The sequence below is a fragment of the Arsenophonus nasoniae genome (assembly GCF_004768525.1).
Classification (GTDB): Bacteria; Pseudomonadota; Gammaproteobacteria; order Enterobacterales; family Enterobacteriaceae; genus Arsenophonus; species Arsenophonus nasoniae.
Genome location: NZ_CP038619.1, coordinates 1 through 110425, shown reverse-complemented (window position 1 = coordinate 110425; position 110425 = coordinate 1). Strand labels below are relative to the sequence as shown.

Genomic DNA, 110425 nt, shown 5'->3' with positions numbered 1-110425 from the left:
AGATTAATGAATGCCTGGATCAGTCATTGAAATACCAGAGGCACGTGACCGATGTTTACAATGGGCGAAAGCCCACTGTAAAATCGACCGTGCCAAAGGGGGACCCCCTTTGAAACCCCAGACAAAAACAAGTTAATTTTTCTGTCAGAAAAATGGCGACGGTCAGGCCACCTCTGGCCCGTCATAATCGGCGTCCGATTGCGGTGTTTCGGTTTCATTTTCATGGTGTCTATCGATAGGAGTGGCTTGCCAAATGCGGCGTTGACCGGATTTGTTCACCGATTTGCCATCCGCTTGTGTTTCTGTCCACTTAACCGGGACAACGCCTTTATCTTCAAGTCTAATTGGCTCATTCGTTTCAAGGCCCACGACGGCATCTTCCAGCCCAACACCCCACAAGGTCTTGACGTTGCCATCATCAAGTTGCAATTTAACAAAATAACTGTCATTGCGTTTTTCTTCCGGTTTGCTCATGTCGGGTTTAAATTTAAAGGGCGCAGCACCGTGTTCAACCAGATAGCCTTCAAAAACACCCAGCTTGTCTGTTGAGGGTGCTTGCGTTTCCTTTTCTGGCTCACCTGACGCTGCTTTTTGATTATCGAGCGTTGTTTTTTCTGTATCAACAGGATTGTAAGGTTTTTCAATACGTGAACCCGTTTTTTCAATCGCCAGTTCTGCTTTTCTGGCTTCCAGTTGCTGATTCATTCCCTTGTCCGTGAAATGAATATCCAGATTGTTTTTAGCCACCACCTCAATTATTTGGTCTTTAAACGCCTGACTGCCCTTAATCGTTAAGGTGCTGCCAAACTTTTCTTTGGCAAGTGTCAGGGCGACCATGATGGCTGAATCTGTCATCGCCGCTTTTCTGACCGTAATGGCATTACCGGTATCGACAAACAAGGTGCGATCGGTTTTTTTATCCAAATAATGTACGTTCTTACTTAACTTCGCGCGTTTGGTGTAAAGATCGAACGCTGAGATTGCGCGTTTCTCATTATCCGCGCTTTTTCGCTCTAATTGCGCCTGTAAATGCCGAATGAATAATTCAAAGCGCGATTTAGCCGGCATGGCTTTGTCATCAGGTATAGCGCCGCTAATTGAATTATCCGGCGTACGGGATGATGGAATTAATTGACGAATAGTTTTACTCCCCATATCGGGTTTCTCCATTTCAAAAGGTAGATTAGGATGCCTGATACCCTGATGCGCTTTCAGGCGTTCGAACGTTAACACTGACAGGAATTGACTTTTTTCTTTGCGAGTTAAACGCGCATCCCGCATGATGGTCCGACGAACAGTGAAAAATTGATTATCAATGGTATGGATTGCTTGACGATGAGCGGGTTCAATACGGTTTTCTGTTGCGCGACGTAAAAAATAGGCGGCGACATGGGAGGCATTTTTATTTGTTTTTGGCATCACCCTACGAACCAGGGACACGACGGTCGATTTTTTCTGATGATTTTTTTGCTGAAAGAAGCTGTCGCTACGCTGTTGTATTTGTTCGAGGGTGGCCACTGCATGGGGATTTAAGGCATAAGGTGGAAGTGTCAACGTGCCGGCGACTGCTCCTCCCATTCCTTCCCTGATTCGATATCCGGCTCGCTCGAGGGATTCGGTGAGACTGGGGATGCCAGGAATGTGGGTAAACCGGTCTGCATCGGTGTATCTTCTTCCGTTTCCTGCCCCTGATAAATCAGATCGCAATCCATCACTTCGTCCTGATGTTGACTGTCCCAGGTGAAGGTGTGCATCACCCGGCAAAAACACCGTATGCTCGGCTGTGAGACCGTGCCGGTGAGCTGCCACATTGCCGCCGGACATACTTTGCAGGCCATCGGCAAATGCGGTAATGCGTCCTGTTTGAGTTTCAGCAAGACTTCGCTGGTGATAGTTTTGCCGTTTGGCAGGGTGTAACTCATGCTGACCCCTATATTTTTCGTAAAAGTCAATTTGCCGTTTCGCCAGTAATAATCGTTTCTCTGCCGGCGCGGCAGACTGGTAAAGTTTGATGAATTTGGATGAGGCTTTACTGACATATTTGATTTCTTTCGCGCGCTGCGGCCAGCCCTTTAACCGTTCCTGGATAACCTGTTTATCCAGTGGGGGTTTTTTCAGTTCGCGACGGACAATAAAATCCTCCTGGAAAATGGTTTCTTTCAAATTGGTAAATTTGGCATTACCCGGCAACTTGACGGCAATGTATTCGTTCTCTTTGCCTTTATTACGAATGCGGGTCTCGCCATAATCAGCCACTAAGTTATAAAAATCGTGGCGCGTATGTATCGCTTTATCGACAATCTCAGTGACGAGCTTCTGTTTGAAATCGCGATTTTTACTCAGAAAATCATCCCCCTTGTAACGCGATAACACCTCCGCTACATTAGTAGGATTGATGCGGATATGTTCACGTGGGGATTGAAGCTGATATTTCTGGTTAATGTACTCCTGAAACGCCTCGAAATATGAAACATGGGAATCGAACCAGCCACGAGGATTCATTTCTCGCCCGGATAAAAGATTTTTTCGGAGAACCAGAATATGAATATGCGGCTTTCTCTCAATCATTTTGCCGGTCTTTTTGTCGGGCAAAAATTTGATTTTCGGAATATGCGCTTCCGCATAAAAATTGTATTCTTCTGCTTCATAGGCGTACATGAGAAAATCTTTAAATTCTTGCGTAAGGGCGAGTAAGGTTTCATTAGCTACACACTCTTCACGAAAAGAAAGGGTAAAAGAAACGTAACGTTCTTGTCCCTTATCGGGGATCTGTCGATAAATCATTTGGGTTAAATCCAGATCCCCATAAAGAATAACCCGCTCATCCAATTCTTCACGTGATAAATCGCGCCCGTTTTTTTTGCCTTCCTCAAGATATTCTTTACCGCCATCGTTATAGCCTTTGACTCTAATTAACATCGTGGACTCCTGATAACAGCAGTTCCCTGATATCAATCAGCCCGTTATTCACCTGCCGGTAAAGTCGTTCAGAGACTTTTTGGGTGAGATGGGCAATATTGACCTGATGGGCGATTTGATTCAGGTTGTTACTGGCTTTGTTGTAGAGAAACATGAGGTGGCCTAACTCCTTTGACGGTAAAGATTGCACGGTAAGATTTACATTTGCCTGTAAAAATACTTCACGAAAAAAAGCCGATCTCGTCATCTGCGATGTCAGCAGTTTTTCCTCAAAATGCGAAAAATCTTCCTGAGACAGACGAAAAGCGACCACTTTATCTTTTAATTTGGACATAACAGCATCCTTTGAAAATGGGGCAATAAAATAGCGAGGGAAAATAAAGGATGAGGAAGAAATTTTGATAATTAAAAAAACAACTTAAAATCTTTTCCGACAGGGTTCAGTGCGGTTAAACTCAAATCCCACTTTTCCAGTGGTTTTATCTTGTAAAATCAACATGGCATTGAAATTTTTCCCTGCTTTGCTTTTAAAGCCTTTAATCATGCCTGTTTTTCCCTTTTGAATGAGAATTTCAACCTGTTTAGCGGTGAGTTTTTTCTCTGCCACCGTAGACCAGATTTTAAAGTCACAGCCGGTACAGGCAAACAGTTTGGGACGCACCACAATATCCTTACCACAATTGGGGCAGGGTGTGGCTAATCTTTCTACCTGTCCACTGTTGGGTTTTGTTTCGCCTTTAATTTCACCCACGCTGACTGTATTGACGTGCTGGCGCAAATCATCGATAAGCGTATTCACAAATTCATCAACCGTTTTACTGCCTTGCTCGATATCGCTTTGTTGTGCTGACCAGAGCGCAGTCATATCGGGAAGTGTCGCTGACGCTGGCAGAGCGCGGAAAAATGCCACGCCGGTTTCAGTGGGGATCAACTTCCCTTTTTCTTCACGGATAAACTGGCGGTTTTTTAGTTTTTCCAGCATGTCAGAACGTGTGGCGGGTGTACCGATGCCGCCGTGCTCATCCTTTTTGTCTTTATCCTTTTCTTTTAGCAATTGTTTAATTTGTGCATCTTCAACGAAATCCGCTACCCGCACCAGTGCTGCCAGTAGCGTGGCTTCGGTAAATAGCAGCGGTGGCGTGGTTTTCTTTTCATTCACGGTCACCGCATCACAACGGCCGGTTTCCCCGGTGCGTAATGCCTGTAGCACGCCAAACGCGCTGTCCGGCATATCCTCATCGCTGGCGTCTGACGCTTCACCTTTGAGAAAGGCGCTAAACCCGGCATCCATCGTTTTTGTTGCCCGTGCGCTAAAGGTTTCACCTTCAACCTCAACGACAACTGAGGCTTCCAGATAACGCTTGTTGGGCATGAACTGCACCAGATAATGTTGTGCGATTGCTAGATAAACTAACCTTTCATGCTCACTAAGGGCGTTTAATTCCGGTACTTTGGCCGTCGGGATAATCGCGGTATGCGCCGTTACCTTGCCACTGTCAAACGCCTTGCTTTTACGGCTCCGATCAAGAGCAAGTCCGTTAAAATCGCTAATACCTTGCAGTGCCTCAAGTACCTGTGGCGCTTCGTTAAACTGCTCGTCAGATAGATAGGAGCAATCTGAGCGGTTATAGGTGATCGCTTTGTATTTTTCGCGTAGCTGCTGGGTGATTTCCAGCGTTCGGGCCGCCGTCATTTTGTGCTGGCGGTTCATCGTCTGTTGCAATCTCACCAGATTGAACGGAAGCGGCGGGGCGGTTTCTTTCTCCTGCACGCCAGCGGCCTTTATATCGGCGTCCTTGCCGCGTAAACGTGCTGCCAGTGCATCGGCATAACTTTTGCTGGTAAGGCGCTTCTTGTCGTCCTGCGGCGCATTTTCGTTGACCTTCCAGTTGGCGGCGAATGTCTGGCCGTTAACGGCAAAATCCCCGATAAGCGGGTAGTAAAAACTCGACGTATGCGACTGATTGGCGAGATAGCGGCGTACTATCAGCCCAAGGATCGGCGTTTGCACTCTTCCCACGGACAAGACGCCCCGATAGCCGTTTTTGCGTCCTTCAATGGTATAAGCACGGGTCATGCTCATACCGTAAATCAAATCGCCAGCGGCCCGTGCGAGTGCTTTGCGGTAAATTCCTTTGAAATGGTGATTATCTTTCAGTTGGGACAGTGCCTTTTTAACGGCGGCGTTGGTGTTGTCATTAATCAGCAAACGCTTAACTGGCTTGCTGTTGCCGGTATATTCCAGCAATTCCTCAACCAGTAATTGCCCCTCGTCGTCCGGGTCGCCTGCGTGGATAATCACATCAGCCCGGTTAATCAAGTCAATGACGGTTTGGGTATGCGCTTCCTTTCCGGCAATCGGCTCATAGCGCAACGGGTAAAGCAGCAATGGCAAATCCTTGGCTTTCCACTGCGCGTAATCTGGATTATACGCTTCCGGTTCAATCGATTTCAGGAGATGGCCGTAGCACCATGTCACGACGTTATCGGCTGATTCAAGATAGCCGTCTTTTTTCTGGAAATGGTCACCCAGTGCTTTAGCAATATCCTTCGCCACAGAGGGCTTTTCTGCGATATATAGGTTCATACTTTTTTCCTAAAAGGGATATCAATTCAAACGAGTAGAATGGTTAGATTAGATGTCGAATAATTCTAAGGCAGAAGCAGCCTCTACAATGGCTGAAAGTTGGGGCGTAGGTAAGTAATGCTTATAGCTAACCCAAACAGGCTTGATTTTGCCATCGACTTCGACTGCTATGGGTCTTCTTTCAATAAAATCCCTGTCCAGCCAGACTCCATTGAATAAAGGAATACTTTTCATTTCAAAATAAACTTTTTTGGCTTCATAAGTCATTTTGTTAAGTATATGCATTAGATATCGGCAAACCAGAGCAAAATGTTTGACATCACCATCATCTTTTTTATCAAAATCGATAAGTCCCCATTGACGTACTCTGAATTTACCTGAAACCATAATGAAGCTGCGTTCAGTTTTCGTTGGAAATGTCCACGTGGCATAAAAAGAGAAAAAACCACGCTCTTTTTCTATCCAGGCTTCAGCAACAAAATGCGCTTCGCCATCTACTGAGACACGATGGGGAACATGAAATTTAACGTTATATTTTGAAGCAGGTTGTGTGTATTTACCCAGTATAAAGGTATCACCAACCTTCATGTCTCTGATTGAACGCTGAAAATAAAGAGGCATCCGGCAGTACCGCATAAAATCATAGATGGTGTTAATTGAACTCATTTTCATAAATGAGTTCCTTACCAATGAATAGGATAAGCCGGAAATGTTAACCAGCTTTCAAGTAGGTATTCCGTTTCCTTGTCCCAGCAAAAGTAATATCCATGTGGATTGAACCAGACTGAACGACCGTCTATGTTACCAATCTTCTCGGCGCCCCTTAATAATTGCCTCACATAAGAATTAGGCTGAAATGTATCTATTAGATTGATGTTTACCAACTCTGCCCTTGAGTACTTGTCGATGTTGGATCTACAGGCCTCAAACTGGGCATCAACTATTTGACCATTTTTTGTTTGATGGACAAAGCACTCCCAGATCACATCATTAATAGTTAAAACATGTTGTTGACTGATATTCACAAAAGAACTTTTTATTATATCTTTTTCATCAAAATTCATTTTCTCTGGAAAGCTAATGACAAATTCAAAAGCATCTCCTTTGCCGTGACTAAAGAGGGGCTTTAGGCGTTCTTCTAACTCAAATTCATTTCTGAAAGCGCGCACATCACGAATAAAGCAGGACATATACAGGTACTTCTCATTTTTGAACATGCCTTGCAAATCCTCTCCATGCAAAAGCACATAATTACTGATGCGGTCGTACAAATCAGGATCTTTTATTGTAATGTCTATGCCAATATCTGCTATTACTTTATCTGTTTTCAAATAGTCCCATAGGATAACTTCCCTACCAATCCGCGTATTAAAACGTTCTTTATCAGATTTATTGAATTTGCCATTCATCTCTGTAGCAATATCCTTCGCTCTAGAGGTTTTTTCTGCGATATACAGGTTCATTTTTCAACCTCTCAGTTTGCCAAATTGTTTCATAATGTCGCTGACTATTGCCGGATCTACCGTGGGACATCCGTCCAGAAAATCACGCCGTTTAACAAAGGTTTTCCATGGGTCAAAACCGTGTCGTCCAAATTTCCTAAGGGAGAAAAATTTACGAACAGCGCCACTACACTCACTTTGATTGCTGCCTTGTAGCTTCCCGTACATGCACAGTACAACGGTACACGGGTCGCCTGAGTCAACTTTTTCTTGAGCAGAAAGAGGAATACTGGCTGCAAGTAATAGCCATGTTGCAGTGAAGAGGGTTTTATTCATAATGACTTTCCTATCAAGTTGGTTTGAACTACGCTGATTGAGTATTTATTGAAAATGGTTATAAGGTTGACGTGACATGAAATTATGGAGAAACCTGTATTTACTAATATCTTCTTTGCTATCTCTCTCTTGTAGTATGTCTTCGCCAAAGGGTGTAAAGGCTGTAGAAAATTTTGATTTGAATCAATATCTCGGTCTCTGGTACGAAATTGCCCGACTAGACAATCGTTTTGAGTGTGGCCTAGAACGGGTTACCGCCAATTACATGCTTAATCCCGACGGGAGTGTGAAAGTCATTAATCGGGGATTTTTGCCCGAGCTGCATCAATGGCGAAAAAGTATAGGTAAAGCAAAATTTATAGGTTCCCCGAAAAAGGGGTCACTGAAAGTTTCCTTCTTCTGGCCGTTCTATGGTGGCTACCATGTGATAGCGCTCCATCCAGAATATCGTTATGCGCTGGTAGCAGGGCCAAGTCGAAACTATCTTTGGCTGCTTTCACGCACACCTAGGCTCGAGACGGCGGAAACGGAGTCTTTGCTAAATCTTGCCAGAGAACTTAATTTCCCGTTGATAAATTGATATGGGTGAATCAGGATGAGTAGAATTTTAATTAATGCAAATTGCTTCACATTGGAAGCGAACAAAAATTGCGGACCACCTGATAAAATCCAGTTTTTATGCTCATCTGGTTTCACATGACAGGCTACATAATCAAAATGGCTGCCCGGTAAGTGAAAGCCTGCGATCGCACAAAAATCGTGTGAGCCAATATTTTAGCACCTGAATTGGTTTTATGATAGGAAACAGGACCCAGTCCAGTCGTTTTGGTCCACCTGCCGGTTTGACAGGAAAGGAGTGCGCCTTTAACATCCCGACTCACTAATCCATTGAGGGCAGGACGAACCTTCAACGACGACTTTCTCGAGCTGTAAAATCTCCGGTTGATAAGCGGCCATCTGCGCGTACCGTACCGCCTTTAACTGTCCTCCAGTATAAATACTTTGTTGTTGACAGCGCGTATCCACTCATCATCAGACATATAAAATCCGCCCCTATGTTTGCTATTCATCCAGCCTTTATTATCCTGCGTGACCAGCCATCCCCCCTGACTTTTTATATCTCCGTTTGCGGTGACGGTTTTACTGAAAACCCCTTCTTTGGCATTAACAGCATTCGTGTTATTGAGATTGTTACCACCCATATCAATAGCGGTGTTCATCCGATTCAACTCAGGCTTATGTTTCACCTGAAAGCGATACAGCCGGTCGCTTTCCTGCAATACGCTGCCTAATATTTCTGACGACAACGCAATGGCAATATGTCCATATCGACAATCGAGGCCAAAATCCCTTGGCTGGCTTGTCCAGCCGCCGTAAGCCCCGATAGCGATATTTTTTTCGTCAACATAACCGCCCATACCGTTAATTTGAGCGGCAATCCGCCGCATTCCTTTTTCTGAAAGTGCGTTCCCTGTACGCTGCAGGTGAGCGCCTGTAATGCTGGCTGGCTTTGGCGCTGTTTTCACGACGCCGGTGACGTACTGCTGACCCAAGCCGTTTTTCTCGGCGAAGCCCTGTTGCAGATAACCGTTTTAATCAGTAACGAGGGCGTAATACGGTAGGGCAGGGTTTATTGAGTAATTCATCACGATGGTCAGCAATATACTGCTTTGCCGCTTCATTAAACTGACCGGCATGACGGGCCGCGACGACCCACTCCTGTTCATCCAGATAGTCACTGTATTTCTCTGCACCCAACAGGGCGGCAAGGGCTACAACCACCAATGCCCCCATGATTTCCAGCGAGACAAATCCGCGATGGATTTCTGGCTTTTTTTTCTTGATTGTTTTTTTCAATATGTGACCTCCTTAAAAATAACTTCCCATCTGCCCAACCTGTGTAATAGCCGCTACGCCACACAGAAACGGCGCAAACGGGGCTGAACGATAAGTGACGTTTTCTTGCCACTGCATCGGATGGCGTGATCTTCTTGCCAGCAAAAAAATCCCTCCTGAAACGGCGGCACCACTGATTACCCAGAGAACAGCCGGGAAGGAAAACCACATGCCCAATCCTGCCATCAGGTACACATCGCCCAAACCAAACTGCGCGTAGCCATCGCGACGATAAGCAAAGGTTCGCAGTCCCAAAAGCACACCAAAGATAATTAACGCGGCGAGTAGGGCGGTCAATACGCTCTCCGGGGACAGCAGAAGACGAAAGACAGCGCCCGTCAACCCAAACACCAGCGTAAAACAGCGCGGTAAGCAGCGACTGGCCGCATCCAGATAGATAAACAAGGCTAAAACGCGAGGAAAACCAAAGAAAACAGTCCCTGAAGCGGCGAGGGCGCTAGCATGGTCAATAGAAAGGTTAATCCGGTAAAAATCATAGACGTTACCGTAACCCGCCTACCGATAGCTGACAGCGGGCGCTCCTGATGAAAATCCAGAAATCGCCTTGCGACAATGACCACGCTGCTTTGCACGATGACGGCGCAGAGTCCCATCAACACGAGACTGACCGCGCTCATGGTTTCCTCCTGTCACCGCTGATAACCGGCCAGTAGCGCGCATAAATCTGTTGTGCGTAGCGCAAGCGTTTCTTTTCATTGCGGGGATGAAAGCCCGCGTTATATGACCCCAGACAAGCCCAGTTAACACCGCACTCACGCAGATGTTGCGCCAATATCCACGCGCCGATTTTAACGTTAAGGCACGGCTGATTGAGTAAATCCTGCTGGTTGCGGATCACTCCCATTTTCTGGAGTTTAGGGATATGGGTGGAATTGATCTGCATCAACCCATAATCCACGCTTAACACACGCCCCTGTTTATCTCGATTGATATTTACGGCTTTCGCAGACAGGCTGCTTTCCTGCTGGGCGATGGCTTTAAGCAGTTTGGGGTCAATCTGGTATATTGCGCCCGCCTCATTAAAACAAAACGCCTTTGCCGCCGTGGTTAAACATATGGCAAGCCACAAGGTAATCATTTTCACGATATTCGCTCCTTAAATGCAGAAAAAGCAACACTCGCCCTTTCTGCATCAAAAGGCTTTAAAAATTAAAAAAGAAGGGGGAATTAATTGTTAGATTTGAAAATGAGGGTATTGACGCCGACAGAGCCGTTATCCGCTTTACATTGTGAGCCGGCCTTTCAGCGGTCACTGCGCCGACGTTATTACTACCGGATATGGAAACCTCGTGTATCATGGCGCTGCCACTGAGTTTTGTTGCCATTGTGCTACAGGCTTCCTGTGGCACGTTTTATACGTGACGGAAAACCCTTTGTTATTGGTTGAGCCTTGCACTTTTTCCGGGGCAATGATGACATCACCGCCCCAGCCATTGGCTATTTTCGCATCGCCCTTTGATTTCTCTCCGTTAATGGTCATATTTCCGGGTACACCGCCAAATTGTACCAGTGTGCCGGTCATTTTCGCGCCATTGGTAAAGGGATATTCACCCTGGGTTTTTAGCATGCCGCGTGATTGCGTCACTAATGCCTGTACGTTAGCAATTTCGTCGTTAATGGTGCTTTTGTTAAACATGCCGGACACCGCGCCGACTGCGAGAACGATAGCGACGGCAATAATAGCCAGTACCCCCATCATTTCCAGACTTAAAAATCCCCGGTGAAGTGTTGACTGTTTTTTCATATTTTCCTCTTTGGTGTGTTGATAAAATGCCATTGAATTATTTTTCATTGCTTACCCCATTTGATTGACCATCGTATTTAAATCGCGGCTGGCTAATAACAGCAGCAACATATAACCGAATACCAATAAGAAGCAGAGCGCGGTTAACCAGAGCGTTTTTTTCTTGACCTGTTTGATGGTGATAGCCAACCAACGGTCAGCATAACGCTCAAGGCTGTGTTCTGTCCCCGCACCTTCGGTTAACAGCATCATTTGATTGACACAATCCCGTGAGGGAAAGTAGTAGCCGGTGCTTTTTAAAGCCAGTCCCAGATGTTCGCCTTGTCGCATATAATGGAGCGTTTCATTAATGCGCCTTTCCAGCCATGGACTCGCGGTTTCGCCAAGCATATTGACCGCCTGCATGACCGGAATATTGACGCGCAGCAAGGCGGCGATATTCAGCAAAAAATAAACGCCCTGCACGGCGCGATAGACTGACCACGGCGGCAGATTGTCGGCAATTTTTCGATTGACCCAATGGCCCATTGACCATGCCATCAATCCGAGCAGGGCCAGCAGGCCAAAGAGCAGTAACCACTCAAAATTAACAATAAATTCAGAAATACCTGTGAGCAGGCTTAAAGGTCCATCCCATTTCTCACGCGGCACCAGTCTTGCCAGCTTGGGGATAAACTTCTCACACACCATATGCATCATCAGCACTACAATCCCTAGTAGAAAACAGGGGTAGGCCAGTGCGCCGAACAGGGCGGAGACCATGGTTTTCTTGCCCTCGACAATCTGGCTGGCGCGCCGCAAGGCATCGGAGAGCTTGCCGGAAAGGATGCCGGAGCCAATCAGGGTGGCTTCCTGAACCGGCACCCACTCGAGCAGCACTTTTTCAAACGCCCCTTGCCCCTCATCCAGCGCAGACAGGCAATCGGTCAATAGCACCGCGTAGGGATGATGTTTGCGGCCAAAATCGGTGACCACGTTGCGCATATCGATAAAGGCTTGCTGCAATGATTTGTTGTTATCCAGCAGAAAGGCCAGCATGTCGTAGAAGGCAATGCGGTCTTTGGCGGAAAAGGTTTTTTGGTAAATCCAGCGGATGGTAGTGTCAACGTGAGGTTTAACAGCGAGAAAATCGATATTTAATCGAAACGACATATTTTACTCCAAAAAATGGTCGGTGACTTGAAAATGTCTTATATGACCCCCATATTTTTATTGTTGAAGTCAACTTTGATCTTCGACATACAGACCCTCAAGGAGGGCATATGACTTCTTATCGTTCTTTATCTCTAATTCCTACCTTCAGTAATTATCTTCCTGATCGCATTACCCAAATGGATCGGCTGTTTAGTCGGCTAACTGGTGAAAAGCCCCTTGGCGATAATCCAGCTTATAACCTACGTCAGAAAGACAAGAACCATTATGAGCTAACGTTTAGTGTGCCGGGTTATTCACAAGATGAATTGGAGATTTCTGTGCATAATCATCAGATAACCATCAGTGGTAAAGTGAGCGATGAGAAAAATGAATCAGAAGATGAAAAAGAAGGTGTTAAATGGTTACATCAAGGCATTAGTAAAAATGGATTTTCTGTAAATTTCAGCCTTGAGCATCGAATAACAATTCAGCAAGCGACGCTGGATAAAGGATTATTAACCTTGCAATTTATCTACGAGATCCCTGAACATGAAAAACCGCAGAAGATTCCAATTGGCGTTCAAAATGAATCAGGCCGTGTGCTTGAACACAACGCGGCTTAACAATGACGCCCCTGATTGGGGCGTTTTTATCAATAATTAAATAACCGTTTTTTGTTCAATACCCATACGTTCAATAATCAAGGTTAGCTTTCCTTTGGGTGTTAATGATAAAATTTTACGGATTTTATCAATTTCTTGTGGTGGATAATCTATACCATTGATGTTTTTAATAATATCACCATTTTTAAGATGGTATTTATCAAGTTCCTTGTTCTCATTATAGAAAATCTCTATGCGATTATTATAATATCTAACTCCAATGTTTCTAACGGGATATTGGTTTTCTTTATGCAATGAGTTTGTGTCATAGCAGAAAAGCATTTTACTTGGCATAAACGCATAGCGATTAAAGCGGGATAAAAAATTCATACCTAAAAGATATTGGTTATTATTGTTTCCAGCTATTCTTATTTCCCCAAGTGGGTGATTATTGAATTTTAAACCAGTGAGTATGTAATCACGTCTTTTAATAAGACCTGTTACCTCCATTGCTGAAATATTATATTTGATAGGTGTTATTTTCCCATTTTGTTTTTTAAAGTACTCCAGAAAATCGTTCCCAAGGTCACTTCCATCGTTTCCGGTATCAACTCTCATCTTTATGTAATCATTGTTTCCATAATCTAGATACAAGGATGGTGATTCGCCATAGGCATCTGAATATGCTATGCAGTATGAATAAGTTGATATTGAAGGTGATTTTTTTGATATGGTTAAAAGTCTTTTTTTATTATCAATTTGCCAGTTAAATTTTCTAAAAGTATCAATGCCGATAATACCATCTATATTTGTACCGACTGCTTGAGTAAAAAGACTTAAATCTTTTGCAATCCATATTTCGTTATCACTGACTTCTTCTTTACCAATAAACATGCTCACTGGCTTAAGGAATTTAAGGTTTTTAACGTCGATTTTATCGTGAACACTTTTAAAGTTAGAGAAAATTTCCTTATGGAATGGATGCAAGGATGAGTATGAGACTTCCTGTGTTATTTCTTTAGCTATTTCTTCGTCGATAATGGTAATACTGGCACCTGTATCAACTAAGAAATGATATAACTTATTGTTGATGGAAACAGGAATAACCAGACTGCTATAAAAATTTTCATTTAAGATATCATTGGCAGCCTCATTTGATTTCTCTGGTTTTTTAACCGTACATCCAGATAAAGATGAAGTTAGAAGAGCCATAGAGAAGACTACTAATGTTGTCTTTGCACATACATTCATTACTTACGCACTCATACAGTGATAGATTAATCATAATACACATAAATACCTGTGTGTGTAATTTATTGAGGCAATAACGTATAACTATCTTCATCAATCGGGCAAATAAAATGCGCGGCCAGTGGGTCAACTTCTCCCGCATGGATGTAGTGCAGAACGTGCTGATTACGGGTCATGCCACCTAGTTTTCGATGCCAGTAGGTTTTCGCGGCCGCTTTACTTTTTGTCCGGTACAGTTCAAAAAATTGGGCATCCGGGGCAATCACTTCGGCTACCACAATCCGCCCGACAATCCCGTGATAACAGTGTTCGCAGCCTTCAAAATGGCGCATAAACACCTTTTCAGGCTGGCAATACTGTTCAATCAGGAAGCGATCATCCGCCTCAAGCTGCCCGGCAACCCGCTGATAAGGCACTTTGCAGTGCGGACATAAGCGCTGTACCAACCGTTGACTTATCAGCCCGATTAACAACAGCGGATCGGCCAGTAACCGTGCCGATACCCCTTCTATTTCGAGTCGCTCAAGGATATTCAGGCCATCATTGGCGTGAAGTGTCGTCATCAGCAGATGCCCGGTCATGGCCGCTTTTAGCGCAGTGATGGCAGATTCCAAATCGCGGATTTCACCGTTTAAAATCGCATCTGGATCACATCGAAGCGCGTAAGCCATCGACAACAGCCATGCGCGTTTGATTTCTTCGGTGTTTTTCTTGTCAGCGATGATCGGCGTCTGGATTGCACCGTAAATACGACCTTCTGGCGGGTCTTCAATGGTTAACAGTCGCCGTATCGGTAATTTGTTGATATAGCCCCATAGCGCAAGATAGGCGGCGGAGGCGGTGCGTAGCGTGGTGGATTTCCCGGATCCGGTTGGCCCGGATAAAATCATCATCCCTTCGGGACGACGCAACAGGCGTTTCAGTGCCCGGACTTGATCGGGCAGAAAGCCCAAGGATTCAAAATCCGGTACGGCATCGCCATCATCCTTAATCAGACGCATCACTACATACAGCCCGCCGACAGCAGGCATATGCGCATAGCGGGCACCAAATATTCCCAGCGGCTTTAAAAAGCGTTCAGCAATGCGGCCATCCTGATGAAGATTGGGGTAAAACTGCTTCTCAGTAACGTCACACATCGACAGGATAATGGTGGATGCCAGCGCCATCCCTTCGTCCTTGTCGATGCAGTCCAGACATTGCAGTTCACCGTGAACCCGCGCCTCAACATAGCAAAACTCGCCGCCATCACGCCCAACGGTAAAATGCACGTCCGACGCTGATAGCGCAATGGCTTTGCGGAAGTAGCTTAATACCCGCTGCTGATTGACGCTGTGTGCCGGGGCATCACCCGATTGTGGGAGGGCGACGTTGGCGATTTCATCCAGCGACAGGCTGGCCCAGCGGGTACGCCCCGGAAAGGCTTTCTGTACCCGGCTGACAAAGTGCTGAACCTTGAAATCTTCGCGGTAATTGTCCGCGATAAAAATATCAATCATGCCGTCCTCGGCCTGAGTCACCCGCACAAAGCGGGCGATATCGGCATCGGGTTGCGGAAGGGTATTTAGCATAACGTTTTTGCTCCGTTTTTAATAAAAGGACAATGTGCGTTTATCGTTGCCGTCAGTAACCCGCACTTCGCGGGCACTAATCGCCTCAACCCGCAAACGTGTACCGGGGATCTGCTCGCCCTGCCGCAGTTCTGCCCGTTTACCATCGGAGAGCACCAGACGCGCCATCAGCTGCTGACCACTGCCGTAAATTTCTTCTACTGACGGTAAGCCCCCGGCGCGGGGTAAAATTGCTAGCTCCCGGCCATTGAGCGGTAAATTGGCTGTCTGGGTATCAATGCCACTGTCTTCCAGTTCGCGTTGGATACGAGCGCGGGCAGCTTTGGCTTCCAGCATGACGGTTTCGGCCTGTATCTGCTCTAAGCGTTGCAGGGTGTACTCTTCCATCACGGGCAGTTGAGGCGGCGGTGTTTCGGCATAGGCTGCCGCGCTTAATCCTGCCGCGATAAACAGGGCACATTTATGATTTTGCATATAATTTTCCTTCCATCCGGTAACTTAATCGCCCCTGATTGAGCGTGATCGTGATGATGTGCAGGCGTAAACCCAGATCGTCTAATTCATCAAACAACAGGGTCGGCGGGATGGCGGTTTCCAGTGAAAAACTAAAACTGCGCCACGGCATAATCCGCTCTTCGCCGTTAGCACTGACCTGACGGTTGTCGTCTTCTTGCAGGTTAATCGGCAGGCGCATCCGTTGCGCAAAGGTGGTTAGTCGCTGTATCTGATTATCCGCCTCCGGCAAGGTGCGGGTATCCGCTGAAGGCGTAAAAATGACGGATTGGCTAAAGCCGCCGGTATCGCCCTGCCCGGGTAAATTGAAATACGGCGTCGTCTGCCCGGCGTAAACCTGCTTCACCCGGTAAGCGAAATCGCCCACGGTGGCCCCAACGGGTTTGCTGTACGCCAGCCGTAATGTGCCTTCTTGTGCGCACTGCGCCTCTTTAAAGCGCCAGCCTGCCAGCGACAGCGGGATTTTTTGCCAGCGTTCGGCACAGGCGTTAATAAACGGCATCAATCGCGGTGTGTCATGCCATGGGAAGCGCAGAGCTGGGGACGTCTGCGTCTGTTGCTGTGCCAGCCATGCCGCCCGTATGGCGGCCTGACGTAACGTTTCCTGATGGGTTTGATACCCGTTCCAGCCGACGTAACCGACCAACATCAGGCCGCACAGGGTGAAAAGGCCTAAAAATCGCCGCTTGCGTGATGTTGCCTGAAAGCGGGTGCTGGCAGGAAAGCCAGACCCTGCCAGCAAACCGTCCAAATCAAAAGGCTGGCTATCGGCGATGTTCCAGTCTGCCGGGGCGAAAATCTGCCAGCCGCCTTCCGGCTCACGGTTAAACTGGAGAAAGTTTTTTTGCGTCTGCACGATGGCGGCCTTGTCGCCGACCACATCGTTAATCAGTACGCCGTCAATGGTACTGACAAAGCCGTAATGCGCCTTGTCTATCGCGATAATGGCGTAGCCGCTGCCTTTCAGTTGCCGGGCGATGAGCAAAGCCAGTGCGTAACCGTCCTTGCAGCCTTTGGGCAATGCCAGCTTTGCCCAATTGACCAGCCCCATCACCCACTGCGGATTTTTCTGGCTGTCCCGATAGCGGTAACTGACCACGCGATCAGCCCCTTGCCGTCGCGCTTCGCTTTTAACGTTTTTACCCGCCCGCAACGTCACGGGGAGCCAGTCTATTCCGGCCAGAAAAACGCGGCGACCTCGCACAATCGGCGTCGCGGTAAATAGCGGTGTTGTCGTCATCATTATCCCTCCTGCGACAGAACCGGGGTAATGAGCACAACCAGCATCCGATCACCGTCTTCTGCCTGTTGACCGCCGCCTAAGCCAAAGAACCACGGTTGACCGACGCCCTGCTTGCTTCCTTTACGGCTGGCCTGCTGAAAGCCGGATAACACCAGTGTCTGGCCGGTTTTCATTTTCACGCGCTGGGTGAAGGTTTTCAGTTGCGTATTGAGCAATTCGACCGAGCTTTCCCCGGAAGTAAAGGTACGGCGGGTAGGCGGTTCAGAGAGATTGATGGCGAATTGCAGTAACAGGTGTTGACCGTCCGGCATGATATTCGGCAGTAGATTGATATAAAATCCGGTGGTAATGGTGGCGGGTTGGATCGAGGTTGCCGTGCCGACATTCGCGGTGGATTGTGTTGTTACCTGCGCCACATAATCCTCCTGTTCGGCTACCTGCATGGCGACCGGCGAAAGATTGGTGGTGGTATTCGATTGCTGGGTAACGACACTCACTTTAGCTTGCTCGGCAAGGGCTTTAAGAAAGACTTTTGACCCCGCCAGCCGCCCGTCTACGACCGAGAAGCCGCCATTCATGATATTGCCCGCCGCGCCGCCAAAGGCTTGACTGAGCGACAAACCTAAACGACCATTGTTAAAAACGGCGTTCCAGTCCAGTCCTAACTGGTCTTTTTGCCGTTTTTCGACGCTCAACACTTCAATATTGAGCACCACCTGCCGGTCTAATGTCTGGTTGCGCTCGTCAACAAAACGCTCAACCGTATCCAGCACACGAGGAACATCCGTAACCGTCAGATTACCGGCAGACAGGAACATACGCCCCAGCCCCGGCGTCAGCATCGATTTCACTGCGCCCTGTAAATCCGCATACAAAGATGACTTTATGGTGGTTGAGGTAGATTGTGACGTGATGGCATCACCACTGAGCGCATTGCCGCTCTGCCCGCCACTGTTACCGGCTTTGGAGGTGGTGCCGCTGACGACTCTGGATTGGTAATCGGTCTGTGAATCCATAAAATTCAACGTAAATGACCGGGTTTCCAGCGCGTAGATAACTATCTGTCCCGATTCATAGCGCCACGATACACCAAGGCGACTGGCGATAGTGTCGAGCAGCCCGGCAAGCGGGCCGTTCCAGTAAAGCCCGTTCAGGTTCGCGCCGGTGTTAACCGCAGCAGGCGCAGAGGATGAGGCCATCCCGATAGAGGCCAGCGGCACCATGCCATTGACATCCGGTGGCGGGATATCGCCTTTTATCTGCTGGGTCTGGCCGCCAAAGACGCCGCCCAATAGCGTTAATGCGTCCGGCGTGACGGAAACGGGAATGCGGCACACGCGGGTAATACGCTCAGAGACGTCATGCAGGCTGAGTGAGCCTTGCCGGTTAATCGTAATGGTACAAGGGGGTGTAGCTTTTTTTATCGCTGCCCGGTCAATTATCGGCGTGGGATTCACCCACTGCCGGGCGGCTTCGCGTAATACAGGCGATGGCGAGGTCAATTTTTGCATCTGCTGCTTCGCTTTTGCGTCTGTCGCCTCACTGTTTTTCATGTTTTGATTAATGCGTTCAATACTGGTACAGCCAGACAATGCCAGCACCACCAGTAAAGGCGCAGCAGAAAAAATCGCTCGCATGGTATATCCTTTGTTATCTTAAACTTTGGAAAGGGTTAGATATGGAGTTTTGGAATGTTTTTTCTAGCACTGTTAAAGATGGCTTCCTATATATATCAGTGCTCACAATCGCGTTTTATTTGATAATGCTTGTTTTTGGTCTTTTTTCATTAAAAAAGGCTAGTGGCCGAAATAATAATAAACCATCAGCGCTATACCATTTCACCTCAAAAAGTTGTTTGAAAAAAATAGTATCTTGCAGGATTATCAGATCAACAAAATATGGGGTGGTTTTTAGTACATCGAACAAACGAAAAAGCAATAGAGGGCGCAACTGCAACCCACTTAAAAGAAAAGGGGTGATTATCTTTTTGGGTGAATCACTAAATAGCTTTAAGAGTAATTACGCTGCTAGTTTATTAAAATTGATTTTTTTGTATAAAATTATTGAAACTAATACTCAAGAACACATCACAAAATCATATGGAGATCTGCACCTTTTAGAAGTAGAAGAAATTAATGATTATATATTGCTGGTTAGGAATTCAAAAATAGTGCCATGCAACAAAAAAACACATTTCATTAGGAAATTAAAATCACTGATTAAAAAATATTGCAATTTGGCATTTAGTGTCATGTTTTTATGCGCATTTCTTGGGGTGCTGGGTCTTTTGACGGATTTGGCGTTAATAAAGTTAATCATGGGTACAATTTGCGGGTTGTATTTTCTTATTTATATTTCCCTATTTTTTATTTCTTGCTTTTTAGCAAAAATGGATAAAATGGTTCAGCTTTAATTTTTTCTGCTAACTCCTTAAAAGTGTAAGTGTCGTTGTTGCACAAAATAGTCGTTGACTCTCCTAACACACCATAATTCCACAAGCAATTGTTTTCTTTAACGTAAAAGTATATTTTTGTAGCGTTAAATAAAATGCAAATGCAGATTGAGGCTATAAAAAAACAGCCCACCCTCTGCATGAGATCACACTCACCAAGCCGACAGGCAGGAATGACACCAAAAATCAAAAAAAGTAATAAAGTTAACCAGATCGAGCCAGTTGATAGATACGAAAAAACGGAGTTAAGAGCGACAAAAAAGAAGTGAAATATTAAACCATGCATTTGTTTCCCTTAATTCAAATAAACAATCGCCCCATCGGGGATACGTGCCGGTACTACGACCTGCATATCACGCCCACCATTATCAAAAAGCCGGTGATTTTTTACGCTGCCCAATAGCGCAGAATCGCGGGTTTGGGTTTTAAGCGCCGCCATTAATCCCGGTGAAAACGGTTGCCAGACAAAAACACGTTGGCTGGCAATTACATGCTGGATGGGGGAGTGTGGCGTGATACCGATTTGCGCTGCTGTTAGCACAATCTCATTGGGATTATTGATTGCATCAGGATGGAGGTAGAGATAATCATTAATCGCGTTGATATAGTGAACCGTCTCTATCGCCTGTTGCGTCGTGGTGGTCGTCATTTCAGTACTGTTGAGATTGTCCGCGTGTTGATGCTGATAAAATCCGGCCAGTGATAGCGTCACTAATAGAAAAGAAAGGATTAAATAGCCCATCATCCCCCCGGTGGTTTATCAGTGATGCGCATCAGGCATTGCGCACTATTGGTTTCAGCATAAAGTGGCTTTTTGGCAGATTGATATAACTCCAAAACACTTCGCAATGCGGATTTAAAATCACCACTGAATCTTAGCGGAGCGTCAATCTGATAATTAACAGGTGTTTGCCACAAAACCGACCAATTTTTTACCCCTGGTGCGACACAAGATTCCTTTATTGCCCATGCCATCACCCCGTCCTTTAGCGTTCCGCCTTTTTCTATCTGCCACGTTTGCACGGGTTTTGGTGGCGGCGTGACTTTCATCGTCGTAAGCGGTTTATCCGTAAGCAACGTCGTTGTCTTTGGTGGTGCAATCACACCTTGAGAGTGAGCGAGAGGTTTATTTTCCTTAGCCGATGAAGAATTATTGTTAACGCTGATAACCTTCGGTGGTTGAATCACCGTCAACGGTTTACTTGTTATGAACGTAGCACGCTACGCGTGAGCGGCGCAGCGGTGCTGCTTCGGGGATGTTAATGAGTTGAGTACTGTTTTATACTCTGCAGTAGGTTAATTTTTTTCAGGGATTCATCTCGATGGCTCGCAATAAATCTCCCAGAAAGCGTAAACCGGTTAAATCAGGCAGGCTGCCCGTCACTTCACGTGCCACAGCGCCTGTTTATCCGAAACGTTTTATGATCTCTCTCCCACCCGAAAATGATGATGACAGACCGCCTGAATTTTTTTATGACACCCTAAAAGAAGCCATACGCCACTGCGTCCGACTCGGCCCCCAATTTTTTCTCGACACGCAGTATTACCCGCCGCTAGTCACGATTATCAGGGGTTTTAAACAACGCCAAGACCAAGCCGATGACGCTGGATACGACTACACTGAGGGGGTAATAACTGAAAGTCTGCCTGCCGATGAATTCATCACCTATACGGAGCTAGGAATAATCCCTGTTTCCTTTGAACCCTGGGATAAACACACCGATAACTGGGGGCTGACGAATCTGACAATTTCTGTTTCTTTGGCAAGATGCCCATAAGGTAATTGAGTCAGATGTATATCCCTCGTCCTGCTAAACTACTTTTCACCATTGATGACGGTTGGAATAAATTCCTCGAAAAATACGGCGATAGCGTTAGTTCGTGGACGAGTTTATCTGTGGAGCGCATGCTTGCCTGCGGCACTTGTGCCATGGGTGTCCGGCGCTATTGTTGCGCTTCGTCTGATTGTTCTCACAGCCGTTTTTTCTGCCAAAGCTGTAAGTCAAAAGCCTGCAGTTCATGTGGCTTTAAAGCCACCGAGCAGTGGTTAGCACAGCAGGTTCATATTTTACCCGACTGCGACTGGCAACACATTACTTTCACCATGCCACATCTCCTTTGGCCTTTTTTTAACAATAACTGGCCGCTACTTAATGCTCTGTTTCGGGCAGCCACTCGAGCTATGCTGCAGTTGGCTCGCAAACAGGGTATCGAAATTGGTATTTTCTGTGCCTTGCATACTTATGGCCGGCAACTCAATCAACATCCGCATGTTCATGTTTCCGTCACTCGAGGGGTTTGGATAGTAAACATAGTGTATGGCGAAAGCTGTTTTTCAAAAAAAAGGATGTCGAAGAAATCTGGCGAGGGGCTGTTATCCGACTACTGCGTCACAGTTATGATTTAATTAACCCTGGCCTTCTTCCCGGTCTTGGCCATATCCGTGACAAAACATTGGCGGCGTTACTTGAGGGCGCAGTACGGACGTTATTGGAAAGTGCACTTTGCTAAAAAACGAAAGGGCATGGCATAGTGTTAAGTACCTCGGTCGCTACCTTAAACGCCCACCGGTATCAGGTCAAAACTGCGGCATTACCGAGGGGTGCCGTTGTTCATCACTACCATGACCACCGAACTGGCCAGCATCGGCAGCAGACTCTGCCGCAGGAAGAGATGATTAGACGCTATATAAGCCATATTCCGGCCAGGCATTTTAAAATGGTGCGTTACTCTGGTTTTGTCGAATCGTAAACGGGGAAAACTATTGCCGAAAGTGTATAAGGCACTTGAGATGACGGCACGTAAAACCGGAGAACCCAGGTTTTTCTGTGCTGATGAAAGGATTTCTGCGTACCGATCCGTACAAATGTATTCTGTGTGGCGACAGGCTGCTTTTCACCGGGGCGCAAATGGGTAAAAGCAACGGAATTGTTGTCAGAAAGACTGCATAACCTGGAGAAAAGCGATGGTTACGCAGCTAAACGCAGGATCAATGTGTCTAAAATAAGGAAATCAGGTTAGAAATTACACTCTCTGAGGAAATGTTAACTGGCACTAAACACAATAAATCGATCCCCATCTCCTTTTGCAATAAGGGATGGCTTTTGCTACTCACTTTAAAAGCGATTCAATTTCCTAACCATCGAGTGATTATCTTCAGCAGGCTTTTTAGTGGGCAACGTGTTATCTATGTGAAAACTTTCTGGATTAACAGAAAAAAACGCCCCTTTGGGTTCCGGTAACGTTGGCGCACTACTACAACCATTAAGCAAGCAAATGCACCACGATACCTTTAATACCGGTTTTATTCGCATCATCTTTCTCTATTAAAATTGTGTTGAGATTTTTCGCTGTTGGCGTTAATCAGCCTGACGTATACCGCGTTTTAACGCCTCTTCAATTATTCCGTCGCCTTCCGGACGCGATACTTCGACTTTGTTTTTTATTGTCGTATTTACTGGCGTGGTTAATACGGCTATTTTTTCCGGATCGCCTTTAGGCACAACCGGCGAAGGATAAATTTCATCATTAACCCGTTCGCGAAATAACGCTTCTTCATACCAGAAGATTTTTTTCGCTCGGATTTTCATTGCCGGCGTTTGTCTCGTCGGTTGCATGAAAATTAATTCTTCCTCGTAAGGCAGTTCGTTAATCTCCTGCGGTAACATTAACGGTCTTGCTTGCCAGGAAAAACTTTTTCCTTTTGACCGCCGTTGACCGTCAGCAATATTCTGACTATCCGTCGCTACTTTTACCGTACAATTCCCTAATCTTCTGCTGTACTCCGTCGCCACATCAATATTCCCTGGCGCATAAACCACTTCCACATGAAAAGGCTCCATCACCGCCTTTCCCCCTTCGCGCCCATAACATTCCTCTGAACACACCTGGTTCTTGTTTTGAAAAATGATTAAATATCGCAGACCCGCACCGCGAGTTAAGGCAGGCGCGGTTTCCATCACTTCCATCCGCTTCATGACTGCAAATTCATTCATCAAAAATAGCACCTGATATTTCAATCGTAAGGAGCCGTCTTCACAGTGGCCGCCGTGTTCAGGAAGTACTTTACTATTTTCACGAATGGCTTGTGAGAAAAAAAGATTCATCAAGGGGCCAAATTTTTTAAGCGCCCCTTCGGTTACACAGAAGTAAATACTGGTTGGTTGAACTCGCAGCTGACTAAAATCAATGTTATCTTCCTCGTTTTCACTTTCGGTTAATGCCAGCGCTACCAGTTTTTCACCATAGACACTTAATCTGCCCGTGACAAAAGACATCAGGGTTGAAAATTCTTTGCCTTTCGATTCAGAAACAATCACACTCAATTCTCTAACCGTTTCTTCACTTAACGCCTTTTCTGTCCCACGTCGTTCATTAATAACCCGTTGTGCCCAATTCCCTAATTGCGTTCCCAACGACGCGATTTCATAACATTGAGGCAGGGAAAAAGGGGAATCTGGGGTTTCTATCAGATAAAGGACTATTGCGGTGAACACATCCCGCGCCTTGGCAAACCAGCTGGCATTTTTCATATTATCCGGCACATACAGTGAAGAGGCTAGCGTTCGCACATCACCTAATCGATACAACGGGTTCTGATTAATCACTTTTAACGGATTCCAGTGATGGGTTTCCAAAAGTTCGGGTGAAAACCGCCAAACCTTCTGCCCACAGGCAGCGCGAAAACCCGCAGTTTTATGCCAGGACTCAAATTTGCAGTCATTGATGACGACAGAATGGGGAAACTGCAACAAATTTGGAATAACAATACCCACATCTTTACCACTACCCGGAGGTGCCGCCAACATTAGATATGTTTGACCATAGGTTGCCAAAAAGTTATCACTGTGCGGATCTTTCCCCATCAGGATCGCCGGATACGTTGAAATGGATTTCTGTCGTAAAACCCCTTTCGATTTCCCAACCTTTTGGTGGCTGTTTTTCTTTGTTTTCTCACTTTTCAGGCCCTGTATACCAGATTTTCCGCAGCTCACTTTCGTTGCAAAGCGAGCTTCACCATGAAGATTGACACTGTGGTTTTCCCACCGCCGAAAAGCCAACAAGGAGAAACCCACCGGCAAAAGGTGATGGCTGCTGTCACACACCATGCCCAAGGCAGCATCATTTTTCGTTTGTCTGTCAGCGACAAGGGACCCTGTTGAAGTAGCGTCATCAGGTTTGGGGAAGCCATGCGATCATCACACAACCATAACCACACCCATCCACCCAGATATAAGCCAACCAAAAAAAACACCACTGTTAATCCAGCTATCACAAAGAATAATTTCATCGGCAATCATCCCTCCTCTTGACGCGCTAGCGCGCTTTCTAATTGCGCCCCATTCAAAAGTGCCAGCTTCACCTCAGGAGCATAAGACACTTCAAGAATTTCGGTATGCTCCATATTGTAATGGTCAACAAATTCTGTAGAAGATCTAAGCGGCATTTTTTAGTTCATGATATTTTTGATGTGGCGTTAAATAACCAATCGTTGAATGGCGTCGATAATAATTGTAAAACTGAATATAATTTTCAACTTCACAGACAACAGATTGATGATTCATAAACGATAAACGGTTAAGTCTTTCTGTCTTTAAACTCCTAAAAAATCTTTCCATCACGGCATTATCGAGGCAATTACCTCGCCGACTCATGCTTTGAGTTATTTTCCGTTCAAAGAGGTGCGCCCTAAACTCCTCCGATGAATATTGGCAACCTTGATCTGAATGGAACATCAAACTTGTCGTATCCGGTAATTGCCGTTCAATTGCGTTATCTAAGGCTTCTTTCACTAATTTCGAATCCGGTTTTGTTGATAAGGCATAACCAATAATTTCTTTGGTGGCTAAATCCAACACACAGGCTAAATAGCTCCACCCATAGTGATGTCTAATATACGTGATATCCCCGACATAATAGTGATTATGCTGTTCAGGGGAAAATTGTCGTTTAAGCAAATTAGGGGCATATCGATGTTCGTTACCCGATGAGTGATAGTAGTGCTTTTTCGTTGGTCTAATTGCAACTAATTGATTTAATTTCATGATGTTCGATATTTTATAAGTGCCAATTTGGTGCCCTAAACCCTTTAACTCGACTTGAATACGTCTTTTGCCATAAATTTGACCCGATGTATAAAAAATACGTTTGATTTCGCCACACAGTCTTTCATTTTCAACTGTCGGTATTTTCGTTTCATAATAAAAACTACTGCTGCTTACTTCAAAAAGATGGCATAACTCAGTGACCGTAAAATTGGGGTACATGATTTTCAGTTGCTTCACGATTTTGAGTTTTGATTGTCGAGGATGAAGTAAGCCGCGGCTTTTTTTAATATGTCATTATCCCTCTGAGCACGCTTAAGTTGAACTTCTAATTCTTGTATGCGCTGTTGCTCGGGTGTTAACGCTTTTGATTTTACAGGCGTATTCCCATTTAACTCGGCAAGATATTGTTGCTTCCATCGTGATACGGCAGATTTACCCGCACCGGATATTTTTTCAACTTGGATATTGCTATATCCACCTTCAACCATGAGTTTTGCATATTCCAGTTTTTGCTTTCCGCTAAAGGTTACTTTTACTTTTCGGGTCATATTTATACCTATAAGATTTTGCTTAATTATAAGCTATAAATCTCTACAGTTTTATTAGACCACTACAGATTGAAATTGGTGCTGGTAATTTGCATTAATCCAACGGAATAACGGCGTTTTTTCTGCTCAATCTGATTAATGAGCCTTATCGCGTCCGCGTCCGTTTTAGGATGGTAAGAAATGACATTGGGTTTATCGGGCTGTCGCTCGGATTTTGGGATTATTTCAGCAATCGCATAAGGATTGAAACCTGATTCGACCCGCGCGATATCAAGCACCGTATCAGGATGAACAGAAGGCGCGCACTGCATGGCTAACGCAAGAAACGCCGGGGTGGATAACATACATCACCTCTTTTTATCAAATTTTGTTCTTTCCGCCTCCGTACCCAAAATATGCTTTAAATTCTCCTTGGCTTCATCACCGTGTCGTTCGATAACATAGTGAATAAATTCAGAAATCGTCACAGGACGCCCAATATAATGACCGATATCGAGCACGATTTTATCGAGCCGGTCACGTAATACCGCGCCCACATAAATATTCTTCCCTGGGCGAGAAAGTTGTTTAAACATTATCTTGTTCCTTGATAAAGGATTAGTGGCGATTCACCGCAGTAGATAGGTGTTGGGTAAACAGCGATTAGTTATGCTGTCGGTGGGTTCATTTTGGTATAACTCATTTTTTAAAATAGCGATGAAATTCGCCAGCGTATTAACCCTGTCTTCTTTTTGTTTTTTTCTCGATGTTATCCCCCATATGTCGTCAATAATTTCTTCCGTCGATCGGGTTTTTGCACTTCTTAACAGATTAAGTCTTAATAACCGTATTTCATCGGCCATTTTGCACTGTTCACGATAGCGCATTTGACGACGATAACGGCAACGTTGGCGTGCGTTCATAATTATCTCCCGCAAAAGTGATTTGAGTGGTGAATACGCAAAAAACATCGTCACCCCGAAACCACTTAATGTGGTGTACACCTGTGTCGGCATACGCCCGGCCAGAAAGCTAACGTTAGCTTCGCGTTGAAATAAAAATTCAACGCTACCAACCCCTCACGATACGTGCGGAGATGAAGAAGTTGGCACTGAATGTTAAAGAGCGGTATAACAAAAACGGATAAACTGCTAAAAATATTATTTAAAAAATGTTATGGATCCCTTCACCAAACAGACAATAATTGTCAGTGACAAGGAATAACGAAAAATCTGTTTTAACGCTTCAAACAGATTTTCCATTGAGAATTCATTTACGTCAGGCACAAAAGGAAACGTATCGTTAAAGTAGCCTGACGTAACAAACCCGACCGTTAGCCAAAAAAAGATAACGGGGAAATAAAAAATCGCCCTGGTGATAAGCCGAGCAAAGAAATCACTTAAAATCACGGCGATATTCTTTTTCGCCTGTTTTTTCACTCTTATAATGGAATGGTTTTTTAGGGATGAAATTGCCTTGCCGTTCATTTAAGTCTCCTTAAAACGGTTAATAGATAAATTAAAATTTTTTTTAAAAATAAATGCCTTTATTTTTTCTTCTTTAATTCTCCTTTAATTAAAATTGATAAAATCATGATGTGATACTAGACTTAAGCTTAGTTATAAAAACTACAATTTCAAGTTAATTTTGTATATTTTTTTGATTTTAATTTAAACTTACGTTTTGATATGGATATACTAAAAAAATCAATAAATTATGATAGGAGTTAATCATGCTTCATCAAAAAAAGATAAAAGAAAACATCATTAATAACACTAAGTACTTACTTAAAAGTAGAGAAGAAAACAGGTTATCTTTTTCAGAAAAAACGGGCATAACAAGATCTACTGTATACAAACTATTAGATGGAAAAATCACAAAATCGCAAGAAACAACAATAGAGAGAATCGCTAATTTTTTTGGTGTATCAGTAAAAATGTTAGAGAGTGTCAATATAGAAGATTTAGAGAGATCAGAAATAAGTTTAAGATCTGATGGAAATAAAAATCCTATTTCTGTTCCTGTTATACCCGAGTGCGAAATTCAAAAATCAAAAGATATTTTCATTGGGAACTTAATTATATCATATCCAACAACATATTGTTTTTCTAATGAAAACAATGTAATTGGTATTTTGTTAGAATATGATAAACCCCCATTTTACGAAAAAAATGAAATTCTTTTTACAAGAAGATATTACCTTCCAAAAAACAATGAAAATATAATTTTATTACAGAATAATAAAATTCAAATAACAGATGAATTTAATAATAAGGATGAATTTTTAGGATATGTAATCGAAGAGAGGAAATTACATAATGCAGAATTATAAGCTGTTAGGATTTAAACGAAAAGCTAAATTAACAGCAAATTTCCTTGTTAAATCAACAGGGCATACATTTTCTATCCCATTAAATGAAGCCGTTAATAGTGAGTTAATGGATTATCTATCGCCATTTGAGCAAAGAGAAATATACAGGAAATATTATTGAACGTAGCACGCTACGCGTGAGCGGCGCAGCGGTGCTGCTTCGGGGATGTTAATGAGTTGAGTACTGTTTTATACTCTGCAGTAGGTTAATTTTTTTCAGGGATTCATCTCGATGGCTCGCAATAAATCTCCCAGAAAGCGTAAACCGGTTAAATCAGGCAGGCTGCCCGTCACTTCACGTGCCACAGCGCCTGTTTATCCGAAACGTTTTATGCTCTCTCTCCCACCCGAAAATGATGATGACAGACCGCCTGAATTTTTTTATGACACCCTAAAAGAAGCCATACGCCACTGCCTCCGACTCGGCCCCCAATTTTTTCTCGACACGCAGTATTACCCGCCGCTAGTCACGATTATCAGGGGTTTTAAACAACGCCAAGACCAAGCCGATGACGCTGGATACGACTACACTGAGGGGGGAATAACTGAAAGTCTGCCTGCCGATGAATTCATCACCTATACGGAGCTAGGAATAATCCCTGTTTCCTTTGAACCCTGGGATAAACACACCGATAACTGGGCTGACGAATCTGGCAATTTCTGTTTCTTTGGCAAGATGCCCATAAGGTAATTGAGTCAGATGTATATCCCTCGTCCTGCTAAACTACTTTTCACCATTGATGACGGTTGGAATAAATTCCTCGAAAAATACGGCGATAGCGTTAGTTCGTGGACGAGTTTATCTGTGGAGCGCATGCTTGCCTGCGGCACTTGTGCCATGGGTGTCCGGCGCTATTGTTGCGCTTCGTCTGATTGTTCTCACAGCCGTTTTTTCTGCCAAAGCTGTAAGTCAAAAGCCTGCAGTTCATGTGGCTTTAAAGCCACCGAGCAGTGGTTAGCACAGCAGGTTCATATTTTACCCGACTGCGACTGGCAACACATTACTTTCACCATGCCACATCTCCTTTGGCCTTTTTTTAACAATAACTGGCCGCTACTTAATGCTCTGTTTCGGGCAGCCACTCGAGCTATGCTGCAGTTGGCTCGCAAACAGGGTATCGAAATTGGTATTTTCTGTGCCTTGCATACTTATGGCCGGCAACTCAATCAACATCCGCATGTTCATGTTTCCGTCACTCGAGGGGGTTTGGATAGTAAACATAGTGTATGGCGAAAGCTGTTTTTCAAAAAAAAGGATGTCGAAGAAATCTGGCGAGGGGCTGTTATCCGACTACTGCGTCACAGTTATGATTTAATTAACCCTGGCCTTCTTCCCGGTCTTGGCCATATCCGTGACAAAAAACATTGGCGGCGTTACTTGAGGGCGCAGTACGGACGTTATTGGAAAGTGCACTTTGCTAAAAAAACGAAAGGGGCATGGCATAGTGTTAAGTACCTCGGTCGCTACCTTAAACGCCCACCGGTATCTGCGTCAAAACTGCGGCATTACCGAGGGGGTGCCGTTGTTCATCACTACCATGACCACCGAACTGGCCAGCATCGGCAGCAGACTCTGCCGCAGGAAGAGATGATTAGACGCTATATAAGCCATATTCCGGCCAGGCATTTTAAAATGGTGCGTTACTCTGGTTTTTTGTCGAATCGTAAACGGGGAAAACTATTGCCGAAAGTGTATAAGGCACTTGAGATGACGGCACGTAAAAAACCGGAGAACCCAGGTTTTTCTGTGCTGATGAAAGGATTTCTGCGTACCGATCCGTACAAATGTATTCTGTGTGGCGACAGGCTGCTTTTCACCGGGGCGCAAATGGGTAAAAAAGCAACGGAATTGTTGTCAGAAAGACTGCATAACCTGGAGAAAAAGCGATGGTTACGCAGCTAAACGCAGGATCAATGTGTCTAAAATAAGGAAATCAGGTTAGAAATTACACTCTCTGAGGAAATGTTAACTGGCACTAAACACAATAAATCGATCCCCATCTCCTTTTTGCAATAAGGGATGGCTTTTGCTACTCACTTTAAAAGCGATTCAATTTCCTAACCATCAAGTCATAATGTTAACACCGCATATGAATTTAAAGATAAAAGCCAAAAACACTGGAATGCTTATATTTTTCTTTGTTGTGTTTTAGTTTCATTATATTTGGCTTCAACAATAACCGCAATAAAACCCATTTTGTTTTTTAATTTAACTTTACCGGCAGCTATCTTTATATATCCTCTGACTTATATAATATCAGATATACTCAATGAATATTACGGGCTATCCTTGGCAAGAAAAGCCATAAACTTATCTTTTTTCTGTAATCTCATTTTTTGTGGCTGTCTTTATTATAGTTCATTTACAGAAGCAATCCCATCATGGGGTCTTATCGATTCTTATTCATCCTTGGTTTTTTCTGTTATCTCTGTACTTTTAGCATCATCATTAGCATATATAATTTCAGAACATATTAATGCTTATATTTTATATAAAATAAGGAAACTAACATCATCAAAATACTTATTTGTTCGTGTTTTTACCAGTTCAATCTGTGCCGCAATTATAGATAGTTTTATATTTATATCCATCGTCTTCCATTCATTGGGAAAAGAAACCGTTATTTCAATGATCGCAGGACAATTATTAATTAAGTCAATTTATGCAACGCTAGGGATTTTCCCTATCTACTTTTCCAGATATTTATTCAAAAAATTCATATTAGAAGGAAAAAATGAATGATAGATCATCATAATTTACAATTAGGAAAGAAAACAGAATATATTTCAAAGTACGATCGTAATCTTTTAACGCCAATAAAAAGAGATTATGGAAGAAAAGAGATAAAAACACTCACAAATAATATGAGCTTTTTTGGTGAAGATATATGGAATTTATATGAACTCTCTTGGTTAAATAAAAATGGTGTTCCTCAAGTTGCTATTGGTGAGGTAAAAATAGATTCAAATAGCATTAATTTAATTGAATCAAAAAGTTTTAAACTATACCTAAATAGCTTTAATCAAACATTTTTCGATTCAATCGATATTGTAAGAGATTCAATAAAAGAAGACCTATCCGCTTGCGCCGAAGGTAACGTATTAGTAAAACTGGCGAATTTATCCGAATGCAAAGCCATTTCTTTAATTAATTTTGATGGAATATCCATCGATAATAATAATATTATCATTAACAAATATGATTACTCTCCAGAAATTCTGGAAGATGCAACAAAAAATAATTCTCCCGTAATAACAGAATGTCTCGTCAGTAATTTACTAAAATCTAATTGTCTTGTTACCAATCAACCAGATTGGGGATCTGTCCTTATTACTTATAAGGGAGCGAAAATAAACAGAGATATTTTATTAAAATATATTATCTCTTTCCGTAACCATAATGAGTTCCATGAACAATGTATTGAACGAATATTTAGCGATATCTTGTTTTATTGTAAGCCATTAGAATTATCTGTCTATGGACGTTACACAAGACGCGGTGGACTTGACATTAATCCTTGGCGATCAACAAATCATTTAGAAATAGAGAATCTTCGTTTACCTAGACAATAGTAAAAATCATAAAACCAGTTTTTCTTAGCTGGTTTTTCCAAAATAAATTCAAAAAGTACTTAAAAATTGTCTTCAACAACGATAGGCTTATCACTAAAATATCAATCAAAAACCACTTAACGTGGTTGTACACCTGTGTCGGCATACGTCCGGCCAGAAGGATAAATAACCTCGCCTTAAAATTAAGGCTACCAGCGATCAATAACATGAACAAAACGTTTTCCGCCATACGGATCACCGATACTGATTTGTTAAAGAGCAGATGCAACTATCAAAGGCACCTCTAGTAAAACTGGATGTTTTCAGTTTTAGGTTCGACCAGAAAACGTGGGCGAAGGAAAATGATGCCTTAAAAAATTAGGTACTGGTATAGTCGAAAAAACTATTTTTAGCACAAAAAATAAACAATTGGTGGTTTTTATGAAAAAAGCTGCCAAAGCAGCTTTAGTAATAAAATAAAAATGTATTTTTCTCATTCCGATAAACCATCAGCGCTATTAGCTCTACTTTCGTTTATAACGAAATAAAACAAAGCTTTTAACTTACAAAGACTTTTTAATTCATATTTAGTGACTGCGTTATTAAAATGATTATTTACAGTATGTACACTAATATTCAGCTCTATTGCTATTTCGTTTCTATCTAATCCTGCACATGACATGGATAAAATTTCAATTTCTCGTTTAGAGAGTTTAGGAAATAGTCTGTAATAAGCTGGTAAGTTATTAATATAAAAAGGTTTCATTACTTCCTCCTATTCAGCTAGCTCAACCGTCAGAGTAAATCGCCATGACGAAGAGATTTAAACGCTAATGAACTGACTACCAGCAGGCAGCAGTTGAGGAGGAATGTAATGATTTATACTTTTTTCTCGGCAAAATTGCCTTAGCTGAAAAGCTGAATGCAAATTGGTTTTCCCGTAGATAGCTTTCAAATGAGACTCGACCGTTAAGCGCGAAATATCTAACCGTCTGGCAATTTCCTTGCTGCTTAAGCGTTGCATCATTAGAAACAGAACTTCCCACTCTTTAGCAGTAAACCGTTCGTTAGGTTTCTCCGTAGTAACTGAATAAGGCTGTTTACCTTCCACATATTCCATCGGTGACAAAAACAGGAATTCATAGGCGTGGAAGAAAGTGCCTAGGTAGCTATTTTCACTACAAAAAAGCGGTAAAAAATGGAATTGCCAAACTTTGGGTGCTTTGTTGTAATCAGATGGCAAATGGCATATTACGAAAAATGGGGATCTTTCAATCTGTACTTTTTCTATCAATGTTTTCATTTCAGGAGTACGGATTAACTTAAAAAGTAAATCTGTCATTTTGGCATCAGTCTGAATTTTTCCCTCGCTATTGCTAAAACCACAAGGAACATTAGCGCTCAATGAAAGTTTAATCATCTCTGGTTTCATACAGCACCCCCAACTCTATTCAGAATTCGGGTACGTTGCCGATTGGTGAGATATTTTGATGTGTGAGCAAAGCTCAAAAGCTGCTCGATTGATATGTTGCACGCTTTCATTATGCGTGTAATATGCGTATTATTTCGCATAGTCCGGCTCCTAGATATGTTAGGTTTTGGATTAGCTCTATGTCAGTGCATCAACACTGACATAGAGTGATTTTTAATAGTCATCATCTGGAAATAATTTATTACTATTCTCGCGAGTTTTATTGATATCACTATCTTTTTTTTCAAAGGAGTCTAGTTTATTTGTAAACTTTGGATTCGAAGACAGTATTTTATTTAAAGCGCTAATTAATTTCTCATCCACATGATCTTCAATTATCGGCAAAACATTACGAATCAATCGTAATATATCAAAAATTGTTGTTTCATTAGTTACATAATCAGCAATGATATTAGGAAGCCTTTTATCTTGTTTCATTAATGCAGCACCAGTAACAAGCATTGCTCTCATTGCCCTACCACGTTCTTTAAGTGGTATTTCATCTAATAATTCGCTGGCTATTTTATCACCTTTATTATAATCAGGGTTAATATAAAAACTGCATTTTCTAAGCCCTGACTTGTTATTACTCATTTGGATTACCTTTCATGGCAAGCATTCCTAAAACTAGATCAAATTGAGGGTTATCACTCTTAAAAAAACGATCTTTAGGTACATTTGTAATATTTCTTACTTCAGTAGAGATAATATCTGCACCTCCCCCTACACACATGACATGTGTGTAACCTGTAAATCTTTCTAAAGTGCTAGTTACTCGTTTGATCAAAATCTTTTCTTTTTCATGAAGAGTATTTATTATGGAATTAAGTTTATTTATATCTGGAATTCTTTTTCTCAAATATTCTTCATCATTGCGATGAATGATAAGGTGATCAGCTTGAAATGAATTAACTCTGGTATTAGCATTTAATGATAACTGTTCTTTCAATCCTTCAGTAATTATTGATACCCCAATTCTTGAATCGCACCACATCTTTATAATCCCATTCATTTTTCCACGAACGTGAGATACATCTAATGTAGTTCCCCCTAAATCAACAATTAACAAAGAATCTTCCTCGTCCAATTCTGACAAAATATCAAATCCTGCAGGAATACTTTCTGGAAGCACACTCACTTTATTGATAATAAAAGTATTTCCATTTTGTACAGATACCTTTCTTTTTACATTAGACTTTTTCTTTTTAATATTATCTTTGTTTGGTTGATTATTACTATCCAGATATTCTGATAATGGTAAAGTTACAACAACATCTATCTGTTGGGGTTTAAGACCCGTTTGTAATAAGGCATGGTGAATAGCTATAACATTTATATCACTATACTGATAACGACTTTCTGTTGTGTTTACAGCGTCTACACTTAAGGGGTCAAATGAATATTTTTCTCCATCAATATCATAATTTGCTGGAAGAACATCACCTAAACCAAGAGACCACTCAGGCTTAAAACTATTAGCGCTTATTAAAGTTTTTTTCTTACCATCTTGTGTCCACGCTAATTTGATATTTGTAGAACCATCATCGATAAAAATGAGCATTTATCACTCCACATAATTCTATATTAAATCATTATATAGAATATAATAATAACATTTTACGCATAACTCAACACCTAAAATATAAAAATATAAATCATAATTCTATATAATTCCAAAATGAAACTAACCGTTAACATGATTACTAAAAAATACCATGATAAAAATTAATATAGAATAATAACAAATAATTATAGATTCATTTTTTTCATCAACGTTTTTTTAATTTTATAAATCTCTTTCTTACCTTTTTCTCGCTTACGTGATGCATCTGCTTTGTCTGTATTTTGATTCCGATTTTTGAAAGTCACTTTATCCGTAACAGGATCAAATAAAATTTCATAATCAGGAAGGTCATTAACCTTAATGAGTTGCTTTATATCAAATCTAAACTTCCTGAGTTCTCTCGAAGAACCAGTTTTTCGGTGAAGCTTATCAAGACAAATAGTAAATTCATGCTGATTGCCACAATGTTTGCGAGCTACCTCATATAAACGTCTATCAATAGCTTTTCTTATACGAAAATAATCAGGACTAATTTGTAATACCTTGGTTCTTGTTATGGCTTGATACAGCCAATCTGGCAAAGTCACTTCAACCATTCCAATTTCAAGTTTACCTTTTTGTTTCTCAACAATTCTCCAGCTATCAATTAATCCAAATTCAATCATTTCCTGTTCATCATCTGAATAAACAATATTTGTCTTAATCGTTGTACCTTTTAGACGAGATAACGCTTTTTCTAAGTCCTGATATGCTTTACCACTTTTAGCTCTGTTCGTGGTCACAAAAAAATCATATGGGGTAAAAGTTATAGTTCTGCTAATAGGCTGATTGTTGTTAATCGCTTCTTGCAATTTTGAAATAGCATAAATCCAAATATCTTTATCAAAGATAGTAGCCAAACCTATACCCACAGAAGACCTAACAGTTACTGTTACATTACCATTTTTATATTCTCTGACTTTTGTATCTCCTGCTTTTAAAGCAAAAAATGGATGTTCCATACTTGCTATTTCATCGCGAAAACTAGAAACACCTACATCATCAGCAATGAAAAACTCCAATTGTTTATGTATATGCGGTCGTAATGTCTTCAAATTGAATTTTCCTATTTTCTTTGTATGATCAACCATAGCTTCTCTCCTAGATTGTTTAGGATTGTTAGTTAGATCCTCTAAGGTGTTGATGTCACTTTGGAGGATCTATTTTTCGAACTTTACGGACGTAAAAATATATCGAACTTCATGGACATTATATCGAACTTCATGGACAAATCAAATTAATAGAAAAAACAACCCCAAAATTGCTGATAAACTGAACAAAAAAGTGTGGATAACTAATTTTTATAATCGAACTTTACGGACATTATATCGAACTTTACGGACATTATATCGAACTTTACGGACATTATATCGAACTTTACGGACAAAACGTTTTTTTTTATATAATAAAAACATAACCTTACTACTCTTTTTTTGGTCTTTAACTCTTTTAACTTATACATAACTAAATATAACTACGCGCGCGCGAGGGTTATCTGTGGATAACTTATATTCCAACAAAAACCCTGAACGGAAAAATATGTTACTACTGAGTGACCAAGTTTCTTTTTGACTACAGATGATATTCCGCTTCCTCGTCTGCTCACTCGCTTCGCTCGGTCACAGACTTGCGGCGAGCGTAGAAGTTTTAATTAAAAAGATTTTTTTGAGTTAATTAACGCTGAAACATTGCACTATTGAGTTGCTACAGCTAGCATCACTAGGATATAAAATATCTACTAATTCAGGCACAACATGAACAAAACCGAACTCATTAATCAAATCGCTGAGAAAGCGCTTAACTCTTTCATAGAAACCGTGACAGAAGCACTAAAGGTCGGAGATGACGTACAACTCGTTGGCTTTGGCAGTTTTCAGGTTAAGCAACGTGCAGCCAGAGAAGGACGCAATCCGCAAACAGGCAAGGTTATACAGATTGCTGCTGCAAACGTACCGAGTTTTAAAGCAGGTAAAACGTTGAAAGAAGCGGTCAAATAACATGACCGAAAACAATGTACGAATTAAAACTCCTGTACGGAATATGATTTGCTTATTTTTGTACGGGTGTTTTGTAGGATGTCCGAAACCGAACGATTTTGAACAGAAAAGTCACCTATCAGAAACTGAAAATTGTTAAATTTAATCATTTTCGAAAATTGGAATAGAAATACCTATCACCACCCCACCTAAAATGCGCTGTAATCCATTCTGAGTTACCGTCTTGATCTATAAGAAATTAATACCCGAAATGGTTACTAATTAACCTATGCCATGATGAAACCATTTTTATTTTTTCTAAGTTTTGACAGAATTAATTTTGAAGGTTGAGATAAAGAACAGAATAGATGGCTAAAAAACGATTAATTATTAATCATTTTTGAACAAAAGATAGATCTATCCTGTAGTTGATTTTATCGCCACCGCAACCGTGCTAGGTCATCGTGGCAAGCCATAAGCTCTTTAAGCTTCAATCCAAAATTCATTCCAGCGAAAAGTAATTTTTTCCCACATATGAGACAAGCAAGTGGATCGACTTTAAAGACATGTCGATACATGTTTCGGAAGGTCACTTTTTTAATGGTTAGGAAATTGAATCGCTTTTAAAGTGAGTAGCAAAAGCCATCCCTTATTGCAAAAAGGAGATGGGGATCGATTTATTGTGTTTAGTGCCAGTTAACATTTCCTCAGAGAGTGTAATTTCTAACCTGATTTCCTTATTTTAGACACATTGATCCTGCGTTTAGCTGCGTAACCATCGCTTTTTCTCCAGGTTATGCAGTCTTTCTGACAACAATTCCGTTGCTTTTTTACCCATTTGCGCCCCGGTGAAAAGCAGCCTGTCGCCACACAGAATACATTTGTACGGATCGGTACGCAGAAATCCTTTCATCAGCACAGAAAAACCTGGGTTCTCCGGTTTTTTACGTGCCGTCATCTCAAGTGCCTTATACACTTTCGGCAATAGTTTTCCCCGTTTACGATTCGACAAAAAACCAGAGTAACGCACCATTTTAAAATGCCTGGCCGGAATATGGCTTATATAGCGTCTAATCATCTCTTCCTGCGGCAGAGTCTGCTGCCGATGCTGGCCAGTTCGGTGGTCATGGTAGTGATGAACAACGGTACCCCCTCGGTAATGCCGCAGTTTTGACGCAGATACCGGTGGGCGTTTAAGGTAGCGACCGAGGTACTTAACACTATGCCATGCCCCTTTCGTTTTTTTAGCAAAGTGCACTTTCCAATAACGTCCGTACTGCGCCCTCAAGTAACGCCGCCAATGTTTTTTGTCACGGATATGGCCAAGACCGGGAAGAAGGCCAGGGTTAATTAAATCATAACTGTGACGCAGTAGTCGGATAACAGCCCCTCGCCAGATTTCTTCGACATCCTTTTTTTTGAAAAACAGCTTTCGCCATACACTATGTTTACTATCCAAACCCCCTCGAGTGACGGAAACATGAACATGCGGATGTTGATTGAGTTGCCGGCCATAAGTATGCAAGGCACAGAAAATACCAATTTCGATACCCTGTTTGCGAGCCAACTGCAGCATAGCTCGAGTGGCTGCCCGAAACAGAGCATTAAGTAGCGGCCAGTTATTGTTAAAAAAAGGCCAAAGGAGATGTGGCATGGTGAAAGTAATGTGTTGCCAGTCGCAGTCGGGTAAAATATGAACCTGCTGTGCTAACCACTGCTCGGTGGCTTTAAAGCCACATGAACTGCAGGCTTTTGACTTACAGCTTTGGCAGAAAAAACGGCTGTGAGAACAATCAGACGAAGCGCAACAATAGCGCCGGACACCCATGGCACAAGTGCCGCAGGCAAGCATGCGCTCCACAGATAAACTCGTCCACGAACTAACGCTATCGCCGTATTTTTCGAGGAATTTATTCCAACCGTCATCAATGGTGAAAAGTAGTTTAGCAGGACGAGGGATATACATCTGACTCAATTACCTTATGGGCATCTTGCCAAAGAAACAGAAATTGTCAGATTCGTCAGCCCAGTTATCGGTGTGTTTATCCCAGGGTTCAAAGGAAACAGGGATTATTCCTAGCTCCGTATAGGTGATGAATTCATCGGCAGGCAGACTTTCAGTTATTACCCCCTCAGTGTAGTCGTATCCAGCGTCATCGGCTTGGTCTTGGCGTTGTTTAAAACCCCTGATAATCGTGACTAGCGGCGGGTAATACTGCGTGTCGAGAAAAAATTGGGGGCCGAGTCGGACGCAGTGGCGTATGGCTTCTTTTAGGGTGTCATAAAAAAATTCAGGCGGTCTGTCATCATCATTTTCGGGTGGGAGAGAGATCATAAAACGTTTCGGATAAACAGGCGCTGTGGCACGTGAAGTGACGGGCAGCCTGCCTGATTTAACCGGTTTACGCTTTCTGGGAGATTTATTGCGAGCCATCGAGATGAATCCCTGAAAAAAATTAACCTACTGCAGAGTATAAAACAGTACTCAACTCATTAACATCCCCGAAGCAGCACCGCTGCGCCGCTCACGCGTAGCGTGCTACGTTCAACTGTCAGCAGGGAACTCAAGCGTAATACGGATCCTGCTTTCAATGGACTTTATTCTTGCAGAAGGGCTGATACCTTAGCGAAAGCCAGACGTATGAACACATCTGCGCGGAATAAGTTGCATCAGCAAACCACAGAAACGCAGGCTTTTATCCGTAAAGAGCTTGCTTTACATACTTCGCCTGCCGTTATCAGTGGAAGGCTGCGTTTGAAACATGGGGTTTATGTCAGTAAAAATACGCTCTATCGCTATATTAAGAAAGACCGACTGGCAGGAGGAAAGCTCTATCTCTAGCTTCCTCATCGAGGCAAATATTATCGCTATGGCAAGGGAGAACCGAAGCGTAGCCCTATTCCTGATAGAGTGGGTATTGAAGAGAGACCCGCTGAGGCTGATCTCAAGCAGCAACCCGGTCATTTTGAAATTGATACGGTATTTGGTAAAGATCAGAAGTCATTCTTATTAACGTTGGCGGATAAAGCTACCAAACAGGTTATTATCCGCAGATTGCCGAATAAACGCGCTGAGACTGTTGTAGAAGCCTTCCGTGATATCATGGCAAATACTTTCTGTCATTTTAAAACCCTGACGGCTGATAACGGTTCTGAATTCTCCATGCATAAACAGATAACTGAGATCACCGGTGCTGATGTCTTCTTTGCCAGGCCTTATCACTCATGGGAGCGTGGTTTAAATGAACATAGTAACGGACTTATCCGCCGTTTTTATCCAAAAGGAACGGACTTCAACCAAGTCACGGACAATGAGATTGCAGAAATCGAGCACATACTTAATACTCGGGGACGAAAATCGTTGGGCTATTTTTCTCCAAATGAAGTATTTTTAGCTTATCTAATGGCTGCATAACGCTTTATGTGTTTGTTGCTTTTCGACTGGGAATGGGCCAGGAGTTTGAATCCTGCTAATTAATGCTATACTATAACATAACATTAGTTTATAAATGGATGTCAATCATGTTATCGCGTATCGCCTGGATCCTCGCTTCGTGGCTGATCTTCTGCAACGTCACGCAAGCTCAAATTCACCTCACAGACGTTGAAGGACGTCAGGTCACCCTGGCCGCTCCGGCAAAACGTGCCTACATCGGCTTTTACTACGAAGATTTTCTGGCAGTGAACGGTCCTGAGAGTTTTCAACAGGTGGTAGCCTTTTCCAAAAGCGACTGGACCTTGCGCAGCAGCCAGTGGCTTCGCTATCAGTCGGCCCTGCCGCGGTTAGCACAACTGGTCGATGTCGGTTCGCTCTACAATCAGAGCTTCGACTTTGAACGTTTGCTGACCACGCGGCCAGATCTGCTGATCCTAGCTAAGTGGCAGTTAGAAGGTTTCGCCAATTATCTACCGATGCTACAACGACTCAACATTCCTTATATCGTCGTCGACTTCAATCAGGGCACTGAGGCTAAACTCGCTAGCATCAGGCTGATGGGTCAGGTGATGGGCCACGCCGAGCGAGCGGAACGGCTTGCCGACGAGTATCGGCAGAGCCTAAAGGATACCCAGCGTCGCATAAGTAAGGCGCAATTGCCACCACCGATCGCCTACATCGAGCTGGGTGACAAAGGCCCCAACGAATACAGCAGCAGCTATGGCGGCTCGATATGGGGGCCGCTGCTGCAGCTGGCCGGTGCCGACAATATCGCCGTCGGTGTCGTCGACAATCCTTCCCCCTTGAGCGCCGACTATGTCTTGACTAAAAAACCTGATGTCATTTTTCTCGTCGGAGGCGACTGGAAAAATATGCCGAATGCCGTACAGATGGGCTACGGCGCACAGGCCGCGCCAATACAGGAACGCCTGACTCAGTACGCCCTGCGAGCCGGTTGGCCACAGCTACCGGCGGTGAAAAACCAACGCATTTATGCGCTCTACCATGGCGGCGCCCGCACAGTTTACGACTTTATTTTTATTCAGTATTTAGCGAAATCTCTCTATCCCTCGGCTTTTGTCGATGTTGACCCGCAACACAACCTGGCGCAATTCTACCACCAATACTTGCCGATAGAGGCGGAAGGCATCTTCTATCAACGCTGGCAAGGAGAATAGTCGTGGCTTATACAGGACGTGCGTTTTTGCAACGGTACAGGCTACGCCGCGGGTTGCTGACGCTGGCGCTGCTCGGTTCGTTGCTGGTGGCGACTGTTATCGATCTGACTGTCGGCGCCGTTCATCTCAGTTTCTCGGATATCCTGCGAATGCTATGGCCCGGTTCGGCGTCGGGTGACGAGCTGAACCAGGTCATTTTCTGGTCTATTCGTCTTCCGATGACGCTCACCGCCGTGGTAGTCGGTGCCAGCCTGGCGCTATCCGGTCTGTTAATGCAAACCGTATTGGCCAACCCCCTCGCAAGTCCCTATACACTGGGGCTCTCCGCCGCGGCTGGGTTCGGGGCGACGTTGTCGATCATCACCGGATTCAGTCTGGGCTATACGCTGGAGCTGGGTACACCTTTGTTGGCTTCGCTGATGGCGCTGTTGGCCTGCGTGCCTATCTATTTGCTGGGACAACACAGGGGCATGACGCCGCAAATTTTGGTACTGAGCGGCATTGTCGTTCTGTTTTTCTTTCAATCGTTGCAATCGCTGATGCTGTTTCTGGCCTCGCCGGAAGCCATGCAGCAAATCGTCTTTTGGCTGTTTGGCAGTCTGCTCAAAGCCAATATGCAAGGGCTGGCGATAACCGGAGGCGTGTTTATTTGTGGGCTGTTCTTAAGCCTCCGTCAGGCCTGGCGCCTAACCGCGCTGTCCGCCGGCGAAGAACAGGCTCAGGGGCTGGGCATCAACGTAATCGCCTTGCGCAAGCTGGCCTTTCTGCTGGCGACCTTTCTGACGGCCGCGTCGGTCTCTTTTGTCGGCACCATCGGTTTTGTCGGGCTGATCGCTCCACATTTCGCGCGCTTTCTAGTGGGCGAGGATCAGCGTTACCTAATCTGTATTTCTGCCCTCTGCGGCAGCCTGCTGCTGCTGTGCGCATCGATCGTTGCTAAACTGGTGTTGCCTAACGGCGTGGTACCCATCGGTATCGTTATCGCCTTGATCGGCGTACCAGTGCTGTTTTATTTCGTTACCCGACAGGTTAAACACCCATGACTCAACTGACTCTCTCACGCGTCAGCGTTACGCTGCATCGCCGCCAGCTTTTGGCAGACGTTTCATTGACCTGGCCTGCGGCGCAGATCGGCGGCATCATTGGTCCTAATGGCTCCGGAAAATCGACGCTGCTGAAAGCGATTAATCGCATACTGCCGTGCAGCGGCAATATCTCCTACTTCGATCGCCCTCTCGATCTGGAAACCAGCCGTATTTCCTATGTGCCACAGCTTAATCGCAGCGATTCGGCGTTGAGTACTTTTGAAATGGTGCTGCTTGGCACTGTGCGACAGTTGGGATGGCGTGTTAGCACTGCGCAGGCCGACGCAGTCGAACAGGCTATGGCGGAATGCGGCATTTCCGCGCTCGCCGATCGCCCCTTCAATCGTCTTAGCGGTGGGCAGCGGCAGCTGGTTATGTTGGCTCAGGCTTTCGTTGCTCAGCCGCAGATCATTTTGCTCGACGAACCTACCAGCACATTGGACATCCATCATCAGCTGCGCGTGCTCAATCAGATAGCCGACTACAGCCGGCGTCATCGCTGCATCACTCTGCTGGTTATCCACGATCTTGGGCTGGCGTTGCGCTATTGTCACTCGCTCACGCTGCTCGAACACGGACGCGTCGTTTGCCACGGTGAAACTCATATGATGATGTGGCATCCGATGATTTCTCGCACATTTGGGGTCGATATCGAAAGTGGCGTCAGCCCACAGGGCTACCAATATCTGCTGCCCACAGGGCTACCTCTATCTGCTGCCCAAAATATTTTATTTTCACAGGGAAAAAATCCATGTACACTCTGACAAAAGCGGACATGCTTGCTCAATTCGCCGGCTTGCAACAGGAAATATGCCATATTCACCACTATGCTATGCAAGACTCGCGGCATTTCTCTCTGCTAGAACATCGCTTCAGCCGCCTACAGACCTTTAACGATCAGCCACAGTTGCAGGACTATCGCAGTGAGCTGGAAAAAGACCATTCGATAGCGGCGCAGATCACTCAGCTGAGGGAGATAGCCAATGCCGCTTTATGCGACTACGAGAAACATCGCGCCTCGGTGCTCTGCAGGGAATCGGTGCAGACCAACGCTTACCTGAACAGTTTCGATCGAGCTCTGCAGCTGGAGATCGCCGCGGCCGAAATCAAACCCGGGGAACGGGTCTTGCTGGTTGGTAGTGGTGCCTTACCCACCACCGCGTTGTCGCTGGTCGTCAAGCTCGCCGCCACAGTCATTTGCTACGATTGCGATCCGGCGGCTCTACATTTCTCACGCCGCCTCACGCGCCACCTGGGGTTAACACGGAAAATGCCCTGCATCGACAAATTATGCGACCTGACCGACCGCGATATAGATCACATTATCATCGCCTCTTTGGTAGCGGACAAACAGGTCTTGCTGACGCAATTGCAGCCTTTGCTGCCTAAGTGTGGCAAATTGCTAGTGCGCTACGGCAACGGTCTCAGGTCGATCTTCAACTGCCCTTATCACCATCAAGCCGTCGATTCGCCTTGGTGTGTCAGTGGTAAACCAGTCGTTACTCCGCTGTATGACTTTTTGATTTTGGAACATCACTGCCATGAATAACGCCTTTCCTACCCTCATCCTCGGAGCCGGTCCGGCGGCGATTCAATTGGCTGTGGATATCAAAGCCACGGCGAACACGCGAATCGGTCTGTACAACCGCCCCAGCGAGAAAGGAGAACGTCTGCGGTATCACCTTGCGAACATACCCCGCCTATATCTGGAGGCCGTCGGTAAAGCGCGGCGGACACAAAGTGATGCTCAGGTGGAGATAGACAGCTATAGCGATGACTTGTCACTCGTTGGCGGTGACTGGCGCCGACTGATCCTCGCCGTGCCAGCCGATCAATATTACGCCGTTCTGCATCAGGTGCCATGGGCGGCTTTGCCCCACCTGGATTCGCTGATCCTGCTCTCTCCATCCATTGGCTCCGGCCTTATGGTAAAAGGCCTACTTCAGGACGCCGGTCAACTCCACGTCAGTGTCATCAGCTTGTCGAGTTACTATGCAGACACCAAATATCATGATGCGGAGCAGCCTTACCGCGCTTATACCAAGGCCTTCAAGCAGAGGATCTACCTGGCCTGCCAAAGTCCTACGCCAGACTCAGCCGAACTCGATTGGCTATGCTCAGTGATAGCTCGTCACGGTATCGACGCCCAACGTTTCGATAGTCTGCTTGCCGCCGAACGCTTCAGCGTCACCAATTATGTCCATCCTCCTCTGGCGCTTGCCGATACCACACTACAGGCTATATTCCAGCCGCAGGAACCTGCAAAATACCTGTATAAAACCCACCCCGAGGGCCCCATCTGTCCGGAGATCATTGCCGATATGCTCGAACTCTCGCTGGATTACAAAAGGCTGCTCAATCGGCTCGGTGTCGAGGAGATCAATCTGCTACGCTTTCTAAATGACGACAACTACCCTGTTCCGGCGCGCATGGTGAGCCGCCACTGGATTGAGCACTTCTCGCAACTGGGGCCTTCGGAACAACAATATGCGCTGTTCACCCGTTATACCGGGCTGCTGGTTGATCCCTATTCCGAACCGGACGCGCAGGGCCGCTACTATGATTTTTCCGCTGTCAGAGTCGAGCGCGTCTTTCAAGATGTACAGGGGCTGTGGCGCTTACCCCGCTTACCGCTGGAAGACGTGCGCAAACTGCGCGTTCTGGTATTGCTGGCGGAACTGCTTGGGATAAACATGCCCACCGCGCATCGTCTGTTGGAGCGTTTTCAGCAGACGTTGCAGAGCTTCGTCGCACAGGTCGGCGCCGAGCGCTGCCATCGGTCATTACTGAACGACCGTTGTGGCGAGCAGGCGGATATCACCTACCGAGAGTGGAGGGGGCAAGCATGAATCAAGGTGCACTGCTGGCCATTTTCGCCTCGTTGATTTTTAGCGTAATGAATACGTTGGTCAAAATCATCGCCGATGATATCCCCACCGGAGAGATCGTGTTTTTCCGCAGCAGCATCGGTTGCCTGCTGGTCTTGCTCCTAATGTATCGTTACGGTGTCGTCTTCAGTCGCGAAGACCGGCCGCTGCTGGTGCTGCGAGGCGCCATGGGGGGGCTGTATCTCATCTGTTATTTTTACAGCATCGCCAACTTGACGCTGGCCGACGCCAGTATGCTGGTCTATCTGTCGCCGTTTTTCTCAATCCTCCTCTCTTTGCTGGTAATGCGTGAACGGATCAACGCCAACGCCCTATTTTGGCTGGTAATGGTTATTATCGGCGCGATCCTGCTGGTGCGGCCGTGGGACTTCTCTGCTTATACCCTGGCTTCGCTGGTTGGTGTGCTGAGCGCAGTTTTTGCCGCGATCGCCTACCTGTCGGTCAACAAACTCAGCAAGCGACACCACAACTACGAGATCGTTTTCTATTTTTTGTTTATCGCGACGCTGCTCTCCCTTCCGCTGATGTGGAACTCGTTCATCTGGCCCAACGCTTACCAGTTTGCTATCCTCCTCTCTATCGCTCTGGTGTCGCTGCTCGGACAGGTGGTGTTAACCCAAGCTTTCTATTCAGAAAACCTGATCGTTGTTTCGGTGGTGCGCTATATTGGTATCGTATTCAATATCGGCTGGGGCTGGCTGTTCTGGAATGAAATCCCGATGCAGCTGTCGATTTTTGGCTCCCTGCTGGTGGTGGTTTCCTGCATCCAGCTTGGGCTGCTCAATCGAAATAAAGCCGTTTAGATCAATAGGCCAGTTTCCGATAATTTTATCTGCGAAATCAAACTCGGATTAATTTTTTGAACGAATCAGCCTACGGCTGCAAATCGATAGCATGAAAAACTGTTTATCCATACATACCAATAAAACATCCTATAATCCATTTTGAGCGCATCTAAAATTTTGATCTATAAGAAATTAATACCCGAAATGGTTACTAATTAACCTATGCCATGATGAAACCATTTTTATTTTTTCTAAGTTTTGACAGAATTAATTTTGAAGGTTGAGATAAAGAACAGAATAGATGGCTAAAAAACGATTAATTATTAATCATTTTTGAACAAAAGATAGATCTATCCTGTAGTTGATTTTATCGCCACCGCAACCGTGCTAGGTCATCGTGGCAAGCCATAAGCTCTTTAAGCTTCAATCCAAAATTCATTCCAGCGAAAAGTAATTTTTTCCCACATATGAGACAAGCAAGTGGATCGACTTTAAAGACATGTCGATACATGTTTCGGAAGGTCACTTTTTTAGCAGATTTTTTATCCTGCTGGGTTAGAGGATAAACAACCTCTGTTAACATTTTTCGCATGGGCTTTGATGGACTTAAAAAACCGTAATAGCGGATCATGTGAAACCATTTTTCAGGTACATGAGACTCAAACCGGGTAATCAATTCGTCCGATGTCATGACTTCTTCTTCCTGTTTTTTCGTGCGGTGGCTCTTATAGCGTAACGTGATGTTATCTTCGCCCGCATAATGTTTTAAACGACTAAGCGAGACAGGAGGTTTCTTTAGATAAAATCCGAGATAAAGGGTGACATGGGTGATATTGGAAAGGATATCAGAGAGATTGATATTCCAGCCGCGTTTGTAGTGAGTGTTAAGTAGGCGATTCCAAGAAAATTTGCTTCGCCCTTCACATTTAAGCTCATCAGGAATCGTCAGGGTGTAATAATGTTTTCTCAACAATTTGGTTATCCGATGTCGCCACATAGTCATGACGTTTTCGCGATAAAAGCTGATATCTCGCCAGGTGTTATTTTTAGTGACCCCGTCGGCTGTGGTTGAAAGATGAATATGTGGATGCCATTTTTGGTCACGTCCCCATGTATGGATGGCCGTGAAAATGCCGGGGGTGATATTGAGATCACGGCAGATAGTTAATACCACATCAGCGGCTAATCGATTCATTTCACCGAGCAGCCAACGGTTAGCGCGAATAATAGGCCAATATTCACAAGGCATGGTAAAAGTGATGTGCTGCCAGGGGACTTCGGGTAACCAGGCAAGCGTATTGTTAATCCATTGCAGGCTTTCACGCCACAATGTGGGCAGCTTCGACTTTTGCAGGTAAATTTAACCCGCTTCTCATGATTACATTCAGGGTCAGGGCATCGCCAAATTGACCAGCCCATAAGCGAAGTGCCACAAGCCATAATCTTTACCATGGTTTCCATCACAACAGGGCGAACACTGTCAGGGGGTTGACGGTTAAGCCAATTGAGCCAGCGTTGACCAAATTGGAAAACATGACTAAAACGTGGTGACATAAATGGCACTAAAAGATTGAGAAAATAGGTTCTGGGTTATACCAGTACTAACAGGCAATGACAAGTCGTCGCCGGAGGCGACCATCTTGAAAGCCAACTTCAAAAGTTGGCTAATTATGTTGATGGAAATTTTTTTATTTCTAATTTTCAATTATCGACTCACAGCAACTCAATCATAAATTTTCAACTCCATATTTCACAATCAAACCCATCCAAATTGTTATATTTTGCCAACTAACTTTAGAGGCTATGCGTTTCGACAAATGTAGACGTTTTATCTACAAAACTATTTATTGGATTCTCTGGTAAACTTATAGCATTAAGTTATGCAGGAGAAAATTTTGATAAATCCAACGCCAGAACAACAAGCCGTCATTGACTGGCAGGGCGAGAAGCTTGTGGTTAATGCTTTTGCCGGAACAGGGAAAACCTCAACGTTAGTGAAATATGCCGAAAAGCATCCCGAACTCCGGATGCTCTACATTGCGTTTAATCGCTCAGTGAGGGAAGAGGCAGACGAGAAATTTCCCGCCAATGTGCTTTGTAAAACTTCTCATCAACTGGCATGGCCTTCCTTTGGAAGAAATTACGCTCATCGATTAACAAATTCTCTGCGGCTTTTTGATATTGCTAATGCCACTCAGAGCGATGACTGGCTATACGTAAAAGCGATTCAGGACACCTTAAAGAACTTTATGTGCAGCGTGGATAATCAGATTATGTTACGCCACTGTCCCTCAATATTGATGGGGGAAGTTAAAAAATCATTTACCGCTAATGATGTTGTCATCCAGAGTGAACGGCTCTGGCATCGAATGATTGACCTTGCTGATAATTTCCCTGTTATTCATGATATGTATTTAAAACTGTACCAACTCTCCCAACCTAACCTTTCCCCTCGTTTTGACGTTATTTTGTTTGATGAAGCGCAGGACGCTAATCCGGTTACTCACGATATTGTTTTTCGTCAAACCACGAAGTTAGTGATGGTGGGTGATGCCCATCAACAGATTTATCGTTTTCGAGGGGCGGTCGATGCGTTAAAAGCCCCTTTGCTTAGTGATGCTGACCGTCTCTGGTTAACCCATAGCTTTCGCTTTGGTGCCTGTATCGCGGATATGGCGAATGCATTACTAGCCATGAACGGTGAAACGCATCAGGTGGTTGGCAGAGGTGAAAAAGATGACATTCTTATTGATGTCCCTAAGAAAGGCTTTCCTCACCGCGCCATACTCAGTCGAACGGTAGCAGGGGTGATTGGTTCAGCGCTGGAAGCCAGTAACAAAAAAGCGACTATCTACTGGGTCAATGGGATAGAGGCTTATCGTATCGATGAATTGATTAACCTTCACTGGTTTTCACTCGGCAAGCGAAAAAAGATGAGTCACCAACGGCTTTACACCGAATATCGTAATTATGCGAATTATAAGCAGATGGCCAATGCCAGTGGTGACCAGGAAATGTTGCAATCTATCAAAATCATCGAAAAATTTACGCCATTACCGAAGAAAGTGGATGTTTTACGTAAACGAACGGTAGATACTGAAGACGAAGCCAGCATTACTGTTACCACTGCCCACCGAGCAAAGGGATTAGAGTGGGATATCGTCGAAATCAATAATGACTTTCCGAATAATCTTTTTGACCCTGAAATGGACAAAGCAGCCTCTAGAGATGAAGTGAATTTACTGTATGTTTCCGCGACCAGAGCGAAGAAGACACTTATCATCAATAAATTGTTGGTAAATATTCTAGCCAACGTTGCTGAGAATGAAAAAACGGCACAGGATTAATTCAGAAATGCCTCTAGAAACGCTTGTAATCGATTTTGAGAGGTTTTCTTGTGATTAGCCATGAAAAGAGCTAGTAACAAAAAATAGACGCACCTGAGAAGAATAGGGTGCGTTTTTCTATGGCTGGATTATGATGTATGAAATGTAATGAATAAATAGCGTATTTAATATAGCGGGTTTGTTTGCCATAATTCAATCTGACGCGAGCAATTACTGAAGATATCGGATGAGTAAAAAATTCACCCCAACGCCCCATGATGCTATATTCAAGCAGTTTTTAAGTGAGAAAGAGACGGCAAAAGACTTCTTCGACATTTGGCTACCCGATGAGATTAAAGCGCTGTGTGACTTAGATAGCCTCAAAGTGGAATCTGGCTCTTTTATCGATAGTGAGATGAAAAATTACCAGAGTGATATTTTGTATTCAGTCAGAACCTCAAAGGGAAATGGATATATCTATGTTTTGATTGAGCACCAGTCCACCCCTGATAAGCTCATGGCATGGCGACTCATGCGCTATAGTATGGCTGCCATGCAAAAGCATTTAGAAGCCGGCAACAAACAATTACCGTTGGTATTTCCAATACTCTTTTACTGTGGTGAACAAAGTCCTTACCCCTATAGTACAGATTGGTTCGACTGCTTTAGTGGGCGGGATATTGCCGAAAAAATATATACCAAACCGTTTAGGCTCGTTGATGTCACCACGCTTGATGATGGCGAAATAATGCATCACAAACGAATAGCATTGCTAGAACTCATCCAGAAGCACATTCGTAGACGGGATATGACAGAGCTTATGAATGAAATTGTCACGCTGTTGTCGTATAATTATTATACCGATAATCAGGTTATTACACTGTTTAACTATCTCATTCAGGAAGGTAATGCTAAAAAACCGATGGAATTTATCACCGAGATAGCCAAACAATCAGAGAAACACGAAGGAGCACTTATGACTATTGCTCAAGCATTAAGACAAGAAGGCAAACTGGAAGGTTACCAATTAGGCAAAAATGATGGCGTTCAAGAGGGTGAAAAACAGGCTTCGATGAAGATAGCGCGCCAACTTCTTGAGAAAGGCGTAGAAAGAGATATCGTGAAACTATCAACGGGTTTGACTGATACTGAAATGAGCAACCTGTTTAAAGATTAAACCATGACAGAACGCCAGAAATTAAGCATCAGTCGTCCTGGAAAGGCTTCACAAGAAGAGCAGCCCCAAAGTAACTCAGTTTACGGTAAAAAGGTCTGGGTGAATGCTACGCCCAAAAAACAGGCAAAAAAGCCTCATCCTCCCAAAGTAGCAAAACAGCACCCCAAAAAGGTGGTTGAAAAACCTAAACAGGAAGTGAAGGTTAAAATTCCAAAACCACTGACACCGCCTAAAAAGCGATTGCCGTTAGAAGAAGCGATTTCCCAGATAACCACTTTTTGGCCTAGTCTATTTCCTGATGGCAAGTTATGCCCAATGAAAATTGGTATACAACAAGATATGTGGCAAGAAGTGAAAGAAAAGGGCTTACCAATAGCCAGAAGGCGTTTGAGAGCCTGTTTAGGGAGTATTGAGCATCATACTGATTATCGCGCACTTATCCAGTTAGGGGCGTTTCGTTATGACAAAGACGGTCAGATAGCCGGAGAGGTCACCCAAGCCGATGTTGAGGATAATCTAAAGCGTCTGGACAGACTTAATAAATCGCCTAAACAACCTGTTGATGGTTATGTTAGTTTGGCGTTGGGAAAATGATGCTCGCTGGTATGAAGCGGAACTCTGTTATGATTTATTTGGTGATTTATTGCTTATTCAGCGTTGGGGCGGATTGGGTAATCGACTTAATGGACAAAATACGAAAGTCGTTTCTGATTTACTGACCGGAGTTGCACAGCTCCACGTGATTGATAGGCAGCGCCGGAAAAGAAAAAATCCTTATCATCGGGTAGAATAACCTAATATCTATTTCCTTTTTAATTTTACTTAATGTTTTTATAATCGATGACCAAACAAGAGTTAACAGCCCTGAATATGGCGGGTTTTATCAAAAGCCAGACATTAATACTCTTAGATAAGCTCAATCAACTTAATCTGGATGATTGTGCAGATGAGTGCGAAGAATTGCACGACATGGCAGAAGCACTTTATCTTAATTTGAAGAGAACACTGGAAAGATAATTACTCACTCCTATTTTTTGCACAGAAAAACAAACAAAAGATTGTAATTACTCATAAAAATAAGGATGTCGCCGCTAATGGCGGCTCCGCTTATGTTTCCCTACGGGATGTCAGAAGCATAGTGAAAAAAAGCGTATCGCTTAAATAAATTGAATTCCGCCTGTAAATCAGATTTATCCATCGCATTAATTTAAAATTTGAAGGATTTCCCTTACTGCCCGATGCCAGCTTGCCATACGCCCATTTTTAGGGGACGGCAAGCCTTAAAGTGGCTTTCGCGGCATATCCTCGCCATACATGGCTCCGGTATTCCACGTTCCACTTGACCCCAAATGGTCAATGGCTTCGTGACATCGGGCAGTAAGGGAACGGTGACACGGGGTCACCTCCTGCTGTCCATGGTTAGGAAATTGAATCGCTTTTAAAGTGAGTAGCAAAAGCCATCCCTTATTGCAAAAAGGAGATGGGGATCGATTTATTGTGTTTAGTGCCAGTTAACATTTCCTCAGAGAGTGTAATTTCTAACCTGATTTCCTTATTTTAGACACATTGATCCTGCGTTTAGCTGCGTAACCATCGCTTTTTCTCCAGGTTATGCAGTCTTTCTGACAACAATTCCGTTGCTTTTTTACCCATTTGCGCCCCGGTGAAAAGCAGCCTGTCGCCACACAGAATACATTTGTACGGATCGGTACGCAGAAATCCTTTCATCAGCACAGAAAAACCTGGGTTCTCCGGTTTTTTACGTGCCGTCATCTCAAGTGCCTTATACACTTTCGGCAATAGTTTTCCCCGTTTACGATTCGACAAAAAACCAGAGTAACGCACCATTTTAAAATGCCTGGCCGGAATATGGCTTATATAGCGTCTAATCATCTCTTCCTGCGGCAGAGTCTGCTGCCGATGCTGGCCAGTTCGGTGGTCATGGTAGTGATGAACAACGGCACCCCCTCGGTAATGCCGCAGTTTTGACGCAGATACCGGTGGGCGTTTAAGGTAGCGACCGAGGTACTTAACACTATGCCATGCCCCTTTCGTTTTTTTAGCAAAGTGCACTTTCCAATAACGTCCGTACTGCGCCCTCAAGTAACGCCGCCAATGTTTTTTGTCACGGATATGGCCAAGACCGGGAAGAAGGCCAGGGTTAATTAAATCATAACTGTGACGCAGTAGTCGGATAACAGCCCCTCGCCAGATTTCTTCGACATCCTTTTTTTTGAAAAACAGCTTTCGCCATACACTATGTTTACTATCCAAACCCCCTCGAGTGACGGAAACATGAACATGCGGATGTTGATTGAGTTGCCGGCCATAAGTATGCAAGGCACAGAAAATACCAATTTCGATACCCTGTTTGCGAGCCAACTGCAGCATAGCTCGAGTGGCTGCCCGAAACAGAGCATTAAGTAGCGGCCAGTTATTGTTAAAAAAAGGCCAAAGGAGATGTGGCATGGTGAAAGTAATGTGTTGCCAGTCGCAGTCGGGTAAAATATGAACCTGCTGTGCTAACCACTGCTCGGTGGCTTTAAAGCCACATGAACTGCAGGCTTTTGACTTACAGCTTTGGCAGAAAAAACGGCTGTGAGAACAATCAGACGAAGCGCAACAATAGCGCCGGACACCCATGGCACAAGTGCCGCAGGCAAGCATGCGCTCCACAGATAAACTCGTCCACGAACTAACGCTATCGCCGTATTTTTCGAGGAATTTATTCCAACCGTCATCAATGGTGAAAAGTAGTTTAGCAGGACGAGGGATATACATCTGACTCAATTACCTTATGGGCATCTTGCCAAAGAAACAGAAATTGTCAGATTCGTCAGCCCAGTTATCGGTGTGTTTATCCCAGGGTTCAAAGGAAACAGGGATTATTCCTAGCTCCGTATAGGTGATGAATTCATCGGCAGGCAGACTTTCAGTTATTACCCCCTCAGTGTAGTCGTATCCAGCGTCATCGGCTTGGTCTTGGCGTTGTTCAAAACCCCTGATAATCGTGACTAGCGGCGGGTAATACTGCGTGTCGAGAAAAAATTGGGGGCCGAGTCGGACGCAGTGGCGTATGGCTTCTTTTAGGGTGTCATAAAAAAATTCAGGCGGTCTGTCATCATCATTTTCGGGTGGGAGAGAGAGCATAAAACGTTTCGGATAAACAGGCGCTGTGGCACGTGAAGTGACGGGCAGCCTGCCTGATTTAACCGGTTTACGCTTTCTGGGAGATTTATTGCGAGCCATCGAGATGAATCCCTGAAAAAAATTAACCTACTGCAGAGTATAAAACAGTACTCAACTCATTAACATCCCCGAAGCAGCACCGCTGCGCCGCTCACGCGTAGCGTGCTACGTTCATGGTTAGGAAATTGAATCGCTTTTAAAGTGAGTAGCAAAAGCCATCCCTTATTGCAAAAAGGAGATGGGGATCGATTTATTGTGTTTAGTGCCAGTTAACATTTCCTCAGAGAGTGTAATTTCTAACCTGATTTCCTTATTTTAGACACATTGATCCTGCGTTTAGCTGCGTAACCATCGCTTTTTCTCCAGGTTATGCAGTCTTTCTGACAACAATTCCGTTGCTTTTTTACCCATTTGCGCCCCGGTGAAAAGCAGCCTGTCGCCACACAGAATACATTTGTACGGATCGGTACGCAGAAATCCTTTCATCAGCACAGAAAAACCTGGGTTCTCCGGTTTTTTACGTGCCGTCATCTCAAGTGCCTTATACACTTTCGGCAATAGTTTTCCCCGTTTACGATTCGACAAAAAACCAGAGTAACGCACCATTTTAAAATGCCTGGCCGGAATATGGCTTATATAGCGTCTAATCATCTCTTCCTGCGGCAGAGTCTGCTGCCGATGCTGGCCAGTTCGGTGGTCATGGTAGTGATGAACAACGGCACCCCCTCGGTAATGCCGCAGTTTTGACGCAGATACCGGTGGGCGTTTAAGGTAGCGACCGAGGTACTTAACACTATGCCATGCCCCTTTCGTTTTTTTAGCAAAGTGCACTTTCCAATAACGTCCGTACTGCGCCCTCAAGTAACGCCGCCAATGTTTTTTGTCACGGATATGGCCAAGACCGGGAAGAAGGCCAGGGTTAATTAAATCATAACTGTGACGCAGTAGTCGGATAACAGCCCCTCGCCAGATTTCTTCGACATCCTTTTTTTTGAAAAACAGCTTTCGCCATACACTATGTTTACTATCCAAACCCCCTCGAGTGACGGAAACATGAACATGCGGATGTTGATTGAGTTGCCGGCCATAAGTATGCAAGGCACAGAAAATACCAATTTCGATACCCTGTTTGCGAGCCAACTGCAGCATAGCTCGAGTGGCTGCCCGAAACAGAGCATTAAGTAGCGGCCAGTTATTGTTAAAAAAAGGCCAAAGGAGATGTGGCATGGTGAAAGTAATGTGTTGCCAGTCGCAGTCGGGTAAAATATGAACCTGCTGTGCTAACCACTGCTCGGTGGCTTTAAAGCCACATGAACTGCAGGCTTTTGACTTACAGCTTTGGCAGAAAAAACGGCTGTGAGAACAATCAGACGAAGCGCAACAATAGCGCCGGACACCCATGGCACAAGTGCCGCAGGCAAGCATGCGCTCCACAGATAAACTCGTCCACGAACTAACGCTATCGCCGTATTTTTCGAGGAATTTATTCCAACCGTCATCAATGGTGAAAAGTAGTTTAGCAGGACGAGGGATATACATCTGACTCAATTACCTTATGGGCATCTTGCCAAAGAAACAGAAATTGTCAGATTCGTCAGCCCAGTTATCGGTGTGTTTATCCCAGGGTTCAAAGGAAACAGGGATTATTCCTAGCTCCGTATAGGTAATGAATTCATCGGCAGGCAGACTTTCAGTTATTCCCCCTCAGTGTAGTCGTATCCAGCGTCATCGGCTTGGTCTTGGCGTTGTTCAAAACCCCTGATAATCGTGACTAGCGGCGGGTAATACTGCGTGTCGAGAAAAAATTGGGGGCCGAGTCGGACGCAGTGGCGTATGGCTTCTTTTAGGGTGTCATAAAAAAATTCAGGCGGTCTGTCATCATCATTTTCGGGTGGGAGAGAGATCATAAAACGTTTCGGATAAACAGGCGCTGTGGCACGTGAAGTGACGGGCAGCCTGCCTGATTTAACCGGTTTACGCTTTCTGGGAGATTTATTGCGAGCCATCGAGATGAATCCCTGAAAAAAATTAACCTACTGCAGAGTATAAAACAGTACTCAACTCATTAACATCCCCGAAGCAGCACCGCTGCGCCGCTCACGCGTAGCGTGCTACGTTCATGGTTAGGAAATTGAATCGCTTTTAAAGTGAGTAGCAAAAGCCATCCCTTATTGCAAAAAGGAGATGGGGATCGATTTATTGTGTTTAGTGCCAGTTAACATTTCCTCAGAGAGTGTAATTTCTAACCTGATTTCCTTATTTTAGACACATTGATCCTGCGTTTAGCTGCGTAACCATCGCTTTTTCTCCAGGTTATGCAGTCTTTCTGACAACAATTCCGTTGCTTTTTTACCCATTTGCGCCCCGGTGAAAAGCAGCCTGTCGCCACACAGAATACATTTGTACGGATCGGTACGCAGAAATCCTTTCATCAGCACAGAAAAACCTGGGTTCTCCGGTTTTTTACGTGCCGTCATCTCAAGTGCCTTATACACTTTCGGCAATAGTTTTCCCCGTTTACGATTCGACAAAAAACCAGAGTAACGCACCATTTTAAAATGCCTGGCCGGAATATGGCTTATATAGCGTCTAATCATCTCTTCCTGCGGCAGAGTCTGCTGCCGATGCTGGCCAGTTCGGTGGTCATGGTAGTGATGAACAACGGCACCCCCTCGGTAATGCCGCAGTTTTGACGCAGATACCGGTGGGCGTTTAAGGTAGCGACCGAGGTACTTAACACTATGCCATGCCCCTTTCGTTTTTTTAGCAAAGTGCACTTTCCAATAACGTCCGTACTGCGCCCTCAAGTAACGCCGCCAATGTTTTTTGTCACGGATATGGCCAAGACCGGGAAGAAGGCCAGGGTTAATTAAATCATAACTGTGACGCAGTAGTCGGATAACAGCCCCTCGCCAGATTTCTTCGACATCCTTTTTTTTGAAAAACAGCTTTCGCCATACACTATGTTTACTATCCAAACCCCCTCGAGTGACGGAAACATGAACATGCGGATGTTGATTGAGTTGCCGGCCATAAGTATGCAAGGCACAGAAAATACCAATTTCGATACCCTGTTTGCGAGCCAACTGCAGCATAGCTCGAGTGGCTGCCCGAAACAGAGCATTAAGTAGCGGCCAGTTATTGTTAAAAAAAGGCCAAAGGAGATGTGGCATGGTGAAAGTAATGTGTTGCCAGTCGCAGTCGGGTAAAATATGAACCTGCTGTGCTAACCACTGCTCGGTGGCTTTAAAGCCACATGAACTGCAGGCTTTTGACTTACAGCTTTGGCAGAAAAAACGGCTGTGAGAACAATCAGACGAAGCGCAACAATAGCGCCGGACACCCATGGCACAAGTGCCGCAGGCAAGCATGCGCTCCACAGATAAACTCGTCCACGAACTAACGCTATCGCCGTATTTTTCGAGGAATTTATTCCAACCGTCATCAATGGTGAAAAGTAGTTTAGCAGGACGAGGGATATACATCTGACTCAATTACCTTATGGGCATCTTGCCAAAGAAACAGAAATTGCCAGATTCGTCAGCCCAGTTATCGGTGTGTTTATCCCAGGGTTCAAAGGAAACAGGGATTATTCCTAGCTCCGTATAGGTGATGAATTCATCGGCAGGCAGACTTTCAGTTATTCCCCCCTCAGTGTAGTCGTATCCAGCGTCATCGGCTTGGTCTTGGCGTTGTTTAAAACCCCTGATAATCGTGACTAGCGGCGGGTAATACTGCGTGTCGAGAAAAAATTGGGGGCCGAGTCGGAGGCAGTGGCGTATGGCTTCTTTTAGGGTGTCATAAAAAAATTCAGGCGGTCTGTCATCATCATTTTCGGGTGGGAGAGAGAGCATAAAACGTTTCGGATAAACAGGCGCTGTGGCACGTGAAGTGACGGGCAGCCTGCCTGATTTAACCGGTTTACGCTTTCTGGGAGATTTATTGCGAGCCATCGAGATGAATCCCTGAAAAAAATTAACCTACTGCAGAGTATAAAACAGTACTCAACTCATTAACATCCCCGAAGCAGCACCGCTGCGCCGCTCACGCGTAGCGTGCTACGTTCATGGTTAGGAAATTGAATCGCTTTTAAAGTGAGTAGCAAAAGCCATCCCTTATTGCAAAAAGGAGATGGGGATCGATTTATTGTGTTTAGTGCCAGTTAACATTTCCTCAGAGAGTGTAATTTCTAACCTGATTTCCTTATTTTAGACACATTGATCCTGCGTTTAGCTGCGTAACCATCGCTTTTTCTCCAGGTTATGCAGTCTTTCTGACAACAATTCCGTTGCTTTTTTACCCATTTGCGCCCCGGTGAAAAGCAGCCTGTCGCCACACAGAATACATTTGTACGGATCGGTACGCAGAAATCCTTTCATCAGCACAGAAAAACCTGGGTTCTCCGGTTTTTTACGTGCCGTCATCTCAAGTGCCTTATACACTTTCGGCAATAGTTTTCCTCGTTTACGATTCGACAAAAAACCAGAGTAACGCACCATTTTAAAATGCCTGGCCGGAATATGGCTTATATAGCGTCTAATCATCTCTTCCTGCGGCAGAGTCTGCTGCCGATGCTGGCCAGTTCGGTGGTCATGGTAGTGATGAACAACGGCACCCCCTCGGTAATGCCGCAGTTTTGACGCAGATACCGGTGGGCGTTTAAGGTAGCGACCGAGGTACTTAACACTATGCCATGCCCCTTTCGTTTTTTTAGCAAAGTGCACTTTCCAATAACGTCCGTACTGCGCCCTCAAGTAACGCCGCCAATGTTTTTTGTCACGGATATGGCCAAGACCGGGAAGAAGGCCAGGGTTAATTAAATCATAACTGTGACGCAGTAGTCGGATAACAGCCCCTCGCCAGATTTCTTCGACATCCTTTTTTTTGAAAAACAGCTTTCGCCATACACTATGTTTACTATCCAAACCCCCTCGAGTGACGGAAACATGAACATGCGGATGTTGATTGAGTTGCCGGCCATAAGTATGCAAGGCACAGAAAATACCAATTTCGATACCCTGTTTGCGAGCCAACTGCAGCATAGCTCGAGTGGCTGCCCGAAACAGAGCATTAAGTAGCGGCCAGTTATTGTTAAAAAAAGGCCAAAGGAGATGTGGCATGGTGAAAGTAATGTGTTGCCAGTCGCAGTCGGGTAAAATATGAACCTGCTGTGCTAACCACTGCTCGGTGGCTTTAAAGCCACATGAACTGCAGGCTTTTGACTTACAGCTTTGGCAGAAAAAACGGCTGTGAGAACAATCAGACGAAGCGCAACAATAGCGCCGGACACCCATGGCACAAGTGCCGCAGGCAAGCATGCGCTCCACAGATAAACTCGTCCACGAACTAACGCTATCGCCGTATTTTTCGAGGAATTTATTCCAACCGTCATCAATGGTGAAAAGTAGTTTAGCAGGACGAGGGATATACATCTGACTCAATTACCTTATGGGCATCTTGCCAAAGAAACAGAAATTGCCAGATTCGTCAGCCCAGTTATCGGTGTGTTTATCCCAGGGTTCAAAGGAAACAGGGATTATTCCTAGCTCCGTATAGGTGATGAATTCATCGGCAGGCAGACTTTCAGTTATTCCCCCCTCAGTGTAGTCGTATCCAGCGTCATCGGCTTGGTCTTGGCGTTGTTTAAAACCCCTGATAATCGTGACTAGCGGCGGGTAATACTGCGTGTCGAGAAAAAATTGGGGGCCGAGTCGGAGGCAGTGGCGTATGGCTTCTTTTAGGGTGTCATAAAAAAATTCAGGCGGTCTGTCATCATCATTTTCGGGTGGGAGAGAGAGCATAAAACGTTTCGGATAAACAGGCGCTGTGGCACGTGAAGTGACGGGCAGCCTGCCTGATTTAACCGGTTTACGCTTTCTGGGAGATTTATTGCGAGCCATCGAGATGAATCCCTGAAAAAAATTAACCTACTGCAGAGTATAAAACAGTACTTAACTCATTAACATCCCCGAAGCAGCACCGCTGCGCCGCTCACGCGTAGCGTGCTACGTTCTTTGATAATGAACGAGCAGAATCGTGGCAGCAAGGTTTAAGAGAAGCTTTCGACTACTTTGGTGGTGTACCACAGGAAGTATTGTGTGATAACGCAAAATCCCTCATCATCGAACGGGATGCTTATGCAGAAGGTGATCATAAATTACATGTCGAAATGCTTCAAATGTCGAAAGATTACGGGTTTAAATTGAAGGCTTGCAAGCCCTACAGGGCAAAAACGAAAGGGAAAGTAGAGCGCTTTAACCACTATTTAAAAAACAGCTTTATCGTGCCATTAAACACCGACCTTCGTGCTCATAATCTTGAACTGGATATTGAAATAGCTAATGCAAAAGTGGGTCCATGGTTACAACGCGTTGCCCATCAGCGAATTCATGGAACAACGTTAGAGAAGCCAGCAGATAGATTAGCTAAGGAAGTTAAGTATCTTCTACCCTTACCAGCAAGGGTTTGCCAATCTATCCCACAGACTAATACGCTTAATATCCCTATCGTACCGCCCCTTGAATCTGTCAGTTTGCAACACTCAATCAGCGTATACGAAGCATTACTGGGAGGTGAACATGTTATTGCATGAACAAATTGAACACCTGTGTGAGTCATTGAAATTAAATTCTATTCCGACTCATTGGTCATCACTTGCCGAAAAATGCATTGCCCAAGACAAAAGCTACGGAGAGTTTTTACTGTCCCTGTTAAAATGTGAGCAACAACAACGAGATGAACGAACTCGTAATCTTTTGAGTCGGATGGCAGGATTCCCAGCACATAAAGAACTTAATACGTTCGATTTTAAGTTTGCAACGGGGATCCCCAAACAACACATACAGGAATTAAGCGCATTAACGTTTATTGAACGTAATGAAAATGTCGTGTTGCTTGGCCCAAGCGGTGTAGGCAAAACGCATTTAGCTATTGGGTTAGGATTAAAAGCAGTACAGGCCAAGAAGAAAACCCGCTTTACCACGGCAGCTGAACTGATGTTGCAACTCTCAACTGCCAAACGACAAAATAAGCTCAAACAATATCTATCACGTTCGGTGATGGCCCCGAAGTTGTTGATTATCGATGAGATTGGATACCTGCCGTTTGGGCGAGAAGAAGCAAACCTGTTTTTCAATGTGATTGCCAAGCGTTATGAGCATGGCAGTGTCATATTGACGAGTAACCTATCATTTGGGCAATGGCCAAGTGCTTTTGCTGATGACGCAACATTAACTGCCGCTATGCTTGATCGTTTACTTCATCATTCGCATGTACTGCAATTAAGCGGTGAAAGCTACCGATTGAAAGATAAGCGGCGCTCAGGAGCAATAACTGAGTAAAACAGTGGATCAATTTTGATTGATCGGATTTAGATAAAAAGTGGATCAGTTTTCGGTGATCGTTGACACCCATCAACAGATTTATCGTTTTCGAGGGGCGGTCGATGCGTTAAAAGCCCCTTTGCTTAGTGATGCTGACCGACTCTGGTTAACGCATAGCTTTCGCTTTGGTGCCTGTATCGCGGATATGGCGAATGCATTACTAGCCATGAACGGTGAAACGCATCAGGTGGTTGGCAGAGGTGAAAAAGATGACATTCTTATTGATGTTCCTAAGCAAGGTTTTCGTCACCGCGCCATCCTCAGTCGAACGATAGCCGGCGTAATTGGTTCAGCGCTGGAAGCCAGTAGCAAAAAAGCAACTATCTACTGGGTCAACGGGATAGAGGCTTATCGTATCGATGAATTAATTAACCTTCACTGGTTTTCACTCGGCAAGCGAAAAAAGATGAGTCACCAACGACTTTACACAGAATATCATGATTATTCGAATTATAAGCGTATGGCGAATGCCAGTGGTGACCAGGAGATGTTGCAATCTATCAAAATCATCGAAAAATTCACGCCATTACCAAAAAAAGTCGATGTGTTACGTAAACGAACCGTAGATACTGAAGAGGAAGCCAGTATTACCGTTACCACTGCCCACCGCGCAAAGGGATTAGAGTGGGATATTGTCGAAATCAATAATGACTTTCCGAATAATCTTTTTGACCCTAAAATGGACAAAGCAGCTTTTAGAGATGAAGTGAATTTGCTGTATGTCTCGGTAACCCGAGCAAAAAAGACACTTATCATCAACAAATTGTTGGTAAATATTCTGGCTAACGTTGCTGAGAATAAAAAAATGGCAGAAGCTTAACTCAGGAATGCCTGTAAAACAGCCTGTAATCGATTGTGAGTTACCGTCTTTAAAGTCAACCTTAAAATCCATGAATTTAACGTCTAAGAATTTCAAAAATTTTTTAACAAAAAATTAACCTATTTATTCTGTAATTTTAGGTTAACTCCGCTTCCTCGTCCGTTCGCTTGCTCTCAGACTCCGATGAGCGGATAGAGTTAGCTTAGAGGATGGTTTGTCGATTAAAGCCAAAACTGAGTTTGCGTTATCATCTGTAAATCGATTTTAAGACACCTAGGAAGCCCGTAGCGCTATTTTCTCTATGTAAGACATGAAAACGTACCAACTAAAATTTAAAATGCCTTAAAATCGATTTTATGAAGCGAAAATTTGGCGGGCGTAGTTTTGGTCATAAGCTAGACCCGTCTTTAATACTCCATAGCACAAGTGAACTAATTTCCTCATTGCCGCACCTAGAGCGGACATTTTTGACTTACCTCTTGCTAATAGACGATCATACAATGACTTGATATGTGGGTTATGGCGTATTGCTGTTATGGCTGAGAAGTATAATTTTGCGCGAATTTGGGACGATCCTGTTTTGGATAAGTGAGCCCGACCGTTAACAGATGTGCCAGAACGCCGTTCTACAGGGACTAATCCCAGATAGGAGGCAACCTGTTCTGCACTAGTAAAGTCATGGCTCCTTAACACCATAAGCATGTTGGCACCTACCTGATTACCAATTGACTTGATTGATGTCAGCAATTCCATGTCTTGCTTTAATTTTGGATGATTATCAATATGATTAGAAATTTCAGATTCAATAGCCAGCAACTCTTTTTCTAATATTTTTATGCACTTAACAAGTGACTGTCTAACAATCTTTGGTGTAGACGTTGTTAACGTCTTTTCCTGACGGTTTTGTTCACGCAATAAATCAGCTAAAAGTGCCTCTCGACGGTTGATCAATGATTTCAATGCTCGAATTTCTGGCAATGGAGCTATCCATGCTGAAGGCTTTTTTAACTCCCCATAACACGCTAAAACGAAGGCATCGACTCTATCTGTTTTAGTTAAAATACCCATGCCTTTTGCAAATTCTCTTATACGATAAGGGTTTACGATGGAAATATGAATACCCATATCATAAAGTTCAATGCAGAGTTGTTCGTGATAAGTCCCTGTGGACTCAAGAGTAATCCTTACATCTTCGAGTAAACATTTTTGTTTTTTCAGCCACTCAATCAATGTCCTAGCTGAATGCTGATCATTTTTTATGACTTTAGTTTTTTGTTTTCCCTCAATAACTTTAGCTAACAGGCAGATATCTAACTTTTTTTTACTGACATCTATTCCGACTTGATACATGAGAATACTCCTTTCACATAATAAACCATCATGCCTATTCTGCTTGTACATACAGAGTCAATGCTCTTGGTAACCGTTCAATTTAAATGCTGGCATGAAAGGGGAAACAGAGGGCTTTAACTCAGAAACAAGGTTGTCCCATTAGCGATTTTACAAGCTCACTCTGTTTCATGCGATAGTAGCTAACTATCACAAAAAACAAGATACAAGCCATTTTCCTGTGATTAGCCAAAGGATTGCTAGTAACAAAAAATAAACGCCCCTGAGAAGATAGGGTGCGTTTTTGTATGGCTGGATTATGATGTCTGAAATGTAATGATTAAATAGCGTATTTAATATAGCGGGTTTGTTTGCCATAATTCAATCTGACGCGAGCAATTATTGAAGATATCGGATGAGTAAAAAATTCACCCCAACGCCACATGACGCGATATTCAAGCAGTTTTTAAGTGAGAAAGAGACGGCAAAAGATTTCTTTACTGTCTGGCTACCGGATGAGATTAAGTCGCTGTGTGACTTAGATAGCCTCAAAGTGGAATCTGGCTCTTTTATCGATAGTGAGATGAAAAATTACCAGAGTGATATCCTGTATTCAGTCAGCACCTCAAAGGGAAGTGGATATATTTATGTTTTGATTGAAGCACAATCTTCGCCTGATAAGCTCATTGCATGGCGACTGATGCGCTATAGCATGGGCGCGATGCAAAAACATTTAGACGCTGGCCACAAAAAGTTACCTTTAGTGTTTCCTATACTGTTTTACACAGGTGAAAAGAGTCCTTACCCCTATAGTACAGATTGGCTCGATTGCTTTAGTGGGCGGGATATTGCCGAAAAGATTTATACCAAACCGTTTAGGCTCGTCGACGTGACCACGCTTGATGACGGTGAAATTATGCAACACAAGCGAATAGCGCTACTAGAACTCATCCAGAAGCACATTCGCCGACGGGATATGACAGAGCTTATGAATGAAATTGTCACGCTGTTGTCGTATAATTATTATACCGATAATCAGGTCATTACACTGTTTAATTATCTCATCCAGGAAGGTAACGCCAAAAAGCCAATGGAATTTATCACTGAGATAGCCAAACAATCAGAGAAACATGAAGGAGCACTTATGACTATTGCTCAACAAATTGAAGAAATAGGTATTCAAAAAGGTATTCAAATTGGTGAACAAAAAGGCAAACTTGAAGGCGAAAAACAGGCTTCGATGAAGATAGCGCGCCAACTTCTTGAGAAAGGCGTAGAAAGAGATATCGTGAAACTATCAACAGGTCTCACTGATACTGAAATGAGCAACCTGTTTAAAGATTAAATTATGACCGAACGTCAGAAATTAACCCTCAATCGTCCTAGAAAGGCTTCACAGGAAGGGCAGACCTCAAATACCTCTGTTTACGGTAAAAAGGTCTGGGTCAATGCTGCGCCCAAAAAACAGGCAAAAAAACCGAAACCCCAAAAGGTAGTAAAACAACAGCCCAAGAAGCTGGTTGAAAAACCTAAACAGGAAGTGAAGGTTAAAACACCAAAACCACCAACACCGCCCAAAAAGCGATTGCCGTTAGATGAAGCTATTTCACAAATCAGCACGTTTTGGCCTTATCTTTTCCCTGAAGGCAAGTTATGCCCAATGAAAATTGGTATCCAGCAGGATATGTGGCAAGAAGTGAAGGAAAACGATTTCCCAATAGCCAGAAGGCGTTTAAGAGCGTGTTTAGGGAGTATTGGTCATCACGCTGATTATCGTGCACTTATCCAGTTAGGTGCTAATCGTTATGACAAATCCGGACAGATATCAGGAATTGTCACCCAAGCCGATGTTGAGGATAATCTGCAACGTTTAGCACGGCGAAATAAAAACAAATGAAAGAATCTGAATTAATTGCTCATGCTGAAAATGCCACTTTGTGGAAAAAATATCCGACACTAACAAATTGGGAAGTCCGTTTTTTAAATAATATCATCACTTCGTATCGGCAATGGAATAACATTTCACCGAAACAAAAAGCCGCCACATTTAAAATCCTCCAAAGAGTGTGCGAAATCAAATAGGGGTTTTACGCCATATCAAAACTGCAACAGGCGATTTTCAAAAATCAGCCGATTAGTCGTACAATTGCTTTTACTCCTTATGACGGTAACTTCCATGCCTACGGTATAAAAACCATAAAGAGAATTGGGTGGATCAATTTTGATTGATCGGATTTAGATAAAAAGTGGATCAGTTTTCGGTGATCGTTGACAAAGCGGAACTCTGTTATGATTTATTTGGTGATTTGTTGCTTATTCAGCGTTGGGGCGGATTGGGTAATCGACTTAATGGGCAACTAAAATTGTTTCTGATTTACTTACCGGAGTGGCACGGCTCCATGCGATTGATAGGCAGTGCCGGAAAAGAAAAAATCCTTATCATCGGGTAGAATAACCTAATATCTATTTCCTTTTTAATTTTACTTAATGTTTTTATAATCGATGACCAAACAAGAGTTAACAGCCCTGAATATTGCGGGTTTTATAAAAAGCCAAACATTAATACTCTTAGATAAGCTCAATCAGCTTAATCTGGATGATTGTGCAGATGAGTGCGAAGATTTGTACGACATGGCAGAAGAGCTTTATCTTAATTTGAAAAAAACACTGGAAAGATGATTACTCACCCTATTCTTTGCACAGAAAAACAAGCAAAAGATTGTAGTTACTCATAAAAATAAGGATGTCGCCGCTAATGGCGGCTCCGCTTATGTTTCCTTACAGGGTGTTAAAAACACAGTGAAAAAAAGCCTATTGCTTAAATAGATTGAATTCCCGCACAGAAATCAAATTTATCAATCGAATTAATTTCAACTTTGAAGGACTCCCTTACTGCCCGATGCCAGCTTGCCATACGCCCATTTTTAGGGGACGGCAAGCCTTCAAGTGGCTTTCGCGGCATATCCTCGCCATACATGGCTCCGGTATTCCACGTTCCACTTGACCCCAAATGGTCAATGGCTGCGTGACATCCGGCAGTAAGGGAACGGTGACATGGGGTCACCTCCTGCTGTCCCACTAAATAGGAGACACTCCCATGTCCCGATTTATACAAGGCGACAGCCTGAAAATTATGGCAACTTTTCCTGATAATGCAATCGATTTTATCCTCACCGATCCGCCCTATCTGGTTGATTACACGGATCGCTCAGGGCGCTCAATTGCTAATGACAAAACTGACGAATGGCTACCCGCCTGTCAACAAATGTTTCGCGTATTGAGCCCAATAGTCTGATGGTCAGTTTTACGGCTGGAATCGGGTTGAAAAATTTGTTGATGCGTGGAAAATCCGGCTTCCGTATTGTTGGTCATCTCGTTTTCAAGAAACGCTATACGTCGAAAACTGGGTTTTTAGGGCACAGCCACGAAAATGCTTATCTGCTGGCGAAAGGCCGTCCGGTAATGCCCGTCAAGCCAATGAAAGACGTACAGTCATGGCAATATACAGGTAATCTTTATCATCCAACTCAAAAGCCCGTTAGTAGCTTACAACCGCTCATAGAGTCTTTTACGCAGCCTAACGCAATTGTACTCGATCCGTTTGCGGGTTCTGGCTCTACCTGTATTGCTGCTGCGCTTTCAGGACGGCGTTATATTGGTATTGAGCTTCTTGCTGAATATCATGCCATTGGTCAACAACGTATTGCCGCTTTGCGTGCTCGGCGTGTTGCTTAAAGAGAAAATAAAGGGCGGTCTATCCGCCCAGTTTTATTATTTATTTTTCGTTGTTAATCGCGATTGTTGGATTAGGTACTGAACTTGATATCTAACAATCAATAACTCAATAGAATTCAAAACTATTTTTCAAACAAACGTTAATCATCAAACTAGAGTTAAACAAGATATTAATCAGTCCGTAGAGAGTGATTCCATAATCATATCCATCGAAAACCACGACTTTGAGATACCTAATCTGCTTCGCTTTTCCTTAGGCTCAATAGGTAAATCTTCACCAAACTTTTAACTCGACTCTCTGATGCCATCTCAAACCAATCAATATCCAGAGAATTAATTAAATTTTCAGTAATTTCTCGCAATCCCTTTTGACGTAGTTCGAGTCGAATTCTTGTCACTCCATACTGTTTTCGTAAAAACGAGTGAGCATATTTTCAGCTATACGCTGGTCATTAATATACCCTCATCTCTTAGATTATTGAGCGTCACTTCAACATCGATAGAGTCCTCTGTTAATTGACTCAAAATTCTCCGCATTTCACCGTTGGTATAATCCTTACGAGATAGTAATGACACTGCATGATGATATAGTTTGTCTAACCTTTTCATATCTATAACCTTTTATATGAAAATGCTATTTATCTAAAATAGAATCCTGAAATGGATCCAAATTTTTTGGATTCATTTCAGGATTGAACAAAGGGCTTGCCCTGCGTTAGTAATTTTCTTTTTTCTTCTTCAAATTGCTTCTGGATTTTTTCAGGCAGCCGTTTTAATACGGTTTGTTGCATCTGATAAGCATCGATATAACCTTCAATTCTTTCATCATGTTTTTGTTGCGTGTAAAACAAAAAACCTAACATACAACCGCAAAATAGGGTACTAAAAATCACCAAAACCGCCATAATGACAGACAGGGTGTGATTCTTGTCGCGCTCATTTTCTGCCAACGTGATGGTCATTTCATTTTTCGTCTGTGCAATTAATTTTTTGAAATTTTGGGCTTCCGTTTTAGCCGATGCATTTATTTCTGCCCGATATTTTTCAAGTACCTCCTCAACACTTTTTTCGGTCTGTTCAACGGCATCGGCAATTAATCTTAATGACCCTTCTATAGCATACTTAATATCAGCAGGTAATGCGGTGATTTGGTCGTTCACACGACCTAAATCGCCGATTAGCTCGATCATCAGCGCATCTCTGGCACTTCTTGGATTAGGTTCTTTTTCATCCATTCTATTCAATCTCGATTAGTTGGTTTGGTTGAACAAATTTTCATAAACGGAATCCAGATTTCGTTTAACGCTTTTAGCCAGGGCTTTAAGGCCAAACATATCCGCCCAATGATTTCTGTCTTTTTCGCTGGCCTCTTTGTTATTTTTTAATAAGGATTTGTAATCCGTTTCGTCAGAAAGGAGCGCATCCACCGTTAATCCTTTGATAGACAAGGCGTCAAACAGCTCATTTTCAAAAATGGCGCACTCTTTATTCAGAGTGAAATTTTTTGCTTTTTTATGATGATTAATCACAAAACAAAATTCTTCATCAACGTCATTATCCACTCTGTTGAAAATCACTTTTATTTTTTCTTTGGCAATGCCAATACTTGAAAGTGTATTAATCATCAACACCGTTTCTTTTTGTTCTTTTGTGCCCGATGTAACGGGAATTAAAAATAAATCAAATTCTTCATGTGAATCATCAAACTTGATCATGTTGTTCATGAATTCTTCGATATTAGATGCGCCAATATCGATGATTGCCGTTTCTTCAAGCATCATTTTCTTAAATAATGCTCTGAATTTATTGCCATCCATTTTTTCCACGTCAATCCCTAATCCCTGAGCCGTTTCATTGATTGATTCGATGGCAAAAATTGGTGCTTGCATCCGAGGCGATAATAAGTGAGCGGCCACCGTGGTTTTTCCAACGGTGCCGGTATAATTAAGTATGGCAATTTTCATTATTCAGGCTCCTGATAATTTTCTAAGTCTTCCAGATTAATAGATTGTTCTCTCAATTTTTTTAAATCTGACGGGTTGCGGATTTTTTTACGGTGTCGGGTTGAGTTGTTTTATCCAACTTTTGTGGTTGACTCATGTTCTTGGTTGTAGGTACAAACCGTATTTTTGCGAGCAAATCAGCGCAATATTTTTGGATGTAGCGGTTAAATTGGGATTCACTGAGAGAAAATTGATAGGTTTTAACTAAGTGCAGATAGATTTGTCGGTTGGTCTCTCCTTCGTTAAGTTTTTCTCTGATCTCATTAAGGTGTTTTATGAAGACAGCGCGCCCAATTCTTGATTTTGATCTCCAGTCCTTCATTGTTTTGCCTTTAGACTAATCGATTTTTGTCAGAATGCTCATTAAAGCATATTAATGCGTACTAATGATTATTAGTGGCATTATACCTCCATCTATTGCGTATTAAAGCTTTTTATTGCGTAATAGTGAAGATTAATGAATGCCTGGATCAGTCATTGAAATACCAGAGGCACGTGACCGATGTTTACAATGGGCGAAAGCCCACTGTAAAATCGACCGTGCCAAAGGGGGACCCCCTTTGAAACCCCAGACAAAAACAAGTTAATTTTTCTGTCAGAAAAATGGCGACGGTCAGGCCACCTCTGGCCCGTCATAATCGGCGTCCGATTGCGGTGTTTCGGTTTCATTTTCATGGTGTCTATCGATAGGAGTGGCTTGCCAAATGCGGCGTTGACCGGATTTGTTCACCGATTTGCCATCCGCTTGTGTTTCTGTCCACTTAACCGGGACAACGCCTTTATCTTCAAGTCTAATTGGCTCATTCGTTTCAAGGCCCACGACGGCATCTTCCAGCCCAACACCCCACAAGGTCTTGACGTTGCCATCATCAAGTTGCAATTTAACAAAATAACTGTCATTGCGTTTTTCTTCCGGTTTGCTCATGTCGGGTTTAAATTTAAAGGGCGCAGCACCGTGTTCAACCAGATAGCCTTCAAAAACACCCAGCTTGTCTGTTGAGGGTGCTTGCGTTTCCTTTTCTGGCTCACCTGACGCTGCTTTTTGATTATCGAGCGTTGTTTTTTCTGTATCAACAGGATTGTAAGGTTTTTCAATACGTGAACCCGTTTTTTCAATCGCCAGTTCTGCTTTTCTGGCTTCCAGTTGCTGATTCATTCCCTTGTCCGTGAAATGAATATCCAGATTGTTTTTAGCCACCACCTCAATTATTTGGTCTTTAAACGCCTGACTGCCCTTAATCGTTAAGGTGCTGCCAAACTTTTCTTTGGCAAGTGTCAGGGCGACCATGATGGCTGAATCTGTCATCGCCGCTTTTCTGACCGTAATGGCATTACCGGTATCGACAAACAAGGTGCGATCGGTTTTTTTATCCAAATAATGTACGTTCTTACTTAACTTCGCGCGTTTGGTGTAAAGATCGAACGCTGAGATTGCGCGTTTCTCATTATCCGCGCTTTTTCGCTCTAATTGCGCCTGTAAATGCCGAATGAATAATTCAAAGCGCGATTTAGCCGGCATGGCTTTGTCATCAGGTATAGCGCCGCTAATTGAATTATCCGGCGTACGGGATGATGGAATTAATTGACGAATAGTTTTACTCCCCATATCGGGTTTCTCCATTTCAAAAGGTAGATTAGGATGCCTGATACCCTGATGCGCTTTCAGGCGTTCGAACGTTAACACTGACAGGAATTGACTTTTTTCTTTGCGAGTTAAACGCGCATCCCGCATGATGGTCCGACGAACAGTGAAAAATTGATTATCAATGGTATGGATTGCTTGACGATGAGCGGGTTCAATACGGTTTTCTGTTGCGCGACGTAAAAAATAGGCGGCGACATGGGAGGCATTTTTATTTGTTTTTGGCATCACCCTACGAACCAGGGACACGACGGTCGATTTTTTCTGATGATTTTTTTGCTGAAAGAAGCTGTCGCTACGCTGTTGTATTTGTTCGAGGGTGGCCACTGCATGGGGATTTAAGGCATAAGGTGGAAGTGTCAACGTGCCGGCGACTGCTCCTCCCATTCCTTCCCTGATTCGATATCCGGCTCGCTCGAGGGATTCGGTGAGACTGGGGATGCCAGGAATGTGGGTAAACCGGTCTGCATCGGTGTATCTTCTTCCGTTTCCTGCCCCTGATAAATCAGATCGCAATCCATCACTTCGTCCTGATGTTGACTGTCCCAGGTGAAGGTGTGCATCACCCGGCAAAAACACCGTATGCTCGGCTGTGAGACCGTGCCGGTGAGCTGCCACATTGCCGCCGGACATACTTTGCAGGCCATCGGCAAATGCGGTAATGCGTCCTGTTTGAGTTTCAGCAAGACTTCGCTGGTGATAGTTTTGCCGTTTGGCAGGGTGTAACTCATGCTGACCCCTATATTTTTCGTAAAAGTCAATTTGCCGTTTCGCCAGTAATAATCGTTTCTCTGCCGGCGCGGCAGACTGGTAAAGTTTGATGAATTTGGATGAGGCTTTACTGACATATTTGATTTCTTTCGCGCGCTGCGGCCAGCCCTTTAACCGTTCCTGGATAACCTGTTTATCCAGTGGGGGTTTTTTCAGTTCGCGACGGACAATAAAATCCTCCTGGAAAATGGTTTCTTTCAAATTGGTAAATTTGGCATTACCCGGCAACTTGACGGCAATGTATTCGTTCTCTTTGCCTTTATTACGAATGCGGGTCTCGCCATAATCAGCCACTAAGTTATAAAAATCGTGGCGCGTATGTATCGCTTTATCGACAATCTCAGTGACGAGCTTCTGTTTGAAATCGCGATTTTTACTCAGAAAATCATCCCCCTTGTAACGCGATAACACCTCCGCTACATTAGTAGGATTGATGCGGATATGTTCACGTGGGGATTGAAGCTGATATTTCTGGTTAATGTACTCCTGAAACGCCTCGAAATATGAAACATGGGAATCGAACCAGCCACGAGGATTCATTTCTCGCCCGGATAAAAGATTTTTTCGGAGAACCAGAATATGAATATGCGGCTTTCTCTCAATCATTTTGCCGGTCTTTTTGTCGGGCAAAAATTTGATTTTCGGAATATGCGCTTCCGCATAAAAATTGTATTCTTCTGCTTCATAGGCGTACATGAGAAAATCTTTAAATTCTTGCGTAAGGGCGAGTAAGGTTTCATTAGCTACACACTCTTCACGAAAAGAAAGGGTAAAAGAAACGTAACGTTCTTGTCCCTTATCGGGGATCTGTCGATAAATCATTTGGGTTAAATCCAGATCCCCATAAAGAATAACCCGCTCATCCAATTCTTCACGTGATAAATCGCGCCCGTTTTTTTTGCCTTCCTCAAGATATTCTTTACCGCCATCGTTATAGCCTTTGACTCTAATTAACATCGTGGACTCCTGATAACAGCAGTTCCCTGATATCAATCAGCCCGTTATTCACCTGCCGGTAAAGTCGTTCAGAGACTTTTTGGGTGAGATGGGCAATATTGACCTGATGGGCGATTTGATTCAGGTTGTTACTGGCTTTGTTGTAGAGAAACATGAGGTGGCCTAACTCCTTTGACGGTAAAGATTGCACGGTAAGATTTACATTTGCCTGTAAAAATACTTCACGAAAAAAAGCCGATCTCGTCATCTGCGATGTCAGCAGTTTTTCCTCAAAATGCGAAAAATCTTCCTGAGACAGACGAAAAGCGACCACTTTATCTTTTAATTTGGACATAACAGCATCCTTTGAAAATGGGGCAATAAAATAGCGAGGGAAAATAAAGGATGAGGAAGAAATTTTGATAATTAAAAAAACAACTTAAAATCTTTTCCGACAGGGTTCAGTGCGGTTAAACTCAAATCCCACTTTTCCAGTGGTTTTATCTTGTAAAATCAACATGGCATTGAAATTTTTCCCTGCTTTGCTTTTAAAGCCTTTAATCATGCCTGTTTTTCCCTTTTGAATGAGAATTTCAACCTGTTTAGCGGTGAGTTTTTTCTCTGCCACCGTAGACCAGATTTTAAAGTCACAGCCGGTACAGGCAAACAGTTTGGGACGCACCACAATATCCTTACCACAATTGGGGCAGGGTGTGGCTAATCTTTCTACCTGTCCACTGTTGGGTTTTGTTTCGCCTTTAATTTCACCCACGCTGACTGTATTGACGTGCTGGCGCAAATCATCGATAAGCGTATTCACAAATTCATCAACCGTTTTACTGCCTTGCTCGATATCGCTTTGTTGTGCTGACCAGAGCGCAGTCATATCGGGAAGTGTCGCTGACGCTGGCAGAGCGCGGAAAAATGCCACGCCGGTTTCAGTGGGGATCAACTTCCCTTTTTCTTCACGGATAAACTGGCGGTTTTTTAGTTTTTCCAGCATGTCAGAACGTGTGGCGGGTGTACCGATGCCGCCGTGCTCATCCTTTTTGTCTTTATCCTTTTCTTTTAGCAATTGTTTAATTTGTGCATCTTCAACGAAATCCGCTACCCGCACCAGTGCTGCCAGTAGCGTGGCTTCGGTAAATAGCAGCGGTGGCGTGGTTTTCTTTTCATTCACGGTCACCGCATCACAACGGCCGGTTTCCCCGGTGCGTAATGCCTGTAGCACGCCAAACGCGCTGTCCGGCATATCCTCATCGCTGGCGTCTGACGCTTCACCTTTGAGAAAGGCGCTAAACCCGGCATCCATCGTTTTTGTTGCCCGTGCGCTAAAGGTTTCACCTTCAACCTCAACGACAACTGAGGCTTCCAGATAACGCTTGTTGGGCATGAACTGCACCAGATAATGTTGTGCGATTGCTAGATAAACTAACCTTTCATGCTCACTAAGGGCGTTTAATTCCGGTACTTTGGCCGTCGGGATAATCGCGGTATGCGCCGTTACCTTGCCACTGTCAAACGCCTTGCTTTTACGGCTCCGATCAAGAGCAAGTCCGTTAAAATCGCTAATACCTTGCAGTGCCTCAAGTACCTGTGGCGCTTCGTTAAACTGCTCGTCAGATAGATAGGAGCAATCTGAGCGGTTATAGGTGATCGCTTTGTATTTTTCGCGTAGCTGCTGGGTGATTTCCAGCGTTCGGGCCGCCGTCATTTTGTGCTGGCGGTTCATCGTCTGTTGCAATCTCACCAGATTGAACGGAAGCGGCGGGGCGGTTTCTTTCTCCTGCACGCCAGCGGCCTTTATATCGGCGTCCTTGCCGCGTAAACGTGCTGCCAGTGCATCGGCATAACTTTTGCTGGTAAGGCGCTTCTTGTCGTCCTGCGGCGCATTTTCGTTGACCTTCCAGTTGGCGGCGAATGTCTGGCCGTTAACGGCAAAATCCCCGATAAGCGGGTAGTAAAAACTCGACGTATGCGACTGATTGGCGAGATAGCGGCGTACTATCAGCCCAAGGATCGGCGTTTGCACTCTTCCCACGGACAAGACGCCCCGATAGCCGTTTTTGCGTCCTTCAATGGTATAAGCACGGGTCATGCTCATACCGTAAATCAAATCGCCAGCGGCCCGTGCGAGTGCTTTGCGGTAAATTCCTTTGAAATGGTGATTATCTTTCAGTTGGGACAGTGCCTTTTTAACGGCGGCGTTGGTGTTGTCATTAATCAGCAAACGCTTAACTGGCTTGCTGTTGCCGGTATATTCCAGCAATTCCTCAACCAGTAATTGCCCCTCGTCGTCCGGGTCGCCTGCGTGGATAATCACATCAGCCCGGTTAATCAAGTCAATGACGGTTTGGGTATGCGCTTCCTTTCCGGCAATCGGCTCATAGCGCAACGGGTAAAGCAGCAATGGCAAATCCTTGGCTTTCCACTGCGCGTAATCTGGATTATACGCTTCCGGTTCAATCGATTTCAGGAGATGGCCGTAGCACCATGTCACGACGTTATCGGCTGATTCAAGATAGCCGTCTTTTTTCTGGAAATGGTCACCCAGTGCTTTAGCAATATCCTTCGCCACAGAGGGCTTTTCTGCGATATATAGGTTCATACTTTTTTCCTAAAAGGGATATCAATTCAAACGAGTAGAATGGTTAGATTAGATGTCGAATAATTCTAAGGCAGAAGCAGCCTCTACAATGGCTGAAAGTTGGGGCGTAGGTAAGTAATGCTTATAGCTAACCCAAACAGGCTTGATTTTGCCATCGACTTCGACTGCTATGGGTCTTCTTTCAATAAAATCCCTGTCCAGCCAGACTCCATTGAATAAAGGAATACTTTTCATTTCAAAATAAACTTTTTTGGCTTCATAAGTCATTTTGTTAAGTATATGCATTAGATATCGGCAAACCAGAGCAAAATGTTTGACATCACCATCATCTTTTTTATCAAAATCGATAAGTCCCCATTGACGTACTCTGAATTTACCTGAAACCATAATGAAGCTGCGTTCAGTTTTCGTTGGAAATGTCCACGTGGCATAAAAAGAGAAAAAACCACGCTCTTTTTCTATCCAGGCTTCAGCAACAAAATGCGCTTCGCCATCTACTGAGACACGATGGGGAACATGAAATTTAACGTTATATTTTGAAGCAGGTTGTGTGTATTTACCCAGTATAAAGGTATCACCAACCTTCATGTCTCTGATTGAACGCTGAAAATAAAGAGGCATCCGGCAGTACCGCATAAAATCATAGATGGTGTTAATTGAACTCATTTTCATAAATGAGTTCCTTACCAATGAATAGGATAAGCCGGAAATGTTAACCAGCTTTCAAGTAGGTATTCCGTTTCCTTGTCCCAGCAAAAGTAATATCCATGTGGATTGAACCAGACTGAACGACCGTCTATGTTACCAATCTTCTCGGCGCCCCTTAATAATTGCCTCACATAAGAATTAGGCTGAAATGTATCTATTAGATTGATGTTTACCAACTCTGCCCTTGAGTACTTGTCGATGTTGGATCTACAGGCCTCAAACTGGGCATCAACTATTTGACCATTTTTTGTTTGATGGACAAAGCACTCCCAGATCACATCATTAATAGTTAAAACATGTTGTTGACTGATATTCACAAAAGAACTTTTTATTATATCTTTTTCATCAAAATTCATTTTCTCTGGAAAGCTAATGACAAATTCAAAAGCATCTCCTTTGCCGTGACTAAAGAGGGGCTTTAGGCGTTCTTCTAACTCAAATTCATTTCTGAAAGCGCGCACATCACGAATAAAGCAGGACATATACAGGTACTTCTCATTTTTGAACATGCCTTGCAAATCCTCTCCATGCAAAAGCACATAATTACTGATGCGGTCGTACAAATCAGGATCTTTTATTGTAATGTCTATGCCAATATCTGCTATTACTTTATCTGTTTTCAAATAGTCCCATAGGATAACTTCCCTACCAATCCGCGTATTAAAACGTTCTTTATCAGATTTATTGAATTTGCCATTCATCTCTGTAGCAATATCCTTCGCTCTAGAGGTTTTTTCTGCGATATACAGGTTCATTTTTCAACCTCTCAGTTTGCCAAATTGTTTCATAATGTCGCTGACTATTGCCGGATCTACCGTGGGACATCCGTCCAGAAAATCACGCCGTTTAACAAAGGTTTTCCATGGGTCAAAACCGTGTCGTCCAAATTTCCTAAGGGAGAAAAATTTACGAACAGCGCCACTACACTCACTTTGATTGCTGCCTTGTAGCTTCCCGTACATGCACAGTACAACGGTACACGGGTCGCCTGAGTCAACTTTTTCTTGAGCAGAAAGAGGAATACTGGCTGCAAGTAATAGCCATGTTGCAGTGAAGAGGGTTTTATTCATAATGACTTTCCTATCAAGTTGGTTTGAACTACGCTGATTGAGTATTTATTGAAAATGGTTATAAGGTTGACGTGACATGAAATTATGGAGAAACCTGTATTTACTAATATCTTCTTTGCTATCTCTCTCTTGTAGTATGTCTTCGCCAAAGGGTGTAAAGGCTGTAGAAAATTTTGATTTGAATCAATATCTCGGTCTCTGGTACGAAATTGCCCGACTAGACAATCGTTTTGAGTGTGGCCTAGAACGGGTTACCGCCAATTACATGCTTAATCCCGACGGGAGTGTGAAAGTCATTAATCGGGGATTTTTGCCCGAGCTGCATCAATGGCGAAAAAGTATAGGTAAAGCAAAATTTATAGGTTCCCCGAAAAAGGGGTCACTGAAAGTTTCCTTCTTCTGGCCGTTCTATGGTGGCTACCATGTGATAGCGCTCCATCCAGAATATCGTTATGCGCTGGTAGCAGGGCCAAGTCGAAACTATCTTTGGCTGCTTTCACGCACACCTAGGCTCGAGACGGCGGAAACGGAGTCTTTGCTAAATCTTGCCAGAGAACTTAATTTCCCCGTTGATAAATTGATATGGGTGAATCAGGATGAGTAGAATTTTTTAATTAATGCAAATTGCTTCACATTGGAAGCGAACAAAAAATTGCGGACCACCTGATAAAATCCAGTTTTTATGCTCATCTGGTTTCACATGACAGGCTACATAATCAAAATGGCTGCCCGGTAAGTGAAAGCCTGCGATCGCACAAAAATCGTGTGAGCCAATATTTTTAGCACCTGAATTGGTTTTATGATAGGAAACAGGACCCAGTCCAGTCGTTTTGGTCCACCTGCCGGTTTGACAGGAAAGGAGTGCGCCTTTAACATCCCGACTCACTAATCCATTGGAGGGGCAGGACGAACCTTCAACGACGACTTTCTCGAGCTGTAAAAAATCTCCGGTTGATAAGCGGCCATCTGCGCGTACCGTACCGCCTTTTAACTGTCCTCCAGTATAAATACTTTTGTTGTTGACAGCGCGTATCCACTCATCATCAGACATATAAAATCCGCCCCTATGTTTGCTATTCATCCAGCCTTTATTATCCTGCGTGACCAGCCATCCCCCCTGACTTTTTATATCTCCGTTTGCGGTGACGGTTTTACTGAAAACCCCTTCTTTGGCATTAACAGCATTCGTGTTATTGAGATTGTTACCACCCATATCAATAGCGGTGTTCATCCGATTCAACTCAGGCTTATGTTTCACCTGAAAGCGATACAGCCGGTCGCTTTCCTGCAATACGCTGCCTAATATTTCTGACGACAACGCAATGGCAATATGTCCATATCGACAATCGAGGCCAAAATCCCTTGGCTGGCTTGTCCAGCCGCCGTAAGCCCCGATAGCGATATTTTTTTCGTCAACATAACCGCCCATACCGTTAATTTGAGCGGCAATCCGCCGCATTCCTTTTTCTGAAAGTGCGTTCCCCTGTACGCTGCAGGTGAGCGCCTGTAATGCTGGCTGGCTTTTGGCGCTGTTTTTCACGACGCCGGTGACGTACTGCTGACCCAAGCCGTTTTTCTCGGCGAAGCCCTGTTGCAGATAACCGTTTTTAATCAGTAACGAGGGCGTAATACGGTAGGGCAGGGGTTTATTGAGTAATTCATCACGATGGTCAGCAATATACTGCTTTGCCGCTTCATTAAACTGACCGGCATGACGGGCCGCGACGACCCACTCCTGTTCATCCAGATAGTCACTGTATTTCTCTGCACCCAACAGGGCGGCAAGGGCTACAACCACCAATGCCCCCATGATTTCCAGCGAGACAAATCCGCGATGGATTTCTGGCTTTTTTTTCTTGATTGTTTTTTTCAATATGTGACCTCCTTAAAAATAACTTCCCATCTGCCCAACCTGTGTAATAGCCGCTACGCCACACAGAAACGGCGCAAACGGGGCTGAACGATAAGTGACGTTTTCTTGCCACTGCATCGGATGGCGTGATCTTCTTGCCAGCAAAAAAATCCCTCCTGAAACGGCGGCACCACTGATTACCCAGAGAACAGCCGGGAAGGAAAACCACATGCCCAATCCTGCCATCAGGTACACATCGCCCAAACCAAACTGCGCGTAGCCATCGCGACGATAAGCAAAGGTTCGCAGTCCCAAAAGCACACCAAAGATAATTAACGCGGCGAGTAGGGCGGTCAATACGCTCTCCGGGGACAGCAGAAGACGAAAGACAGCGCCCGTCAACCCAAACACCAGCGTAAAACAGCGCGGTAAGCAGCGACTGGCCGCATCCAGATAGATAAACAAGGCTAAAAACGCGAGGAAAACCAAAGAAAACAGTCCCTGTAGCGGCGAGGGCGCTAGCATGGTCAATAGAAAGGTTAATCCGGTAAAAATCATAGACGTTACCGTAACCCGCCTACCGATAGCTGACAGCGGGCGCTCCTGATGAAAATCCAGAAATCGCCTTGCGACAATGACCACGCTGCTTTGCACGATGACGGCGCAGAGTCCCATCAACACGAGACTGACCGCGCTCATGGTTTCCTCCTGTCACCGCTGATAACCGGCCAGTAGCGCGCATAAATCTGTTGTGCGTAGCGCAAGCGTTTCTTTTCATTGCGGGGATGAAAGCCCGCGTTATATGACCCCAGACAAGCCCAGTTAACACCGCACTCACGCAGATGTTGCGCCAATATCCACGCGCCGATTTTAACGTTAAGGCACGGCTGATTGAGTAAATCCTGCTGGTTGCGGATCACTCCCATTTTCTGGAGTTTAGGGATATGGGTGGAATTGATCTGCATCAACCCATAATCCACGCTTAACACACGCCCCTGTTTATCTCGATTGATATTTACGGCTTTCGCAGACAGGCTGCTTTCCTGCTGGGCGATGGCTTTAAGCAGTTTGGGGTCAATCTGGTATATTGCGCCCGCCTCATTAAAACAAAACGCCTTTGCCGCCGTGGTTAAACATATGGCAAGCCACAAGGTAATCATTTTCACGATATTCGCTCCTTAAATGCAGAAAAAGCAACACTCGCCCTTTCTGCATCAAAAGGCTTTAAAAATTAAAAAAAGAAGGGGGGAATTAATTGTTAGATTTGAAAATGAGGGTATTGACGCCGACAGAGCCGTTATCCGCTTTACATTGTGAGCCGGCCTTTTCAGCGGTCACTGCGCCGACGTTATTACTACCGGATATGGAAACCTCGTGTATCATGGCGCTGCCACTGAGTTTTGTTGCCATTGTGCTACAGGCTTCCTGTGGCACGTTTTTATACGTGACGGAAAACCCTTTGTTATTGGTTGAGCCTTGCACTTTTTCCGGGGCAATGATGACATCACCGCCCCAGCCATTGGCTATTTTCGCATCGCCCTTTGATTTCTCTCCGTTAATGGTCATATTTCCGGGTACACCGCCAAATTGTACCAGTGTGCCGGTCATTTTCGCGCCATTGGTAAAGGGATATTCACCCTGGGTTTTTAGCATGCCGCGTGATTGCGTCACTAATGCCTGTACGTTAGCAATTTCGTCGTTAATGGTGCTTTTGTTAAACATGCCGGACACCGCGCCGACTGCGAGAACGATAGCGACGGCAATAATAGCCAGTACCCCCATCATTTCCAGACTTAAAAATCCCCGGTGAAGTGTTGACTGTTTTTTCATATTTTCCTCTTTGGTGTGTTGATAAAATGCCATTGAATTATTTTTCATTGCTTACCCCATTTGATTGACCATCGTATTTAAATCGCGGCTGGCTAATAACAGCAGCAACATATAACCGAATACCAATAAGAAGCAGAGCGCGGTTAACCAGAGCGTTTTTTTCTTGACCTGTTTGATGGTGATAGCCAACCAACGGTCAGCATAACGCTCAAGGCTGTGTTCTGTCCCCGCACCTTCGGTTAACAGCATCATTTGATTGACACAATCCCGTGAGGGAAAGTAGTAGCCGGTGCTTTTTAAAGCCAGTCCCAGATGTTCGCCTTGTCGCATATAATGGAGCGTTTCATTAATGCGCCTTTCCAGCCATGGACTCGCGGTTTCGCCAAGCATATTGACCGCCTGCATGACCGGAATATTGACGCGCAGCAAGGCGGCGATATTCAGCAAAAAATAAACGCCCTGCACGGCGCGATAGACTGACCACGGCGGCAGATTGTCGGCAATTTTTCGATTGACCCAATGGCCCATTGACCATGCCATCAATCCGAGCAGGGCCAGCAGGCCAAAGAGCAGTAACCACTCAAAATTAACAATAAATTCAGAAATACCTGTGAGCAGGCTTAAAGGTCCATCCCATTTCTCACGCGGCACCAGTCTTGCCAGCTTGGGGATAAACTTCTCACACACCATATGCATCATCAGCACTACAATCCCTAGTAGAAAACAGGGGTAGGCCAGTGCGCCGAACAGGGCGGAGACCATGGTTTTCTTGCCCTCGACAATCTGGCTGGCGCGCCGCAAGGCATCGGAGAGCTTGCCGGAAAGGATGCCGGAGCCAATCAGGGTGGCTTCCTGAACCGGCACCCACTCGAGCAGCACTTTTTCAAACGCCCCTTGCCCCTCATCCAGCGCAGACAGGCAATCGGTCAATAGCACCGCGTAGGGATGATGTTTGCGGCCAAAATCGGTGACCACGTTGCGCATATCGATAAAGGCTTGCTGCAATGATTTGTTGTTATCCAGCAGAAAGGCCAGCATGTCGTAGAAGGCAATGCGGTCTTTGGCGGAAAAGGTTTTTTGGTAAATCCAGCGGATGGTAGTGTCAACGTGAGGTTTAACAGCGAGAAAATCGATATTTAATCGAAACGACATATTTTACTCCAAAAAATGGTCGGTGACTTGAAAATGTCTTATATGACCCCCATATTTTTATTGTTGAAGTCAACTTTGATCTTCGACATACAGACCCTCAAGGAGGGCATATGACTTCTTATCGTTCTTTATCTCTAATTCCTACCTTCAGTAATTATCTTCCTGATCGCATTACCCAAATGGATCGGCTGTTTAGTCGGCTAACTGGTGAAAAGCCCCTTGGCGATAATCCAGCTTATAACCTACGTCAGAAAGACAAGAACCATTATGAGCTAACGTTTAGTGTGCCGGGTTATTCACAAGATGAATTGGAGATTTCTGTGCATAATCATCAGATAACCATCAGTGGTAAAGTGAGCGATGAGAAAAATGAATCAGAAGATGAAAAAGAAGGTGTTAAATGGTTACATCAAGGCATTAGTAAAAATGGATTTTCTGTAAATTTCAGCCTTGAGCATCGAATAACAATTCAGCAAGCGACGCTGGATAAAGGATTATTAACCTTGCAATTTATCTACGAGATCCCTGAACATGAAAAACCGCAGAAGATTCCAATTGGCGTTCAAAATGAATCAGGCCGTGTGCTTGAACACAACGCGGCTTAACAATGACGCCCCTGATTGGGGCGTTTTTATCAATAATTAAATAACCGTTTTTTGTTCAATACCCATACGTTCAATAATCAAGGTTAGCTTTCCTTTGGGTGTTAATGATAAAATTTTACGGATTTTATCAATTTCTTGTGGTGGATAATCTATACCATTGATGTTTTTAATAATATCACCATTTTTAAGATGGTATTTATCAAGTTCCTTGTTCTCATTATAGAAAATCTCTATGCGATTATTATAATATCTAACTCCAATGTTTCTAACGGGATATTGGTTTTCTTTATGCAATGAGTTTGTGTCATAGCAGAAAAGCATTTTACTTGGCATAAACGCATAGCGATTAAAGCGGGATAAAAAATTCATACCTAAAAGATATTGGTTATTATTGTTTCCAGCTATTCTTATTTCCCCAAGTGGGTGATTATTGAATTTTAAACCAGTGAGTATGTAATCACGTCTTTTAATAAGACCTGTTACCTCCATTGCTGAAATATTATATTTGATAGGTGTTATTTTCCCATTTTGTTTTTTAAAGTACTCCAGAAAATCGTTCCCAAGGTCACTTCCATCGTTTCCGGTATCAACTCTCATCTTTATGTAATCATTGTTTCCATAATCTAGATACAAGGATGGTGATTCGCCATAGGCATCTGAATATGCTATGCAGTATGAATAAGTTGATATTGAAGGTGATTTTTTTGATATGGTTAAAAGTCTTTTTTTATTATCAATTTGCCAGTTAAATTTTCTAAAAGTATCAATGCCGATAATACCATCTATATTTGTACCGACTGCTTGAGTAAAAAGACTTAAATCTTTTGCAATCCATATTTCGTTATCACTGACTTCTTCTTTACCAATAAACATGCTCACTGGCTTAAGGAATTTAAGGTTTTTAACGTCGATTTTATCGTGAACACTTTTAAAGTTAGAGAAAATTTCCTTATGGAATGGATGCAAGGATGAGTATGAGACTTCCTGTGTTATTTCTTTAGCTATTTCTTCGTCGATAATGGTAATACTGGCACCTGTATCAACTAAGAAATGATATAACTTATTGTTGATGGAAACAGGAATAACCAGACTGCTATAAAAATTTTCATTTAAGATATCATTGGCAGCCTCATTTGATTTCTCTGGTTTTTTAACCGTACATCCAGATAAAGATGAAGTTAGAAGAGCCATAGAGAAGACTACTAATGTTGTCTTTGCACATACATTCATTACTTACGCACTCATACAGTGATAGATTAATCATAATACACATAAATACCTGTGTGTGTAATTTATTGAGGCAATAACGTATAACTATCTTCATCAATCGGGCAAATAAAATGCGCGGCCAGTGGGTCAACTTCTCCCGCATGGATGTAGTGCAGAACGTGCTGATTACGGGTCATGCCACCTAGTTTTCGATGCCAGTAGGTTTTCGCGGCCGCTTTACTTTTTGTCCGGTACAGTTCAAAAAATTGGGCATCCGGGGCAATCACTTCGGCTACCACAATCCGCCCGACAATCCCGTGATAACAGTGTTCGCAGCCTTCAAAATGGCGCATAAACACCTTTTCAGGCTGGCAATACTGTTCAATCAGGAAGCGATCATCCGCCTCAAGCTGCCCGGCAACCCGCTGATAAGGCACTTTGCAGTGCGGACATAAGCGCTGTACCAACCGTTGACTTATCAGCCCGATTAACAACAGCGGATCGGCCAGTAACCGTGCCGATACCCCTTCTATTTCGAGTCGCTCAAGGATATTCAGGCCATCATTGGCGTGAAGTGTCGTCATCAGCAGATGCCCGGTCATGGCCGCTTTTAGCGCAGTGATGGCAGATTCCAAATCGCGGATTTCACCGTTTAAAATCGCATCTGGATCACATCGAAGCGCGTAAGCCATCGACAACAGCCATGCGCGTTTGATTTCTTCGGTGTTTTTCTTGTCAGCGATGATCGGCGTCTGGATTGCACCGTAAATACGACCTTCTGGCGGGTCTTCAATGGTTAACAGTCGCCGTATCGGTAATTTGTTGATATAGCCCCATAGCGCAAGATAGGCGGCGGAGGCGGTGCGTAGCGTGGTGGATTTCCCGGATCCGGTTGGCCCGGATAAAATCATCATCCCTTCGGGACGACGCAACAGGCGTTTCAGTGCCCGGACTTGATCGGGCAGAAAGCCCAAGGATTCAAAATCCGGTACGGCATCGCCATCATCCTTAATCAGACGCATCACTACATACAGCCCGCCGACAGCAGGCATATGCGCATAGCGGGCACCAAATATTCCCAGCGGCTTTAAAAAGCGTTCAGCAATGCGGCCATCCTGATGAAGATTGGGGTAAAACTGCTTCTCAGTAACGTCACACATCGACAGGATAATGGTGGATGCCAGCGCCATCCCTTCGTCCTTGTCGATGCAGTCCAGACATTGCAGTTCACCGTGAACCCGCGCCTCAACATAGCAAAACTCGCCGCCATCACGCCCAACGGTAAAATGCACGTCCGACGCTGATAGCGCAATGGCTTTGCGGAAGTAGCTTAATACCCGCTGCTGATTGACGCTGTGTGCCGGGGCATCACCCGATTGTGGGAGGGCGACGTTGGCGATTTCATCCAGCGACAGGCTGGCCCAGCGGGTACGCCCCGGAAAGGCTTTCTGTACCCGGCTGACAAAGTGCTGAACCTTGAAATCTTCGCGGTAATTGTCCGCGATAAAAATATCAATCATGCCGTCCTCGGCCTGAGTCACCCGCACAAAGCGGGCGATATCGGCATCGGGTTGCGGAAGGGTATTTAGCATAACGTTTTTGCTCCGTTTTTAATAAAAGGACAATGTGCGTTTATCGTTGCCGTCAGTAACCCGCACTTCGCGGGCACTAATCGCCTCAACCCGCAAACGTGTACCGGGGATCTGCTCGCCCTGCCGCAGTTCTGCCCGTTTACCATCGGAGAGCACCAGACGCGCCATCAGCTGCTGACCACTGCCGTAAATTTCTTCTACTGACGGTAAGCCCCCGGCGCGGGGTAAAATTGCTAGCTCCCGGCCATTGAGCGGTAAATTGGCTGTCTGGGTATCAATGCCACTGTCTTCCAGTTCGCGTTGGATACGAGCGCGGGCAGCTTTGGCTTCCAGCATGACGGTTTCGGCCTGTATCTGCTCTAAGCGTTGCAGGGTGTACTCTTCCATCACGGGCAGTTGAGGCGGCGGTGTTTCGGCATAGGCTGCCGCGCTTAATCCTGCCGCGATAAACAGGGCACATTTATGATTTTGCATATAATTTTCCTTCCATCCGGTAACTTAATCGCCCCTGATTGAGCGTGATCGTGATGATGTGCAGGCGTAAACCCAGATCGTCTAATTCATCAAACAACAGGGTCGGCGGGATGGCGGTTTCCAGTGAAAAACTAAAACTGCGCCACGGCATAATCCGCTCTTCGCCGTTAGCACTGACCTGACGGTTGTCGTCTTCTTGCAGGTTAATCGGCAGGCGCATCCGTTGCGCAAAGGTGGTTAGTCGCTGTATCTGATTATCCGCCTCCGGCAAGGTGCGGGTATCCGCTGAAGGCGTAAAAATGACGGATTGGCTAAAGCCGCCGGTATCGCCCTGCCCGGGTAAATTGAAATACGGCGTCGTCTGCCCGGCGTAAACCTGCTTCACCCGGTAAGCGAAATCGCCCACGGTGGCCCCAACGGGTTTGCTGTACGCCAGCCGTAATGTGCCTTCTTGTGCGCACTGCGCCTCTTTAAAGCGCCAGCCTGCCAGCGACAGCGGGATTTTTTGCCAGCGTTCGGCACAGGCGTTAATAAACGGCATCAATCGCGGTGTGTCATGCCATGGGAAGCGCAGAGCTGGGGACGTCTGCGTCTGTTGCTGTGCCAGCCATGCCGCCCGTATGGCGGCCTGACGTAACGTTTCCTGATGGGTTTGATACCCGTTCCAGCCGACGTAACCGACCAACATCAGGCCGCACAGGGTGAAAAGGCCTAAAAATCGCCGCTTGCGTGATGTTGCCTGAAAGCGGGTGCTGGCAGGAAAGCCAGACCCTGCCAGCAAACCGTCCAAATCAAAAGGCTGGCTATCGGCGATGTTCCAGTCTGCCGGGGCGAAAATCTGCCAGCCGCCTTCCGGCTCACGGTTAAACTGGAGAAAGTTTTTTTGCGTCTGCACGATGGCGGCCTTGTAGCCGACCACATCGTTAATCAGTACGCCGTCAATGGTACTGACAAAGCCGTAATGCGCCTTGTCTATCGCGATAATGGCGTAGCCGCTGCCTTTCAGTTGCCGGGCGATGAGCAAAGCCAGTGCGTAACCGTCCTTGCAGCCTTTGGGCAATGCCAGCTTTGCCCAATTGACCAGCCCCATCACCCACTGCGGATTTTTCTGGCTGTCCCGATAGCGGTAACTGACCACGCGATCAGCCCCTTGCCGTCGCGCTTCGCTTTTAACGTTTTTACCCGCCCGCAACGTCACGGGGAGCCAGTCTATTCCGGCCAGAAAAACGCGGCGACCTCGCACAATCGGCGTCGCGGTAAATAGCGGTGTTGTCGTCATCATTATCCCTCCTGCGACAGAACCGGGGTAATGAGCACAACCAGCATCCGATCACCGTCTTCTGCCTGTTGACCGCCGCCTAAGCCAAAGAACCACGGTTGACCGACGCCCTGCTTGCTTCCTTTACGGCTGGCCTGCTGAAAGCCGGATAACACCAGTGTCTGGCCGGTTTTCATTTTCACGCGCTGGGTGAAGGTTTTCAGTTGCGTATTGAGCAATTCGACCGAGCTTTCCCCGGAAGTAAAGGTACGGCGGGTAGGCGGTTCAGAGAGATTGATGGCGAATTGCAGTAACAGGTGTTGACCGTCCGGCATGATATTCGGCAGTAGATTGATATAAAATCCGGTGGTAATGGTGGCGGGTTGGATCGAGGTTGCCGTGCCGACATTCGCGGTGGATTGTGTTGTTACCTGCGCCACATAATCCTCCTGTTCGGCTACCTGCATGGCGACCGGCGAAAGATTGGTGGTGGTATTCGATTGCTGGGTAACGACACTCACTTTAGCTTGCTCGGCAAGGGCTTTAAGAAAGACTTTTGACCCCGCCAGCCGCCCGTCTACGACCGAGAAGCCGCCATTCATGATATTGCCCGCCGCGCCGCCAAAGGCTTGACTGAGCGACAAACCTAAACGACCATTGTTAAAAACGGCGTTCCAGTCCAGTCCTAACTGGTCTTTTTGCCGTTTTTCGACGCTCAACACTTCAATATTGAGCACCACCTGCCGGTCTAATGTCTGGTTGCGCTCGTCAACAAAACGCTCAACCGTATCCAGCACACGAGGAACATCCGTAACCGTCAGATTACCGGCAGACAGGAACATACGCCCCAGCCCCGGCGTCAGCATCGATTTCACTGCGCCCTGTAAATCCGCATACAAAGATGACTTTATGGTGGTTGAGGTAGATTGTGACGTGATGGCATCACCACTGAGCGCATTGCCGCTCTGCCCGCCACTGTTACCGGCTTTGGAGGTGGTGCCGCTGACGACTCTGGATTGGTAATCGGTCTGTGAATCCATAAAATTCAACGTAAATGACCGGGTTTCCAGCGCGTAGATAACTATCTGTCCCGATTCATAGCGCCACGATACACCAAGGCGACTGGCGATAGTGTCGAGCAGCCCGGCAAGCGGGCCGTTCCAGTAAAGCCCGTTCAGGTTCGCGCCGGTGTTAACCGCAGCAGGCGCAGAGGATGAGGCCATCCCGATAGAGGCCAGCGGCACCATGCCATTGACATCCGGTGGCGGGATATCGCCTTTTATCTGCTGGGTCTGGCCGCCAAAGACGCCGCCCAATAGCGTTAATGCGTCCGGCGTGACGGAAACGGGAATGCGGCACACGCGGGTAATACGCTCAGAGACGTCATGCAGGCTGAGTGAGCCTTGCCGGTTAATCGTAATGGTACAAGGGGGTGTAGCTTTTTTTATCGCTGCCCGGTCAATTATCGGCGTGGGATTCACCCACTGCCGGGCGGCTTCGCGTAATACAGGCGATGGCGAGGTCAATTTTTGCATCTGCTGCTTCGCTTTTGCGTCTGTCGCCTCACTGTTTTTCATGTTTTGATTAATGCGTTCAATACTGGTACAGCCAGACAATGCCAGCACCACCAGTAAAGGCGCAGCAGAAAAAATCGCTCGCATGGTATATCCTTTGTTATCTTAAACTTTGGAAAGGGTTAGATATGGAGTTTTGGAATGTTTTTTCTAGCACTGTTAAAGATGGCTTCCTATATATATCAGTGCTCACAATCGCGTTTTATTTGATAATGCTTGTTTTTGGTCTTTTTTCATTAAAAAAGGCTAGTGGCCGAAATAATAATAAACCATCAGCGCTATACCATTTCACCTCAAAAAGTTGTTTGAAAAAAATAGTATCTTGCAGGATTATCAGATCAACAAAATATGGGGTGGTTTTTAGTACATCGAACAAACGAAAAAGCAATAGAGGGCGCAACTGCAACCCACTTAAAAGAAAAGGGGTGATTATCTTTTTGGGTGAATCACTAAATAGCTTTAAGAGTAATTACGCTGCTAGTTTATTAAAATTGATTTTTTTGTATAAAATTATTGAAACTAATACTCAAGAACACATCACAAAATCATATGGAGATCTGCACCTTTTAGAAGTAGAAGAAATTAATGATTATATATTGCTGGTTAGGAATTCAAAAATAGTGCCATGCAACAAAAAAACACATTTCATTAGGAAATTAAAATCACTGATTAAAAAATATTGCAATTTGGCATTTAGTGTCATGTTTTTATGCGCATTTCTTGGGGTGCTGGGTCTTTTGACGGATTTGGCGTTAATAAAGTTAATCATGGGTACAATTTGCGGGTTGTATTTTCTTATTTATATTTCCCTATTTTTTATTTCTTGCTTTTTAGCAAAAATGGATAAAATGGTTCAGCTTTAATTTTTTCTGCTAACTCCTTAAAAGTGTAAGTGTCGTTGTTGCACAAAATAGTCGTTGACTCTCCTAACACACCATAATTCCACAAGCAATTGTTTTCTTTAACGTAAAAGTATATTTTTGTAGCGTTAAATAAAATGCAAATGCAGATTGAGGCTATAAAAAAACAGCCCACCCTCTGCATGAGATCACACTCACCAAGCCGACAGGCAGGAATGACACCAAAAATCAAAAAAAGTAATAAAGTTAACCAGATCGAGCCAGTTGATAGATACGAAAAAACGGAGTTAAGAGCGACAAAAAAGAAGTGAAATATTAAACCATGCATTTGTTTTCCTTAATTCAAATAAACAATCGCCCCATCGGGGATACGTGCCGGTACTACGACCTGCATATCACGCCCACCATTATCAAAAGCCGGTGATTTTACGCGCCCAATAGCGCAGAATCGCGGGTTTGGGTTTTAAGCGCCGCCATTAATCCCGGTGAAAACGGTTGCCAGACAAAACACGTTGGCTGGCAATTACATGCTGGATGGGGAGTGTGGCGTGATACCGATTTGCGCTGCTGTTAGCACAATCTCATTGGGATTATTGATTGCATCAGGATGGAGGTAGAGATAATCATTAATCGCGTTGATATAGTGAACCGTCTCTATCGCCTGTTGCGTCGTGGTGGTCGTCATTTCAGTACTGTTGAGATTGTCCGCGTGTTGATGCTGATAAAATCCGGCCAGTGATAGCGTCACTAATAGAAAAGAAAGGATTAAATAGCCCATCATCCCCCCGGTGGTTTATCAGTGATGCGCATCAGGCATTGCGCACTATTGGTTTCAGCATAAAGTGGCTTTTTGGCAGATTGATATAACTCCAAAACACTTCGCAATGCGGATTTAAAATCACCACTGAATCTTAGCGGAGCGTCAATCTGATAATTAACAGGTGTTTGCCACAAAACCGACCAATTTTTTACCCCTGGTGCGACACAAGATTCCTTTATTGCCCATGCCATCACCCCGTCCTTTAGCGTTCCGCCTTTTTCTATCTGCCACGTTTGCACGGGTTTTGGTGGCGGCGTGACTTTCATCGTCGTAAGCGGTTTATCCGTAAGCAACGTCGTTGTCTTTGGTGGTGCAATCACACCTTGAGAGTGAGCGAGAGGTTTATTTTCCTTAGCCGATGAAGAATTATTGTTAACGCTGATAACCTTCGGTGGTTGAATCACCGTCAACGGTTTACTTGTTATGAACGTAGCACGCTACGCGTGAGCGGCGCAGCGGTGCTGCTTCGGGGATGTTAATGAGTTGAGTACTGTTTTATACTCTGCAGTAGGTTAATTTTTTTCAGGGATTCATCTCGATGGCTCGCAATAAATCTCCCAGAAAGCGTAAACCGGTTAAATCAGGCAGGCTGCCCGTCACTTCACGTGCCACAGCGCCTGTTTATCCGAAACGTTTTATGATCTCTCTCCCACCCGAAAATGATGATGACAGACCGCCTGAATTTTTTTATGACACCCTAAAAGAAGCCATACGCCACTGCGTCCGACTCGGCCCCCAATTTTTTCTCGACACGCAGTATTACCCGCCGCTAGTCACGATTATCAGGGGTTTTGAACAACGCCAAGACCAAGCCGATGACGCTGGATACGACTACACTGAGGGGGTAATAACTGAAAGTCTGCCTGCCGATGAATTCATCACCTATACGGAGCTGGGAATAATCCCTGTTTCCTTTGAACCCTGGGATAAACACACCGATAACTGGGCTGACGAATCTGACAATTTCTGTTTCTTTGGCAAGATGCCCATAAGGTAATTGAGTCAGATGTATATCCCTCGTCCTGCTAAACTACTTTTCACCATTGATGACGGTTGGAATAAATTCCTCGAAAAATACGGCGATAGCGTTAGTTCGTGGACGAGTTTATCTGTGGAGCGCATGCTTGCCTGCGGCACTTGTGCCATGGGTGTCCGGCGCTATTGTTGCGCTTCGTCTGATTGTTCTCACAGCCGTTTTTTCTGCCAAAGCTGTAAGTCAAAAGCCTGCAGTTCATGTGGCTTTAAAGCCACCGAGCAGTGGTTAGCACAGCAGGTTCATATTTTACCCGACTGCGACTGGCAACACATTACTTTCACCATGCCACATCTCCTTTGGCCTTTTTTTAACAATAACTGGCCGCTACTTAATGCTCTGTTTCGGGCAGCCACTCGAGCTATGCTGCAGTTGGCTCGCAAACAGGGTATCGAAATTGGTATTTTCTGTGCCTTGCATACTTATGGCCGGCAACTCAATCAACATCCGCATGTTCATGTTTCCGTCACTCGAGGGGGTTTGGATAGTAAACATAGTGTATGGCGAAAGCTGTTTTTCAAAAAAAAGGATGTCGAAGAAATCTGGCGAGGGGCTGTTATCCGACTACTGCGTCACAGTTATGATTTAATTAACCCTGGCCTTCTTCCCGGTCTTGGCCATATCCGTGACAAAAAACATTGGCGGCGTTACTTGAGGGCGCAGTACGGACGTTATTGGAAAGTGCACTTTGCTAAAAAAACGAAAGGGGCATGGCATAGTGTTAAGTACCTCGGTCGCTACCTTAAACGCCCACCGGTATCTGCGTCAAAACTGCGGCATTACCGAGGGGGTGCCGTTGTTCATCACTACCATGACCACCGAACTGGCCAGCATCGGCAGCAGACTCTGCCGCAGGAAGAGATGATTAGACGCTATATAAGCCATATTCCGGCCAGGCATTTTAAAATGGTGCGTTACTCTGGTTTTTTGTCGAATCGTAAACGGGGAAAACTATTGCCGAAAGTGTATAAGGCACTTGAGATGACGGCACGTAAAAAACCGGAGAACCCAGGTTTTTCTGTGCTGATGAAAGGATTTCTGCGTACCGATCCGTACAAATGTATTCTGTGTGGCGACAGGCTGCTTTTCACCGGGGCGCAAATGGGTAAAAAAGCAACGGAATTGTTGTCAGAAAGACTGCATAACCTGGAGAAAAAGCGATGGTTACGCAGCTAAACGCAGGATCAATGTGTCTAAAATAAGGAAATCAGGTTAGAAATTACACTCTCTGAGGAAATGTTAACTGGCACTAAACACAATAAATCGATCCCCATCTCCTTTTTGCAATAAGGGATGGCTTTTGCTACTCACTTTAAAAGCGATTCAATTTCCTAACCATCGAGTGATTATCTTCAGCAGGCTTTTTAGTGGGCAACGTGTTATCTATGTGAAAACTTTCTGGATTAACAGAAAAAAACGCCCCTTTGGGTTCCGGTAACGTTGGCGCACTACTACAACCATTAAGCAAGCAAATGCACCACGATACCTTTAATACCGGTTTTATTCGCATCATCTTTCTCTATTAAAATTGTGTTGAGATTTTTCGCTGTTGGCGTTAATCAGCCTGACGTATACCGCGTTTTAACGCCTCTTCAATTATTCCGTCGCCTTCCGGACGCGATACTTCGACTTTGTTTTTTATTGTCGTATTTACTGGCGTGGTTAATACGGCTATTTTTTCCGGATCGCCTTTAGGCACAACCGGCGAAGGATAAATTTCATCATTAACCCGTTCGCGAAATAACGCTTCTTCATACCAGAAGATTTTTTTCGCTCGGATTTTCATTGCCGGCGTTTGTCTCGTCGGTTGCATGAAAATTAATTCTTCCTCGTAAGGCAGTTCGTTAATCTCCTGCGGTAACATTAACGGTCTTGCTTGCCAGGAAAAACTTTTTCCTTTTGACCGCCGTTGACCGTCAGCAATATTCTGACTATCCGTCGCTACTTTTACCGTACAATTCCCTAATCTTCTGCTGTACTCCGTCGCCACATCAATATTCCCTGGCGCATAAACCACTTCCACATGAAAAGGCTCCATCACCGCCTTTCCCCCTTCGCGCCCATAACATTCCTCTGAACACACCTGGTTCTTGTTTTGAAAAATGATTAAATATCGCAGACCCGCACCGCGAGTTAAGGCAGGCGCGGTTTCCATCACTTCCATCCGCTTCATGACTGCAAATTCATTCATCAAAAATAGCACCTGATATTTCAATCGTAAGGAGCCGTCTTCACAGTGGCCGCCGTGTTCAGGAAGTACTTTACTATTTTCACGAATGGCTTGTGAGAAAAAAAGATTCATCAAGGGGCCAAATTTTTTAAGCGCCCCTTCGGTTACACAGAAGTAAATACTGGTTGGTTGAACTCGCAGCTGACTAAAATCAATGTTATCTTCCTCGTTTTCACTTTCGGTTAATGCCAGCGCTACCAGTTTTTCACCATAGACACTTAATCTGCCCGTGACAAAAGACATCAGGGTTGAAAATTCTTTGCCTTTCGATTCAGAAACAATCACACTCAATTCTCTAACCGTTTCTTCACTTAACGCCTTTTCTGTCCCACGTCGTTCATTAATAACCCGTTGTGCCCAATTCCCTAATTGCGTTCCCAACGACGCGATTTCATAACATTGAGGCAGGGAAAAAGGGGAATCTGGGGTTTCTATCAGATAAAGGACTATTGCGGTGAACACATCCCGCGCCTTGGCAAACCAGCTGGCATTTTTCATATTATCCGGCACATACAGTGAAGAGGCTAGCGTTCGCACATCACCTAATCGATACAACGGGTTCTGATTAATCACTTTTAACGGATTCCAGTGATGGGTTTCCAAAAGTTCGGGTGAAAACCGCCAAACCTTCTGCCCACAGGCAGCGCGAAAACCCGCAGTTTTATGCCAGGACTCAAATTTGCAGTCATTGATGACGACAGAATGGGGAAACTGCAACAAATTTGGAATAACAATACCCACATCTTTACCACTACCCGGAGGTGCCGCCAACATTAGATATGTTTGACCATAGGTTGCCAAAAAGTTATCACTGTGCGGATCTTTCCCCATCAGGATCGCCGGATACGTTGAAATGGATTTCTGTCGTAAAAACCCCTTTTCGATTTCCCAACCTTTTGGTGGCTGTTTTTTCTTTGTTTTTCTCACTTTTCAGGCCCTGTATACCAGATTTTCCGCAGCTCACTTTTCGTTGCAAAGCGAGCTTCACCATGAAGATTGACACTGTGGTTTTTCCCACCGCCGAAAAAAGCCAACAAGGAGAAACCCACCGGCAAAAAGGTGATGGCTGCTGTCACACACCATGCCCAAGGCAGCATCATTTTTCGTTTGTCTGTCAGCGACAAGGGACCCTGTTGAAGTAGCGTCATCAGGTTTGGGGAAGCCATGCGATCATCACACAACCATAACCACACCCATCCACCCAGATATAAGCCAACCAAAAAAAACACCACTGTTAATCCAGCTATCACAAAGAATAATTTCATCGGCAATCATCCCTCCTCTTGACGCGCTAGCGCGCTTTCTAATTGCGCCCCATTCAAAAGTGCCAGCTTCACCTCAGGAGCATAAGACACTTCAAGAATTTCGGTATGCTCCATATTGTAATGGTCAACAAATTCTGTAGAAGATCTAAGCGGCATTTTTTAGTTCATGATATTTTTGATGTGGCGTTAAATAACCAATCGTTGAATGGCGTCGATAATAATTGTAAAACTGAATATAATTTTCAACTTCACAGACAACAGATTGATGATTCATAAACGATAAACGGTTAAGTCTTTCTGTCTTTAAACTCCTAAAAAATCTTTCCATCACGGCATTATCGAGGCAATTACCTCGCCGACTCATGCTTTGAGTTATTTTCCGTTCAAAGAGGTGCGCCCTAAACTCCTCCGATGAATATTGGCAACCTTGATCTGAATGGAACATCAAACTTGTCGTATCCGGTAATTGCCGTTCAATTGCGTTATCTAAGGCTTCTTTCACTAATTTCGAATCAGGTTTTGTTGATAAGGCATAACCACTAATTTCTTTGGTGGCTAAATCCAACACACAGGCTAAATAGCTCCACCCATAGTGATGTCTAATATACGTGATATCCCCGACATAATAGTGATTATGCTGTTCAGGGGAAAATTGTCGTTTAAGCAAATTAGGGGCATATCGATGTTCGTTACCCGATGAGTGATAGTAGTGCTTTTTCGTTGGTCTAATTGCAACTAATTGATTTAATTTCATGATGTTCGATATTTTATAAGTGCCAATTTGGTGCCCTAAACCCTTTAACTCGACTTGAATACGTCTTTTGCCATAAATTTGACCCGATGTATAAAAAATACGTTTGATTTCGCCACACAGTCTTTCATTTTCAACTGTCGGTATTTTCGTTTCATAATAAAAACTACTGCTGCTTACTTCAAAAAGATGGCATAACTCAGTGACCGTAAAATTGGGGTACATGATTTTCAGTTGCTTCACGATTTTGAGTTTTGATTGTCGAGGATGAAGTAAGCCGCGGCTTTTTTTAATATGTCATTATCCCTCTGAGCACGCTTAAGTTGAACTTCTAATTCTTGTATGCGCTGTTGCTCGGGTGTTAACGCTTTTGATTTTACAGGCGTATTCCCATTTAACTCGGCAAGATATTGTTGCTTCCATCGTGATACGGCAGATTTACCCGCACCGGATATTTTTTCAACTTGGATATTGCTATATCCACCTTCAACCATGAGTTTTGCATATTCCAGTTTTTGCTTTCCGCTAAAGGTTACTTTTACTTTTCGGGTCATATTTATACCTATAAGATTTTGCTTAATTATAAGCTATAAATCTCTACAGTTTTATTAGACCACTACAGATTGAAATTGGTGCTGGTAATTTGCATTAATCCAACGGAATAACGGCGTTTTTTCTGCTCAATCTGATTAATGAGCCTTATCGCGTCCGCGTCCGTTTTAGGATGGTAAGAAATGACATTGGGTTTATCGGGCTGTCGCTCGGATTTTGGGATTATTTCAGCAATCGCATAAGGATTGAAACCTGATTCGACCCGCGCGATATCAAGCACCGTATCAGGATGAACAGAAGGCGCGCACTGCATGGCTAACGCAAGAAACGCCGGGGTGGATAACATACATCACCTCTTTTTATCAAATTTTGTTCTTTCCGCCTCCGTACCCAAAATATGCTTTAAATTCTCCTTGGCTTCATCACCGTGTCGTTCGATAACATAGTGAATAAATTCAGAAATCGTCACAGGACGCCCAATATAATGACCGATATCGAGCACGATTTTATCGAGCCGGTCACGTAATACCGCGCCCACATAAATATTCTTCCCTGGGCGAGAAAGTTGTTTAAACATTATCTTGTTCCTTGATAAAGGATTAGTGGCGATTCACCGCAGTAGATAGGTGTTGGGTAAACAGCGATTAGTTATGCTGTCGGTGGGTTCATTTTGGTATAACTCATTTTTTAAAATAGCGATGAAATTCGCCAGCGTATTAACCCTGTCTTCTTTTTGTTTTTTTCTCGATGTTATCCCCCATATGTCGTCAATAATTTCTTCCGTCGATCGGGTTTTTGCACTTCTTAACAGATTAAGTCTTAATAACCGTATTTCATCGGCCATTTTGCACTGTTCACGATAGCGCATTTTGACGACGATAACGGCAACGTTGGCGTGCGTTCATAATTATCTCCCGCAAAAGTGATTTGAGTGGTGAATACGCAAAAACATCGTCACCCGAAACCACTTAATGTGGTGTACACCTGTGTCGGCATACGCCCGGCCAGAAAGCTAACGTTAGCTTCGCGTTGAAATAAAAATTCAACGCTACCAACCCCTCACGATACGTGCGGAGATGAAGAAGTTGGCACTGAATGTTAAAGAGCGGTATAACAAAACGGATAAACTGCTAAAAATATTATTTAAAATGTTATGGATCCCTTCACCAAACAGACAATAATTGTCAGTGACAGGAATAACGAAAAAATCTGTTTTAACGCTTCAAACAGATTTTCCATTGAAATTCATTTACGTCAGGCACAAAGGAAACGTATCGTTAAAGTAGCCTGACGTAACAAACCAAACCGTTAAAAAAAAAAAAGATAACGGGGAAATAAAAATCGCCCTGGTGATAAGCCGAGCAAAGAAATCACTTAAAATCACGGCGATATTCTTTTCGCCTGTTTTCACTCTTATAATGGAATGGTTTTTAGGGATGAAATTGCCTTGCCGTTCATTTAAGTCTCCTTAAAACGGTTAATAGATAAATTAAAATTTTTTTAAAATAAATGCCTTTATTTTTTCTTCTTTAATTCTCCTTTAATTAAAATTGATAAAATCATGATGTGATACTAGACTTAAGCTTAGTTATAAAACTACAATTTCAAGTTAATTTTGTATATTTTTTTGATTTTAATTTAAACTTACGTTTTGATATGGATATACTAAAAATCAATAAATTATGATAGGAGTTAATCATGCTTCATCAAAAAAAGATAAAAGAAAACATCATTAATAACACTAAGTACTTACTTAAAAGTAGAGAAGAAAACAGGTTATCTTTTTCAGAAAAAACGGGCATAACAAGATCTACTGTATACAAACTATTAGATGGAAAAATCACAAAATCGCAAGAAACAACAATAGAGAGAATCGCTAATTTTTTTGGTGTATCAGTAAAAATGTTAGAGAGTGTCAATATAGAAGATTTAGAGGATCAGAAATAAGTTTAAGATCTGATGGAAATAAAAATCCTATTTCTGTTCCTGTTATACCCGAGTGCGAAATTCAAAAAAGTCAAAGATATTTTCATTGGGAACTTAATTATATCATATCCAACAACATATTGTTTTCTAATGAAAACAATGTAATTGGTATTTTGTTAGAATATGATAAACCCCCATTTTACGAAAAAAAATGAAATTCTTTTTACAAGAAGATATTACCTTCAAAAAACAATGAAAATATAATTTTATTACAGAATAATAAAATTCAAATAACAGATGAATTTAATAATAAGGATGAATTTTAGGATATGTAATCGAAGAGATTACATAATGCAGAATTATAAGCTGTTAGGATTTAAACGAAAAGCTAAATTAACAGCAAATTTCCTTGTTAAATCAACAGGGCATACATTTCTATCCCATTAAATGAAGCCGTTAATAGTGAGTTAATGGATTATCTATCGCCATTTGAGCAAAGAGAAATATACAGGAAATATTATTGAACGTAGCACGCTACGCGTGAGCGGCGCACCGGTGCTGCTTCGGGGATGTTAATGAGTTGAGTACATTTTTATACTCTGCAGTAGGTTAATTTTTCAGGGATTCATCTCGATGGCTCGCAATAAATCTCCCAGAAAGCGTAAACCGGTTAAATCAGGCCCAGGCTGCCCGTCGCTTCCGTGCTGGCGCCTGTTTATCCGAAACGTTTTGTCTCTCTCTCCCACCCGAAAGTGTGATGACAGACCGCCTGGATTTTTTTATGACACCTAAAGCCATACGCCCTGCCTCCGACTCGGCTAATTTTTCTCGACACGCAGTATTGCCCGCCGCTAGTCACGATTATCAGGGTTTTAAACAACATAAGACCAAGCCGATGACGCTGGATACGACTACACTGAGGGGAATAACTGAAAGTCTGCCTGCCGATGAATTCATCACCTATACGGGCTAGGAATAATCCTGTTTCCTTTGAACCCTGGGATAAACACACCGATCAACTGGGCTGACGAATCTGGCAATTTCTGTTTCTTTGGCAAGATGCCCATAAGGTAATTGAGTCAGATGTATATCCCTCGTCCTGCTAAACTACTTTTCACCATTGATGACGGTTGGAATAAATTCCTCGAAAAAATACGGCGATAGCGTTAGTTCGTGGACGAGTTTATCTGTGGAGCGCATGCTTGCCTGCGGCACTTGTGCCATGGGTGTCAGCGCTATTGTTGCGCTTCGTCTGATTGTTCTCACAGCCGTTTTTTTCTGCCGAAGCTGTAGGTCAAAAGCCTGCAGTTCATGTGGCTTCAGCCACCGAGCAGTGGTTAGCACAACGAGTTCATATTTTACCCGACTGCGACTGGCAGCACATTACTCACCATGCCACATCTCCTTTGGCCTTTTTTTTAATGTGGCCGCTGCCAATGTGCTCTGTTTCGGGCAGCCACTCAGGCTATGCTGCAGTTAATATAAACAGGGTATCGAAATTAATTATTTCTGTGCCTTACATACTTATGGCCAGCAACTCAATCAACATCCACTGTGTTCATGTTTCCGTCACTCGGGGGGTTTTGGATAATTAAACATAGTGTATGGCGAAGCTGTTTTCAAAAAAAAAGGATGTCAGAAGAAATCTGGCGAGGGCTGTTATCCGACACTGCGTCACAGTTATGATTTAATTAGCCTGGCCTTCTTCGGTCTTGGCCATATCCGTGACAAAAAAACATTGGCGGCGTTACTTGAGGGCGCAGTACGGACGTTATTGGAAAGTGCACTTTGCTAAAAAAAAAAAACGAAAGGGGCATGGCATAGTGTGCAAATACCTCGATCGCTACCTTAAACGCCCTCGGTATCTGCGTCAAAACTGCGGCATTACCGAGGGTGCCGTTGATCATCACTACCGCATGACCACCAGACAGCCAGCATCGGCAGCAGACTCTGCCACGCAGGAGAAGATGATTAGACGCTATATAAGCCATATTCCAGCCGGAAAAGGCATTTTAAAATGGTGCGTTACTCCTGGTTTTGTCAGATCGTAAACGGGAAAACTATTGCCAGCGAAAGTGTATAAGGCACTTGAGATGACGGCACGTAAAACCAGGAGGCCGGTTTTCTGTGCTGATTTCTGCGTACCGATCCGTACAAATGTATTCTGTGTGGCGACAGGCTGCTTTTCACCGGGGCGCAAATGGGTAAAAAAGCAACGGAATTGTTGTCAGAAAGACTGCATAACCTGGAGAAAAAGCGATGGTTACGCAGCTAAACGCAGGATCAATGTGTCTAAAATAAAGGAAATCAGGTTAGAAATTACACTCTCTGAGGAAATGTTAACTGGCACTAAACACAATAAATCGATCCCCATCTCCTTTTGCAATAAGGGATGGCTTTTTACTCACTTTAAAAGCGATTCAATTTCCTAACCATCAAGTCATAATGTTAACACCGCATATGAATTTAAAGATAAAAGCCAAAAACACTGGAATGCTTATATTTTTCTTTGTTGTGTTTTAGTTTCATTATATTTGGCTTCAACAATAACCGCAATAAAACCCATTTTGTTTTTTAATTTAACTTTACCGGCAGCTATCTTTATATATCCTCTGACTTATATAATATCAGATATACTCAATGAATATTACGGGCTATCCTTGGCAAGAAAAGCCATAAACTTATCTTTTCTGTAATCTCATTTTGTGGCTGTCTTTATTATAGTTCATTTACAGAAGCAATCCCATCATGGGGTCTTATCGATTCTTATTCATCCTTGGTTTTCTGTTATCTCTGTACTTTTAGCATCATCATTAGCATATATAATTTCAGAACATATTAATGCTTATATTTTATATAAAATAAGGAAACTAACATCATCAAAATACTTATTTGTTCGTGTTTTTACCAGTTCAATCTGTGCCGCAATTATAGATAGTTTTATATTTATATCCATCGTCTTCCATTCATTGGGAAAAGAAACCGTTATTTCAATGATCATAGGACAATTATTAATTAAGTCAATTTATGCAACGCTAGGGATTTTCCCTATCTACTTTTCAGATATTTATTCAAAAAAATTCATATTAGAAGGAAAAAATGAATGATGAATCATCATAATTTACAATTAGGAAAGAAAACAGAATATATTTCAAAGTACGATCGTAATCTTTTAACGCCAATAAAAGAGATTATGGAAGAAAAGAGATAAAAACACTCACAAATAATATGAGCTTTTTTGGTGAAGATATATATGGAATTTATATGAACTCTCTTGGTTAAATAAAATGGTGTTCCTCAAGTTGCTATTGGTGAGGTAAAATAGATTCAAATAGCATTAATTTAATTGAATCAAAAGTTTTAAACTATACCTAAATAGCTTTAATCAAACATTTTTCGATTCAATCGATATTGTAAGAGATTCAATAAAAGAAGACCTATCCGCTTGCGCCGAAGGTAACGTATTAGTAAAACTGGCGAATTTATCCGAATGCAAAGCCATTTCTTTAATTAATTTTGATGGAATATCCATCGATAATAATAATATTATCATTAACAAATATGATTACTCTCCAGAAATTCTGGAAGATGCAACAAAAAATAATTCTCCCGTAATAACAGAATGTCTCGTCAGTAATTTACTAAAATCTAATTGTCTTGTTACCAATCAACCAGATTGGGGATCTGTCCTTATTACTTATAAGGGAGCGAAAATAAACAGAGATATTTTATTAAAATATATTATCTCTTTCCGTAACCATAATGAGTTCCATGAACAATGTATTGAACGAATATTTAGCGATATCTTGTTTTATTGTAAGCCATTAGAATTATCTGTCTATGGACGTTACACAAGACGCAGTGGACTTGACATTAATCCTTGGCGATCAACAAATCATTTAGAAATAGAATCTTCGTTTACCTAGACAATAGTAAAATCATAAAACCAGTTTTTTCTTAGCTGGTTTTTCCAAAATAAATTCAAAAGTGCCAAAATTGTCTTCAACAACGATAGGCTTATCACTAAAATATCAATCAAAACCACTTAACGTGGTTGTACACCTGTGTCGGCATACGTCCGGCCAGAAGGATAAATAACCTCGCCTTAAAATTAAGGCTACCAGCGATCAATAACATGAACAAAACGTTTTCCGCCATACGGATCACCGATACTGATTTGTTAAAGAGCAGATGCAACTATCAAGGCACCTCTAGTAAAACTGGATGTTTTCAGTTTTAAGGTTCGACCAGAAAACGTGGGCGGGGAAAATGATGCCTTAAAAATTAGGTACTGGTATAGTCGAAAAAACTATTTTTAGCACAAAAATAAACAATTGGTGGTTTTATGAAAAAAAAGCTGCCAAAGCAGCTTTAGTAATAAAATAAAATGTATTTTTCTCATTCCGATAAACCATCAGCGCTATTAGCTCTACTTTCGTTTATAACGAAATAAAAACAAAGCACAACTTACAAAGACTTTTAATTCATATTTAGTGACTGCGTTATTAAAATGATTATTTACAGTATGTACACTAATATTCAGCTCTATTGCTATTTCGTTTCTATCTAATCCTGCACATGACATGGATAAAATTTCAATTTCTCGTTTAGAGAGTTTAGGAAATAGTCTGTAATAAGCTGGTAAGTTATTAATATAAAAAGGTTTCATTACTTCCTCCTATTCAGCTAGCTCAACCGTCAGAGTAAATCGCCATGACGAAGAGATTTAAACGCTAATGAACTGACTACCAGCAGGCAGCAGTTGAGGAGGAATGTAATGATTTATACTTTTTTCTCGGCAAAATTGCCTTAGCTGAAAAGCTGAATGCAAATTGGTTTTCCCGTAGATAGCTTTCAAATGAGACTCGACCGTTAAGCGCGAAATATCTAACCGTCTGGCAATTTCCTTGCTGCTTAAGCGTTGCATCATTAGAAACAGAACTTCCCACTCTTTAGCAGTAAACCGTTCGTTAGGTTTCTCCGTAGTAACTGAATAAGGCTGTTTACCTTCCACATATTCCATCGGTGACAAAACAGGAATTCATAGGCGTGGAAGAAAGTGCCTAGAGTAGCTATTTTCACTACAAAAAAGCGGTAAAAATGGAATTGCCAAACTTTGGGTGCTTTGTTGTAATCAGATGGCAAATGGCATATTACGAAAAATGGGGATCTTTCAATCTGTACTTTTTTCTATCAATGTTTTCATTTCAGGAGTACGGATTAACTTAAAATAAATCTGTCATTTTGGCATCAGTCTGAATTTTTCCTCGCTATTGCTAAAACCACAAGGAACATTAGCGCTCAATGAAAGTTTAATCATCTCTGGTTTCATACAGCACCCCCAACTCTATTCAGAATTCGGGTACGTTGCCGATTGGTGAGATATTTTGATGTGTGAGCAAAGCTCAAAAGCTGCTCGATTGATATGTTGCACGCTTTCATTATGCGTGTAATATGCGTATTATTTCGCATAGTCCGGCTCCTAGATATGTTAGGTTTTGGATTAGCTCTATGTCAGTGCATCAACACTGACATAGAGTGATTTTTAATAGTCATCATCTGGAAATAATTTATTACTATTCTCGCGAGTTTTATTGATATCACTATCTTTTTTTTCAAAGGAGTCTAGTTTATTTGTAAACTTTGGATTCGAAGACAGTATTTTATTTAAAGCGCTAATTAATTTCTCATCCACATGATCTTCAATTATCGGCAAAACATTACGAATCAATCGTAATATATCAAAATTGTTGTTTCATTAGTTACATAATCAGCAATGATATTAGGAAGCCTTTTATCTTGTTTCATTAATGCAGCACCAGTAACAAGCATTGCTCTCATTGCCCTACCACGTTCTTTAAGTGGTATTTCATCTAATAATTCGCTGGCTATTTTATCACCTTTATTATAATCAGGGTTAATATAAAACTGCATTTTCTAAGCCCTGACTTGTTATTACTCATTTGGATTACCTTTCATGGCAAGCATTCCTAAACTAAGATCAAATTGAGGGTTATCACTCTTAAAAAAACGATCTTTAGGTACATTTGTAATATTTCTTACTTCAGTAGAGATAATATCTGCACCTCCCCTACACACATGACATGTGTGTAACCTGTAAATCTTTCTAAAGTGCTAGTTACTCGTTTGATCAAAATCTTTTCTTTTCATGAAGAGTATTTATTATGGAATTAAGTTTATTTATATCTGGAATTCTTTTTCTCAAATATTCTTCATCATTGCGATGAATGATAAGGTGATCAGCTTGAAATGAATTAACTCTGGTATTAGCATTTAATGATAACTGTTCTTTCAATCCTTCAGTAATTATTGATACCCCAATTCTTGAATCGCACCACATCTTTATAATCCCATTCATTTTCCACGAACGTGAGATACATCTAATGTAGTTCCCCTAAATCAACAATTAACAAAGAATCTTCCTCGTCCAATTCTGACAAAATATCAAATCCTGCAGGAATACTTTCTGGAAGCACACTCACTTTATTGATAATAAAAGTATTTCCATTTTGTACAGATACCTTTCTTTTTACATTAGACTTTTTCTTTTTAATATTATCTTTGTTTGGTTGATTATTACTATCCAGATATTCTGATAATGGTAAAGTTACAACAACATCTATCTGTTGGGGTTTAAGACCCGTTTGTAATAAGGCATGGTGAATAGCTATAACATTTATATCACTATACTGATAACGACTTTCTGTTGTGTTTACAGCGTCTACACTTAAGGGTCAAATGAATATTTTCTCCCATCAATATCATAATTTGCTGGAAGAACATCACCTAAACCAAGAGACCACTCAGGCTTAAAACTATTAGCTTATTAAAGTTTTCTTACCATCTTATTGTCCACGCTAATTTGATATTTGTAGAATACCATCATCGATAAAATGAGCATTTATCACTCCATAATTCTATATTAAATCATTATATAGAATATAATAATAACATTTACATAACTCAACACCTAAAATATAAAAATATAAATCATAATTCTATATAATTCCAAAATGAAACTAACCGTTAACATGATTACTAAAAATACCATGATAAAAATTAATATAGAATAATAACAAATAATTATAGATTCATTTTTTCATCAACGTTTTTAATTTTATAAATCTCTTTCTTACCTTTTTCTCGCTTACGTGATGCATCTGCTTTGTCTGTATTTGATTCGATTTTGAAAGTCACTTTATCCGTAACAGGATCAAATAAAATTTCATAATCAGGAAGGTCATTAACCATAATGAGTTGCTTTATATCAAATCTAAACTTCTGAGTTCTCTCGAAGAACCAGTTTTCAGTGAGCTTATCAAGACAAATAGTAAATTCATGCTGATTGCCACAATGTTTGCGAGCTACCTCATATAAACATCTATCAATAGCTTTCTTATACGAAAATAATCAGGACTAATTTGTAATACCTTGGTTCTTGTTATGGCTTGATACAACCAATCTGGCAAAGTCACTTCAACCATTCAATTTCAAGTTTACCTTTTGTTTCTCAACAATTCTCAGCTATCAATTAATCCAAATTCAATCATTTCCTGTTCATCATCTGAATAAACAATATTTGTCTTAATCGTTGTACCTTTTAGACGAGATAACGCTTTTTCATCTGATATAGCTTTACCACTTTTAGCTCTGTTCGTGGTCACAAAAAAAAATCATATGGGGTAAAAGTTATAGTTCTGCTAATAGGCTGATTGTTAATCGCTTCTTGCAATTTTGAAATAGCATAAAATCAAATATCTTTATCAAAGATAGTAGCCAAACCTATACCACAGAAGACCTAACAGTTACTGTTACATTACCATTTTTATATTCTCTGACTTTTATCTCCTGCTTTTAAAGCAAAAATGGATGTTCCATACTTGCTATTTCATCATGAAAACTAGAAACACCTACATCATCAGCAATGAAAAAACTCCAATTGTTTATGTATATGCGGTCGTAATGTCTTCAAATTGAATTTTCCTATTTTCTTTGTATGATCAACCATAGCTTCTCTCTAGATTGTTTAGGATTGTTAGTTAGATCCTCTAAGGTGTTGATGTCACTTTGGAGGATCTATTTTCGAACTTACGGACGTAAAATATATCGAACTTCATGGACATTATATCGAACTTCATGGACAAATCAAATTAATAGAAAAACAACTAAAATTGCTGATAAACTGAACAAAAAAAGTGTGGATAACTAATTTTTTTAATCGAACTTTACGGACATTATAATCGAACTTTACGGACATTATATCGAACTTTACGGACATTATCCGAACTTTACGGACAAAACGTTTTTTTTATATAATAAAACATAACCTTACTACTCTTTTTTGGTCTTTAACTCTTTTTAACATACACCTAACTAAATATAACTACGCGCGCGAGGGTTATCTGTGATAACTTATATTCAACAAAACCCTGAACGGAAAATATGTCTACTACTGGTGACCAGTTTCTTTTGACTAGATGATATTCCGCTTCCTCGTCTGCTCCTCGCTTCGCTCGGTCACAGACTTGCGGCGAGCGTAGAAGTTTTTTAATTAAAGATTTTTTTTGAGTTAATTAACGCTGAAACATTGCACTATTGAGTTGCTACAGCTAGCATCACTAGGATATAAAATATCTACTAATTCAGGCACAACATGAACAAACCGAACTCATTAATCAAATCGCTGAAAGCGCTTAACTCTTTCATAGAAACCGTGACAGAAGCACTAAAGGTCGGAGATGACGTACAACTCGTTGGCTTTGGCAGTTTTCAGGTTAAGCAACGTGCAGCCAGAGAGGACGCAATCCGCAAACAGGCAAGGTTATACAGATGCTGCTGCGTACCGAGTTTTAAAGCAGGTAAAACGTTGAAAGAAGCGGTCAAATAACATGACCGAAAACAATACAATTAAAACTCCTGTACGGAATATGATTTGCTTATTTTTTGCGGGTGTTTTGTAGGATGTCGAAACCGAACGATTTTGAACAGAAAAGTCACCTATCAGAAACTGAAAATTGTTAAATTTAATCACGAAAATTGGAATAAATACCTATCACCACCCACCTAAAATGCGCTGTAATCCATTCTGAGTTACCGTCTTGATCTATAAAATTAATACCGAAATGGTTACTAATTAACCTATGCCATGATGAAACCATTTTTATTTTTCTAAGTTTGACAGAATTAATTTTGAAGGTTGAGATAAAGAACAGAATAGATGGCTAAAAACTGATTAATTATTAATCATTTTGAACAAAAGATGAATCTATCCTGTAGTTGATTTTATCGCCACCACCAACCGTGCTAGGTCATCGTGGCAAACCATAAGCTCTTTAGCTTCAATCCAAAAATTCATTCCAGCGAAAAGTAATTTTTTCCCACATATGAGACAAGCAGAGTGGATCGACTTTAAAGACATGTCGATACATGTTTCGGAAGATCACTTTTTTTTAATGGTTAGGAAATTGAATCGCTTTTAAAATTGGTAGCAAAAGCCATCCCTTATTGCAAAGGAGATGGGGATCGATTGTGTGTTTGGTGCCGGTTAACATTTCCTCAGAGGTGTAATTTACAACCTGGTTTCCTTATTTTAGACACATTGATCCTGCGTTTAGCTGCGTAACCATCATTTTCTCCAGGTTATGCAGTCTTTCACGAAATAACAATTCCGTTCTTTTTACCCATTTGCGCCACAGGTGAAAAGCAGCCTGTCGCCACAGAATACATTTTGTTACGGATCGGTACGCAGAAATCGCCTCATCAACACAGAAAGCCACGGTTCTCCGGTTTTACGATGCCGTCATCTCAAGTGCCTTATACACTTTCGGCAATAGTTTTCCCCGTTACGATTCGACAAAAAACCAGAGTAACGCACCATTTTAAAATGCCACCAGCCGGAATATGACATATGGCGATAATGTCTCCCTGCGGCAGAGTCTTCTGCCGATGCTGGTAAGCCAGTTCGGTGGTCGTAGTAGTGATGAACAACGAACACCTCGGTGGTCACCGCAGTTTGACATAGATACCGGTGGGCGTTTAAGGTGGCGACCGGGTGCATTAACACTATACCATGCCCTTTCGTTTTAGCAAGTGCACTTTCAATAACGTCCGTGCCTGCGCCCTCAAGTTAACGCCGCCAATGTTTTTTGTCACGGATATGGCCAAGACCGGGAAGAGGAGCCGGGTTAATTAAATCATAACTGTGACATGATGATCGGATAACAGCCCCTCGCCAGTTCTTCGACATCCTTTTTTTTGAAAAAACAGCTTTCGCCATACACTATGTTTACTATCCAAACCCCTCGGTGACCCGGAAACATGAACATGCGGATGTTGATTGAGTTATGGGGCCATAAGTATGCAAGGCACAGAAATACCAATTTCGATACCCTGTTTGCGAGCCAACTGCAGCATAGCTCAGTGGCTGCCGAAACAGAGCATTAAGTAGCGGCCAGTTATTGTTAAAAGGCCAAAGGAGATGTGGCATGGTGAAAGTATTTGCCAGTCGCAGTCGGGTAAATATGAACCTGCTGTGCTAACCACTGCTCGGTGGCTTTAAAATATGAACGCTACTGGGCTTTTGACTTACAGCTTTGGCAGAAAAACGGCTGTGAAAGGAGCAATCGGACGGAAAGCGCAACAATAGCGCCGGACACCCATGGCACAAGTGCCGCAGGCAGCATGCGCTCACAAGATAAACTCGTCCACGAACTAGCACTATCGCGTATTTTTCGAGGAATTTAATTTAACCGTCATCAATGGTGAAAAGTGGTTTACAGCAGGACGGGGATATGCATCTGACTCAATTACCTTATGGGCATCTTGCCAAAGAAACGAAATTGTCAGATTCGTCAGCAGTTATCGTGTGTTTTATCGAGTTTCAAAGGAAACCGAAGTTATTCCATAGCTCCATTATGGTGATGAATTCATCGGCGGGCAGACTTTCAGTTATTACCCCTCGGTGTAGTCGTATCCAGCGTGTCGGCAGTGTAGCGTTGTTGCAAAGCCTGATAATCGTGACTGGCGGCGGGTAATACTGCGTGTCGAGAAAAAATTGGGGCCGAGTCGGACGCGCAGTGGCGTATGGCTTCTTTAGGGTGTCATAAAATTGAGCGGTCTGTCATCATCATTTCGGGTGGGGAGAGATCATAAAACGTTTCGGATAAACAGAGCGCTGTGGCACCGTGAAGTGACGGGCAACCTGCCTGGTTAACCGGTTTACGCTCTGGAGGTGTACGAGCCATCGAGATGAATCCCTGAAAAAAAATTAACCCTGCAGTACCGAAACAGTACTCAACTCATTAACATCTGAAGCAGCACCGCTGCGCCGCTCACGCGTAGCGTGCTACGTTCAACTGTCGGCAGAACTCAAGCGTGGCTGGATCCTGCTTTCAATGGACTTTTATTCTTGCAGAAGGGCTGATACCTTGTGAAAGCCGAACGTATGAACACATCTGCGCGGAATAAGTTGCATCAGCAAACCACAGAAACAGGCTTTATCCGTAAAGAGCTTGCTTTACATGCACTTCATACTGCCGTTATCGGTGGAAGGCGTTTGAAACATGGGTTATGTCAGTAAAAATACGCTCTATCGCTATATTAAGAAAAGCCGACTGGCAGGAGAAATATCTCTAGCTTCCTCATCGGGGCAAATATTATCGCTATGGCAAGGGAGAACAGAAGCGTAGCCTATTCCTGATAGGTGGGTATTATTGAGACCGCTAGAGGCTGATCTCAAGCAACAACGGTCATTTGAAATTGATACGGTATTTGGTAAAGATCGAAGTCATTCTTATTAACGTTGGCGGATAAAGCTACCAAACAGGTTATTATCCGCAGATTGCTCAGACAAACGCTGAGACTGTTGTAGAAGCCTTCCGTGATATCATGGCAAATACTTTCTGTCATTTTAAAACCCTGACGGCTGATAACGGTTCTGAATTCTCCATGCATAAACGAATAGCAGGATCACCGGTGCTGATGTCTTCTTTGCAGAACCTTATCATCACTCATGAGACGTGGTTTAAATGAACGTAGTAACGGACTTATCCGCCGTTTTTTATCAAAGGGAACGGACTTCAACCAAGTCACGGACA

At 43.4% G+C, this 110425-nt stretch carries 124 protein-coding genes and 12 pseudogenes; 52 read left to right on the top strand and 84 right to left on the bottom strand.

Annotation, left to right across the window (positions count from 1 at the left end; genetic code table 11):
• Positions 1-162: 162 nt before the first annotated feature.
• From ArsFIN_RS29055 to ArsFIN_RS23710, 6 genes are all read right to left on the bottom strand, one after another.
• A complete protein-coding gene (locus tag ArsFIN_RS29055; protein WP_026824284.1) occupies positions 163-2919 on the bottom strand; it encodes an LPD7 domain-containing protein in 2757 nt (918 codons plus the stop codon).
• On the bottom strand, positions 2909-3253 hold the full coding sequence (locus ArsFIN_RS23730; RefSeq protein ID WP_026824283.1) for a plasmid mobilization protein: 345 nt from the start codon (positions 3251-3253) through the stop codon (positions 2909-2911). Before ArsFIN_RS23730 ends, ArsFIN_RS29055 begins: the two co-directional genes overlap by 11 nt.
• 84 nt (positions 3254-3337) lie before the next feature.
• Positions 3338-5506: a type IA DNA topoisomerase gene (locus ArsFIN_RS23725; RefSeq protein WP_135678892.1), complete on the bottom strand. Its 2169-nt coding sequence runs from the start codon at positions 5504-5506 to the stop codon at positions 3338-3340.
• 48 nt (positions 5507-5554) lie between these two features.
• A complete protein-coding gene (locus ArsFIN_RS23720; protein ID WP_026824280.1) occupies positions 5555-6178 on the bottom strand; it encodes a hypothetical protein in 624 nt (207 codons plus the stop codon).
• 11 nt (positions 6179-6189) lie between these two features.
• Positions 6190-6969: a glycosyltransferase family 61 protein gene (locus ArsFIN_RS23715; RefSeq protein ID WP_246067570.1), complete on the bottom strand. Its 780-nt coding sequence runs from the start codon at positions 6967-6969 to the stop codon at positions 6190-6192.
• A gap of 3 nt (positions 6970-6972) precedes the next feature.
• Positions 6973-7284 (bottom strand): TrbM/KikA/MpfK family conjugal transfer protein, encoded by a 312-nt coding sequence (locus ArsFIN_RS23710; RefSeq protein ID WP_026824278.1) that lies wholly within the window; start codon positions 7282-7284, stop codon positions 6973-6975.
• Between the two features lie 76 nt (positions 7285-7360).
• Between ArsFIN_RS23710 and ArsFIN_RS23705 the strand changes: the two are divergent.
• Positions 7361-7887: pseudogene (locus ArsFIN_RS23705) on the top strand (lipocalin family protein).
• 101 nt (positions 7888-7988) lie between these two features.
• Here ArsFIN_RS23705 and ArsFIN_RS23700 read toward each other — a convergent pair.
• The 8 genes from ArsFIN_RS23700 to ArsFIN_RS23665 all read right to left on the bottom strand — a co-directional run bounded on the left by ArsFIN_RS23700 (position 7989) and on the right by ArsFIN_RS23665 (position 12097).
• Positions 7989-8195, bottom strand: coding sequence for a hypothetical protein (locus ArsFIN_RS23700; RefSeq protein ID WP_135678935.1), 207 nt, complete (start codon positions 8193-8195; stop codon positions 7989-7991).
• A 66-nt stretch (positions 8196-8261) separates the two neighbouring features.
• Positions 8262-8837, bottom strand: a complete 576-nt coding sequence (gene pilV / locus ArsFIN_RS23695) for a shufflon system plasmid conjugative transfer pilus tip adhesin PilV (RefSeq protein WP_167876773.1) — start codon at positions 8835-8837, stop codon at positions 8262-8264.
• A gap of 43 nt (positions 8838-8880) precedes the next feature.
• A complete protein-coding gene (locus tag ArsFIN_RS23690) occupies positions 8881-9141 on the bottom strand; it encodes a hypothetical protein (protein ID WP_135678930.1) in 261 nt (86 codons plus the stop codon).
• Between the two features lie 12 nt (positions 9142-9153).
• Positions 9154-9585 carry a prepilin peptidase gene (locus ArsFIN_RS23685; RefSeq protein ID WP_167876772.1) on the bottom strand — a complete coding sequence of 144 codons (432 nt, stop codon included), beginning with the start codon at positions 9583-9585 and terminating at the stop codon, positions 9154-9156.
• A gap of 2 nt (positions 9586-9587) precedes the next feature.
• Positions 9588-9818: a hypothetical protein gene (locus ArsFIN_RS23680; protein ID WP_135678926.1), complete on the bottom strand. Its 231-nt coding sequence runs from the start codon at positions 9816-9818 to the stop codon at positions 9588-9590.
• Positions 9815-10279 (bottom strand): lytic transglycosylase domain-containing protein, encoded by a 465-nt coding sequence (locus tag ArsFIN_RS23675; protein ID WP_034250640.1) that lies wholly within the window; start codon positions 10277-10279, stop codon positions 9815-9817. The genes ArsFIN_RS23680 and ArsFIN_RS23675 overlap by 4 nt, the downstream gene beginning before the upstream one ends.
• Before the next feature lie 216 nt (positions 10280-10495).
• On the bottom strand, positions 10496-10993 hold the full coding sequence (locus ArsFIN_RS23670) for a type 4 pilus major pilin (protein WP_246067575.1): 498 nt from the start codon (positions 10991-10993) through the stop codon (positions 10496-10498).
• A gap of 3 nt (positions 10994-10996) precedes the next feature.
• Positions 10997-12097, bottom strand: a complete 1101-nt coding sequence (locus ArsFIN_RS23665; protein WP_026824274.1) for a type II secretion system F family protein — start codon at positions 12095-12097, stop codon at positions 10997-10999.
• A 110-nt stretch (positions 12098-12207) separates the two neighbouring features.
• Here ArsFIN_RS23665 and ArsFIN_RS23660 point away from each other — a divergent pair, with 110 nt between their 5' ends.
• Positions 12208-12702 (top strand): Hsp20 family protein, encoded by a 495-nt coding sequence (locus ArsFIN_RS23660; protein ID WP_026824273.1) that lies wholly within the window; start codon positions 12208-12210, stop codon positions 12700-12702.
• Positions 12703-12738: 36 nt separating this feature from the next.
• Here ArsFIN_RS23660 and ArsFIN_RS23655 read toward each other — a convergent pair whose 3' ends face one another.
• The 5 genes from ArsFIN_RS23655 to pilN (ArsFIN_RS23635) all read right to left on the bottom strand — a co-directional run bounded on the left by ArsFIN_RS23655 (position 12739) and on the right by pilN (ArsFIN_RS23635) (position 18896).
• Complete coding sequence (locus ArsFIN_RS23655; RefSeq protein ID WP_162143454.1) at positions 12739-13893, bottom strand: retroviral-like aspartic protease family protein; 1155 nt, start codon at positions 13891-13893, stop codon at positions 12739-12741.
• Positions 13894-13994: 101 nt separating this feature from the next.
• Entirely contained in the window at positions 13995-15503 is a 1509-nt protein-coding gene (locus ArsFIN_RS23650; RefSeq protein WP_135678886.1) for a GspE/PulE family protein, read from the bottom strand.
• An 18-nt stretch (positions 15504-15521) separates the two neighbouring features.
• Positions 15522-15977 (bottom strand): type IV pilus biogenesis protein PilP, encoded by a 456-nt coding sequence (pilP, locus tag ArsFIN_RS23645; RefSeq protein WP_026823804.1) that lies wholly within the window; start codon positions 15975-15977, stop codon positions 15522-15524.
• Complete coding sequence (gene pilO2, locus ArsFIN_RS23640) at positions 15964-17259, bottom strand: type 4b pilus protein PilO2 (RefSeq protein ID WP_026823805.1); 1296 nt, start codon at positions 17257-17259, stop codon at positions 15964-15966. Before pilO2 (ArsFIN_RS23640) ends, pilP (ArsFIN_RS23645) begins: the two co-directional genes overlap by 14 nt.
• Positions 17259-18896 carry a PilN family type IVB pilus formation outer membrane protein gene (pilN, locus tag ArsFIN_RS23635; protein WP_026823806.1) on the bottom strand — a complete coding sequence of 546 codons (1638 nt, stop codon included), beginning with the start codon at positions 18894-18896 and terminating at the stop codon, positions 17259-17261. The genes pilO2 (ArsFIN_RS23640) and pilN (ArsFIN_RS23635) overlap by 1 nt, the downstream gene beginning before the upstream one ends.
• Here pilN (ArsFIN_RS23635) and ArsFIN_RS23630 point away from each other — a divergent pair.
• Entirely contained in the window at positions 18851-19672 is an 822-nt protein-coding gene (locus ArsFIN_RS23630; protein WP_135678882.1) for a hypothetical protein, read from the top strand. The genes pilN (ArsFIN_RS23635) and ArsFIN_RS23630 overlap by 46 nt on opposite strands.
• Before the next feature lie 334 nt (positions 19673-20006).
• On the opposite strand, the gene pilM is transcribed toward ArsFIN_RS23630, so the two are convergent.
• Both pilM and ArsFIN_RS23620 read right to left on the bottom strand, forming a co-directional pair.
• Positions 20007-20453, bottom strand: coding sequence for a type IV pilus biogenesis protein PilM (pilM, locus tag ArsFIN_RS23625; protein WP_026823808.1), 447 nt, complete (start codon positions 20451-20453; stop codon positions 20007-20009).
• A complete protein-coding gene (locus ArsFIN_RS23620) occupies positions 20453-20899 on the bottom strand; it encodes a toxin co-regulated pilus biosynthesis Q family protein (RefSeq protein ID WP_246067586.1) in 447 nt (148 codons plus the stop codon). The genes pilM and ArsFIN_RS23620 overlap by 1 nt, the downstream gene beginning before the upstream one ends.
• Positions 20900-21033: 134 nt before the next feature.
• On the opposite strand from ArsFIN_RS23620, the gene ArsFIN_RS23615 reads away from it, so the two are divergent.
• Entirely contained in the window at positions 21034-21489 is a 456-nt protein-coding gene (locus ArsFIN_RS23615) for a hypothetical protein (protein WP_135678924.1), read from the top strand.
• 14 nt (positions 21490-21503) lie between these two features.
• A pseudogene (locus ArsFIN_RS29205) lies at positions 21504-22692 on the top strand (IS91 family transposase).
• A 135-nt stretch (positions 22693-22827) separates the two neighbouring features.
• Here ArsFIN_RS29205 and ArsFIN_RS23605 read toward each other — a convergent pair.
• The 7 genes and pseudogenes from ArsFIN_RS23605 to ArsFIN_RS23570 form a co-directional block, all read right to left on the bottom strand.
• Positions 22828-23028, bottom strand: coding sequence for a hypothetical protein (locus ArsFIN_RS23605; RefSeq protein ID WP_135678880.1), 201 nt, complete (start codon positions 23026-23028; stop codon positions 22828-22830).
• Between the two features lie 42 nt (positions 23029-23070).
• Entirely contained in the window at positions 23071-24819 is a 1749-nt protein-coding gene (locus ArsFIN_RS23600) for a type IV secretory system conjugative DNA transfer family protein (protein WP_246067573.1), read from the bottom strand.
• A gap of 327 nt (positions 24820-25146) precedes the next feature.
• Positions 25147-26306 (bottom strand): IS3 family transposase gene (locus ArsFIN_RS23590; RefSeq protein ID WP_135678034.1). Its coding sequence is split into 2 segments (ribosomal slippage): positions 25147-26027 and positions 26027-26306, totalling 1161 coding nucleotides; the frame shifts between segments, so codons are not numbered across the junction.
• 71 nt (positions 26307-26377) lie between these two features.
• A pseudogene (locus tag ArsFIN_RS23585) lies at positions 26378-26650 on the bottom strand (transglycosylase SLT domain-containing protein); the annotation flags it as partial.
• A 3-nt stretch (positions 26651-26653) separates the two neighbouring features.
• Positions 26654-26881, bottom strand: coding sequence for a hypothetical protein (locus tag ArsFIN_RS23580; RefSeq protein ID WP_135678872.1), 228 nt, complete (start codon positions 26879-26881; stop codon positions 26654-26656).
• Between the two features lie 33 nt (positions 26882-26914).
• Positions 26915-27208, bottom strand: a complete 294-nt coding sequence (locus ArsFIN_RS23575; protein ID WP_135678923.1) for a hypothetical protein — start codon at positions 27206-27208, stop codon at positions 26915-26917.
• 237 nt (positions 27209-27445) lie between these two features.
• The gene (locus tag ArsFIN_RS23570) at positions 27446-27772 is read right to left on the bottom strand and encodes a hypothetical protein (protein WP_135678921.1); all 327 of its coding nucleotides are present in this window, start codon (positions 27770-27772) and stop codon (positions 27446-27448) included.
• A 245-nt stretch (positions 27773-28017) separates the two neighbouring features.
• Between ArsFIN_RS23570 and ArsFIN_RS23565 the strand changes: the two genes are divergently transcribed.
• The 6 genes from ArsFIN_RS23565 (at position 28018) to queF (ArsFIN_RS23545) (ending at position 32229) form a co-directional block, all read left to right on the top strand.
• Positions 28018-28617 carry a helix-turn-helix domain-containing protein gene (locus tag ArsFIN_RS23565; protein WP_135678919.1) on the top strand — a complete coding sequence of 200 codons (600 nt, stop codon included), beginning with the start codon at positions 28018-28020 and terminating at the stop codon, positions 28615-28617.
• Positions 28604-28777, top strand: a complete 174-nt coding sequence (locus tag ArsFIN_RS26795; RefSeq protein WP_167876771.1) for a hypothetical protein — start codon at positions 28604-28606, stop codon at positions 28775-28777. Before ArsFIN_RS23565 ends, ArsFIN_RS26795 begins: the two co-directional genes overlap by 14 nt.
• 111 nt (positions 28778-28888) lie before the next feature.
• Complete coding sequence (locus ArsFIN_RS23560; RefSeq protein WP_135678353.1) at positions 28889-29347, top strand: hypothetical protein; 459 nt, start codon at positions 28889-28891, stop codon at positions 29345-29347.
• A 9-nt stretch (positions 29348-29356) separates the two neighbouring features.
• Complete coding sequence (locus ArsFIN_RS23555) at positions 29357-30559, top strand: IS91 family transposase (RefSeq protein ID WP_135678014.1); 1203 nt, start codon at positions 29357-29359, stop codon at positions 30557-30559.
• 261 nt (positions 30560-30820) lie between these two features.
• On the top strand, positions 30821-31399 hold the full coding sequence (locus tag ArsFIN_RS23550) for a queuosine precursor transporter (RefSeq protein ID WP_167876770.1): 579 nt from the start codon (positions 30821-30823) through the stop codon (positions 31397-31399).
• Positions 31396-32229 carry an NADPH-dependent 7-cyano-7-deazaguanine reductase QueF gene (gene queF / locus ArsFIN_RS23545; RefSeq protein WP_135678916.1) on the top strand — a complete coding sequence of 278 codons (834 nt, stop codon included), beginning with the start codon at positions 31396-31398 and terminating at the stop codon, positions 32227-32229. The genes ArsFIN_RS23550 and queF (ArsFIN_RS23545) overlap by 4 nt, the downstream gene beginning before the upstream one ends.
• Before the next feature lie 472 nt (positions 32230-32701).
• Here the strand turns inward: queF (ArsFIN_RS23545) and ArsFIN_RS23540 are convergent, their stop codons facing one another.
• From ArsFIN_RS23540 to ArsFIN_RS23520, 5 genes are all read right to left on the bottom strand, one after another.
• The gene (locus ArsFIN_RS23540) at positions 32702-32974 is read right to left on the bottom strand and encodes a helix-turn-helix transcriptional regulator (protein ID WP_026823874.1); all 273 of its coding nucleotides are present in this window, start codon (positions 32972-32974) and stop codon (positions 32702-32704) included.
• Between the two features lie 57 nt (positions 32975-33031).
• Positions 33032-33640, bottom strand: coding sequence for a helix-turn-helix transcriptional regulator (locus tag ArsFIN_RS23535; RefSeq protein ID WP_135678914.1), 609 nt, complete (start codon positions 33638-33640; stop codon positions 33032-33034).
• A gap of 213 nt (positions 33641-33853) precedes the next feature.
• Complete coding sequence (locus tag ArsFIN_RS23530; RefSeq protein WP_026823872.1) at positions 33854-34273, bottom strand: plasmid partitioning/stability family protein; 420 nt, start codon at positions 34271-34273, stop codon at positions 33854-33856.
• Positions 34266-35240 carry a plasmid segregation protein ParM gene (locus ArsFIN_RS23525; protein ID WP_026823871.1) on the bottom strand — a complete coding sequence of 325 codons (975 nt, stop codon included), beginning with the start codon at positions 35238-35240 and terminating at the stop codon, positions 34266-34268. Before ArsFIN_RS23525 ends, ArsFIN_RS23530 begins: the two co-directional genes overlap by 8 nt.
• A gap of 188 nt (positions 35241-35428) precedes the next feature.
• Positions 35429-36373: a replication initiator protein A gene (locus tag ArsFIN_RS23520; RefSeq protein WP_026823870.1), complete on the bottom strand. Its 945-nt coding sequence runs from the start codon at positions 36371-36373 to the stop codon at positions 35429-35431.
• A 663-nt stretch (positions 36374-37036) separates the two neighbouring features.
• Between ArsFIN_RS23520 and ArsFIN_RS23515 the strand changes: the two genes are divergently transcribed.
• On the top strand, positions 37037-37279 hold the full coding sequence (locus ArsFIN_RS23515) for an HU family DNA-binding protein (protein WP_026823869.1): 243 nt from the start codon (positions 37037-37039) through the stop codon (positions 37277-37279).
• Between the two features lie 742 nt (positions 37280-38021).
• Here the strand turns inward: ArsFIN_RS23515 and ArsFIN_RS23510 are convergent.
• Both ArsFIN_RS23510 and ArsFIN_RS23505 read right to left on the bottom strand, forming a co-directional pair.
• Positions 38022-39224, bottom strand: a complete 1203-nt coding sequence (locus ArsFIN_RS23510; protein ID WP_135678913.1) for an IS91 family transposase — start codon at positions 39222-39224, stop codon at positions 38022-38024.
• 9 nt (positions 39225-39233) lie between these two features.
• On the bottom strand, positions 39234-39692 hold the full coding sequence (locus ArsFIN_RS23505; protein WP_135678330.1) for a hypothetical protein: 459 nt from the start codon (positions 39690-39692) through the stop codon (positions 39234-39236).
• Positions 39693-39899: 207 nt separating this feature from the next.
• Here ArsFIN_RS23505 and ArsFIN_RS23500 point away from each other — a divergent pair, with 207 nt between their 5' ends.
• The 8 genes and pseudogenes from ArsFIN_RS23500 (at position 39900) to ArsFIN_RS23465 (ending at position 46648) form a co-directional block, all read left to right on the top strand.
• Positions 39900-40100 (top strand): hypothetical protein, encoded by a 201-nt coding sequence (locus ArsFIN_RS23500; RefSeq protein WP_135678911.1) that lies wholly within the window; start codon positions 39900-39902, stop codon positions 40098-40100.
• A 12-nt stretch (positions 40101-40112) separates the two neighbouring features.
• Positions 40113-40673 (top strand): annotated as a pseudogene (locus ArsFIN_RS23495) (IS30 family transposase); the annotation flags it as partial.
• A 107-nt stretch (positions 40674-40780) separates the two neighbouring features.
• Positions 40781-41872, top strand: coding sequence for an ABC transporter substrate-binding protein (locus ArsFIN_RS23490; protein WP_026824301.1), 1092 nt, complete (start codon positions 40781-40783; stop codon positions 41870-41872).
• A 2-nt stretch (positions 41873-41874) separates the two neighbouring features.
• Positions 41875-42915, top strand: a complete 1041-nt coding sequence (locus ArsFIN_RS23485) for a FecCD family ABC transporter permease (protein WP_081700742.1) — start codon at positions 41875-41877, stop codon at positions 42913-42915.
• Positions 42912-43721 carry an ABC transporter ATP-binding protein gene (locus ArsFIN_RS23480; protein ID WP_026824303.1) on the top strand — a complete coding sequence of 270 codons (810 nt, stop codon included), beginning with the start codon at positions 42912-42914 and terminating at the stop codon, positions 43719-43721. Before ArsFIN_RS23485 ends, ArsFIN_RS23480 begins: the two co-directional genes overlap by 4 nt.
• The gene (locus ArsFIN_RS23475) at positions 43709-44506 is read left to right on the top strand and encodes a nicotianamine synthase family protein (protein ID WP_026824304.1); all 798 of its coding nucleotides are present in this window, start codon (positions 43709-43711) and stop codon (positions 44504-44506) included. Before ArsFIN_RS23480 ends, ArsFIN_RS23475 begins: the two co-directional genes overlap by 13 nt.
• Complete coding sequence (locus tag ArsFIN_RS23470; protein WP_026824305.1) at positions 44499-45806, top strand: opine metallophore biosynthesis dehydrogenase; 1308 nt, start codon at positions 44499-44501, stop codon at positions 45804-45806. The genes ArsFIN_RS23475 and ArsFIN_RS23470 overlap by 8 nt, the downstream gene beginning before the upstream one ends.
• Positions 45803-46648 (top strand): DMT family transporter, encoded by an 846-nt coding sequence (locus tag ArsFIN_RS23465; RefSeq protein ID WP_026824306.1) that lies wholly within the window; start codon positions 45803-45805, stop codon positions 46646-46648. The genes ArsFIN_RS23470 and ArsFIN_RS23465 overlap by 4 nt, the downstream gene beginning before the upstream one ends.
• A gap of 349 nt (positions 46649-46997) precedes the next feature.
• Here the strand turns inward: ArsFIN_RS23465 and ArsFIN_RS23460 are convergent.
• A pseudogene (locus ArsFIN_RS23460) lies at positions 46998-48184 on the bottom strand (IS91 family transposase).
• Between the two features lie 341 nt (positions 48185-48525).
• Between ArsFIN_RS23460 and ArsFIN_RS23455 the strand changes: the two are divergent.
• From ArsFIN_RS23455 to ArsFIN_RS23435, 5 genes are all read left to right on the top strand, one after another.
• The gene (locus ArsFIN_RS23455; RefSeq protein ID WP_246067572.1) at positions 48526-49977 is read left to right on the top strand and encodes a UvrD-helicase domain-containing protein; all 1452 of its coding nucleotides are present in this window, start codon (positions 48526-48528) and stop codon (positions 49975-49977) included.
• 226 nt (positions 49978-50203) lie between these two features.
• A complete protein-coding gene (locus ArsFIN_RS23450; RefSeq protein WP_135678908.1) occupies positions 50204-51133 on the top strand; it encodes an Rpn family recombination-promoting nuclease/putative transposase in 930 nt (309 codons plus the stop codon).
• A 3-nt stretch (positions 51134-51136) separates the two neighbouring features.
• Positions 51137-51727, top strand: a complete 591-nt coding sequence (locus ArsFIN_RS23445) for a ProQ/FINO family protein (protein ID WP_135678906.1) — start codon at positions 51137-51139, stop codon at positions 51725-51727.
• Positions 51702-51926: a hypothetical protein gene (locus tag ArsFIN_RS23440; protein ID WP_135678470.1), complete on the top strand. Its 225-nt coding sequence runs from the start codon at positions 51702-51704 to the stop codon at positions 51924-51926. Before ArsFIN_RS23445 ends, ArsFIN_RS23440 begins: the two co-directional genes overlap by 26 nt.
• Before the next feature lie 47 nt (positions 51927-51973).
• On the top strand, positions 51974-52150 hold the full coding sequence (locus tag ArsFIN_RS23435) for a Rop family plasmid primer RNA-binding protein (RefSeq protein WP_071846899.1): 177 nt from the start codon (positions 51974-51976) through the stop codon (positions 52148-52150).
• A gap of 561 nt (positions 52151-52711) precedes the next feature.
• Here ArsFIN_RS23435 and ArsFIN_RS23430 read toward each other — a convergent pair.
• From ArsFIN_RS23430 to ArsFIN_RS23395, 8 genes are all read right to left on the bottom strand, one after another.
• A complete protein-coding gene (locus ArsFIN_RS23430) occupies positions 52712-53914 on the bottom strand; it encodes an IS91 family transposase (RefSeq protein WP_135678014.1) in 1203 nt (400 codons plus the stop codon).
• A gap of 9 nt (positions 53915-53923) precedes the next feature.
• Positions 53924-54382, bottom strand: coding sequence for a hypothetical protein (locus ArsFIN_RS23425; RefSeq protein ID WP_210409135.1), 459 nt, complete (start codon positions 54380-54382; stop codon positions 53924-53926).
• 276 nt (positions 54383-54658) lie between these two features.
• Positions 54659-55861 carry an IS91 family transposase gene (locus ArsFIN_RS23420; protein WP_135678014.1) on the bottom strand — a complete coding sequence of 401 codons (1203 nt, stop codon included), beginning with the start codon at positions 55859-55861 and terminating at the stop codon, positions 54659-54661.
• 155 nt (positions 55862-56016) lie between these two features.
• Positions 56017-56328: a hypothetical protein gene (locus ArsFIN_RS23415; protein ID WP_210409134.1), complete on the bottom strand. Its 312-nt coding sequence runs from the start codon at positions 56326-56328 to the stop codon at positions 56017-56019.
• Positions 56329-56604: 276 nt separating this feature from the next.
• Positions 56605-57807: an IS91 family transposase gene (locus ArsFIN_RS23410; RefSeq protein ID WP_135678014.1), complete on the bottom strand. Its 1203-nt coding sequence runs from the start codon at positions 57805-57807 to the stop codon at positions 56605-56607.
• A gap of 9 nt (positions 57808-57816) precedes the next feature.
• Positions 57817-58275 (bottom strand): hypothetical protein, encoded by a 459-nt coding sequence (locus tag ArsFIN_RS23405; protein ID WP_135678353.1) that lies wholly within the window; start codon positions 58273-58275, stop codon positions 57817-57819.
• 276 nt (positions 58276-58551) lie between these two features.
• Entirely contained in the window at positions 58552-59754 is a 1203-nt protein-coding gene (locus tag ArsFIN_RS23400) for an IS91 family transposase (RefSeq protein WP_135678014.1), read from the bottom strand.
• A 9-nt stretch (positions 59755-59763) separates the two neighbouring features.
• On the bottom strand, positions 59764-60222 hold the full coding sequence (locus ArsFIN_RS23395) for a hypothetical protein (protein WP_135678353.1): 459 nt from the start codon (positions 60220-60222) through the stop codon (positions 59764-59766).
• A 194-nt stretch (positions 60223-60416) separates the two neighbouring features.
• On the opposite strand from ArsFIN_RS23395, the gene ArsFIN_RS23390 reads away from it, so the two are divergent.
• From ArsFIN_RS23390 to ArsFIN_RS23380, 3 genes are read left to right on the top strand one after another with little or no spacing between them, the layout of a single operon-like run.
• Positions 60417-60914, top strand: a complete 498-nt coding sequence (locus tag ArsFIN_RS23390; RefSeq protein ID WP_246067571.1) for a hypothetical protein — start codon at positions 60417-60419, stop codon at positions 60912-60914.
• Positions 60901-61662, top strand: coding sequence for an IS21-like element helper ATPase IstB (gene istB / locus ArsFIN_RS23385; protein WP_135677409.1), 762 nt, complete (start codon positions 60901-60903; stop codon positions 61660-61662). Before ArsFIN_RS23390 ends, istB begins: the two co-directional genes overlap by 14 nt.
• Positions 61663-61717: 55 nt before the next feature.
• Complete coding sequence (locus ArsFIN_RS23380; protein ID WP_135678904.1) at positions 61718-62524, top strand: 3'-5' exonuclease; 807 nt, start codon at positions 61718-61720, stop codon at positions 62522-62524.
• A 354-nt stretch (positions 62525-62878) separates the two neighbouring features.
• On the opposite strand, the gene ArsFIN_RS23375 is transcribed toward ArsFIN_RS23380, so the two are convergent.
• Positions 62879-63874 carry an IS110 family RNA-guided transposase gene (locus tag ArsFIN_RS23375; RefSeq protein WP_135678901.1) on the bottom strand — a complete coding sequence of 332 codons (996 nt, stop codon included), beginning with the start codon at positions 63872-63874 and terminating at the stop codon, positions 62879-62881.
• A gap of 394 nt (positions 63875-64268) precedes the next feature.
• Here ArsFIN_RS23375 and ArsFIN_RS23370 point away from each other — a divergent pair, with 394 nt between their 5' ends.
• The 5 genes from ArsFIN_RS23370 (at position 64269) to ArsFIN_RS23350 (ending at position 66532) form a co-directional block, all read left to right on the top strand.
• Entirely contained in the window at positions 64269-65198 is a 930-nt protein-coding gene (locus ArsFIN_RS23370) for an Rpn family recombination-promoting nuclease/putative transposase (protein WP_135678899.1), read from the top strand.
• A 3-nt stretch (positions 65199-65201) separates the two neighbouring features.
• A complete protein-coding gene (locus tag ArsFIN_RS23365) occupies positions 65202-65750 on the top strand; it encodes a ProQ/FINO family protein (RefSeq protein WP_135678898.1) in 549 nt (182 codons plus the stop codon).
• The gene (locus ArsFIN_RS23360) at positions 65747-65935 is read left to right on the top strand and encodes a hypothetical protein (protein ID WP_026824291.1); all 189 of its coding nucleotides are present in this window, start codon (positions 65747-65749) and stop codon (positions 65933-65935) included. Before ArsFIN_RS23365 ends, ArsFIN_RS23360 begins: the two co-directional genes overlap by 4 nt.
• Positions 65936-66114: 179 nt before the next feature.
• Positions 66115-66303, top strand: coding sequence for a hypothetical protein (locus ArsFIN_RS23355; protein ID WP_135678896.1), 189 nt, complete (start codon positions 66115-66117; stop codon positions 66301-66303).
• Between the two features lie 52 nt (positions 66304-66355).
• The gene (locus ArsFIN_RS23350; RefSeq protein WP_071846930.1) at positions 66356-66532 is read left to right on the top strand and encodes a Rop family plasmid primer RNA-binding protein; all 177 of its coding nucleotides are present in this window, start codon (positions 66356-66358) and stop codon (positions 66530-66532) included.
• A 139-nt stretch (positions 66533-66671) separates the two neighbouring features.
• Here ArsFIN_RS23350 and ArsFIN_RS23345 read toward each other — a convergent pair whose 3' ends face one another.
• Positions 66672-66917: a hypothetical protein gene (locus ArsFIN_RS23345; RefSeq protein ID WP_135678894.1), complete on the bottom strand. Its 246-nt coding sequence runs from the start codon at positions 66915-66917 to the stop codon at positions 66672-66674.
• Between the two features lie 33 nt (positions 66918-66950).
• On the opposite strand from ArsFIN_RS23345, the pseudogene ArsFIN_RS23340 reads away from it, so the two are divergent.
• A pseudogene (locus ArsFIN_RS23340) lies at positions 66951-67588 on the top strand (DNA methyltransferase).
• A gap of 438 nt (positions 67589-68026) precedes the next feature.
• Here the strand turns inward: ArsFIN_RS23340 and ArsFIN_RS26790 are convergent.
• The 10 genes from ArsFIN_RS26790 to ArsFIN_RS23295 all read right to left on the bottom strand — a co-directional run bounded on the left by ArsFIN_RS26790 (position 68027) and on the right by ArsFIN_RS23295 (position 77326).
• Positions 68027-68197 (bottom strand): hypothetical protein, encoded by a 171-nt coding sequence (locus ArsFIN_RS26790; protein ID WP_167876769.1) that lies wholly within the window; start codon positions 68195-68197, stop codon positions 68027-68029.
• A 77-nt stretch (positions 68198-68274) separates the two neighbouring features.
• Positions 68275-68823 (bottom strand): hypothetical protein, encoded by a 549-nt coding sequence (locus ArsFIN_RS23335; protein WP_026824287.1) that lies wholly within the window; start codon positions 68821-68823, stop codon positions 68275-68277.
• A gap of 15 nt (positions 68824-68838) precedes the next feature.
• Complete coding sequence (gene stbB, locus ArsFIN_RS23330; protein ID WP_026824286.1) at positions 68839-69552, bottom strand: StbB family protein; 714 nt, start codon at positions 69550-69552, stop codon at positions 68839-68841.
• A 61-nt stretch (positions 69553-69613) separates the two neighbouring features.
• Entirely contained in the window at positions 69614-69913 is a 300-nt protein-coding gene (locus ArsFIN_RS23325; protein ID WP_026824285.1) for a hypothetical protein, read from the bottom strand.
• Positions 69914-70204: 291 nt separating this feature from the next.
• Positions 70205-72961: an LPD7 domain-containing protein gene (locus tag ArsFIN_RS29035; protein ID WP_026824284.1), complete on the bottom strand. Its 2757-nt coding sequence runs from the start codon at positions 72959-72961 to the stop codon at positions 70205-70207.
• A complete protein-coding gene (locus tag ArsFIN_RS23315) occupies positions 72951-73295 on the bottom strand; it encodes a plasmid mobilization protein (RefSeq protein ID WP_026824283.1) in 345 nt (114 codons plus the stop codon). Before ArsFIN_RS23315 ends, ArsFIN_RS29035 begins: the two co-directional genes overlap by 11 nt.
• 84 nt (positions 73296-73379) lie before the next feature.
• On the bottom strand, positions 73380-75548 hold the full coding sequence (locus ArsFIN_RS23310; RefSeq protein WP_135678892.1) for a type IA DNA topoisomerase: 2169 nt from the start codon (positions 75546-75548) through the stop codon (positions 73380-73382).
• Positions 75549-75596: 48 nt separating this feature from the next.
• Positions 75597-76220: a hypothetical protein gene (locus tag ArsFIN_RS23305; RefSeq protein ID WP_026824280.1), complete on the bottom strand. Its 624-nt coding sequence runs from the start codon at positions 76218-76220 to the stop codon at positions 75597-75599.
• Positions 76221-76231: 11 nt separating this feature from the next.
• Positions 76232-77011, bottom strand: a complete 780-nt coding sequence (locus tag ArsFIN_RS23300) for a glycosyltransferase family 61 protein (protein ID WP_246067570.1) — start codon at positions 77009-77011, stop codon at positions 76232-76234.
• Between the two features lie 3 nt (positions 77012-77014).
• Complete coding sequence (locus ArsFIN_RS23295; protein WP_026824278.1) at positions 77015-77326, bottom strand: TrbM/KikA/MpfK family conjugal transfer protein; 312 nt, start codon at positions 77324-77326, stop codon at positions 77015-77017.
• Positions 77327-77402: 76 nt separating this feature from the next.
• Between ArsFIN_RS23295 and ArsFIN_RS23290 the strand changes: the two genes are divergently transcribed.
• Positions 77403-77930: a lipocalin family protein gene (locus tag ArsFIN_RS23290; RefSeq protein WP_026824277.1), complete on the top strand. Its 528-nt coding sequence runs from the start codon at positions 77403-77405 to the stop codon at positions 77928-77930.
• Positions 77931-77936: 6 nt separating this feature from the next.
• Here ArsFIN_RS23290 and pilV (ArsFIN_RS23285) read toward each other — a convergent pair whose 3' ends face one another.
• From pilV (ArsFIN_RS23285) to ArsFIN_RS23265, 5 genes are all read right to left on the bottom strand, one after another.
• Complete coding sequence (gene pilV / locus ArsFIN_RS23285; RefSeq protein WP_135678890.1) at positions 77937-79199, bottom strand: shufflon system plasmid conjugative transfer pilus tip adhesin PilV; 1263 nt, start codon at positions 79197-79199, stop codon at positions 77937-77939.
• Between the two features lie 12 nt (positions 79200-79211).
• Entirely contained in the window at positions 79212-79877 is a 666-nt protein-coding gene (locus tag ArsFIN_RS23280) for a prepilin peptidase (RefSeq protein ID WP_026824276.1), read from the bottom strand.
• Positions 79874-80338: a lytic transglycosylase domain-containing protein gene (locus ArsFIN_RS23275; protein WP_034250640.1), complete on the bottom strand. Its 465-nt coding sequence runs from the start codon at positions 80336-80338 to the stop codon at positions 79874-79876. The genes ArsFIN_RS23280 and ArsFIN_RS23275 overlap by 4 nt, the downstream gene beginning before the upstream one ends.
• Positions 80339-80429: 91 nt before the next feature.
• A complete protein-coding gene (locus tag ArsFIN_RS23270; RefSeq protein WP_246067569.1) occupies positions 80430-81056 on the bottom strand; it encodes a type 4 pilus major pilin in 627 nt (208 codons plus the stop codon).
• A 3-nt stretch (positions 81057-81059) separates the two neighbouring features.
• Positions 81060-82160 (bottom strand): type II secretion system F family protein, encoded by a 1101-nt coding sequence (locus ArsFIN_RS23265; protein ID WP_026824274.1) that lies wholly within the window; start codon positions 82158-82160, stop codon positions 81060-81062.
• Positions 82161-82270: 110 nt separating this feature from the next.
• Here ArsFIN_RS23265 and ArsFIN_RS23260 point away from each other — a divergent pair, with 110 nt between their 5' ends.
• Entirely contained in the window at positions 82271-82765 is a 495-nt protein-coding gene (locus tag ArsFIN_RS23260; RefSeq protein WP_026824273.1) for an Hsp20 family protein, read from the top strand.
• A gap of 36 nt (positions 82766-82801) precedes the next feature.
• On the opposite strand, the gene ArsFIN_RS23255 is transcribed toward ArsFIN_RS23260, so the two are convergent.
• From ArsFIN_RS23255 to pilN (ArsFIN_RS23235), 5 genes are all read right to left on the bottom strand, one after another.
• Positions 82802-83956 carry a retroviral-like aspartic protease family protein gene (locus tag ArsFIN_RS23255; protein ID WP_162143454.1) on the bottom strand — a complete coding sequence of 385 codons (1155 nt, stop codon included), beginning with the start codon at positions 83954-83956 and terminating at the stop codon, positions 82802-82804.
• A gap of 101 nt (positions 83957-84057) precedes the next feature.
• The gene (locus ArsFIN_RS23250; RefSeq protein ID WP_135678886.1) at positions 84058-85566 is read right to left on the bottom strand and encodes a GspE/PulE family protein; all 1509 of its coding nucleotides are present in this window, start codon (positions 85564-85566) and stop codon (positions 84058-84060) included.
• An 18-nt stretch (positions 85567-85584) separates the two neighbouring features.
• A complete protein-coding gene (pilP, locus tag ArsFIN_RS23245; protein WP_026823804.1) occupies positions 85585-86040 on the bottom strand; it encodes a type IV pilus biogenesis protein PilP in 456 nt (151 codons plus the stop codon).
• Positions 86027-87322, bottom strand: coding sequence for a type 4b pilus protein PilO2 (gene pilO2, locus ArsFIN_RS23240; protein ID WP_135678884.1), 1296 nt, complete (start codon positions 87320-87322; stop codon positions 86027-86029). Before pilO2 (ArsFIN_RS23240) ends, pilP (ArsFIN_RS23245) begins: the two co-directional genes overlap by 14 nt.
• The gene (gene pilN, locus ArsFIN_RS23235) at positions 87322-88959 is read right to left on the bottom strand and encodes a PilN family type IVB pilus formation outer membrane protein (RefSeq protein WP_026823806.1); all 1638 of its coding nucleotides are present in this window, start codon (positions 88957-88959) and stop codon (positions 87322-87324) included. The genes pilO2 (ArsFIN_RS23240) and pilN (ArsFIN_RS23235) overlap by 1 nt, the downstream gene beginning before the upstream one ends.
• Here pilN (ArsFIN_RS23235) and ArsFIN_RS23230 point away from each other — a divergent pair.
• Positions 88914-89735 (top strand): hypothetical protein, encoded by an 822-nt coding sequence (locus tag ArsFIN_RS23230; protein ID WP_135678882.1) that lies wholly within the window; start codon positions 88914-88916, stop codon positions 89733-89735. The two genes, pilN (ArsFIN_RS23235) and ArsFIN_RS23230, sit on opposite strands and share 46 nt — an antisense overlap.
• 520 nt (positions 89736-90255) lie before the next feature.
• Here ArsFIN_RS23230 and ArsFIN_RS28455 read toward each other — a convergent pair.
• Positions 90256-90510, bottom strand: coding sequence for a type IV pilus biogenesis protein PilM (locus tag ArsFIN_RS28455; RefSeq protein ID WP_167876768.1), 255 nt, complete (start codon positions 90508-90510; stop codon positions 90256-90258).
• Positions 90510-90956: a toxin co-regulated pilus biosynthesis Q family protein gene (locus tag ArsFIN_RS23220; RefSeq protein ID WP_246067586.1), complete on the bottom strand. Its 447-nt coding sequence runs from the start codon at positions 90954-90956 to the stop codon at positions 90510-90512. The genes ArsFIN_RS28455 and ArsFIN_RS23220 overlap by 1 nt, the downstream gene beginning before the upstream one ends.
• Positions 90957-91090: 134 nt before the next feature.
• Between ArsFIN_RS23220 and ArsFIN_RS23215 the strand changes: the two genes are divergently transcribed.
• Positions 91091-91549, top strand: coding sequence for a hypothetical protein (locus tag ArsFIN_RS23215; RefSeq protein WP_210409124.1), 459 nt, complete (start codon positions 91091-91093; stop codon positions 91547-91549).
• A 9-nt stretch (positions 91550-91558) separates the two neighbouring features.
• Positions 91559-92761, top strand: coding sequence for an IS91 family transposase (locus tag ArsFIN_RS23210; protein WP_135678014.1), 1203 nt, complete (start codon positions 91559-91561; stop codon positions 92759-92761).
• Between the two features lie 136 nt (positions 92762-92897).
• Here the strand turns inward: ArsFIN_RS23210 and ArsFIN_RS23205 are convergent, their stop codons facing one another.
• The 7 genes and pseudogenes from ArsFIN_RS23205 to ArsFIN_RS23175 all read right to left on the bottom strand — a co-directional run bounded on the left by ArsFIN_RS23205 (position 92898) and on the right by ArsFIN_RS23175 (position 97251).
• Positions 92898-93098, bottom strand: coding sequence for a hypothetical protein (locus ArsFIN_RS23205; protein WP_135678880.1), 201 nt, complete (start codon positions 93096-93098; stop codon positions 92898-92900).
• A 42-nt stretch (positions 93099-93140) separates the two neighbouring features.
• Positions 93141-94742 (bottom strand): type IV secretory system conjugative DNA transfer family protein, encoded by a 1602-nt coding sequence (locus ArsFIN_RS23200; RefSeq protein WP_338023368.1) that lies wholly within the window; start codon positions 94740-94742, stop codon positions 93141-93143.
• Entirely contained in the window at positions 94739-95080 is a 342-nt protein-coding gene (locus ArsFIN_RS23195) for a hypothetical protein (protein ID WP_135678878.1), read from the bottom strand. Before ArsFIN_RS23195 ends, ArsFIN_RS23200 begins: the two co-directional genes overlap by 4 nt.
• A 145-nt stretch (positions 95081-95225) precedes the next feature.
• Positions 95226-96385 (bottom strand): IS3 family transposase gene (locus ArsFIN_RS23190; protein ID WP_135678876.1). Its coding sequence is split into 2 segments (ribosomal slippage): positions 95226-96106 and positions 96106-96385, totalling 1161 coding nucleotides; the frame shifts between segments, so codons are not numbered across the junction.
• Positions 96386-96456: 71 nt separating this feature from the next.
• Positions 96457-96729: pseudogene (locus ArsFIN_RS23185) on the bottom strand (transglycosylase SLT domain-containing protein); the annotation flags it as partial.
• 3 nt (positions 96730-96732) lie between these two features.
• On the bottom strand, positions 96733-96960 hold the full coding sequence (locus ArsFIN_RS23180) for a hypothetical protein (protein WP_135678872.1): 228 nt from the start codon (positions 96958-96960) through the stop codon (positions 96733-96735).
• A gap of 33 nt (positions 96961-96993) precedes the next feature.
• A complete protein-coding gene (locus ArsFIN_RS23175) occupies positions 96994-97251 on the bottom strand; it encodes a hypothetical protein (RefSeq protein ID WP_246067568.1) in 258 nt (85 codons plus the stop codon).
• An 830-nt stretch (positions 97252-98081) separates the two neighbouring features.
• Between ArsFIN_RS23175 and ArsFIN_RS23170 the strand changes: the two genes are divergently transcribed.
• From ArsFIN_RS23170 to queF (ArsFIN_RS28665), 9 genes and pseudogenes are all read left to right on the top strand, one after another.
• Positions 98082-98330 (top strand): helix-turn-helix domain-containing protein, encoded by a 249-nt coding sequence (locus ArsFIN_RS23170; protein WP_135678870.1) that lies wholly within the window; start codon positions 98082-98084, stop codon positions 98328-98330.
• 612 nt (positions 98331-98942) lie between these two features.
• Complete coding sequence (locus tag ArsFIN_RS26770) at positions 98943-99101, top strand: hypothetical protein (protein ID WP_167876767.1); 159 nt, start codon at positions 98943-98945, stop codon at positions 99099-99101.
• A complete protein-coding gene (locus tag ArsFIN_RS23165) occupies positions 99091-99282 on the top strand; it encodes a hypothetical protein (RefSeq protein ID WP_135678868.1) in 192 nt (63 codons plus the stop codon). Before ArsFIN_RS26770 ends, ArsFIN_RS23165 begins: the two co-directional genes overlap by 11 nt.
• Positions 99283-99432: 150 nt before the next feature.
• Positions 99433-99789, top strand: a complete 357-nt coding sequence (locus ArsFIN_RS27905; protein WP_246067567.1) for a hypothetical protein — start codon at positions 99433-99435, stop codon at positions 99787-99789.
• Positions 99790-99909: 120 nt separating this feature from the next.
• On the top strand, positions 99910-100104 hold the full coding sequence (locus ArsFIN_RS27900) for a hypothetical protein (protein WP_246067566.1): 195 nt from the start codon (positions 99910-99912) through the stop codon (positions 100102-100104).
• Positions 100034-100360, top strand: a complete 327-nt coding sequence (locus ArsFIN_RS27895) for a transposase (RefSeq protein ID WP_246067565.1) — start codon at positions 100034-100036, stop codon at positions 100358-100360. Before ArsFIN_RS27900 ends, ArsFIN_RS27895 begins: the two co-directional genes overlap by 71 nt.
• Before the next feature lie 12 nt (positions 100361-100372).
• Positions 100373-100741: a hypothetical protein gene (locus ArsFIN_RS27890; protein ID WP_246067564.1), complete on the top strand. Its 369-nt coding sequence runs from the start codon at positions 100373-100375 to the stop codon at positions 100739-100741.
• A gap of 102 nt (positions 100742-100843) precedes the next feature.
• Positions 100844-101416, top strand: a pseudogene (locus ArsFIN_RS29030) (queuosine precursor transporter).
• Positions 101413-102235 (top strand): annotated as a pseudogene (queF, locus tag ArsFIN_RS28665) (NADPH-dependent 7-cyano-7-deazaguanine reductase QueF). Before ArsFIN_RS29030 ends, queF (ArsFIN_RS28665) begins: the two co-directional pseudogenes overlap by 4 nt.
• A gap of 503 nt (positions 102236-102738) precedes the next feature.
• On the opposite strand, the gene ArsFIN_RS23140 reads toward queF (ArsFIN_RS28665), so the two are convergent.
• The 7 genes and pseudogenes from ArsFIN_RS23140 to ArsFIN_RS28660 form a co-directional block, all read right to left on the bottom strand.
• The gene (locus ArsFIN_RS23140; protein WP_135678864.1) at positions 102739-102978 is read right to left on the bottom strand and encodes a helix-turn-helix domain-containing protein; all 240 of its coding nucleotides are present in this window, start codon (positions 102976-102978) and stop codon (positions 102739-102741) included.
• A 57-nt stretch (positions 102979-103035) separates the two neighbouring features.
• Entirely contained in the window at positions 103036-103332 is a 297-nt protein-coding gene (locus ArsFIN_RS23135) for a helix-turn-helix transcriptional regulator (RefSeq protein WP_246067582.1), read from the bottom strand.
• A gap of 704 nt (positions 103333-104036) precedes the next feature.
• The gene (locus ArsFIN_RS23130) at positions 104037-104243 is read right to left on the bottom strand and encodes a plasmid partitioning/stability family protein (protein WP_135678860.1); all 207 of its coding nucleotides are present in this window, start codon (positions 104241-104243) and stop codon (positions 104037-104039) included.
• Positions 104244-104264: 21 nt separating this feature from the next.
• A pseudogene (gene parM / locus ArsFIN_RS23125) lies at positions 104265-105235 on the bottom strand (plasmid segregation protein ParM domain-containing protein).
• Positions 105236-105413: 178 nt separating this feature from the next.
• A complete protein-coding gene (locus tag ArsFIN_RS27880) occupies positions 105414-105581 on the bottom strand; it encodes a hypothetical protein (protein WP_246067592.1) in 168 nt (55 codons plus the stop codon).
• Between the two features lie 33 nt (positions 105582-105614).
• A pseudogene (locus ArsFIN_RS29025) lies at positions 105615-105814 on the bottom strand (replication initiator protein A); the annotation flags it as partial.
• A 36-nt stretch (positions 105815-105850) separates the two neighbouring features.
• The gene (locus ArsFIN_RS28660; protein ID WP_338023367.1) at positions 105851-105994 is read right to left on the bottom strand and encodes a hypothetical protein; all 144 of its coding nucleotides are present in this window, start codon (positions 105992-105994) and stop codon (positions 105851-105853) included.
• Positions 105995-106389: 395 nt separating this feature from the next.
• Between ArsFIN_RS28660 and ArsFIN_RS26765 the strand changes: the two genes are divergently transcribed.
• Both ArsFIN_RS26765 and ArsFIN_RS23115 read left to right on the top strand, forming a co-directional pair.
• Positions 106390-106539 (top strand): hypothetical protein, encoded by a 150-nt coding sequence (locus ArsFIN_RS26765; protein ID WP_167876765.1) that lies wholly within the window; start codon positions 106390-106392, stop codon positions 106537-106539.
• 444 nt (positions 106540-106983) lie between these two features.
• On the top strand, positions 106984-107217 hold the full coding sequence (locus tag ArsFIN_RS23115; RefSeq protein WP_135678858.1) for an HU family DNA-binding protein: 234 nt from the start codon (positions 106984-106986) through the stop codon (positions 107215-107217).
• Positions 107218-107940: 723 nt separating this feature from the next.
• Here ArsFIN_RS23115 and ArsFIN_RS29200 read toward each other — a convergent pair.
• Positions 107941-109074 (bottom strand): annotated as a pseudogene (locus ArsFIN_RS29200) (IS91 family transposase).
• Between the two features lie 355 nt (positions 109075-109429).
• A complete protein-coding gene (locus ArsFIN_RS26755) occupies positions 109430-109573 on the bottom strand; it encodes a hypothetical protein (RefSeq protein WP_167876763.1) in 144 nt (47 codons plus the stop codon).
• A gap of 200 nt (positions 109574-109773) precedes the next feature.
• On the opposite strand from ArsFIN_RS26755, the gene ArsFIN_RS28450 reads away from it, so the two are divergent.
• Together ArsFIN_RS28450 and ArsFIN_RS28445 are read left to right on the top strand one after the other, a co-directional pair.
• A complete protein-coding gene (locus tag ArsFIN_RS28450; protein ID WP_276489443.1) occupies positions 109774-109908 on the top strand; it encodes a hypothetical protein in 135 nt (44 codons plus the stop codon).
• Entirely contained in the window at positions 109892-110017 is a 126-nt protein-coding gene (locus tag ArsFIN_RS28445) for a hypothetical protein (protein ID WP_276489442.1), read from the top strand. Before ArsFIN_RS28450 ends, ArsFIN_RS28445 begins: the two co-directional genes overlap by 17 nt.
• The last annotated feature ends 408 nt before the right edge of the window (positions 110018-110425 follow it).

What these genes read in the sequence shown, in the direction of transcription:
- ArsFIN_RS29055 (WP_026824284.1), bottom strand. Translation starts at nt 2,919, where the DNA reads ATGTTAATTAGAGTCAAAGGCTATAACGATGGCGGTAAAGAATATCTT.
- ArsFIN_RS23730 (WP_026824283.1), bottom strand. Translation starts at nt 3,253, where the DNA reads ATGTCCAAATTAAAAGATAAAGTGGTCGCTTTTCGTCTGTCTCAGGAA.
- ArsFIN_RS23725 (WP_135678892.1), bottom strand. Translation starts at nt 5,506, where the DNA reads ATGAACCTATATATCGCAGAAAAGCCCTCTGTGGCGAAGGATATTGCT.
- ArsFIN_RS23720 (WP_026824280.1), bottom strand. Translation starts at nt 6,178, where the DNA reads ATGAAAATGAGTTCAATTAACACCATCTATGATTTTATGCGGTACTGC.
- ArsFIN_RS23715 (WP_246067570.1), bottom strand. Translation starts at nt 6,969, where the DNA reads ATGAACCTGTATATCGCAGAAAAAACCTCTAGAGCGAAGGATATTGCT.
- ArsFIN_RS23710 (WP_026824278.1), bottom strand. Translation starts at nt 7,284, where the DNA reads ATGAATAAAACCCTCTTCACTGCAACATGGCTATTACTTGCAGCCAGT.
- ArsFIN_RS23680 (WP_135678926.1), bottom strand. Translation starts at nt 9,818, where the DNA reads ATGAGCGCGGTCAGTCTCGTGTTGATGGGACTCTGCGCCGTCATCGTG.
- ArsFIN_RS23675 (WP_034250640.1), bottom strand. Translation starts at nt 10,279, where the DNA reads ATGATTACCTTGTGGCTTGCCATATGTTTAACCACGGCGGCAAAGGCG.
- ArsFIN_RS23670 (WP_246067575.1), bottom strand. Translation starts at nt 10,993, where the DNA reads ATGAAAAATAATTCAATGGCATTTTATCAACACACCAAAGAGGAAAAT.
- ArsFIN_RS23665 (WP_026824274.1), bottom strand. Translation starts at nt 12,097, where the DNA reads ATGTCGTTTCGATTAAATATCGATTTTCTCGCTGTTAAACCTCACGTT.
- ArsFIN_RS23660 (WP_026824273.1), top strand. Translation starts at nt 12,208, where the DNA reads ATGACTTCTTATCGTTCTTTATCTCTAATTCCTACCTTCAGTAATTAT.
- ArsFIN_RS23655 (WP_162143454.1), bottom strand. Translation starts at nt 13,893, where the DNA reads ATGGCTCTTCTAACTTCATCTTTATCTGGATGTACGGTTAAAAAACCA.
- ArsFIN_RS23650 (WP_135678886.1), bottom strand. Translation starts at nt 15,503, where the DNA reads ATGCTAAATACCCTTCCGCAACCCGATGCCGATATCGCCCGCTTTGTG.
- pilP (WP_026823804.1), bottom strand. Translation starts at nt 15,977, where the DNA reads ATGCAAAATCATAAATGTGCCCTGTTTATCGCGGCAGGATTAAGCGCG.
- pilO2 (WP_026823805.1), bottom strand. Translation starts at nt 17,259, where the DNA reads ATGATGACGACAACACCGCTATTTACCGCGACGCCGATTGTGCGAGGT.
- ArsFIN_RS23630 (WP_135678882.1), top strand. Translation starts at nt 18,851, where the DNA reads ATGCCAGCACCACCAGTAAAGGCGCAGCAGAAAAAATCGCTCGCATGG.
- pilN (WP_026823806.1), bottom strand. Translation starts at nt 18,896, where the DNA reads ATGCGAGCGATTTTTTCTGCTGCGCCTTTACTGGTGGTGCTGGCATTG.
- pilM (WP_026823808.1), bottom strand. Translation starts at nt 20,453, where the DNA reads ATGGGCTATTTAATCCTTTCTTTTCTATTAGTGACGCTATCACTGGCC.
- ArsFIN_RS23615 (WP_135678924.1), top strand. Translation starts at nt 21,034, where the DNA reads ATGGCTCGCAATAAATCTCCCAGAAAGCGTAAACCGGTTAAATCAGGC.
- ArsFIN_RS23605 (WP_135678880.1), bottom strand. Translation starts at nt 23,028, where the DNA reads ATGATGCGAATAAAACCGGTATTAAAGGTATCGTGGTGCATTTGCTTG.
- ArsFIN_RS23600 (WP_246067573.1), bottom strand. Translation starts at nt 24,819, where the DNA reads ATGGTGTGTGACAGCAGCCATCACCTTTTGCCGGTGGGTTTCTCCTTG.
- ArsFIN_RS23580 (WP_135678872.1), bottom strand. Translation starts at nt 26,881, where the DNA reads ATGTTTAAACAACTTTCTCGCCCAGGGAAGAATATTTATGTGGGCGCG.
- ArsFIN_RS23575 (WP_135678923.1), bottom strand. Translation starts at nt 27,208, where the DNA reads ATGAACGCACGCCAACGTTGCCGTTATCGTCGTCAAATGCGCTATCGT.
- ArsFIN_RS23570 (WP_135678921.1), bottom strand. Translation starts at nt 27,772, where the DNA reads ATGAACGGCAAGGCAATTTCATCCCTAAAAAACCATTCCATTATAAGA.
- ArsFIN_RS23565 (WP_135678919.1), top strand. Translation starts at nt 28,018, where the DNA reads ATGCTTCATCAAAAAAAGATAAAAGAAAACATCATTAATAACACTAAG.
- ArsFIN_RS26795 (WP_167876771.1), top strand. Translation starts at nt 28,604, where the DNA reads ATGCAGAATTATAAGCTGTTAGGATTTAAACGAAAAGCTAAATTAACA.
- ArsFIN_RS23560 (WP_135678353.1), top strand. Translation starts at nt 28,889, where the DNA reads ATGGCTCGCAATAAATCTCCCAGAAAGCGTAAACCGGTTAAATCAGGC.
- ArsFIN_RS23555 (WP_135678014.1), top strand. Translation starts at nt 29,357, where the DNA reads ATGTATATCCCTCGTCCTGCTAAACTACTTTTCACCATTGATGACGGT.
- queF (WP_135678916.1), top strand. Translation starts at nt 31,396, where the DNA reads ATGATAGATCATCATAATTTACAATTAGGAAAGAAAACAGAATATATT.
- ArsFIN_RS23540 (WP_026823874.1), bottom strand. Translation starts at nt 32,974, where the DNA reads ATGAAACCTTTTTATATTAATAACTTACCAGCTTATTACAGACTATTT.
- ArsFIN_RS23535 (WP_135678914.1), bottom strand. Translation starts at nt 33,640, where the DNA reads ATGAAACCAGAGATGATTAAACTTTCATTGAGCGCTAATGTTCCTTGT.
- ArsFIN_RS23530 (WP_026823872.1), bottom strand. Translation starts at nt 34,273, where the DNA reads ATGAGTAATAACAAGTCAGGGCTTAGAAAATGCAGTTTTTATATTAAC.
- ArsFIN_RS23525 (WP_026823871.1), bottom strand. Translation starts at nt 35,240, where the DNA reads ATGCTCATTTTTATCGATGATGGTTCTACAAATATCAAATTAGCGTGG.
- ArsFIN_RS23520 (WP_026823870.1), bottom strand. Translation starts at nt 36,373, where the DNA reads ATGGTTGATCATACAAAGAAAATAGGAAAATTCAATTTGAAGACATTA.
- ArsFIN_RS23515 (WP_026823869.1), top strand. Translation starts at nt 37,037, where the DNA reads ATGAACAAAACCGAACTCATTAATCAAATCGCTGAGAAAGCGCTTAAC.
- ArsFIN_RS23510 (WP_135678913.1), bottom strand. Translation starts at nt 39,224, where the DNA reads ATGTATATCCCTCGTCCTGCTAAACTACTTTTCACCATTGATGACGGT.
- ArsFIN_RS23505 (WP_135678330.1), bottom strand. Translation starts at nt 39,692, where the DNA reads ATGGCTCGCAATAAATCTCCCAGAAAGCGTAAACCGGTTAAATCAGGC.
- ArsFIN_RS23500 (WP_135678911.1), top strand. Translation starts at nt 39,900, where the DNA reads ATGAACACATCTGCGCGGAATAAGTTGCATCAGCAAACCACAGAAACG.
- ArsFIN_RS23490 (WP_026824301.1), top strand. Translation starts at nt 40,781, where the DNA reads ATGTTATCGCGTATCGCCTGGATCCTCGCTTCGTGGCTGATCTTCTGC.
- ArsFIN_RS23480 (WP_026824303.1), top strand. Translation starts at nt 42,912, where the DNA reads ATGACTCAACTGACTCTCTCACGCGTCAGCGTTACGCTGCATCGCCGC.
- ArsFIN_RS23475 (WP_026824304.1), top strand. Translation starts at nt 43,709, where the DNA reads ATGTACACTCTGACAAAAGCGGACATGCTTGCTCAATTCGCCGGCTTG.
- ArsFIN_RS23470 (WP_026824305.1), top strand. Translation starts at nt 44,499, where the DNA reads ATGAATAACGCCTTTCCTACCCTCATCCTCGGAGCCGGTCCGGCGGCG.
- ArsFIN_RS23465 (WP_026824306.1), top strand. Translation starts at nt 45,803, where the DNA reads ATGAATCAAGGTGCACTGCTGGCCATTTTCGCCTCGTTGATTTTTAGC.
- ArsFIN_RS23450 (WP_135678908.1), top strand. Translation starts at nt 50,204, where the DNA reads ATGAGTAAAAAATTCACCCCAACGCCCCATGATGCTATATTCAAGCAG.
- ArsFIN_RS23445 (WP_135678906.1), top strand. Translation starts at nt 51,137, where the DNA reads ATGACAGAACGCCAGAAATTAAGCATCAGTCGTCCTGGAAAGGCTTCA.
- ArsFIN_RS23440 (WP_135678470.1), top strand. Translation starts at nt 51,702, where the DNA reads ATGTTAGTTTGGCGTTGGGAAAATGATGCTCGCTGGTATGAAGCGGAA.
- ArsFIN_RS23435 (WP_071846899.1), top strand. Translation starts at nt 51,974, where the DNA reads ATGACCAAACAAGAGTTAACAGCCCTGAATATGGCGGGTTTTATCAAA.
- ArsFIN_RS23430 (WP_135678014.1), bottom strand. Translation starts at nt 53,914, where the DNA reads ATGTATATCCCTCGTCCTGCTAAACTACTTTTCACCATTGATGACGGT.
- ArsFIN_RS23425 (WP_210409135.1), bottom strand. Translation starts at nt 54,382, where the DNA reads ATGGCTCGCAATAAATCTCCCAGAAAGCGTAAACCGGTTAAATCAGGC.
- ArsFIN_RS23420 (WP_135678014.1), bottom strand. Translation starts at nt 55,861, where the DNA reads ATGTATATCCCTCGTCCTGCTAAACTACTTTTCACCATTGATGACGGT.
- ArsFIN_RS23415 (WP_210409134.1), bottom strand. Translation starts at nt 56,328, where the DNA reads ATGGCTCGCAATAAATCTCCCAGAAAGCGTAAACCGGTTAAATCAGGC.
- ArsFIN_RS23410 (WP_135678014.1), bottom strand. Translation starts at nt 57,807, where the DNA reads ATGTATATCCCTCGTCCTGCTAAACTACTTTTCACCATTGATGACGGT.
- ArsFIN_RS23405 (WP_135678353.1), bottom strand. Translation starts at nt 58,275, where the DNA reads ATGGCTCGCAATAAATCTCCCAGAAAGCGTAAACCGGTTAAATCAGGC.
- ArsFIN_RS23400 (WP_135678014.1), bottom strand. Translation starts at nt 59,754, where the DNA reads ATGTATATCCCTCGTCCTGCTAAACTACTTTTCACCATTGATGACGGT.
- ArsFIN_RS23395 (WP_135678353.1), bottom strand. Translation starts at nt 60,222, where the DNA reads ATGGCTCGCAATAAATCTCCCAGAAAGCGTAAACCGGTTAAATCAGGC.
- istB (WP_135677409.1), top strand. Translation starts at nt 60,901, where the DNA reads ATGTTATTGCATGAACAAATTGAACACCTGTGTGAGTCATTGAAATTA.
- ArsFIN_RS23375 (WP_135678901.1), bottom strand. Translation starts at nt 63,874, where the DNA reads ATGTATCAAGTCGGAATAGATGTCAGTAAAAAAAAGTTAGATATCTGC.
- ArsFIN_RS23370 (WP_135678899.1), top strand. Translation starts at nt 64,269, where the DNA reads ATGAGTAAAAAATTCACCCCAACGCCACATGACGCGATATTCAAGCAG.
- ArsFIN_RS23365 (WP_135678898.1), top strand. Translation starts at nt 65,202, where the DNA reads ATGACCGAACGTCAGAAATTAACCCTCAATCGTCCTAGAAAGGCTTCA.
- ArsFIN_RS23360 (WP_026824291.1), top strand. Translation starts at nt 65,747, where the DNA reads ATGAAAGAATCTGAATTAATTGCTCATGCTGAAAATGCCACTTTGTGG.
- ArsFIN_RS23350 (WP_071846930.1), top strand. Translation starts at nt 66,356, where the DNA reads ATGACCAAACAAGAGTTAACAGCCCTGAATATTGCGGGTTTTATAAAA.
- ArsFIN_RS26790 (WP_167876769.1), bottom strand. Translation starts at nt 68,197, where the DNA reads ATGAAAAGGTTAGACAAACTATATCATCATGCAGTGTCATTACTATCT.
- ArsFIN_RS23335 (WP_026824287.1), bottom strand. Translation starts at nt 68,823, where the DNA reads ATGGATGAAAAAGAACCTAATCCAAGAAGTGCCAGAGATGCGCTGATG.
- stbB (WP_026824286.1), bottom strand. Translation starts at nt 69,552, where the DNA reads ATGAAAATTGCCATACTTAATTATACCGGCACCGTTGGAAAAACCACG.
- ArsFIN_RS23325 (WP_026824285.1), bottom strand. Translation starts at nt 69,913, where the DNA reads ATGAAGGACTGGAGATCAAAATCAAGAATTGGGCGCGCTGTCTTCATA.
- ArsFIN_RS29035 (WP_026824284.1), bottom strand. Translation starts at nt 72,961, where the DNA reads ATGTTAATTAGAGTCAAAGGCTATAACGATGGCGGTAAAGAATATCTT.
- ArsFIN_RS23315 (WP_026824283.1), bottom strand. Translation starts at nt 73,295, where the DNA reads ATGTCCAAATTAAAAGATAAAGTGGTCGCTTTTCGTCTGTCTCAGGAA.
- ArsFIN_RS23310 (WP_135678892.1), bottom strand. Translation starts at nt 75,548, where the DNA reads ATGAACCTATATATCGCAGAAAAGCCCTCTGTGGCGAAGGATATTGCT.
- ArsFIN_RS23305 (WP_026824280.1), bottom strand. Translation starts at nt 76,220, where the DNA reads ATGAAAATGAGTTCAATTAACACCATCTATGATTTTATGCGGTACTGC.
- ArsFIN_RS23300 (WP_246067570.1), bottom strand. Translation starts at nt 77,011, where the DNA reads ATGAACCTGTATATCGCAGAAAAAACCTCTAGAGCGAAGGATATTGCT.
- ArsFIN_RS23295 (WP_026824278.1), bottom strand. Translation starts at nt 77,326, where the DNA reads ATGAATAAAACCCTCTTCACTGCAACATGGCTATTACTTGCAGCCAGT.
- ArsFIN_RS23290 (WP_026824277.1), top strand. Translation starts at nt 77,403, where the DNA reads ATGAAATTATGGAGAAACCTGTATTTACTAATATCTTCTTTGCTATCT.
- ArsFIN_RS23280 (WP_026824276.1), bottom strand. Translation starts at nt 79,877, where the DNA reads ATGAGCGCGGTCAGTCTCGTGTTGATGGGACTCTGCGCCGTCATCGTG.
- ArsFIN_RS23275 (WP_034250640.1), bottom strand. Translation starts at nt 80,338, where the DNA reads ATGATTACCTTGTGGCTTGCCATATGTTTAACCACGGCGGCAAAGGCG.
- ArsFIN_RS23270 (WP_246067569.1), bottom strand. Translation starts at nt 81,056, where the DNA reads ATGAAAAATAATTCAATGGCATTTTATCAACACACCAAAGAGGAAAAT.
- ArsFIN_RS23265 (WP_026824274.1), bottom strand. Translation starts at nt 82,160, where the DNA reads ATGTCGTTTCGATTAAATATCGATTTTCTCGCTGTTAAACCTCACGTT.
- ArsFIN_RS23260 (WP_026824273.1), top strand. Translation starts at nt 82,271, where the DNA reads ATGACTTCTTATCGTTCTTTATCTCTAATTCCTACCTTCAGTAATTAT.
- ArsFIN_RS23255 (WP_162143454.1), bottom strand. Translation starts at nt 83,956, where the DNA reads ATGGCTCTTCTAACTTCATCTTTATCTGGATGTACGGTTAAAAAACCA.
- ArsFIN_RS23250 (WP_135678886.1), bottom strand. Translation starts at nt 85,566, where the DNA reads ATGCTAAATACCCTTCCGCAACCCGATGCCGATATCGCCCGCTTTGTG.
- pilP (WP_026823804.1), bottom strand. Translation starts at nt 86,040, where the DNA reads ATGCAAAATCATAAATGTGCCCTGTTTATCGCGGCAGGATTAAGCGCG.
- pilO2 (WP_135678884.1), bottom strand. Translation starts at nt 87,322, where the DNA reads ATGATGACGACAACACCGCTATTTACCGCGACGCCGATTGTGCGAGGT.
- ArsFIN_RS23230 (WP_135678882.1), top strand. Translation starts at nt 88,914, where the DNA reads ATGCCAGCACCACCAGTAAAGGCGCAGCAGAAAAAATCGCTCGCATGG.
- pilN (WP_026823806.1), bottom strand. Translation starts at nt 88,959, where the DNA reads ATGCGAGCGATTTTTTCTGCTGCGCCTTTACTGGTGGTGCTGGCATTG.
- ArsFIN_RS28455 (WP_167876768.1), bottom strand. Translation starts at nt 90,510, where the DNA reads ATGGGCTATTTAATCCTTTCTTTTCTATTAGTGACGCTATCACTGGCC.
- ArsFIN_RS23215 (WP_210409124.1), top strand. Translation starts at nt 91,091, where the DNA reads ATGGCTCGCAATAAATCTCCCAGAAAGCGTAAACCGGTTAAATCAGGC.
- ArsFIN_RS23210 (WP_135678014.1), top strand. Translation starts at nt 91,559, where the DNA reads ATGTATATCCCTCGTCCTGCTAAACTACTTTTCACCATTGATGACGGT.
- ArsFIN_RS23205 (WP_135678880.1), bottom strand. Translation starts at nt 93,098, where the DNA reads ATGATGCGAATAAAACCGGTATTAAAGGTATCGTGGTGCATTTGCTTG.
- ArsFIN_RS23195 (WP_135678878.1), bottom strand. Translation starts at nt 95,080, where the DNA reads ATGAAATTATTCTTTGTGATAGCTGGATTAACAGTGGTGTTTTTTTTG.
- ArsFIN_RS23180 (WP_135678872.1), bottom strand. Translation starts at nt 96,960, where the DNA reads ATGTTTAAACAACTTTCTCGCCCAGGGAAGAATATTTATGTGGGCGCG.
- ArsFIN_RS23175 (WP_246067568.1), bottom strand. Translation starts at nt 97,251, where the DNA reads ATGCGCTATCGTGAACAGTGCAAAATGGCCGATGAAATACGGTTATTA.
- ArsFIN_RS23170 (WP_135678870.1), top strand. Translation starts at nt 98,082, where the DNA reads ATGCTTCATCAAAAAAAGATAAAAGAAAACATCATTAATAACACTAAG.
- ArsFIN_RS26770 (WP_167876767.1), top strand. Translation starts at nt 98,943, where the DNA reads ATGGCTCGCAATAAATCTCCCAGAAAGCGTAAACCGGTTAAATCAGGC.
- ArsFIN_RS23165 (WP_135678868.1), top strand. Translation starts at nt 99,091, where the DNA reads ATGACACCTAAAGCCATACGCCCTGCCTCCGACTCGGCTAATTTTTCT.
- ArsFIN_RS27905 (WP_246067567.1), top strand. Translation starts at nt 99,433, where the DNA reads ATGACGGTTGGAATAAATTCCTCGAAAAAATACGGCGATAGCGTTAGT.
- ArsFIN_RS23140 (WP_135678864.1), bottom strand. Translation starts at nt 102,978, where the DNA reads ATGAAACCTTTTTATATTAATAACTTACCAGCTTATTACAGACTATTT.
- ArsFIN_RS23135 (WP_246067582.1), bottom strand. Translation starts at nt 103,332, where the DNA reads ATGGAATATGTGGAAGGTAAACAGCCTTATTCAGTTACTACGGAGAAA.
- ArsFIN_RS23130 (WP_135678860.1), bottom strand. Translation starts at nt 104,243, where the DNA reads ATGCAGTTTTATATTAACCCTGATTATAATAAAGGTGATAAAATAGCC.
- ArsFIN_RS27880 (WP_246067592.1), bottom strand. Translation starts at nt 105,581, where the DNA reads ATGGTTAATGACCTTCCTGATTATGAAATTTTATTTGATCCTGTTACG.
- ArsFIN_RS26765 (WP_167876765.1), top strand. Translation starts at nt 106,390, where the DNA reads ATGTCACTTTGGAGGATCTATTTTCGAACTTACGGACGTAAAATATAT.
- ArsFIN_RS23115 (WP_135678858.1), top strand. Translation starts at nt 106,984, where the DNA reads ATGAACAAACCGAACTCATTAATCAAATCGCTGAAAGCGCTTAACTCT.
- ArsFIN_RS26755 (WP_167876763.1), bottom strand. Translation starts at nt 109,573, where the DNA reads ATGGCTCGTACACCTCCAGAGCGTAAACCGGTTAACCAGGCAGGTTGC.
- ArsFIN_RS28450 (WP_276489443.1), top strand. Translation starts at nt 109,774, where the DNA reads ATGAACACATCTGCGCGGAATAAGTTGCATCAGCAAACCACAGAAACA.
- ArsFIN_RS28445 (WP_276489442.1), top strand. Translation starts at nt 109,892, where the DNA reads ATGGGTTATGTCAGTAAAAATACGCTCTATCGCTATATTAAGAAAAGC.